Consider the following 115,343-nt stretch of genomic DNA (forward strand, 5'->3'; position numbering starts at 1 on the left):
GAAGAAGGATCGTCGCCGCCCGAGAGTCGCCGGCCACCAGTCCATGCGCGGTGTCGGCGATGCCGGAGCCCAGCGGAGGGAGGTTCGACCCCTGGTTGTATGCGTCGTCGCTGCTCAGGGCCGGAATGATCACCTTGACAGCCAGGGCAGTCCACCCGAGCCCCCACACAGCCGTTGCGATTCCCCAGAAGCGAGTACGTCCGGATGTCCAGAAGGCCACCAGTGCGCCGATCACGGCGACGGTGAGGCCCATGTCCTCCTTGACGAACACGAGAGGCAGCGCCCAGAGCATGGCCGTCCGCCACCGGCCCTGCCCGAGCGCGACCACCGAGAACGCCAGGATGGGGACAGCGAACGCGATTTCGTGAAAGTCGAAGTTCAGCGCCGACTGCAGACCGAACGAGAGGCCGTAGCCGAGCGCCACGATCAGAGCGATGCGCTTACCGAAGGCGTTCTGCGCCCAACGGGTCAGGGGGACGACGCCGACCGCGAACAGAACGGCTTGGGCGATCAGCAGCGTGTCCGGTGACGGGAACGCCCGGTAGAACGGCGCGAGCAGGGCGGTGATGGGCGAGAAGTGGTCACCGAGCGTGGTGTAGCCGGTGCCGAGCAGGTTGGACACCGGTGCCCGCAGATGTGCGTATCCCGACACTTCCTGAACGAAGATGCCCAAATCGAAGCCCGACGTCCGAAGTTGGCGCTGGCCCATGAGCGACAGAGCCGAGTACAGCGCGGCAAAGATGCCGAAGGCCGACAGCGGCAGCGCCCACCCGCGATGACGAGCCGGCGCGGGAGGCGACGTCACCTCGGGGGAGTTGCGTAAAGCTGTCACGGGAAGTCAGTTCTACTCGTCGAAAATGAGATGGGGCTGTGAATTACCCGAGCGCATGCAGATGTTTGTGCTTGCCGTCCCAGTGCACTCGCGTGGTGATGACGGCACTGTCGCCGAGTCGTCGGATCTCGTAGATGTCCAGTGCAGGTACCTCGGGAACCGTTCCCCAGAGCGCGTGGCCGGTCATCACGAAGTCGATGTCCAACCGAACGAGGAGGCCCATCAGCTCGCCGATCGTGCTCTCGTCGATCTTGGCGAACGCGTCGTCGAGCAGCACGAGCCGCAGGGCGTTGTCGGCGTCGGGAAGGCTCGACAGGTACCCGTCCGCCGCCGCGAAGAGAGCCGCGTACGACACGAAGCGCGTCTCGCCCTGCGAGATCTTGGCGCGTTTGGAGATGCGGCGCTGCTGATCGGGCTCGGGACCGAGAATGGTGACCTCGACGGCGTGCCACGTTCGGTAGTCGAGCGCCGTGGCCAGGTGGGCGGCGTACCCGGCGCTGGGATCCTCGGCGTGCAACTGCTCGACGCGGCCCCGCAGAAGTCCGACGAGCTCGTCGGAGTTCGACGAGTGCTCGGCTGACAGCAACTCGAGAATGCGCGCCAACTCGGGCTCGTCCTTCTCGAGGTGCCACCCCATCCGCACACCGATTCCGTGCGAGGTCCGGCTGGTACTCAGACTCGAATTCATCGCCTCGATCAACTCGCGCGCCTGCTCGATCCGCCTACGCAGTTCGTCGGACACCCCGCCGAGCACGAAGCCGGTGAACACGTCTCGCTCGCGCTGGCCGAGTGCTTGCTTGCCCTCGGTGACGCGACGGTTCAGATAGTCCAGCACCTCGACGGGATGGTGACTGTCACCCGCTCCGTCGATGTGCACCACGTACACACCGTCCTCGACGCGTTCGGAGACGTCGAGTTGCCCGGAGGAGTCGCGCTGGAAGCGCTGCAGGGCAGTGATGAGCTCGTTGACGGTCACCGCGTCGTGCGTGCCGACGGCGCCCAAGGCCGAGGCGACGATCTGGCGGATGTGTTCGGTGTCGTCCGGATGCGCGACCACGGGGATGGATGCGTCAGTCACCGCAGGTGCCAGACCCGGAAGGCGTACGCGCGCGTTGTATTCGGTTACCCGCTCGATGAGCTCTGCGGCGCGCGCCGACTCTTTCTCGGCCGCCACCGCCACGTCCGTCCGTGCCGCCGCGAGCTGATTCTGCAGATCGTTGACCGCACGCGACGCGTCGTTCAGGTTGTCCTCGGTGACCCGATGCTGCTCCAGCGTCCGATTCAGTTCGATGCTCAGCTCCTGAAGTGGAACCTCCAGTGCATCGTGGGCCGAGGCAAGCTTGGACGCGTGATCGTGCCACTGCAACCGCCGATCCTCCGCCGCGCTCTCGGCGTGCACACGATCGTTGGTCGCGTATCCGAACTCGGTCGCCGCGGACGTGGCTGCCGCGGTGCGCCGAACAGTGGTACGGCAGGCGGCACCGAACCCGGTGGCCGACAGAGACACTCGCCGGCACGCCGCGTCGACGGCGGCCAGGTCGGCCACACTCACCGGCAGGTCCATACCGTGGCACGCGAGACGGTGATTCTCGAATTCGGCACTCCACGAGTCGCGTTCACGGCCGGCGTCCCGCTCGGCGTCGCGGGCGCGGCGAGTACTCGTCAGGGCGAACTCGGCCAGGGCGGACGCCGTCGCACGGGCCGCGACCAGCGCGGTGGACGACGGCGCCGAGTCGAGATGCGCGTCCAGCGTGGACCGGTCGCGCTCGATCTCGGCACGCCTGTCTCCGTACTCACCGAGCGTGGCGAGTTCGACAGCCCACTGCTCCCGAACCGAGCGGGCGGCCCGAGCGGGAAGCGCGTCGAGGTCGGGTCCGGACACCGACTCACCGGCGAAGGCCTCGATGTCGGACAGTACGGCGTCGACCTCGGGGCGGGCGGCAATATCGGGCAGCACCGATTGCGTCGTCGGGTTCGAGAACCATTGCCGCCAGGCGTGATTCGTGGTGATCGCAAGCTCGTCACGCGCCTCGGCCGCATCGGTGGCGCGTGCGTCGTCACGATCGGCTTCCGCGCGAGCATGTTCGGCGTGCAGTTCGAGTTCCCGAATGCGCCCGCGTTCGACCTCGAGGCGGGTAGCTTCCTGCAGCCTCCGCGTCGCCTGCTGATGACGATGTTCGGCGGCCTCGGCGGCCCTCTCGGCAGCGGTCGCTGCGGGCCCGAGATCAGCTGGGACGGTGGTCGCCTCGGTGAAGGTCGGACGGACGATCGAGGACGGGAAGCCGTCCAGTGAATCGGTGACGGTTCCCTGCTCGGGCTCGCGGACCCGATCGACGATGTGGATCTCGGTCGGTAGGTCGTCTGTTCCGAGTCCGGCAGAACTCGAATCCTGCAGCACCGCCGTGAGAGTCGTAGCCGCATCTCGCGCCGCGGTGCGCACGTCGTCGTAGCGGCCGATGAGTCGGTCCGCGGCGTTCACCTCGGCGATGCGGGCACGCCGAGCGAAGCCGAGCGACTGCTCTGCCGTGTTGCGCAGCGCCGCCACCGCCACGTCTCGCTGGTGCAGATCGTCGGCCGACTTGAACAGGTCGTGTTCGCGGAAGGCGTCGAGCGCACGCACCAGTTCGGCTCGCTCGTCCGTCAGATCCTGGCGCAGTGCGGTCGCTGCGCCGAGTTCCGACGCCAACCGCTCCGCGATCGCGACGTGCGTGCCCTCGATTCCCCGCGCGGTGGAGACGGCGTCGACGCCCTCGCGCACACGGACGGCGGTGTCGTGCAGAATCGTTGCGGCGTAGTCGGAATAGGTGCTGCGGAACCGCTCGACGTTCTCGAGGGTGGCTTCGAGGCGTTGCTGCGACTGACGAGTTTCGGTGAGGCCGTCGAGTTGTTCGCCCGCCGCTCCCAAGGTCTGCTCGCTCAGCGGCGGGAGCGCGTCCGACAAAATCTGCGGAAGCTTGCCCTCGTCGATGCGGTTACCGACGTCGGGCGAGCGCAAGGTGTGCAGCAACTGCATCAGCCCGGCGAATCGATCCTTGCCGGACTCGCCCTGCAGCCCGAACACCTTGGTGCGGACGGCTTCCCGATGCTCCTCCGGAGTCTTGGACAGGTTGCCGGGGCCGACAGCGGCGGTCAGGTCGTCCCGCGACAGTGCCTCTCGGTTGTCGGCGATCAACCGAAGATCGTGCCCGACGCGTCGGTGGGTGGTGAAGAACAGCACTTCGCTGCGGTTCGCCGTGGTGCTGTACTTGACGTGTGCGCCGACGGTGAGATGCCCGCGGTCGTTCTCGAGCTCCATCCACAGATATCCCAGCCGGTTGTTCTGTCCGCGCGCGCCGGTTCGCATGAGCTCGTCGAGGTTGACCTTGTTCGACCCGGTCGCATCCATCCGTCGACGGTCACCGTCGAGGAGGTAGGGAAGCAGCATCTCCAGAGCGCGTGATTTACCGGATCCGTTGGCGCCACGCAGGATCAGCCGACCACCCGAGATGGTGAACTCGGTGTCGAGGTAGTGCCACACGTTCACGACGCCGGCGCGGGTGAGTCGCCAGCGATGGTCGTAATGTTTGGCACCTAGTGGTTCGGTCACGTGGGTGATCCCGTCGTGGGTCGGTAGCGGGCGGCGTGGGCGTGGAGGGCAAGTCCGTTCTCGCGGGACTCGGCCATGCGGAAGTCGTGGAGGAGTGCCACCACGTCGGTGCGCAGCGCGACAACCGAATCGACGTACTCCTGCTTCCACGACCGCTCGTTCTCCGCGGTCAGTTCGGACAGGATCTGATCGACCAGCGGCCACGGCGCGAGCAGTTCGGTTCGCGCCTGCGCAGCCGGAAGCCGTTCCACCAGCTCCCCGACCAGCAGCAGGGTGGCCTGCTTGAGGCTTCCGCTGCCGGGGAACTCGATGTCGCTGAGGCGGGCATCGGAGTCGTACGCGAGGACTCCCTCGGCGCGGACCTCCAACGTGAGACCGAAGTACTCGTCCAGTTGCCGTGTCAGGTCGGTCTTCTCGCGCGCGAGAACGTCCTGTTCACTGTCGCTGAGGTCTCGGCGCAAGCTGATCGGGTCCTCCACGAGACGTCGACGCAGACGCTTCCTCGGGTCGTCGGTCGGGACGGCGAGAACGTGCGCGAGCTCGGTGTCGGGTCCCAACGGGTGGGTCAGCAAGTGGGGCAGCAGGGGACGCGCGACGGAGAGCAGGGCGTCGTTGCTCGCGTTGTCGCCCCACGCCGTCACAGTTCCGTCGGTCTCGCCGAGCAGGCCCCACTCGACGAGGACCTGCAGGGCGGCGACGAGTCGTCGACGATCGGTGATGTTCTCCGACAGGGCAATTCCGCGTGCTGCGGCGTCCTCGCGGACTTGGGCGACGAGCGTCGACAGCAGTACCTGATCACCCATTCCGGGCGCCAGAAGGGCCGCGCCGGTGAGCGCCAGCAGCGCGTACGACGATGCGCCGAGCGGAACACCGTTGGGCCGGCGCAGCGCTCGCGTCGGTGCCGTCGGTTCGAGCGGGGTCTTGACCAGCCGCGCGAACGTCGACTCGACGATCAGTGTGTATCCGAGTTCCGAGGCGAAGGTCGACTTGAGGGCCGTCGCGTGTTTGCGGATGAGCGACAACAACTCCGGGTCACGCGCCGCGGTGATGATGGGCCGCTGCAACAACTCCCGGCTGGCCTCCTGCCTACCCGCGGCGTCCTGCGAAAGGGTGCCCAGAGATTCGGTCACCGCGCGCTCCGGCGGGCGTCGTCCGCATGCCGACTGTTCAGCGGCTCCACCGCGAGCACCAGATCGTGCACGGTGAGTGTCCCGTCGGGTGACTGCACGACCGTGTCCGCGCCGGTTGTCGCCGTCAGACGCAGCCCGAGATCGTCGTCGCTCCACTGGCCGCCCAGCCCCGGATCGTCGGCTGCAGCCAGCAGGCGGCCCAGCTGTTCGAGCAGCAGTACCCTTGCGGCACTGGACAATCGAGCGCCATCGAGCGGTCCGAGGGTGGCGAGTTCGGCGGCAGCGTCACGGGTGCGGAGGGCGTCGGAACGGGCGATCTCGTCCACTCGCCGCCGGTCGGCGGTCGTGTCCGGCACCCGCGAGACACGGCCGCGCGAGACGCGGTCTCCGCGCTCGCGCAGCGACACCGGGACGGTGATGGGATCGGCGGTCCACCACGATGTTCCGGGGCCCACACGCGGGTCGGGTTCGTCGGGGCCGAGCAGCAGGTGTCGGGTGGGCTGGGCGCCGAACGTGGCGGCGAAGAGACGCTCGGCATCCTCGTCGGAGGACGAGTCGAACCACGACGCGAGCCGCAGCAGGTCCGCTCGCCGGGAGAAGCCGGAGTCGGATGCGTCGAGAATGCGCTTGGCGTTCGAGAGCAACTGCCCGAGGGCTCGGCCGGCGGCGGCCCGTAGTTCGGCCGGACCCGATCCGGCACCGTGGCCGGCGTACCAGCGTCGCAGGCCGTCCCACTCCTCGCGCGTGCGCCCCGCGGGCCGCTCGACGTGGACGTCGGTCAGCACCAGACGCGGAACGGCGTCGAGAACGTCGAACAGGGAATCGGGAACCCGGTCCAGTGCAGCGGACACCTCGGGCGCGTGGCGGTTCACGTCGGCGGTGATGAGGTCGACGTAGTCGAGCAGAACGGACTTGAGTTCGGTGTAGTCGTCACCGCCGAGGTCGAACCGGCCCAAAGTGTCGGCCAGGTACGCGTAGAACTCGGCGACGCTCTCGGTGAAGAGTCGGTGATCGTTGAAGACGCCCGTGACGATCCCCGCGATGAGGTTCCCATCGGGGGTGGGGGCGTCCAGCAGCGTCGGCAGCCCGCCGACGCCGTCGGCGATCCGGCCGAGCAGTTCCCTGGTCACCTCGCGGGCGCCGTCCGTGGCGTGGAGGATCTCGACGGCTCCACGGTGGACGCGTCGGCCCAGGCTCGTCACCTGGTAGCGCGCGCGGGCTCGCACGTAGTCGGCGACGGTCTCGACGCGCGTGTCGCGCGTAGACGGAGCGAGGTTTCCCCACTCGACCAGTTGTCGGCAGCGCGCCTCGACGGTGTCCACGTCGAGGTCCACGCTCTCGGCCACCACCCCGGCCGACATGTCCACCAGGACACCCGAGGTCAACCGATCCAGAACGGCGATGTACTCGTGCCGCTCGTCGGCCGAGAGGTACCGGAACAGGTCGAGGTGCGCGTCGGCGCTGCTCTCGGAGTCCGGCATCGTTACATGTCCTCGATCTTGGGGCCGACGGGTGGGCGTTCCTCCAAGACTAAAGGCACGGCTCGGTCAGAGCGGTTTGGTTCGCTCCAACGGACCCACCACGTTGTAGTAGAGAGCGTCGTCCGTGTCGTCGACGGTGACGTCCACGTGCTGGCCGACGCTCAGATAGTGGTCGACCTTGATGCGCTGCCTGGACTTCGCCGCATCCTTGACCGACCGCGCCGGAATGAGACCTCGACGCCCGTCGTCGGCGACGGCGAGGGCGTACCGCGGGCCGGTGCGCACCACACGCACCCGGATCGTGGGCCCCGAGGCTTGCGCACCCGCCGCGGTGGTCAGCTCCTCGAGCTGGCTTGCGAGGGTGTCGGCCATGGCGTCGACCTCGGCAAGGAGAGTGGCCATGCTGGTGGCGTACTCCGAGTGGCGTTCTGTGGGCTTGAGTGCGCCGCCCGGTTTGTACATGTCCTCGTGCGTCAGCTCGCCCCAGGCGTCCTGCAGGCGTGTTTTGACCTGCACTTCGACCTTGACGCTGACGATCCCCTGGTGCGTCGCGACCCCGACCACGAGCACCGCGTGGAATGCGCGGTAACCGCTGGGTTTGGGATAGGTGACGTAGTCGACCGGGGTCTCGGCGAAATCGATGGGACAGTGCGCCGACTCGCACGCCTGCACGAGCTTCTCGGTGAAGGCGGTGAGGTCACGCGGTGACTTGCACAGCACCTTGACCCCGACGATGTCGCTGAGCGCGCTCGCGACGTCGTCGGGGGTCCGCGGCATATCGATCCGGCCCTCGGCGATCCGCCGCCTGATCTTGTCCGCAGCGCGCGCCGGATCCTTGATGCGTGCGGTGTCCGCGTTCAACCGGTCCCGGTCGAGGTTGTCCAGAATCTCGTCGGCGATGGTGTCGAGAAATGTCTGCGCCGTGACGAGCGCGGCCTCCCACGCACGGGCCCGATCCGTGTAGAGCTCCTCGACCAGGTCGTCGAGCGGGTCGGCCTCAGGTGCAGTCACCGCAGTCACCGCGAAGACCTTAGCGACTCACGGCCTTCTTGTACCGGTTGATCGCCAGCGGCACGAAGACGATCAGCATGATCGCCGACCACGCCAGGGTCGCGATCACCGGATGTTGCAGCGGCCACGCATCGGGCGGGGGGAGCGCCGGGTTCACGTTTCCGAACAGCACGCGGCTGGCCTGGGTGATCGCCGAGACCGGGTTCCACTCCGCCACCGGTTTCAGGAACGACGGGAGGTCACTGCTCTGTACGAACGTGTTCGCGATGAACGTCAGCGGGAAGATCACGATGAAGCTGGCGTTGTTGAACACCTCGGGGGTGCGGATCCACAACCCGATGACCGCCATCAGCCACGACAGTGCGTACGCGAAGAGCAGTAGCAGAACGAACCCGAGCAGTGCCTCGAAGAACGAGGACCTGATGCGCCAGCCGACGAGCAGGCCGGTCAGCGACATCACCACCAGGCTGATGACGTTGATGGCGATGTCGCTGCTGGTGCGTCCGATCAGCACGGCCGACGGCGCCATCGGTAGCGTGCGGAACCTGTCGATGATGCCCTTCTGCATGTCCTCGGCCAGCCCGAGCCCCGTCCACGTGGATCCGAAGATGACGGTCTGCGCGAAGATGCCGGCGATCAGGAACTCGCGGTAGGACATCCCGGGGATCTCGATGGCGGAGCCGAAGATGAACGCGAAGACGAGAACGAACATGATCGGCGAGAGCAGCGTGAAGACGATCAGGTCGGGGACGCGCTTGATCTTGATGAGGTTGCGTTTGGCGATGGTGGCGCCATCGGTCACTGCCATGGTGACGGCGTTCATTTCTGTGCCTCCGGTTCTTCGAGCTCGGTCGCATGCCCGGTCAGTTTCATGAACACGTCGTCGAGGCTCGGTCGGCCCAGTCGCACGTCGGTGGGGGCAATGTCTTTGTCGCGCAGCAGGATCAGCGCCTCGGTCAGCGATGCGGATCCGTCGGTGACGCCGACGCTCACCTCGCGTGAGCTCTCGTCGACCTCGACGCGGCCGGGTGCGAACTGTTCGAGCACGGTGCGCGCCGCAGCCATGTCGGTGCTCTCCGGCAGCGTCAGCTCGATCCGCGTTCCACCGATGCGGTCTTTCAGTTCGTCGGCCGTTCCGCGCTCGATCACCGTGCCGCGGTCGATCACTGCAATCGAGTCGGCCAGCTTGTCGGCCTCTTCGAGGTACTGGGTGGTGAGCAGCAGCGTCGTACCGGACGCCACGAGTTCCTCGATGACGGCCCACAACTCGACGCGGGCGCGCGGGTCGAGTCCGGTGGTCGGTTCGTCGAGGAAGAGCACCGGCGGGTCGGCGACCAGTGCGCCGGCGAGATCGAGGCGCCGTCGCATGCCGCCGGAATAGCCCTTGACCGGGCGGTCGGCCGCGTCGCTGAGGTCGAATCGTTCGAGCAGTTCGCGGGCCCGCGATCGGCTTTTGGCTCGACCGAGGTGATACAGCCGACCCACCATGTCGAGGTTCTCGTAGCCCGTCAGATGTTCGTCGACGGCCGAGTACTGACCCGAGACACCGATCCGCGACTTCAGCTCGCGTGCGTCCTTCACCACGTCCAGTCCGACGACGGTGGCGGTGCCGGAATCGGCCTGCAGCAGAGTCGTCAGGACGCGGATGGTGGTGGTCTTGCCTGCTCCGTTGGGACCGAGCAGGGCCATGACCGTGCCCTCGGGCACCTCGAGATCGAGACCGTCGAGGGCGTGAATGTCGCCGTAACTCTTGCGCAAGCCGCTGGCGGTGATCGCAAATGGCATCTGCTCTCCTTCTTCTCGGGTGCGGTTACGACTGCCGAACAGGACAAAACTCATCGGGACAGGAGTGGAGCCTGCGGAACGACCCGCCGGGAGGTTATCGGCAGGTACCGACAAGTTCCACTGATTTGGGCCAAGATCGACGCATGCCCGAGTTCATCGATACGAATCAGAGCCCGATCTCGATCGCACATGCCCTCGCCGGTCGCGGCATCGTCGGCGTCACGATCGCCTGGTTCGACAACAACGGGATCGTGCGATCACGCATCGTCACGACGGAAGAGTTTGCGTCCGTTGCGCGCAAGGGCGTGGGTGTTGCGGCAATCTTCCCGGTCTTCGATACCCACGACACCATCACCGCCGGCTTCGAAGAGCTGTCGCGGCCGTCCGGCGACTTCCGGGTTCTGCCGGTCCTCGAGACGCTGGCGCCACTGGCTGGTCAACCGGGTTTGGCGTGGGCGGCGGCGCGGCAACTCGACCGCAACGGTGACCCGTGGCCGTGGGATGCGCGCGCAGTGCTGACCCGGCAAGTGGAGGCGGCGGCGGAGTTGGGCCTGACCATCCGGGCCGGGTACGAGATGGAGTTCTCGGTGTTCGCTCCCGACGGAGGCCCGTCGCCGGCGGAGTCCGGAGCCGCGTACAGCGGACGCGCACTCGTCGAGGTCGACGATTTCGTGCGCGCGCTGTTGAAGGACCTCCGCGTCAACGGCGTTGCCATCGGACAGCTGCACGCCGAGTTCGGCAAATCCCAGTTCGAACTCAGCCTGGCCGCGGTGGACCCGGTCAGTGCCGCCGACAATCAACTGCTGGCTCGGCAGACGATCTACGCCGCTGCGCGCACTCACGGTCTGCGCGTGAGCTTCTCACCCGTCACGCGGGAGAACAATCCGGGCAACGGATGGCACCTGCACACCTCGGTGTGGCGCGACGACGTCAACCTCCTCAGCGGCGACGGGCCGCACGAGATGGCAACGGAGGGAGCGGCATACGTCGCGGGGATCCTGCGTGACCTGCCGGCGGTCATCGCTGTCACCGCCCCGTCCGAGGCGTCGTTGCTACGACGCCGCCCGGGGTTCTGGGCCGGGGCCTACGGTTTCTGGGGTGTGGAGAACCGCGAGGCCGCACTGCGTTACGTCCAGGGCGGCGCACTCCTCGGCGCCGGGAACGCGAACGTCGAACTGAAACCGTCGGATGCGTCGTCGAATCCGTATCTGGCGCTGGCCGTCGTGATCGGTGCCGGTCTGGCGGGCATCGCCGACGAGCTCGCCGTGCCGGACCCCATCGGAGACGACGTCGGCGGGTGGTCCGAGGCCCAGCGATCCGAGCGAGGAGTCGTCGCGCTCGCCACGGACGCATCCGCGCAGGCCGCCGCGCTGGCCGACAACGACCGCGTGCGAGCGGTTCTCGGCCCGCAGATGTACGGCGCGTTCGCCGCGGTGCGTGCGTCCGATGCGGCGTGGGCGGAGGGGAAGACCACCGCCGAGATCGTCGACGCGCACCTTTGGCGATACTGAGTGCGCTACCTGCCCGGATCGGAACGCGTTCTGGCCCAGCAACAATCGTCGTTGCCCCAACCGGAGCAGTTGTGCGGGCCGTTCTGGGTGGACGTGGCGCTGCGAGCGCTCACCGGTGCGTCGCCGGGGATCACCGACATCGCCCGATCCGCCGGCACGCTCGTGTACCCCCACGACCTCCCCGCGTATCGACCCGCCTCGGTCATGCCACGCACTGTGGAGTGGGCGGGCCTGCCGACGACGGACGACCCGAATCGGTCGGGCACCGACGCCGACGGTGTCCACCGAGCACTCGCAGGGGTGCACGTGGTCCCTGTGACCGGACGGTTCACCGGGGACGGTGTGCGACGACTTCTCGCGAGCCTGGCCGACGGCGACCCGGTGGTGGTGATCGCCAACGTGCACACCTCGTTCTTCGCCGACGCGGACGATCCGAGAGTGCCGTGGTCCTGGCCCGTCGGGCATTTCGTGGCGCTGATCGGGTTCGACGACGCCGGCGTTGCGGTCGCGGATTCGTATCCGATCGGGTCGCCGCCGGGCCAGTACGCGCAGAGTCTCGACGCTGTGGCCGTGGCACTGACCCGTGACGGGTACGGAGGCGGGGGAGTGTTCGTTGTCGGTGCGACCGAACCGAACCCGGCCGTCACCGGCTCCCTGCACGTCGGCATGTGGTGACGGACGTGCGCCGTCGTTCAGGATCGTCGACTCCAGACGCGATTCCGTCCCCGGACGACGATGTGGACCGATTCGCATGCTCGACTCCATGCGACGATGACACCTGTCGAAAGAGAGGGTCATCGTGCCTGTGCTGCTCCATCTGGATTCGTCCGCCGACCTGCAGCGGTCCACCAGCCGCGGTCTGACGTCGCATTTCGCCGAGGAGTGGTCGGCGCAGGGGCGAGGTCACACCGTGGTCCGCCGCGATCTGCACGTCGACGCGCTGCCGCACCTTCCGAGCAGCGCGCTGCACTGGCCGCCGCGCCTGCGCACCACCGAGGAGTCCGTCGACCCGGCCGCCGAGGCGCTCCAGACCGAGCTCATCGACGAGGTGATCGCCGCGGACGTCGTCGTGGTCGGCGCACCGATGTACAACTGGTCGATGCCGTCGACGCTCAAGGCATGGATCGACTACCTGCACGTGCCCGGGGTGACGACACCCTTCGACGGTCCCACCAAGCCGCTCGAGGGAACGCCGATCGTGGTGGTGAGCAGTCGAGGAAACACCTACGCCGACGGAACGCCGGGCGCAGGAACGGATTTCGTGGTGCCCACACTCCAGCACGTGTTCGGAACCGTCTTCGGAATGGACGTCCACGTGGTCCTGGCGGAGTGGACACTGGCCGGCCGCGTTCCGGCGATGGCCCCGTTGATCGGTGACGCGCGGCAGAGCCTGAGCGCCGCACGAGACCAGGTGTCGGAGCTGGCAACGACACTGTCCGCCCGTGGCTGACCCGCGCCGCGTCCCCGTCGTCGTCGGTGTCGGTGAAGTGCGGGGCGACCCGACGACGCCACGGGAACCGATCGAACTGATCCTCGAGGCCGCGTCCCACGCCGAAATCGATTCGCAGGCGCGCCTTCTCGCCGACGCAGACAGCGTCTCCGCCTCGAACGTCGCGAGTTGGGCGTACCACGACGTTGCGGCTGCCCTCGCGACGCGGCTCGGCGCATCACCGGCGCACACCTTCTCGGCACCCATCGGCGGCCAGTGGCCGGCGCAGCTGCTCGACGCGGCTGCGGCGCGCATCGCGTCGGGGGAGTCGACCGTCGCCGTGATCGCCGGCGGCGAAGCCCAAGCGTCCGTGAGCGCGATGCAGAAAGCCGGTAGGGACCCCGTCGTCGACGGCGGGTGGAGTCGCGACCCCGGCGGCCCGCCGCACTTCGACCTCGACCAACTCGGCAGTGCCGCAATGCAACACGCGGGCACCGTGGTCCCGGTGCGGATCTACCCGCTGTTCGAGAACAGGCTCCGGTTCGATCTCGGCCAGTCGGTCGAGGAGGCCGATGCGTGGTCGAGTGCAATGTACTCGGCGTTCTCCAGTGCCGCAGCGTCGAATCCCATTGCGTGGCAACGGGAAGCGCGTAGTGCACAGGACATCGCCACGGTGGGTCCGAAGAACCGGATGGTCTGCGAACCGTATCCGTTGTCGATGAACGCCATGCCGCACGTGGACCAGGCCGCCGTGGTGATCGTGACCTCCCTCGACGCGGCACGCAGCGCGGGTGTGCCGGAGAACAAGATCGTGTACGTCTGGGGCGGAGCCGGTGTCACGGATACACAGGACATTTTGCAGCGCAGCACGTTCGGGATGTCGGATGCACTGACGTCGGCACTCGACCGTGCGCTCACCGCGGCCTCCGTCGACGGGACCACGCTCGACATCGTCGACGTCTACAGCTGTTTCCCGATCGTTCCGAAGATGGCCGCCCTGCATCTCGGCATGCCTCGTTCCGCTGTTCTTTCGGTGACCGGCGGACATTCGTCGTTCGGTGGTCCGCTCAACAGCTACTCTCTGCACTCCGTTGCCGCGGTCACGAAGGCACTCAGGTCGGGCGCGAAGACCGCCCTCGTGCACGCCAACGGCGGATACATGACTTACCAACACTCGGTGTTGCTCGGAAGCTCGCCGCATCCCGACGGGTACATCGGTACGCCGGAACCGGTGGTCCTGGAACCGTCCGGCCCCGTGGTGGTTGCCGAGACCGCCGGCCGTGTCGTGGTCGAGACCGCGACCGTCGAGCACGCGAAGGACGGATCGCTTGGGCAGGCCTTCCTCGTCGCGCGGGACGCCGACGACAATCGCGTCGCCGTGCAGACGGCGGCGGGTGACGTAGACAGTGCGCGGGTGTTGTCCCTCTACCGTGACGACGGTGCGCGGGAGGTTGTGGGAACGACGGTGGAGATCGAACCGTACGGGGAGTTCGTGCGCATTCGTCCCGTGTGATTCCCCGCCCGAAAGAAAGCCGCAGTTTCACCCGGGTCCCCCTCGGGTATTTGAAGCTATGACTAGCACTTTCGACTACCTCATCATCGGCGGCGGCATGGTCGCCGACAGCGCGGCTCGCGGCATTCGGGAGAAAGACTCCGACGGCACCATCGGGATTCTCGGTGCCGATATCGACGAGCCCTACACGCGTCCGGCCCTGAGCAAGAAGCTGTGGACCGACGACGAGTTCACCACCGACAAGGTCCCGCTGAACACCGGGTCGGACACCGGCGCCACCGTTTTCACCGAGACGACCGTGTCTGCGATCGACCGGGAGAACTCGACCGTCACCACCGCCTCGGGCGACACCTACGGATACACGAATCTGCTGCTGGCCACCGGTGCCACGCCGAAGACGATCGACCTGCCGGCGACACCGCGCGTCGTCTACTTCCGCACCTACGCCGACTACCGGCGCCTGCGTGAGTTGGCCACGGAGGGCAGCCACATCGCCGTCGTCGGCGGCGGATACATCGGCGCCGAAATCGCGTCGGCGCTGGTGCAGAACAAGGTAACGGTCACGCTCGTGACCTCGGACGACACCCTCGGTGCGCACATGTTCCCTGCTGATCTGGCGTCGGCGTTCGACCAGGGGTTCGTCGACCACGGGGTCACGATGAAGCGATCGGCCAAGGTGACGGGCGGAAGCCAGTCGGAATCGTCGGTCACGCTGACCCTCGACGACGGGACCAGTGTCGGGGCGGACGCCGTCGTGTTCGGTCTCGGCGTCACCCCGAACACCGAACTGGCCGACGGAGCCGGTCTCGACGTGGACAACGGCATCGTCGTTGACGAGTTCCTGCGAACATCGGACGCACGGGTCTATGCCGCGGGCGACGTGGCCAACTACCCGGACGCCATCCTGGGGCGTCGGCGCATCGAGCACGTCGACAACGCGGAGCAGATGGGCAAGACGGTCGGGCAGATCATGGCCGGGGGCACCGACCCGTACACCTACACGCCGCTCTTCTACTCCGACGTGTTCGACGACGGCTACCAGGCAATCGGAACCCTCGACAGCTCGCTCACGGTCGTCGAGGACTGGAAGGAACCCGCCAAGGAAGGCGTCGTCTACTACCTGAACGACGAGAGCGTCGTTCAGGGCGTGCTCATGTGGAACGTCTGGGAGGGCCTCGACGAAGCGCGCGCCCTGCTCGCAGATGCCTCGCCGCACACCGAGGAATCGCTGCGCGGCACCATCTGACTGCTAGTCGGTGCGGGCCACCGCGCGGTTTCGATACGCGAGGGTGGACCCGCCGACCAGCAGTACGACGAACGCGATACCCGAGATCAGCGACCATCCCTCGAACCCGCCCGCCGCGGCGGTGAGGAACAGCCCCAGTGCGATGAGGCTGGCCAGCATCATGGGCAGTGCGATCCAGCTGGCGACGCGCTGCATGGTGGTCTTCTCGACGGTGTGCAACTCGGAGGTGTCCATACCCGGTATTCGGATCGTCCGCGTGGATGGACGGTCGTGTGTCAGTCCGCCAGCAAGTCTGGTGCGTCACGTAGGTCGTCCACCATGACCGCCGTCCCGTCCGCGTCGGCCAGCGGAATGCGCCAGTTCTCGTACTGGGTCTCGTCGGTGCCGGGCTGATTCTGGATCCGGTGCTCACCGACCACGTCGACCAACGCCACTCCGAGCAGAAGTGACGGACTGCGCTGCACCAGCCGATGGAGCGCCGCCACGGTCTCCATGGTCGTCGCGTCGTCGGCCAACAGGCCCCGATCACGAGCCAGCGCGAGCACTGCGTCCCGGCCCTCGGCGTCGTGCACTTTCTCTTCCTCGACGTCGCGCTCGAGGAGCCCGAGCCGTGATCTGAGGTCGATGTGCTCACCCGCGAGGTAGCCGGCCGTCGGCGGCAGATCGTGCGTCGTCACCGACGTCAGACACAGACGGCGGTACTCCTCGGGCGGGATGGGGGCGCCGTCTGCGTCCTTCTCGAACCACAGGATCGACGTGCCGAGCACGCCACGTTCCGCGAGGTAGTCCTGCACGACGGGTTCGAACACACCGAGGTCTTCACCGACCACGACGGCGCCCGAACGCTCGGCCTCGAGCACCAGGATGCCGATCAGCGCCTCGTGGTCGTAGCGGACGTAGGTGCCTTCGGCCGGAGAATTCGCGTCGGTGGGGATCCACCAGAGACGGAACAGCCCGAGAATGTGGTCGACACGGAGGCCGCCGGCGTGACGCAGGACCGTCCGCAGCATGTCCCGGTACGGGGCGTACCCCAGCTCGGCCAACCGATCGGGTCGCCACGGCGGCTGATTCCATTGCTGCCCTTGCTGATTGAAATTGTCCGGCGGTGCGCCGACGGTGACGCCCTCCGCCAACGCCGATCCCAGTGCCCATGCGTCGGCGCCGTGTTGCTGAACCCCGACGGCGAGGTCGTGGACGACGCCGATGTCCATGCCTGCCCCGAGGGCGGCAACCTGCGCCTGCTGCAGTTGTTCGTCGCAGATCCACTGCAACCAGCTGTAGAACTCGATACGGTCGGCCAACTTCGCCTGTTGCCCCCGAACCCACTCCGATTCCGGCCCAGCCGCTTTGGTGGTCCACCGCGGATCGTCCGCGGACATTTTCTCGGTGAGGGCGCACCACGTCGCGAAGTTGCGCAGTCCCTCACCCTCGAGTGTGCAGAACCGCTCGAACGAGGCCTGCCGACTCGCGCTGCGCGGCACCACGAAGATCCATTCGAGTGCGAGCAGCTTCGCTCGATAGGACGGGGTTCGGTCTATCCGTTTGGTCTTGTGGTTGACCTTGGTGAACTTGCTCGCGAGTTCGGTGACCCTGCTGAAGCGCTCCTTGCTCAGTTGCGCTGTCTCGGCGATGTTCTCGACGCGAATGTAGAGCGGATTGAAGAAGCGACGAGTGGTCGGCAGGTAGGGCGAGGCTTCGATCGGCGGTTGCGGAGCCGCCGCGTGTACCGGATTGATCAGGACGTAGTCCGCTCCGTGGTTCTCGCCCATGATCGAAGCGATATCGGCCAGATCACCGAAATCACCGACGCCCCAGGACCTCTCGGAGCGGATGGAATACAACTGCGTGAGCAGACCCCACCGCTGCCGGTCGGAGACGGCCTCGGTGGTGGACAGAGTCGCGGGTGTGACCACGAGGGTGCACGATGCGTGCACCGAACCGGTGGCGTGCAGGGTGTGCCACCCGAGCGGCAGATCGGCCGGGGGTGCGAAAGTGGCTCGACCGGTGAGGGTTCCGTCGATCTCGCGGGGGTCGAACCAGACGTCGAGTTGTTCGGCGCCGACCGTGTCGCCGAATTCGGTCTCGATGGTCACGGTGACACTCCCGCCGTGCGGAACGTGCACCCACACGTGTGGGCGGGTGCCCTCGGTGGTCACGACGACGGGCGGGAGAACGCGGCGCCAGTCGGCCACATCGTGATCGGCGATGGACTGCTCCACGTCGGCGTCGGTGGTCGCCTGCACGTCGAGTGCGCCGAGGACCCGTTGCAGGGTCTTCTCGCTCACGTCGCGGCGCGCTTTGTCCCATCCCTCGTACGACGTGGCGACGCCGTATCTGTCGGCGAGATGACGCAGATTCTCGGTGTTGGTCACGATGCCCCAGTCTAGGTCTTCTGGGACAGTGGAGTGCATGGACGACTCAGACGATCCGATCGACGAGCGCACCCGGCGCGGTGATCTCATCAGAGCGTGGTGCGATGCCGCGCGCCTCGACGGTCGCCACGAGGTGCTCTCCGATCGCGCTGCGGTGCTGATTGCGGTGGGACGGGTGGATATCGAGACGCGCCAGATCGTCCTGAATCGTCTCCGCTCGGGCAAGCTGTTTCCGTCGATCGGCGGCTTCGGAGCCCTGCGCCTGCTCTGCGACGAGATGAACTGGCTGGACGGCAAGCTCGACGGACTGCGGATGGGTCCCACCCGTCTCGCGCTACAGCAGCGCCGCGCACATCTGGCGCGGCGGTACGGACAAGCGGAATCGACGTTCGAACTGTCCATCCATCATTACGCGCGGGGAGTTCGTGCGATTCGCAAGGACCGCCGCGACGGCGTTCACCTCGACCTCGAACAGCGAGTTGCGCTGTTCACCGCGTTGACACGGACGCCGACGCCACTCGGGCTCGGACCCGGACCGCTCGATCGGGCGCGTGAAATCGTGGTCGGTGTGGCTGCGGATCGACTCGAACCGGTCGGACGGGGAGTTCCCGAGTTGGCTCGGGCGGTCGCGGGCCGCGACGCCGATCGATTCGCGGACCGGTTCGACACCATGTTGTTCCTCGCGGGCTCGTACCACGACCGGATTCAGGCGTCGAAGATGTGGCGGTCGGAGGTGTTCGCGATTCAGCGAAGCCAACTCGACGTCGGCGAAGAGCTGATCCAGATCTCCGTCGACGTGACCGAGCTCGCCGACGTCGAGACGGAGCTGACCGCGGCGTTCGAAGAAGGAGATGCCCGCGACGAGGTCGGCCGCCGCGAGGTGCTGTTGCGCAAAGGCGACCTGATTCCGGTGTGGGATCAGCTGGTGGACCGGGTCGGCGCACTCTCTCGCATCGTCGATCAGCTCGCGGATGCGGAACGAGATCACCGGACCCTCGGAGCGTTGCAGCGCACGGTCGATCTGGACGGCAAGATCGGCGACCTCATCGCACGGTCCGGATCGCGGGAGTTGTCCGCCGACAACACGCACAACGTCGGAGACCAGATCGAGAAACGTTGATCGTTTGAATAGTTCTATGACTGGGGACACAGAACTGTGTCTCCCGCCATACTGGAAAAATCTCGCATCGTCGCCCCGCCGGGCTGGAGTCGTTGGCTCATCCCGCCGGCCGCGCTCGCCATTCACCTCGCCATCGGTCAGGCATACGCCTGGAGTGTGTTCAAGGCGGCCATCTCGTCCGACAAGTCGCTGGGACTGAGCGGAACCCTCACGGCCATTCCGTTCCAGCTGGCCATCGTCATGCTGGGTCTGTCGGCCGCGGTGCTCGGCACCCGAGTCGAGACGCACGGCCCGCGCTGGGCGATGGCCATGTCGCTGACCTTCTTCTCTTCCGGCCTCCTCGTGTCGGCCCTCGGTATGAGCCTCGACCAGTTCTGGCTCGTGATTCTGGGGTACGGCGTCATCGGCGGCATCGGCCTCGGCATCGGGTACATCAGCCCCGTCTCGACCCTGATGAAGTGGTTCCCCGACCGCCCCGGCATGGCCACCGGAATCGCCATCATGGGCTTCGGCGGCGGCGCGCTCATCGCCTCGCCGCTCACGTCGAAGCTGTTCACCGCCTACGGCGGAATCTCCGACGCGTCGATCGCCAAGACCTTTCTCACCCTCGGCATCGGCTACGCAGTCTTCATGGCACTCGGTGTGGTGCTGATCAGGGTCCCCGCGGACGACTGGAAGCCGAAAGGATGGACTCCGCCCGTCGCAGTGGCCGGTGTTCAGGCGGCGAAGGTGTCCGCGGCCAACGCGATCAAGACGCCCCAGTTCTGGCTCCTGTGGATCGTGCTGTGCTTCAACGTCACTGCTGGTATCGGCATCCTGGAGAGGGCCGCCGGCATCTACACCGACTTCTTCCCCGACCCCACGGCTCCGGAGGCGATTGCTTCCGCTGCTGCAGGATTCGTCGCATTCCTCTCGCTCACCAACATGCTCGGACGATTCCTGTGGTCCTCGGTATCGGATCTGGTGGGGCGCAAGAACATCTACCGCATCTACCTCGGCGGCGGCGCTCTCCTCTACCTCTACATCACGCTGTTCACCAACAACAACAAGGTGTTGTTCCTCGTCAGCGCATTGCTGATCCTCTCGTTCTACGGCGCCGGCTTCGCCACGATGCCGGCGTATCTGAAAGACCTGTTCGGCACCTACCAGGTCGGCGCCATCCACGGCCGGTTGCTGACCGCCTGGTCCGTGGCCGGGGTGCTCGGCCCACTGATCGTCAACGCCATCGCCGACGCGGGCGAGCCGGGAACCACCAGCCGGTACGTGCCGGCGTTCATCACCATGATCTGCCTCCTGGCCGTCGGTTTCGTGGCGAACGAACTCATCAAGCCCGTCGATCCGAAGTTCTCGGAGACGGACCCCGAAGTCGAGAAGGCAGGAGCCACGTCATGAGCGAGCAGAAATCGGCGCCCGCGCCGGTCATGGCGGTTGCCTGGCTCTGGGTCGGGTTGCCGTTCGCGTGGGGTGTGTACGAACTGGTGCTCAAGGTCAAGAACCTCTTCGGGAGCTGATCGATGGCTTCACCCGACGCCGAACTCTGGCCCCGGCCACCTCGGTTACCGAGGCCCATCGTCATGGATCAGCGGTGGGAACGGCTGACGTTCCTGCACTGGCGCGTCGACCCTGCCCTCGTCGCCCCGCTGCTTCCCGACGGAGTCTCGCCCGACGTGCACGACGGTTCCACCTGGGTCGGGTTGATCGGGTTCGAAATGGTCGGCGCCGGACTCGGTTACGGCCACCCCATCCCTTACGTGGGGACGTTCCCCGAGATCAATGTGCGGCTGTACTCGGTCGACGGCGACGGGCGCAGGGGAGTGGTCTTTCGGTCACTGGAAGCCAGCCGCGCCGCTGTCGTACTGGCCACCAACGCGGCCGGTGTCAAGTACCGATGGTCGTCGATCGACATCGACGACGACGGTAGCGAGATCGGGTTCCGAAGCAGGCGCATCGCCCCGCCGAGTCGCGGCGCCACAACAGATTTCGCGGTCCGGCGCGGATCGCGTGACATGTCGGACGACCCGCTCGGGGTGTTTCTCACCGCGCGGTGGGGAATGCACACCCGCGTCGCCGGGCGATTGCTGTTCGTCCCCAACGTCCATCGCAAGTGGTCCCTGGTGGACGCGTCGCTCGTGCGATGCGACGACGAATTGCTCGCCGCGGCAGGGCTGGGCGACGTCGCGTCGCGTCCCCCGGATTCGGTGCTGTTCTCGCCGGGGGTGCGGACGCAGTTCGGAAGACCCATTCGCGCAACCGCGCAGTAGCGAACACTGGGTTCCGCTCAGATCAGGCCGTGTCTGGGTGGTCGCGTCCCCGACAGCGCGTACCGCCCGATGTGTTGCACCTTCCACCGCACCGGGTCGTGCAAGGTGTGCGTGCGGGCGTCACGCCACAGTCGGTCCAGGCCCAACGACGCTGCGGCTGCGCGTGTTCCGCCCGCATCGAACAGGGCGGCGGCCGCGTCGAGAGCCGCCCGCACCGACGCTACCTTCGCTGCCGCCGTGGCGATGGAGGCCTCGGCTGTGGCCGCGTCGGTCAGGTCCGCCTCGGCCGCGTCGATCGAGCGCGCGGCGTCGCGCACCAAGGCGTAGGCCGCACGTACGCCCACCTCGACGTCACCGAACTGCTGGATCAGCAATGGGTCGTCTGCAGCGTCGGCGACTCCGGCTTCGAAGTGCGGGCGGGCCTTCGCCAGTGCCTCACGAGCCACCCGTACCGCCGCACGACCGATTCCGGCATCGATGGCGGCGTGCAGCAGTTGCGCCCGCGCGCCGTACGTCGTGGGAACGGTGAAGATGGGCGAGAACGACACCACCGCAGACGATTCCACCGACACGTTGTCGAGTCGCACGGTCCCGCTGGCCGTGGTCCGCTGTCCGAAACCGTCCCAGTCGTCCTCGATCGTCACGCCCGGAGCGTCGGCCCGAACGAACACGATCACCTTGTTCTGCGGCCGTGCCTCCACGTCGCCGACCACCGCGCGCACCACGAGCCAGTCGGCGAGAAGCGCTCCGGTGCAGTAGAACTTGACGCCGCTCAGCACGCTGTCCGAGAGTGTCGTGAGATCGATGTCGATTCCCGGTGTGGCACGTTCGCTCTGCGCATTCGCAAAGCGTTTGCCGGCCAACGCTTCCGAGAACCAGAATGCCTGCTGCTCCGCCGTCCCCTGCAAGCGCAATGCCTCGAGGAACGTGAAGTGGCTCTGTGGAATCTGAGCGACGCTCGGATCGCCCTCGGCCAGAGCGAGAAACACCTCGGCCAGATCCGATACCGATGCTTCGACACCGCCGAACCGGGCTGGCACGGTGATACCGAGCAGTCCGGACGCGGACAGGGCGTCCATCTCCGCGCGAGGCAACGTCCGAGTTCGGTCGCGCTCCGGCGCACCGGCCGCGAACTGCTCTCCGAGAGCTCGGGCCGTCTCCAGTACCGTCACCGTGCAGGCAGAAACGGGACGTGACCGGACGACGCAGGCGTGTCGGTTCCGTCGCCGAACAGACCGCGCCGGCGAAGCAGGGGCAGAACGCCCTCGCCGAACCAGTACAGCTCCTCGAGGTGCGGATAGCCCGAGAACACGAACTCGTCGATGCCCACCGCCGCGTATTCGGCGATGCGCTCGGCCACCTCGGTGTGACTACCGACCAGTGCCGTGCCGGCCCCGCCGCGGACCAGTCCGACACCGGCCCACAGGTTCGGCCGAATCTCCAGTGCGCGTGCGTCTTTCCACGAACCGTTCCGACGATTTTCCTCGTGGAGGGCCAGCATGTTTTGCTGCCCCGTCGACTCGCTGCGCGCCAGATTGGCTTGTGCCGTCGCCACGGTGTCCTCGCCCAGGGCCTCGATCAGTTGCCCGGCCTGCGCCCAGGCGGCGTCGGCCGTGTCTCGGGTGATCACGTGCAACCGGATGCCGAAGCGCACGGTCCGCCCCTGCTCGGCGGCCAGCCCGCGGATCCACTCGACCTTCTTCGCGACGGCGTCCGTCGGCTCGCCCCAGGTGAGGTAGACGTCGCTGTGACGGGCCGCGATGGGCCCGGCCGGCCCGGACGACCCACCGAAGTACAGCGGGGGAGTCGGATCCGGAACGAACGGCAGGGCCGCGTCCTCGACCTGAATGTGCTTGCCGCGGTGCGTGACCGTCTCGCCGCGCCACAGCCCGCGAACAATCTCGAGGAATTCGTCGGTGCGTTCGTAGCGCTGCACCTTGTCGAGATGATCACCGTACTGCCGCTGTTCGTGCGCTTCGCCGCCCGTCACGACGTTGAGCAGCAGTCGTCCGGGCGCGTGGTTGGTGAACGTTGCCGACATCTGCGCGGCGAGAGTAGGACTGATCAGTCCGGGCCGGAAGGCGATCAGGAACGCCAACTTCTCCGTCTCGCGCGACAGCATGGCGGTGGTCAGCCACGCGTCCTCGCACCACGCACCGGCGGGGGTGAGCGCGCCCCGAAATCCGAACTCTTCCGCGGCTCGACCGATCGACGACAGATAGCCGATGGTGGCGCGGCGATCGCCTCCCGCCGTTCCGGCCTGCATTCCGTGCCCTCCGCCGACGATCAGGCGGCTGTCGCCGTAGGTGGGCAGAAACCAGTGCATATCGAGAGACATGCAACCAACCGTAGGGCGAATCGCGGCGGAGGCACAGAGTTCGCATCGGCGTGATTCGAATTCGGCGCTACAGTCCCGACCAGGAGGGAGGCCCGAGCGATGGACGAACTGAACGGTCACGTCATCGTGTGCGGTGTGGCGGGCATCGGCATGCGCATCGTCGACCAGCTCGTTGCGTCCGGTGAGCAGGTGGTGGTCGTGGGTCGTACCCCCGATCCGCGACTCACTGCTGCCGCGGCACGCTGGAACGTTCCGCACCTGGTCGCGGGAATCGGAATTGCCGACGCGTTGGCCGCGGCCGGACTGTCGACGGCCATGGCCGTCATCTGCGTCGAACAGGACGAGCTGTGGAACCTCGAAACCGCCCTTCTGGCACGCGAACTGCGTCCGGACGTCAACGTCGTGGCGCAGCTGTCCAATGCGACGGTCGGCGGGGCGATGAACCACGGGGGCGGCCCCGGCGCCGTGCTGGACATCGCCGATCTCGCCGCTCCCTCCGTCGTCGAGGCCTGTCTGGGGATCGCGGTGCACGACGTCGAGATCGCCGATATCGGTTTCGTCGCAGCGCAACTGGACGTTTCGGAGAAGTCCACGCTGCGCACGCTGTACGGCGACCTGGCCCCTGTCGCGGTGGTGAGCGCGGGCGGCGGCCTGATCGCGTGTCCGGGCCGCGATCACCTCGTGGGTCCGGGCGACGTCGCCACGATGCTCGGTACGGACGACGATTTCGACCGCGCCCACATTTCCTTGAAGCGGGGGGCCTACGTCGGCGAACGGTCCGTCGGTCCACGCAGGCGCGATCGTGTTCGCGCGGCCGTCCGCGGATTCGTCGAGGACACCAACCCCAACTTCTTCCGCATGCTCGGCGTTCTCCTGACACTGCTGGTGATCTCGTCGACGATCCTGCGGGTCGGGTACACGAAGCCGGGGATGAGCATCCTCGACGCGCTGTACTTCAGCACCGAGACCATCGCCACCGTGGGCTACGGCGACTTCACCTTCAGCGATCAGGCCGTCTGGCTGCGCCTGTTCTCGATCGTCCTGATGTTTGCCGGAGTCACCACCACGGCGCTGCTGATGGCGTTCCTCGCGGAACTGCTGATCAGCCGACGACTCTCGCAGACCGCCGGCAAACGTGCGGCGCGGTTCATGACCGGGCACGTGGTAGTGATCGGATTGGGCGCGTTCGGCATTCGGGTGGCGCGCGAACTGAAATCGCGCGGACGCGACGTCGTGGTGATCGAGCGGTCGGCGAACAGCCGATTCGTCTCCGCTGCAGCGACACTCGGTGTACCCGTCATCTTCGGCGACGCCACGGTCACGGACACCCTCGTCGACGCGCGGGTGGCGCACGCCTCCGCGGTTGCCGTGCTGACCAGCGACGACATGGTCAACATCGAAACCGGTATCGCCGTTCGCGGGGTACTGGGCGACCGGTGGCCGGACGCGCCAGGGCGGCCCGGTGTACCCGTCGTGATGCGGGTGTTCGACCGTTCGCTCGGTGACGCTGTGGCGCACCGGTTCGGGTTTCGCAACGTCCGATCGACGGAAGAGCTTGCGGCGCCGTGGTTCATCGGAGCGGCGCTCGGACTGCAGGTCCTCGGAACCTTCTCGATCGGAACCCAGTCGTTCATGGTCGGCCGCCTCGAGGTGGCCGCCGACGGCGGACTCGACGGCATGGCGATGCACCAACTGTCCGCCAACACACGGGTCATCGCACTCAGGCGGACAGCCACCGGCGACGTGGAACATCCTCCTCGGCGTGGAACGAGTTTCGCCGCGGGTGATCACGCCTATGTGGTAGGCCCGTACGAAGAGTTGTTGGGAGTTCTGCGGCGAGATCGAGGTCTGGTGTGAGCGAAGCGGTTCCGAGTTGGTTCGTCGACGCCACGTCCACACCTGCCGACGAGCGGGATCTTCTCGTCGACGGGTGCTCGATCCGGGTTCGGTCGTGGGGTGATCCGGCGCGCCCGGGAATCGTGTTGGTGCACGGAGGCGCCGCCAATTCCCGTTGGTGGGACCACATTGCGCCGGTCCTCGCCCGCGCGTACCGGGTAGTGGCGTTCGATCTCTCCGGGCACGGCGACAGCGGCCACCGCGAGATGTACGACCTGCGAGACTGGGCCCGCGAGACCCTCGCGGTGACCGCTACGGCGAACTTCCCGGCCCCTCCGACGGTGATCGGACACAGCATGGGTGGATGGGTCTCACTGGTGGCCGGGCGTCTCGACGACGCATTCTCCGGCATCGCGGTGATCGACACGCCGCTCACCGAACGGACCCCGGAACAGCGCGCTGCCGCGGACAAACGCGCCTTCGGCCCTGTGCGCACCTACCCGACGCGTACGGAACTGGTGAGCCGGTTCCGGCCGGTGCCCGATCAGCCGAACTCGTTACCGTTCATCACCGAGTACGTCGCCGAGCGGTCGGTGGTCGAGACACCCGACGGATGGCGGTGGAAGTTCGACCCGCGCGTGTTCGTCGGGGCTCGACCGGACGTCGCCGCGATCGGCGAACTGAGCTGTCGAACGATGATGTTCGGCGCAGAGAACGGTCTCGTGGGGCCGAACGCCGACAGGCAGATGTATCACCTTCTCGGGAAGAACGCGTCCGTGGTGGTGATTCCCCGTGCGGGACACCACATCATGCTGGACGAGCCGCTGGCGCTCACTGCCTCGCTGCTGACGCTCCTCGCGCTATGGGGCGTGTGAGACCACGATCGCCGGCACCAGCATCTCGGCCGACGTGAGCGATCCGTGATGGCCGAGGAGCTTCGACTGCATCGGCTCGGCGCCGCGGCGGACCAGAGCTCCGGGGCCGAGGGACACGGCAACCACGTCGCCGATGCGTTCGGCGACCGCGTCGGTGACGATCGGCCCGAACCATCCACGCTCGATGGCGTCGCCGCGCGAGACGGCCAGGTATCCGTCCAGATCGGACCATGCCGCCAGAACATCTGCTTCGGAACCGGCGTCGGCGAACACGTGCCGCGCACGCGGCTCTCCGGCGATCATCCGAACGCCCTCTCGAAGCGCAGGTGAGGCGTCGATATCGACGTGCCCGTCCACCTGCACCATGCCGTGATCCGCCGTGACGATCAGGGCCGCATCGCGGGGAAGTTCGTTCGCGATGCCCTCCGCGATACGGTCTACCTGCGACAGCTCGAAAGCCCATGCCGCAGAACGAGGTCCACGGACGTGACCGGTGAGGTCGAGGTCCGCGTAGTAGGCGTAGACCAGCGTGCGGTCGTCCGAGATCAGCGCCGATCTCGCTTCGGCGACGAGGTCACCCGCCGACACCACGGTCCGAAAGTCGCCGCCGCGCAGCACGGCTCGGGTCAGGCCGGAGTCCTTCTGGTACGACGGAGCGACGCGCGAGACGGTGATACCGTCCGCTGCAGCCCGCTCGAAGACGGTGGCCCGCGGCTGAATCTCCTCCGGGACGGCCGCAGTCAGCATGTTCACCTTCTGCTGGTGGCCGTGATCCGCCTGCCCGTGCAACTGCCACTTCAGCGGATTCATGGGACGGTCGAATCCGGGCAGAGCCATGAGGTAACCGACCACACCGTGCTCACCGGCAGGCAATCCCGTTCCGATCGACCCCAGGCTGGTGGCGGTGGTCGACGGAAAACCGGCGGTCCACGAACGGCCCGTGTAGCGGGAGAGGAACGGTGCGGCAGTCGGGTTGGCGACGAGCTGCTCGTAACCCAGGCCGTCGACGAGCAGCACACAAGCTTTCCGGATGCCGTCAACGCCGAGGTCGAGGCGGTCGTGTTCGCCGGCGACGCCGAGCGCTCCCAGGACGGACGGCATCACATCGGACAAAGCGCCATGACCGTAGCGCGGGGTAACGATCATGGTTCCAGGGTAGTGGGGGTACCGAGCCACGTTGCTGGTTCAATGAACGAGTGACGAATCGCGCATTCGCATCGGTACTCGCGGTCTTGCTCACGACGGGTTGGGCGGCAAACCATTTCGCCGCCGTCATTCCGTCACTGAAGGAATCCGAAGGCCTGTCCGCCGCGCTGCTGGACGGAGTCTTCGGGATCTACGCGCTGGGTCTGCTGCCGGGCCTGTTCTTCGGCGGCACAGTGTCCGACCGAGTCGGCCGCGCACCCGTGGTGATTCCAGGGGCGGTTGTCGCCACGGCCGGAACCGTGTCCCTTCTGCTCTGGCACGACTCCACCGGCCTGTTGATCGGGCGCCTCGTGGTGGGAATCGGAGCTGGATTGACGATCGGAGCCGGAACCGCGTGGGCCGCGGATCTTCGTGGTTCTGTCGGCACCGTTCTCGCCGGGGTGTTCCTGACGGCGGGGTTTGCCTTCGGGCCGCTGGTCAGCGGCATTGTGGGCCAGTTCTCCTCGGAGCCCATCGCGCTTCCGTTCATCGTCTCGGCGGTCGTTTCGGCGGTGGCGATCGTGTCGGCCGTCCTGTGGAGCAGGGTCCCGACTACCTCGTCGGCCACCGCGGCGACCACAGACGACCGCGAGTACTCGGCGACGTCGGCCCTGAGCTGGTCCCTGCCCATGTCGCTCTGGGTGTTTGCGAGTGTGACTCTGGCCTTCGTGACCTTGCCGTCCCGCATGCCGACCGAACTCGAAGGTCCCCTTCTGTCCGGAATTGCCGCAGGCACGGCCCTGATCACCGGCATCGCCGTGCAGACGGCGGCGAGGCGCGGCAACTGGGGACCCCGCACCGGCGTCGCCGGAGCGGGGCTCGCGGCGGTGGGTTATCTACTGGTGGCAGCAGGCGGGTCGCACCCACCGGTGTGGTTGTTCGCCGTGTGCTTGCTCGTGCTCGGCGCAGCCTACGGGCTGTGCCTCCGAGCAGGACTGCTCGATCTCGAATCCTTTGCGCCGCCGCGGATACGAGGGTCGCTGACCGGCCTGTTCTACATCGGCACCTACCTCGGTTTCGGTCTGCCCGTTCTCCTCGTGCTCATCGAACCCTCGGTGGGCGTCGTTCCGCCGATGCTGGTTCTGGCGGTGTTGGCTGCAGTTGCGTCCGGTGCGCGAGCCCGCCGCCTTGCCCGCTAGTCGAACAGGGTGTTCTCACCCGGGTTGCGAAAGAGTTCCAACTGGCTGCCGAACACCTCACGGTTCGGTTCGACCCCGACGACCAATCGGCGATGCGCAGCCGTCAACAGGGCCACGGTGGTCTCCCACACTGCGAGGTCCTCGTACGCCGCGCGCATGATCCGGCGATCGTCGGTGGCCTCCGCGCGCTCCCGGGCCGCGTGTGTCTGTTCCTGCGCCAAGTTCAGGTACCAACCGATCGTGGGCCGGTCCCGATCGCCGAGGACGACGACGTCGTCCACGTCCACACCGTCCCCGTGCTGCCAGACCAACTCGACCAGCGCCCGTAGCTCCAGCGGCAGGACCGACGAATCGTTCTCCATCGAGGTGACGTTGCCGAGGGCATCGATGTAGGGGACCGCGTCGAGGGCGATCACGGCATCGTGCGCAGCCTCCGCCACGAACCGCTCCATCACGGCGAGCATGTCCAGTAGATGCTGCGGCACGAACGGAATCACCGACATCTCGATCGTCGCCACGACGCGATCCTCCTGCAGCAGCAGTTTGACGTGCGGCCACCGAGCGTTGATCTCCGTGACGATCGCCGCCGCACTGCGTACGTCGGGAACGGCCGCCGCGATGGGCGCGAGTATCTGCACGAAGGGCGCATCGTCCATGGGGCACAGGTAGATCCACGCAGATCCGAGCCGCAGCGGAATGTCGCCGTCCTCGTCGACCGGGGGAACGAAACCCAACATCTGTTCGAGGGTGTCCTCGATCAGCGACCGGCGGTGATCGGGTGAGACGATCGTGACCGCGGCCCGAAGATCGAGCGATGCCCGCGGCGGCGGGTCGGAGACGGTGAAGTCGGCACCCGACGACTCGGACTCCAGGAACACCGGGTGCGGAACGCAGAACACGTCCCTGACGACGGCGACGGCCGCGGCCGCAACCTCGTCGGCAAACGATCGCGGGCGGTCCAGGAACCAGTTGCTCGGCTCCTCCGACGTCGACTCCGGCCCCACGACGGGATCCGCAAACCCCAGAGACCGCAGCGAAGCCTCGTCCGCCGGGGTCAGCTTTCGATCGTCCGCAAGGTAGTGATTGGACAACACCTCGCACCGCACGAACCGACTAGGACCGTCCTCTGGGCCGCTCGCGTCGTCCCAGGCGTACAGCTGCACGCACGGAGCGGTCACCTCCTCGGGGTCGTCCGTCACTGCGATCAGCAGCACCGTGTCACCGTCGCGCATCTCCGCAACGTGATCGGCAAGCGCACCTCGGCAGCCGCGCCATGCCAGGGCAACGGAGCGGTCGAAATCGTCGACATCAGTCATGAGCGGACCGTAGCTGCTAGGTCCGACACAAACCGGCCTCCGGCCTTCCGCAGGTCCGACACAAACCGGCCTCCGGCCCGTCCGCAGGTCCGACAATTTAATTCGGTGGCGCTGCCCCGCCCTCCCCGGGCATGATGAGTCCACCGAATTGAGAGAGCAGAGCGAGGTGATCCGCGTGAACACGAACATCGTCTTCCAGCGCCGCGGTACCTCCGCGATCCTCCGAGTCGCCTCGCAGGCTTAGAACCTGCCGCTCGTGCGCTAGTCGCACCACCCCCTTTCTCGACGGACCCCTGTGACGGGACCCGTCTACTTCCGCTGCCCCCGAGAGGAGGTGACGCCACCATGAACCACTACGAACACCTCGTCCGTGAACACCGACAGAGGGTCGAACGGTCGTTGCTCGCGTACGAGCGCAGCAAGTCTGTCGAATCGAAACCCGTTGTCCGAAAGTCGAAGTCGATTCTCCGCGCCCTGGTCCCGGTGTGGAGGTGAGACCGCGAGCGCTGACAGGGCGTGGCCGGAAGTATCGTGTCGCGAGTGCGTGACTACTCCCCACTCGATACTCCGGTCCGCTCTGCGCTCGACGGAGCACACAGCCGGTTCCGCGTCACCCACGGCAACGTCGCGGGCTATCAGCGTGATGTGGCGCCGTTCATCGCGCACCCACTACTGATGGCCGACGACGACTGGGCCGATCTCGCCGCGCTCGGCGGACCCGGTGTCACGCTGCCGCTCATCGAACTCGAGAACCCGACGCCGCCCAGCGGGTGGCGCTTGGTCTCCCAGTTCGGTCTGGTCCAGATGACCGGTGAGCTGTTCGCAACTGCGCCCGAACCCGACGCAACGCGACTCGGACGTTCCGACGTGCCGGACATCCTCGATCTCGTCGCCCGCACCAAACCCGGCCCGTTCCTCGATCGAACCATCGAGCTGGGCACCTACCTCGGTATCCGCCGCGACGGACGGCTGATCGCCATGGCCGGGGAACGCATGCACCCCGCGGGATGGACCGAGATCAGCGCCGTATGCACCGACCCGGATTTCCGCGGTGAGGGCCTGGCGACCCGTCTCATGCGGGCGGTAGGCGCCGGCATCGTTGCCCGCGGGGAGACGCCGTTCCTGCACGCGTCGGCGGCGAACGTCGGTGCGATCCGGCTCTACACCCAGCTCGGTTTCGATCTGCGAAAAGAGTCGGTCATGACGATCGTCGAAACCCCTAGGGATGCCTGACCCTCCCTAGGGAACAACACGGGCGAAAGGTTCGGGAGTTCGTCCGATGTGCCGGCGAACGCATCGGACGACGGTTACATCCATGAACCCCACATACGATTCCCTCACCGAATACAACAACCGTGTCGCCCGTTCGCTCGACGCCTACCGGCGCCGCGAGCGTGCCAAGGCAAGCCCGTCTCGCCCGAGTATCTGGCAGCGGCTGTACTACTTCGTCGACAGCCACACCCACACCCCGACGCATCGACAGGTAACTGCATAGACCCCGCCCTCGGGGTGCGCAATGATGAGCGCGTGCTCCCCACCAGTCCCCTGATCGGCAGAAGCACCGAAATGGATGCGCTTCTGCACGGCCTCGGAGACGCCGACCGTTCGATCGCGGTCGTCTCCGGAGACGCTGGTGTCGGCAAGACGCGGTTGCTGGCCGAGTTCGCGTCCCGCGCGCGTGAGCGTGGCTGGGCCGTTCTCGTCGGCCATTGCCTCGACCTCGGTGGCATGGGAGCGCCCTACCTCCCGTTCACCGAAATCTTTGCTCGATTGCAGCACGTGGAACCCGAACGTGCCGAGAGCATCCGCCTCACCTACCCGTCCGCCTCTCGGCTCTATCCCGGCGCGGACACGGCGGACGAGCGGCCCAGCCGGGGCCTGTTGTTCGACTCCGTGCTCGGCGCCGTCACGAGTATCGGCGACGAGCAGCCTGTCCTGCTGATCGTCGAGGACGTGCATTGGGCGGACACGTCGACACGAGAGTTGTTGTCGTTCTTGTTCGCTCGCCTGAGAACCGACCGGGTATCGCTGGTGGTGAGCTACCGAAGCGACGATCTACATCGCCGCCACCCTCTTCGCCCGACGCTCTCCGAATGGACGCGGATGCCCACCGTCCGCCGCGTCGACGTCGAGCCGCTCAGTGGGGAGCTCTCGCATCGATTGCTCGAATCCATTCAGGCCGGGCAGCGGTCCGATCCACGACGACGCGAGATCGTGAACCGGTCCGGTGGTAACCCCTTCTTTCTCGAGGAGCTGGAAGCGGCTCGTAGCCGCGGTGATTCGGTGATTCCGCCGGCCCTCGCCGATGTTCTCCTGGTGCGTGTCGACGGGTTGTCGGAGACTGCTCACCGCGTTGCCGACGCGATGGCGGTGGCCGGCCCCCGCTCGGCGCAGGACGTTCTCGCCGGTGTGGTGGAGGTATCCGACGAGATCCTCGAACCCGCTCTGCGCGAGTTGGTCGACGCGAAGATTGCCGTGGTGTCCGGTTCGTATTATCGATTCCGCCACGCACTCTTGGGGGAGGCCCTCTACTCCGATCTGCTACCAGGGCAGCGCAATCGGCTGCACACCCGCTTCGCCTCGATCCTGCCCGGCCACGAACACCCCGGCGCTGCAGCCGATCTGGCTCGGCACGCGGAGTTGGCACACGATCTGCCGACCGCCTACTCCGCCCACGTTCGCGCGGGCCGTGAGGCCATGACAATCCCTGCACCGAGCGAGGCGATGGCTCACTTCGACACCGCACTGGAGCTGTTCTCGGACGGTTACCAACCCACGGAGACGAGGTTGGTGCTCGACTACGCGGAAGCGGCGGGGGTTGCAGGAGAGGGGATGCGGGCCCTGTCGGTGGTTCGGCGCGAACTGGAGCGCATCGGTGGCGGCGCCGACGACCTGGAGCGCATCGAGCTTCTCTACGCCGGGGCGAGTGCCGCGTTCGAGGTGGAGCGCGAAGTCGAAGCTCTGCAGTGGACCATGTCCGCACTCGACGTCGCAACGCTCGACGCGCATCCTCAATGGCGAGCACGGTTGACAGCCCTCGCAGCCCGTGCGACCGAATCGCTCAGGCGCTACGACGAGTCGCTGGCGTGGGCGCGCGAGTCCATCGCGATTGCCGCCGACCAGAACAAGCCGGCGCTGTCGGCCGATGCGCGAATCACTCTGGCGCGCATGCATCAGCGATTGAGCGATCCCGAGCGGGCCCGGCAGCTTCTGGCGGAGTCGGCATCGCTGGCCGAGCAGAACGGCGAGGTGGGTACGCATCTTCGCTCGTTGATGAACATCGGGATGTTCGATCTCGACGAGGGTGACTTCTCATCTGCTTTGCGCTCGTTCGCGTCCGCCGTGTCCGTAGCCGAAGAATCGGGACGGTCGTGGGATCTCTACGCGTCCTTGGCCCGCGTGCACCGGGCAACGAGCCTGTACTACCTCGGAAAATGGGACGACGTGCTCAGAGCCGTCGACCTGACCGGGCGCGATGCGCCCGCGCTGGCCCGCGCCCAACTGCGTGCAGCGGGCCTGCCGGCGCGTGCCGCTCGGGGCGACGACACCGTCGCCGACGACGTGAACGCGGTGTGGGACTTCGGTTCACAGGACGGTCTCATCACCCTCCAGGCAGCGTCGGCCCTGTTCGACCTGAACATGTTTCACGGTCGAAGCTCGGAGGCGATGGACGCCGTCGTCACCGGCGTGGCGTTGGTTGCCAAGCAGTGGCACAACCCGTGGTTCGCGGCCAGGCTGCGCCTGAGCTCGCTCGGCGCCTCCGCCGTGCGAGCCGGCTTTGTCAGCGGCGCCCTCACCGCCGACGCGGCCCGCACTCGCGCGTCGGGATTCTTCGTGGACGGGCGCCTCACCATCGACTACGCGGCGTCGCTGGGCGGTGAGCAGGGATGGGAGACACGGGCGTGGACGGCCAGGTTGGCAGCCGAGGAGACACATCTGACTGCGCTGCTGGATCATTCGGACATCGACTCCGCGCGGACGGCGTGGCTGGATACCGCCGCACTGTTCGTCAAGCAGCCGTACGAACAAGCCCGGTGTCTGTTCGAAGCGGGTGACGTCGAGTCGCGGCGAACCGCGCTCGAGATCTACCGGGAGTTGGGAATTCCCGTCCGGCACGACGTAGTGGCCGAACCGATGCCGAGCACCCTGACGCCACGCGAGCGCGACGTGCTCGACCTGATCACCGAGGGCCTGACGAACAAACAGATCGCGGACCGTCTGTTCATCAGCGTCAAGACTGTCAGCGTCCACGTGTCGAACGTGCTGTCCAAGCTGGGCGTACGGAACCGCACCGAGGCGGCACGCGTCGCGCGTTAGGCCAGCAGGTCGGTGTACTTGTCCGAGGCGGCAATGAAGTCGCGGACGAACCAACACGTCGGAACGACCTTCGCGCCGGCATCTCGGGTGTCGTCGAGCGCGAACTCGGTGATCGTCGCCGCCAGCCCGCGGCCGCGGAACTCCGGCAGGGTGACCGTGTGGTTGAAGTCGCGAACCCCGTCGTGCTCGACGTATTCGGAATACCCGGCCAAGGTGTCGCCGTCGAAGATCTCGAAGCGCTGTCGGTCCTGCTGATGTTCGACCCGTGTCGTCATGGCAGCCAATCTACGCGTGCAGCACGGCAAGCAATCGTCGTTCGTATCGGGCGAAATCCTCGGTGGTGATCACGTCGACACCTCGGGGTCGCGGCAACTCGATCGACAACTCCGTCACTACCCGAGAAGGTCGCTGCGACAACACGATCACGCGATCGGAGAGGTAGATCGCTTCGCGGATGTCGTGAGTGATCATGAGTACCGTCCACCGATACTGCTGCCACACCCCCTGGAGCCAATCCTGCATCGACGTGCGGGTGAGAGAATCGAGCGCACCGAACGGTTCGTCGAGCAGCAGAACGTCTCGGCCCTGCACCACCGTCCGCAGCAGCGCGGCGCGCTGACGCATTCCACCCGACAATTCGCGCGGACGCGCGTTCTCGAACCCGGCAAGTCCGAAGACGCCGAACAGTTCTCGAGCCTGCTCCCGCGCCTCTTTCTTGCCCGCGCCCTGAACCTCGAGGCCGAGGCTGGTGTTGTCGAGAATCGACCGCCACGGGAACAGAAGGTCCTTCTGCGGCATGTATCCGCAGCGAGGCGCGTCGACGGTCCCGGAGTCGGGGGAGTCGAGTCCGGCCAGCAGGTTGAAGATCGTGCTCTTTCCGCAGCCGCTCGGCCCGATGATCGAGACGAACTCGCCCGGGTGCACCGTCAGGCTGACGCCGTCGAGCACCGGTGTTCCGGGGTAGGACTTGACGACCTCGTCGAGCGTGACCGTCATGACGCGTCCGCTCGTACCCACGGTGCGACGAGACGCTCCGCGAGGTAGGTGAGGAGAAACAGGGCAACACTGATGACTGCGGTCACCACGACGGCGGCGAGGACGAGGTCGGTGCGGAAGGAATTCTTCTGCTGGCTCATGTAGATGCCCAGACCCGATGTCGCACCGACGTATTCGGAGAACACCGCACCGACGACGGCATAGGTGATCCCGATACGCAGCGAGGTGAAGAAACGCGGCATCGCAGACGGGAGTCGCACGTAGCGAAACACCTGTGTGTTCGACGCCCCCATGCTGCGCAGCAGCCGACCGGCGTCACGGTCGGCAGAGCCGAATCCTTCGATCAGGCCGAGCGCCATGGGAAAGAACGTCACCAGTGCGATCACCAGGAGCTTCGGCAGAATGCCGAAGCCGAACCAGATGATCATCAGCGGCGCGATCGCGATGATCGGCAGCGTTTGGGAGACGACGAACAGAGGAACGAGCGCACGCCGCAGCCACGGCGAAAAGTCCACCAGCACAGCGAGAATCCATGCGACGACGAGGGAGAGCGCGAACCCGAGGAGAGTGACCTTCAGCGTCGACCATGCATGTCCGGCGATCACGTCTCGCTGGGACCAGCCCTGCGACACCACCCGTCCGGGCGACGGCAGGATCTGCGGGCGAACGCCTGCCACGTCGACGTACACCTGCCACACCACGAGCAGTGCCGCGACGACCACCAGTGCCGGCACGAACCGACCCCACCGTTCAGTCCGTTGCGAGGTAGTCATCGGTGAAGTACGTCGACCAATCCGGTTCGGCCGTCAGTGGTGCGCCGCTCTGGTCGGTGAGAACGCCTGCCTTGTAGAGGAAGTCGGAGTAGCCGGTCCACTGTTGCAGGGTTTGGGTGCCGACTCGCCCATCGGCGTCGAGCATGTATTTCTCGGCCAGTACCTTCTGGCTTTCGTGCACCAGATCCTCGTCGGTGAACGCGCCGGGGTTGGCGTCGATCAAATCCTGCGCTGCCTCGTCCGGGTTGTCGGCCGCGAACTGGTAACCCTTCTGCAACGCCTGCACGAACTTTCGCGCTTCGTCGGGATGCTCCGCGAGCCACTGCTCGTTACCGTTGACGACGATGGCGTACGCGTCCGGGAACCCGAAGTCGGTGTACTGGAAGTACTTCATGGGCGTACCCGCGCGCTGAGCCTCGAGGCCTTCCCACGCGTCGTAGGACACAGTGAAGTCGGCCTGGCCGTTGTACACCGCCTCGTAGGCGGAGGTTCCGAGCACGACCGTCTCGAAATCGCCACTGCCACCGTCGTTTGCGATGACCTGTTTCAGTGTCGCGTCCTCACCGGCGTCGCCGAACCCGGCGTACGTCTTGCCGCTGAGGTCTTTAGGGCTCGTGATGTCCGCGCGGTCCGCGCGTACTCCGATACCGGTGGCCCAATGCTGAAGTGGGGCAAGGACGGAGACGGTACGTGCGCCGGCCGCCCGAGCGAAAGTCGCCGAACTCTGGAAGCTGATCCCGAATTCGGCGTTTCCGGAATCGACGAGGGTGTCGGGAGAGGTGTTGTTGTACGGCAACACGTTCACCGTGAGCCCGGCGTCGGCGAAGAAACCCTCCTGTTGAGCGACGAAGAGGCCCGTGTGATTGGTGTTCGGGGTCCAGTCGAGAGCGAAGTCGATGGTGTCCGGGCTCGCCGAGTCCGACGCGGCACACCCGGTGAGCGCCATGGTGACGGCGGCGGCGAGCGCGATGAGTTTCTTCACGACGCGGGCCAAGGCTGTGGGTGCAAGGCGGTGTCCCAGAACAGGAGTTCGTAGCGCATGGCGACGACGAATGCGCCGGCCATCTTCGCCCGCTCGCCTCCCGTTGCGGATTCGGCTGCGGCGTCGACCAATTCGCGTGCTCGACGTGCGGATTCTTGGAACTCTTCGGCGTCGTAGGTGGTGACCCAGCGCGCGTACGGATGGTTCGGGTCGCTCGCCAGAACGTCCTGCGCGGACGCAGCCAGATCGCGGCCCACTTCCGCGTAGATCCAGAAGCACGGCAGGACAGCGGCGGCAGCGACACCGTACGACTCGGTGGCGGCCGCGGCGATCAGGAACGACACGTACCCGAGGCACGACTGCGAATGTGCGCTCGGGCCATCGGGTCGCTCGGGGAGGAGCGAGGTGTGCAACGACTTCTCGACCACCGCAGCCGTCGCGGACGACGTCGCCCAGAACGCCCCGCTCTCGGCGTCGGGAGCGCGGGAGGCAAGGAGTGCCAGTGCTTTCGCGTACCCCTCGAGGTACAGGCCGTCCTGCTCGATGTAGGTGTGGAACGCATCCAGCGGAAGCGTCCCGTCACCGAGGCGCCGGAGAAAGTCCAGTTCGTCGATCTGCTCACGCAGAGCTTTGGTCTGCAGCCACAGATCGTCGGTGAAACGCGTATCAGGTACAGCAGTCACAGCTGTGACATCCCTTCGTCAGAATTACCTGCATCAGGTTCTCGGGTGTCATCTCAGCCTCGCCCTGTCGGCGAAGCACCCCGTGTCAAAGAACACCTTGAAGATAGCATCAAACCGGCCGGCCTCCGGCCTGCACGCAGCCGACCCCGCACCTCAAGGTGCGGGGTCGGTGAAAGCAGCGGCTGTCAGGCCTTCATGTCTTCGAGTTCCATCCCCTTCGTCTCGGGGATGTTGCGCTTGACGAAGAAGAAGGACACTGCGGCGAAGAAGGCGAAACCGCCGTAGACGATGGACAGTCCGACCATCTCCGTCAGCGACGGGAACAGCAGGGAGATAACGAAGTTGGCGATCCAGTTCGCCGCGGTACCGATGCCCAGGGCCATGGCGCGCATCCGATTCGGGAACATTTCCCCGAGCAGCACCCACATGACCGGTCCCCAGGTGGAGGCGAAGAAGACCACGAACAGGTTGGCACCGATCAGCGCGACGACGCCCCACGGACTGGGAAGGCTGACCTCGTCGCCGCTGCCGATCTGCTGCGAGAAGGCCACGGCCGCCATGATCAGACCGACGAACATGCCGATCGACCCGGCCATCAGCAGGTTGCGTCGACCGACACGGTCGACGAAGAGGATGGCCACGAACGTCATGGCAACGTTGATGACCGAGGTGATCACGGACGTCGTGAACGACTGATCCTCGGTGAAGCCGACCGACTTCCACAGCGTCGTCGAGTAGTAGAAGATCGCGTTGATGCCGACGAATTGCTGCAGGACGGCCATGACGATGCCGACCCACACCAGCGGGTGCAACCCGAATTTCGGCCCGCGAATGTCGGCGAAGGACGACTTCTGCTCGGCCCGCAGGGTCAGTCGAATCTCGTGGATGCGCTCGTTCGGATGAAGTTCACCGGTGATGTTCGCGAGAATCTCGGCGGCTTCTTCGTCGAGGTGTTTGCCCACGAGGTAACGAGGCGATTCGGGGATGAGCAGCGAGAGCACGCCGTAGATCACGGCGGGGATGACGCCGACGATGAACATCCACCGCCACGCCTCGACTCCGAACCAGAGGTCGTTCGACGCGCCGCCCGCGGTGTTGGCCAGTACGGCGTCGGACAAGAGTGCGGCGAAGATGCCGATGGTGATGGCAAGTTGCTGAAGGGAGGCGAGGCTGCCTCGCATCCGTGCGGGTGCGATTTCGGCGATGTACGCGGGCGCGATCACGGACGCGATGCCGATACCCAGACCGCCGAGAACGCGCCAGACCATTAGATCGGGCACGCTGAAGGCCAAGCCCGACCCCACCGAGCTGATGATGAACAAGAAGGAACCGAGCAGCATCACCTTCTTACGACCCCACCGGTCGGACAGCGAACCGGCGAACCATGCGCCGGCCGCACAGCCGAGAAGTGCGACGGCCACGGTGAACCCGGTGAAGAATTCACCGAGACCGAAATTGCCCTGAATGGAGTCGACGGCGCCGTTGATGACGGAGCTGTCGAAGCCGAAGAGGAATCCACCGACGGCCGCGGCAATGGTGACACCGATAACCTTTGCCGTGTGGTTGGCTGACGCCTGAGTGGTCATAGTGCGCCTACTTTTTCCAGGTGAGTTGCGGTTACTTTTCGCACCCTACGCCCGCCCTGAGACGCTTTGGTCAGAAGACCCTGAACGCAGTGTTAGACACGGTGAAACCGTGCTCGTCGGAATCGGTACAGGTGACACCGGAGGCCTCGTCCACTGCGCACGTGAAACCGTTGGCCGACAACGGAGCCCCGTACGGAAGCGCTTGGGCGGGCGCGTCCAGATCGGTGTACTTCGGGTCGCCGAGACTGACGAACCGGCCGGGTTCGCCGCCCGCCACCTCGATGGAGTTCGGGAACACCGATGTTCCGGGCGATCCACTGCCGTCCACCTTCGGGGCGTCGGCGGGCAGGTCACCTTGGCACCCCGCCGAGGGCTGCGCTTCACCGCCGATGATCCCGCAGTTGAACTTGCCGCTCGGAGACGTGAAAAAGTAACTGCCCGACACGGATCCGGCGTACGTCGACGGGTCGACGGCCGGGGCGGTGGTGGTCGTGGTGGTAGTGCTCGTGGTGGAGGCGGTGGTCGATGTCGTCGTGGTGCTCGGCGCGCTGGATCCGGTCGTCGTCGACGTCGGCGCGCGAGTCGTGGCTGTGGTCGGCGGGCTTCCGTCTCCGCGGGGATTTCCTTCGACGGTGGTGCCGCCACACCCGCTCAGCACCGCCGCGGCGCACCCGACGACGATTGCCACTCGCCCACACCTGTTGGCCATGATCGAAACCGTAGCCGTTTCCGAATACCTCGTGTGCAGACCACATTGCAGAAGACGGGGCCCGCGCCCGCAGACCTGGTGTGGGAGCGCTACATGAACCCCTTGTTGTGGACGTCGTGGTCGCCACAGATACGAGGGGTCGACGCCAGTGACGACCGCTTGCGAGACGGCACCACCGGCACCGTCCACGGACCGCTCGCGGTCGAAGTGACGTTCGAGGTTCTCGTCGTCGACGAACCGGCGCGGACCTGGCTGTGGCGAGCCTGGGTCGGCCCCGAATCGCTGGGCCTCACTCTCGAGCACGGAGTCCAGGACGCCGTGCGGGGGAGCGGGCAGCGTGGGACCAGGACGTGGTTGACCGTCAGCGGTCTGGCCCCGCTGGTACTGGGCTACTCGCCCGTCGCCTACCTCGCGTTGGGTCGTCTCGTTTCCTGAGTGGTCGGGACGACCTCGGTCGTTTGTACGATGGCGTCGGTGAGAACGGATTCGCTCGTCGTCGACACACCCAGCGGGCAGGTTAGCGGCTACGCGGAGGGTGACATCGTCAGCTGGAAGGGCATCCCTTTCGCAGCACCACCCGTCGGTGATCTCCGTTTTCGTGCCCCGGTGGCCCGCGAGCCCTGGACCGACGTGCTCGACGGCAAGGACTTCGGCGAGATGGCGCCGCAGGGACGCGACGGTCCGGTCCCGATGGATCCGAAGATGGTCATCGGAGAGGACTGCCTGTCGCTCAACGTGTGGGCGCCGCGTCCCGACGGTGTGAGCCGACCGGTCATGGTGTGGATCCACGGCGGCGCGTACGCGCTGGGGTCCTCCGCCCAGAAGATCTACGACGGCCGCAACCTCGCGCACCTCGGGGAGGTCGTCATCGTGACGATCAACTACCGAGTCGGGGCCTTCGGCTGGGTCGATCTGTCGTCCGTCTCCGACACGTTCGACACCAATATCGGCCTGCGAGATCAGATCTTCGCACTGGAGTGGGTGCGGTCGTCCATCGAGGCGTTCGGTGGAGATCCGGCCAATGTGACGGTCTTCGGCGAGTCGTCCGGCGGCGCTTCCATCACGACGCTGATGACGTCTCCGAAAGCGGAGGGGCTCTTCCACAAGGCGATTGCGCAGAGCTCGCCCGCGACGTCCGTTTATGGACCGGACCGGGCGGAAACCGTCGCGCGGCGGTTCATGGAACTGGTCGGACTGTCGAAGGACAGGGCGTCGGAACTACGAACGATGCCGTTCGAGAAAATTGTGGAGGCGAGTGAGAAGCTCGTCTACGAGATACCCGAGAAGGTGCCCGGCACACTGGGTTTGGCCCCGGTGGTCGACGGAGACATCGTCCCGCGCTATCCGGTGGCCGCGTTCCAGAAGGGCTTCTCGCACAAGATTCCGCTCATCATCGGATCGAATCACGACGAGGCGTCGGTGTTCCGGTTGATGCGGTCGCCGTTGATGCCCGTCACGTCCGACACAGTCTCCAAGATGTTCGACGCCATCGCCGTCGATCACCCCGACCTGGCGCCGGCCCGCGTGGCCGAGATCATGGCCGCCTATCCCGACCTGCCGAAAAGCAGCGGCGCGATCGCCTTGTCCCGTGACGCAGGTTTTCGGATGCCCAGCCTGTGGATCGCGGAGGCACACTGCACGCATTCGCAAACGTTCGTCTACCGGTTCGACCACGCAACACCGGTCTTGCGCGCGGCCCGCGTCGGCGCCGGTCACGCCACCGAATTGCCCTACGTCTTCGGCAATTTCGGGACGTTCGACCGCGACCCGACGTTCTGGCTCGGTGGACGCAAAGCGGCGCAGCAGGTATCCCGGCGAATTCAGCGACGCTGGGTGGCGTTCGCGTGGCACGGTGTACCTGCTGCGTTGGACGGCTCGAAACATTGGGCGCCGTACGACGATGTACGACGTCGCACCCTGGTGATCGACGGCAACGATTCGCTCGTCGACGACCCCGACAAGGAATTACGCGAGGTGTGGGGTCAGAGGGTGCTGGGATTCAGCTAGGACTTCTCGTAGGTGAGGCAGTTCGCGGTGTCCGAACCTTCGCCTGCGCCGATGCGGACAGCCGCGGCGTTGCACTCGAGGTCCTTGTTGTTGACGCAGTCGACGCGCTGGCAGGCGCCGACCTGGGTGGACACGGTGTCGAGTCCGCCCTTGGTGGACAGCGGGATGAAGGTGCCGCAATCGGCACTTCCGTTCGATCCGCCGACGTTGATGGCGAAAGCGTGGCATCCGTCGTGGTTGTACGAACAGCTGCTGACCGTACATTCGCTGACGTGGGGCATTTCGAGTGTTGTCATAGCACCGAAGATAGCGCCCGTTTCATGAAAGCAACAGCAAGGTCAGGCTGACCTTCTTTTGCCGAATTCATTTATGCAACAACGAGGTTTCGTAAATAAATCACCGGCGCGCCCGCCAGAAACGTCGTCTGTGAACGGGGGTCACGGGTACCGGGGAGTCGACGTACATCGCGCGTGCGAGGAGGGTTGCGAATTCATCCGCAGTGCGGTAGCGGTCGGCTGGGTCCTTCGAAAGTGCCTTGGCAACAATCGAATCGACAGCTCGCGGTATCGACGGCACGCGCCAGCTCACCGACGGAGGCGATGACGAGAGGTGCGCGGAGACGATGCCGAACACCGTCGAACGCGGGTAGGGCGGCGTGCCGGAAATCAATTCGACGAATGTGCACGCCAACGCGTACACGTCCGCGCGGCCGTCGAGGCGACCTGCCTGCAGTAATTCCGGGGCCGCGTACGGAACCGAGCCGAGAATGCGCCCGTTGCGATTGAGCGGTCGAACGTCGTTGAGCACACGTGCAATTCCGAAGTCCGTCAGCGACGACCGTTCGGCGGACACCAGGATGTTCGTCGGTTTGACGTCGCGGTGCACGATGTCGCATTCGTGGGCGTAATCGAGCGCAGCGGCCACATCGCTCACGATGTCGGCGACCGTGGCGGTAGGCAGGCGACGATCCGGAGCCCGCGACGCCAAGTGCGCCGCAGTGACACCCTCGACGTACTGCATCGAGGTGTACGGGATGCCGTCGTACACGCCATGCCCGTACACGGCAACGATATTGGGGTGGCGCAACTCCGACGCGATGGTGAATTCGCGGTCGAATCGGCTACGCCCGTACTCCGTGTGGGACTCGGTGGCCGTGAGGATCTTGAGCGCCACCTCCGTGCCGCTCTCGTCGACCGCGAGATAGACCTCGCTCGACCCACCGTGGCCGATGAGTCTCTGTACGCGGTGCCCTGCAATGACGTCGCCGTGCTGCAACAATCGGCACCTCCTCCTGCTGCGCAGAACAGTAGGACACACCGGCCGCGGCCGCTGATCGGAAGGGCCGTGATGGCGCTCGACAAGAAGAAGGCAGCAGAAGCAGTACTCGAGGCGAAGGTTCGCCACGGAGTCACCTGGGCGCAACTCGCCGAGGCGATCGACCGGGCGCCGGCCTGGACCGTCGCCGCACTGCTCGGGCAGCACCCGGTGCCGGCCGACCTCGCCGAGAAGGTTGCTGCCATCCTCGAGCTGGACGCCGACACCACGCTGGCGCTCACCGTTCAGCCGTACCGCGGGCCGTGGGACGGCGCCGTTCCCACCGATCCCACGATGTACCGCTTCCACGAGGCGCTCATGGTCTACGGACCGGCCTTGAAAGAACTGATTCACGAAGAATTCGGCGACGGGATCATGAGCGCCATCAACTTCAAGCTGGACGTCTCGCGCCGGCCGGATCCCGATGGCGACCGCGTGGTGGTGACGTTCGACGGGAAGTTCCTGGACTACCGCTGGTAGCGCTGGCAGCTCGGTTCGGTCTCGACTCGGTGACGGGTCGTGAAACGACGTAACGATTGGTCTGTCGGCCCTGATGGACCGGGCATGAGAACAGTATTTCTCGCAGGCATGGCTGTCGTCGCGTTGATCGTGTCGGGTTGTGGCCCAGTGGAGTCCGAACCCGGAACCACCGCGCCATCGTCGTCGTCACCGCCGACCGGAACGACGACTTCGAGCCCTACGCCCCCGCCGACCACTACGGAGGTACCCGTCGGGGGAGGAGGGTCACCGACCTGCGTCGACGATTCCGTCGTGCAGCAGGGCATCGATTCGCTGGAACCGTTCATGGCCAGCGCGTGGCGACTCGACGAGCAGGGCGATCCGTGCGCGACGCTGTCGTGGGCCACGGCGTCCATCGTCGACGCCACGGGGAGCAGCCCGGAAACCGTGTTGTTCTTCCACGACGGGCGTTACCTCGGGACGACCACATCGAGGCCGTACGCATTCACCTCCGTTGCCGAGCAGACCGACGACACCGTGACCGTTCAGTACAAGTGGCTCAATCCTGATGACGCAAACGCGAATCCGACCGGCGGGCCCGCGCTGGTGCGGTATCGGTGGAACGGGTCGTCGGTAGAGATGCTGGACGAGCTTCCCGATGAAGTGCTGAACCCGCCGGACCCGAATCCCGCGCCGACCACGTCGACGGAACCGCCACCTCCCCCGTCTTCCGGTCGCTGTGTGGACGACGACATGCTGAGGGCGATCACGTCGGGGATCGGCGACGGGCAGTGGCAACTCAGTGCCGTCGACAGCAGGTGCGAGACACTTACGTACTTCCTCGTGGAGGCGAACGGGAAGGATTGGCACGGGGCTCAACCGGTCCACGTTCTGTTCTTCCACGACGGAAACTTCCTGGGTACAGCCACTGACACTGCCTACGCATATACGCGTTTCGTCAGTCACGACGACACGTCGGTGACGGTGGCCTATCGGTGGGTTCTGCCCGGCGATGACCCGTACTCGCCGACCGGAGGCCCGGTGCAGGTGCGCTACGAATGGAACGGGTCGTCCGTCGACACGATCGGATCGATTCCCGTCGAGGTGACGGGATGACGAGCAACAGAGTGACGCTCTTCGGGGGCTTGGCCGTCGTCGTGCTGGTCGCGTCGGGGTGCGCCGGCTCGCAAACCGGTACTCCCGCCGCGGCACCGTCGTCGGCGGCGACGACGACAACGGTTGCCACTCCTCCGGCGGCGACCACCGAGGCCCCTGCCGCCGACCCGTCGCCCACCTGCGTCGACGATTCGGTCGTTCAGGATGCAGTGGCGTCGCTCGACCCCTTCAACGGCTTCGGATGGAAGGTCTCGAAACAAGGCGACCCCTGCGCCACGCTGTCCTGGGTCGACGCCCACATCGAAGGGGCGATGGCTGCGAGCCCCGTGACGATCCTGTTCTTTCACGACAACACGTATCTCGGTACGGCAACGTCGGAGTCGTACTCGTTCACGTCCGTGGAGTCGCAGACCGACGACACCGTGACCGTGTCGTACCGGTGGCTGCGCGACGGCGAGGCAACGTCACAACTGTCGGGCGGTCCCGCGTCGATCCGCTATCAGTGGGACGGGTCGTCGGTGCAGATGCTCGACGAGTTACCGCCGGAGGTCACCGACAGAGAGGGTTACGCAGACTCGACTTCGGCTCCGGCACAGCCCGACTCGTGCGTCACGGATTCGACGATTCAGGGTGCGGTGTCCTCGCTGCCGGAACTGTTCGACGGCGGCGGCTGGAACGTCGTCGAGCGGGGAAACCCGTGCGCGACGCTGTCGTGGGCCAAGGCGTTCGTCTACGGCGCGACCGGAAGCAGTCCGGTTGCGGTGCTGTTCTTCAACCAGAACACGTATCTCGGAACGGCGACGTCGAAGTCGTACGGCTTCACGGACGTGGTGGCCGAAAGCGATGACACCGTGACGGCGTCGTACGGGTGGTTATTGCCCGGTGAATCGACCGCGAGTCATTCCGGTGGCCCCGCCCTCGTCCGCTACCACTGGGACGGGTCGTCGGTGCAGATGCTGGACCAGTTGCCGGTGGAGGTGACGGGGTAGTTCGGTTGTCGGCGCCGAAACCTACCTCCGCCTACCGTACTGCGGCTCCGTACGAGCAGCCACCGCCAGTTCCGTTGCCACCCAGTCGATATCCCCGGCCTGCAACGACGAGGTGGTGACGCGCAGATGATGATCGGTGAAGTCGGCCACGCGAAACACCTCACCGGGCGCAGTCTTGATTCCGGCTGCGGCGAGCGAGACCATGGCCGCCGACTGGTCGAGCACGGGCAACCACAGGTTGAAACCGTCGACATGCCCGACGTCGACGCCCCGAGACGACACAGCGTCGATCAACGACGCCGCTCGCGCTCGGTACGTATCGCGGGCGTCGCGGACGCGGGCCGATGCGACGGGATCGTCCAGCATCGCCAGCAACAACCGCTGCAGCAGTCGACTGGTCCAGCCGGGCCCCAGCATCCGTCGTTCGATCACGTCGTCGACGATGGCTGCTGCGCCCCCGAGCACCGACAGCCGTAGATCGGCGCCGTGCGATTTGGAGTAGGACCGCACGTGCGCCACCTTGCCCGGAATCCACGAACCCAGCGACAGATCGGCAGCCCCGGCAACGTCACCGGAGTGATCGTCCTCGATGACGACGACGTCCGAATGCTCGAGAATGCGTGCCAATCGAGACACCCGCGACTCGGTCAGCGACACTCCGGTCGGATTGTGTGCGCGGGTCTGCAGCATCACGGCAGCGGGTGAGTGCACGCGCAGTGCGACAGCCAGCAGATCGGCCCGCATACCTTCGCTGTCCACCGGCACCGGAACTGGTTTGGCTCCCACGCGAGCGAGCAGATCGAGGAACGGCGGAAAGCAGGGATCTTCGACGACGACGCGATCGCCCATGTGCACATGGGCGCGCAGGAGGCGGTCGACGGCGTCGAGCGCACCGTCCATGACTGCGATCCGTTCGGGGACGAACGGCCACGTCGCTCTCATGGCGGCGTCGAGTTCGGGTAGGACGGCATCGCCGAGGTAGTTGGCGGCGAGATCGGTTCCGGCGACCGTCTTCAACGCGGTCGACAGGTCGGGCAGCAGCGCGGGGTCGGGCGTCCCGCGCGATAGATCGACGGTGAAACCGTTCTCCGTCGGCGGATGCAGGCGCCAGTATCTGGTCCCGTTTCGTGCGCCCGGTTCGGTGACGAACGTTCCGGCGCGTCCGCGGGAGACGATGACCCCCAGCCCGGCGAGTGCCTGCCATGCCTGGTTGACCGTGGCCGGCGACACCTTGAGCTCGCGGGCGAGTTCCCGGACGGTAGGGAGTCGCTCACCGGGTTGCACTGCGCCGGAACGGATTCTGCGGCTGACAGCTGCGGCGATACCGGCCGCGGTACGGTCGTCGAGCTGTCCGACGAAGTCGCCGAGAACCGAGACGAGTCCTTCTTCGGCGGTCGGCATGGTCACATTGTCAGCAGACGACCTCGGCAAAACGATCGCCCGGACAATGAATTTACCGATCGGAAACTGTTACCACCCAGTTGTTACACAAACCATTGCGTTCAGGGTGCAGGATCACACAGACGAAGGACTTACCTGTCCACGGAAGGTGATTGCTGACATGACGATCGTGCGTGCCGCGCTGGTTCAGACGAACTGGACCGGTGACAAGGAATCGATGATCAAGGCCCACGAGGACTACGCCCGGCAAGCCGCCGAGCAGGGTGCCAAGGTGATCTGCTTCCAGGAACTGTTCTACGGCCCCTACTTCTGCCAGCAACAGGACGCGAAGTTCTACGACTACGCCGAATCCGTTCCCGGTCCGACGGTCGAGAGGTTCCAGGCGTTGGCCAAGGAACTCGGCATGGTGATGGTGTTGCCCGTGTACGAGCAGGAGCAGCCCGGCGTCCTGTACAACACCGCCGCCGTGATCGACGCAGACGGTACGTATCTCGGCAAGTACCGCAAGCACCACATTCCCCACGTCAACGGCTTCTGGGAGAAGTTCTACTTCCGTCCCGGCAACCTGGGCTGGCCCGTGTTCGACACCGCGGTCGGCAAGGTGGGTGTCTACATCTGTTACGACCGGCATTTCCCGGAAGGGTGGCGCGCTCTGGGCCTCGCCGGCGCGGAAATCGTCTTCAATCCGTCCGCCACCTCGCGCGGTCTGTCGAACTACCTCTGGAAGCTCGAGCAGCCGGCGTCGGCGGTTGCGAACGAGTACTACATCGGTGCCATCAACCGCGTCGGCATCGAGGAATTCGGCGACGACGACTTCTATGGCACCAGCTATTTCGTCGATCCCGAGGGAAAGTTCGTCGGCGACGTCGCGTCCGACACGGCACCCGAACTGGTCGTCCGTGACCTCGATCTGTCACTGATCAAGACCGTTCGTGATCGCTGGGCCTTCTACCGAGACCGCAGACCGGACGCCTACGGACCGTTGGTCGCGCCGTGACCACGACGTTCGTCCACGGCGGTACCGTGGTCTCGCCCACCGGATCGCAGCCGCTCGACGTCCTGATCGACGACGAGACCATTGTCGCTGTGCTGCAACCGGGTTCGACCACTCTCGGCGTCGACCTCGCTGCCACGTCCGACGTGGTGATCGACGCGACGGGCAAGTACGTGATCCCCGGAGGGGTCGACGGTCACACCCACATGGAGATGCCCTTCGGCGGCACCTTCGCATCCGACACCTTCGAAACCGGTACCCGCGCCGCGGCATGGGGCGGTACCACCACGATCGTCGACTTCGCCATTCAGACACCCGGCCAACGAGTTCAGGACACGCTGGCGCAGTGGCACGAGAAGGCCGCTGGCCAGTGCGCGATCGACTACGGCTTCCACCAGATCATCGGAGACGTCACCGACGATTCGCTGAAAGCCATGAGCGAGTTGGTATCCGAGGGCGTCACCAGTTTCAAGCTGTTCATGGCCTATCCGGGTGTGTTCTACTCCGACGACGGCAAGATCCTGCGCGCCATGCAATCTGCTGCCGAAACCGGTGCGTTGCTGATGATGCACGCCGAGAACGGCATCGCCATCGACGTTCTGGTCGCGCAGTCGGTCGCCCGCGGTGACACTGCTCCCTACTTCCACGGCACCTCGCGGCCGTGGCAGATGGAGGAGGAGGCGACGCACCGGGCAATCATGCTGGCGAACGTGACCGGTGCGCCGTTGTACGTGGTGCACGTGTCGGCGAAGCAAGCACTCGAGCAGATCGCGCAGGCACGGGGACGCGGCCAGAACGTCTTTGCCGAAACCTGTCCGCAGTACCTGTACCTCTCGCTCGAAGAGCAGCTCGGCGCACCGGGATTCGAGGGCGCCAAATGGGTGTGCTCGACTCCCTTGCGCTCTCGCGAGGAAGGTCATCAGGACGAACTGTGGCGCTACCTGCGCACCGGGGACGTCACGACCGTCAGCACCGACCACTGCCCGTTCTGCATGAAGGATCAGAAGGAGATGGGGATCGGTGACTTCTCCAAGATTCCCAACGGCATCGGATCCGTCGAGCACAGAATGGATTTGATGTTTCAAGGCGTCAAGAACGGCCTGATCTCGTTGGAGAAGTGGGTCGAGGTGTGCTGCACGACGCCCGCACGGATGTTCGGAATGTACCCGCGCAAGGGCATCGTCGCGCCGGGCGCCGACGCGGACATCGTGATCTACGACCCGAACGGACACACCAGCATCGGTGTCAACAAGACCCACCACATGAACATGGACTACTCCGCGTACGAAGGGTTCGAGATCGACGGCCACGTCGACACCGTTCTCTCGCGTGGCAGCATCGTCGTCGACAAGGAGCAGTACGTGGGCCGGGCCGGGCACGGGTCGTTCGTCAAGCGCGAACTCTCGCAGAATCTGATCTGATCGATGGACATCGGAGTGGTGCTGCAATGCACCCCACCCAGTTCGCGCGTCGTGGAGCTCGCGAGAATTGCGGAGACGCATGGTTTTTCGCACGTGTGGACCTTCGACTCGCACCTGCTGTGGCAGGAGCCGTACGTCATTTACAGTCAAATCCTGGCGTCGACGCGCAAGGTCGTCGTCGGCCCCATGGTGACCAACCCGTCGACGCGAGACGTCACCGTCACCGCGTCGACGTTCGCGACCCTCAACGAGATGTACGGCAATCGCACGGTGTGCGGCATCGGCCGCGGCGACTCGGCGGTCCGCACGCTCGGCGGAAAGCCCACCACCATTGCGCGGCTGAAGGATTCGATCGAAATCATTCGTGAGCTCGGCAACGGACGCAGCGCGCAGATCGGGGAGACCACCGTTCGTTTCCCGTGGGCCGCGAAGTCCGAGCTCGAGGTGTGGGTAGCGGGATACGGTCCCCGCGCGCTGGAACTGACCGGTCAGGTGGCCGATGGCTTCATCCTGCAACTGGCCGATCCCGACATCACCGCGTGGACCATCGCGACGGTGCGCGCCGGGGCGGAGGCGGCGGGCCGCGACCCGGACGAGATCACCATCTGCGTCGCGGCACCGGCGTACATCACCGACGGGTCGGCGGAGGCGCTCGACCACGCCCGCGACCAGTGTCGGTGGTTCGGCGGGATGGTGGGCAACCACGTCGCTGACATCGTCACCAAATACGGTGCAGACGCTCAGGTTCCGAAGGCGTTGACCGATTACATCGCCGGCCGCGAAGGGTACGACTACAACCAGCACGGGCGCGCCGGCAACACTCACGCGGATTTCGTTCCCGACGAGATCATCGACCGCTTCTGCCTGCTCGGATCTCCTGCCGAGCACGTGCAACGATTGAAGGAACTCGAGAAGCTGGGCGTCGACCAGTTTGCTGTCTACCTGCAACATGACAACAAGACCGCCACACTCGACGCGTACGGCGAATCCGTTTTGCCCGAGCTGATCACGCCAGTGACGGCTACGCAGTGACACTGCGGGAAGGCCGGAGGCCGGTCGGGACACTGCGGGAAGGCCGGAGGCCGGTCGGATGACAACGGTCTTGGATGCGGCATCTGTGGTGGAGCCGAGTGCGCCGGCCCCGACGACCGATCGGTACAGGCGCCCGATCATGGCCGTCATTGCCATCGCGTTGATCCTGGTCGTGTGGGAACTGGTCAAGGTTCTGGTCCCTGCCAACGGTGTGTCGATCGGCAGCACCCGCGTGCTCCCGCGAACCGATGACGGTGCCCTCCCGCATGTCTGGTCGGTGATCTCCGTTCTGGGTCAGCCCGAGGTCAGTGTGGCCGGATCTCGAAGCGTGGGTGCAGCATTGCTGTCGACCGGACTGTTCAGCTTCGGGTTGGCGATCCTCGGCTTCGTGCTCGGTGGCGTCGTGGGACTGCTGTTGGCGGTGGTGATGCAACGGTTCGGCTTGGTCGAGCGGGCAGTCCTGCCGTACGTCGTTCTGTCGCAGACGGTTCCGCTGATCGCGTTGGCGCCGTTGATCGTCGGATGGGGTGGCAAGATCGCGATCGGTGGTCAGCCGTGGCAGCCGTGGATGAGCATCGCCGTCATCGCGTCGTACCTCGCGTTCTTCCCGGTGGCCATCGGAATGCTGCGCGGGTTGCGGGCACCGTCCACGGCATCGGTCGAGCTCATGCATTGCTACTCGGCAGGGTGGTGGCCGACGCTTCTGAAGGTGCGGCTCCCGGCCTCGGTTCCGCACCTCGTCCCGGCGCTCCGACTCGCCGCGGCATCGTCGGTGATCGGCGCCATCGTGGCCGAAATATCCACCGGCACAGCGGGAGGTATCGGGCGTCAGATCATCGTTTTCTCTCAGCAGGCCACCGGAGACTCGTCCCGCCTCTACGCCGCGGTGCTTGCGGCGGCGCTGCTCGGAGTGGTGGTCACCGCACTCGTCGGACTTCTCGAACGTCTCCTCGGCCGGTACGCCGGCCGCCGTACGACAGGACAACAATGACGAATGCCATCGAAATATCCGGTGTCGGGAAGGTGTTCCAGCGCGCAGGGGTCACAGCGCTCGAAGACGTCTCCTTGACCGTGGGGGCAGGGGAATTCGTCTCACTGATCGGACCGTCCGGGTGCGGTAAGTCCACGCTGCTGCGCATCATCGCGGACCTCGACCAGGCGTCGACGGGAACGGTTGCCGTACTGGGCAAGACGCCCCGACAGGCCCGTCTGGATCAGGACTACGGCATCGCGTTCCAGCAGGCCGGACTTCTGGACTGGCGCACGGTTCGCGCCAATGTCGAGCTGCCGCTGGAGCTGCACAAGATGCCGACGAAGGAGCGACGCGCACGCAGTGCCGAGCTGCTCGAGATGGTCGGCTTGACGGATTTCGCGACGCGCTACCCGACCGAACTGTCGGGCGGAATGCAGCAGCGCGTGGCCATCGCTCGTGCGCTGGCGCGGACGCCGTCGCTGCTGCTGATGGACGAACCGTTCGGCGCGCTCGACGAAATGACCCGCGAGCGAATGCAATCCGAGCTGCTCCGAATTGCGGGTGAGACCGGCGCCGCTGTGGTGTTCGTGACGCACTCGATCCCCGAAGCGGTGTTCCTCTCCGATCGGGTGGTCGTGATGTCGCCTCGCCCCGGCCGGATCACGACGGTCGTGCCGATCACCGGCGTGCGCGGCGCCGAGGGTGACGTACGAGAAAGCTCTTCGTTCTTCGCCTCGATCACAGCAGTGCGCGAGGCGTTGCACGGTCGCACGAGCGCCGGCGTCAGTGGAGTCGACGTTCGATGAGAACGATTGCCCCGCCGATCGTGTTCGGTGTCGTCGTGCTCGTGCTGTGGCAGGTGCTGACCGCCGTGGCCGGGATCCCGTCGTTCCTGCTACCGGCCCCGAGCGCCATCGCGCAGCAGTTCGGCAACAACATCAGCGGGATCGTGCAAGCATCGACGGCCACCGGTAAGAACGCGTTGATCGGGCTTCTCGCCGGTGCCGTCCTCGGGGTGCTCGCCGCCATCCTCGCGACCCGCACCCGCATCGTCGACGAGTTGCTCTCACCCGTCGCCGCTGCGGCAGCGGCCATTCCGATCGTGGCGCTCGCTCCGCTGTTCAACTCGATGTACTCCTCCACGACCGACCTTCCCCGCCGCTTGGTGGTCACCGTCGTGGTGTTCTTCCCGGTGTTCGTCAGCGCATCCAAGGGTTTGCGGCAGTCACCGCAGGTCCACCTCGATCTCATGACGTCCTACGCTGCGAGCAACTGGGCAACCACGCGCGCGGTCCGCATTCCGGCTGCACTTCCGTTCCTGTTCACAGGGTTGCGTGTGGCAGCGCCCGGTGCGGTGATCGCTGCCATCATCGCCGAGTACTTCGGGGGACTGCAGAACGGCCTCGGCTCCCGCATCACCTCCGCCGCATCCAATACCGCTTATCCGAGAGCGTGGTCCTACGTTGTCGGGGCCATGATCGTCGGCCTGCTGTTCTTCGTCGTCGTCCTGCTCGTCGAGCAGGCGTCGAAGAGGCCTCGACCTTCCCTACTGTCCGCACACTGATCAGGAGATTCGATGACAACTCGTTGGAAGCGTTTGGGCATGGCTGCGGCCAGTGTCGCCCTGATTGCCACTACTCTGACCGCCTGCAGCACAACCGAATCCGGGTCGACGACGTCGTCCGCGAGTGCCGACGGACTGACACCGGTCAAGCTGCAACTGCAGTGGTTCAAGCAGGGTCAGTTCGCGGGCTATCTGGCCGCCGTCGACCAGGGCTTCTATCGTGACCAGGGTCTGGACGTCCAAATCGTCGACGGTGGCACCGACATCGTGCCGCAGACGGTCCTGGCTCAGGGACAGGCCGACTACGCCATCGCGTGGGTGCCGAAGGCGCTCGCGTCACGCGAAGCCGGTGCAGGCATCACCGACGTCGCACAGGTGTTCCAGAAGTCGGGATCGCGGCAGGTGTCGTTCAAGAACGCGAACATCAACTCACCGGCCGACTTCCGCGGCAAGACCGTCGGAAACTGGGGATACGGGAACGAGTTCGAGCTGTTCGCCGGCATGACGAAGGCCGGGCTGAACCCGGCGTCGGACGTCACGCTCGTGCAGCAGCAGTTCGACATGAACGGGCTGCTGTCGGGCGATATCGCAGCGGCACAGGCGACCTCGTACAACGAATACGCGCAGCTGCTCGAGACGACGAACCCGGCGACCGGCCAGCTGTACACACCGGACGACTTCACCACCATCGACTGGAACTCCGACGGCGTCTCCATGCTGCAGGACGCCATCTGGGCCAACACCGAGAAGCTGAACGATCAGGCGTACAAGGACCAGACAGTCAAATTCATCGCCGCGTCGCTGAAGGGGTGGGCATTCTGCCGGGACAACGTCGAGAAATGCCGTGACATCACCGTCGCGGCCGGATCGACCCTCGGGGCGAGTCACCAGCTGTGGCAGGTCAACGAAGTCAACAAGCTGATCTGGCCTTCGCCGGAGGGTATCGGCATGATCGACGAAAGCAAGTGGAACCAGACCGTCGAGATCGCCAAGAGTGCACGCAACGCGGAAGGTTCGACGGTTCTGACACAGGATCCCGACGCCGAGGCCTACACCAACGAATACGTCACGCAAGCCCTCGACATGCTGAAGACTGACGGAGTCGACGTGACCGGTGAGTCGTACACGCCGCAGGAAGTCACGCTGGAGGAAGGTGGCAAGTGAGCGAACACGTTTTCTACTCCTGGTCGGCCCAGGCCGAACTGAACCCCATTACCGTTGCAGGAGCCTTGGGCTCGTGGTTCTGGGACGACACGGGGAAGCGCTATCTCGACTTCTCCTCGCAGTTGGTGAACGTCAACATCGGGCACCAGCACCCGGACATCATCGCGGCCATCGTCGAACAGGCGCAGATCCTGACGACGATCTCCCCGACCGTCGCCAACGACAAGCGGAGCGAACTCGCGACGATGATCGCCGAACGAGCACCGGGTGATCTGAATCGGGTGTTCTTCACGACCGGTGGCGCCGAAGCCGTCGAGCACGCGGTCAGGTTGGCGCGTCAACACACCGGCCGCACCAAGATGCTTGCGGCGTACCGCTCGTACCACGGCGGCACGGGTGTGGCGATCGGGCTGACGGGTGAACCGAGACGGTGGGGGACCGAACCCACGAACGTCGACGTCGTCCGTTTCTTCGGCCCGTACCCGTACCGGTCACCCTGGGAGACAACGTCTCCCGAGGAAGAGACGGCCGCCGCGCTGAAGCATCTCGAGATGGTGATCCAGCTCGAAGGCGCGCAGAACATCGCCGGGTTGATCCTGGAATCCGTGATCGGCACCAACGGTGTTCTGATTCCTCCGCCGGGGTATCTCGCCGGTGTGCGGGAGTTGTGCACGAGGTACGGCATCGTCTACATCGCGGACGAGGTCATGGTCGGATTCGGCCGCATCGGTGAGTGGTTCGCATGCCAGGCGTGGGACGTCGAGCCCGACCTGATCACGTTCGCCAAGGGCGTCAACTCCGGATACGTTCCGCTCGGCGGCGTGGTCATCTCGGAAAAGATTGCGCAGCAGTTCGATCACACGCCGTACCCCGGGGGCTTGACCTACTCGGGTCACGTACTGGGATGCGCGGCCGGTGTCGCCTCGATCAACGTCTTCGAGCGAGACGGCATTCTGAAGCACGTGCGATCCGTCGGCGAAGACGTTCTGGGAGCCGGTCTTTCGAAGCTGGGAGAGTCGCATCCCAGCGTCGGTGAAGTCCGCGGCAAGGGATTCTTCTGGGCCGTCGAACTGGTCAAGGATCCGCAGACGCGCGAGCCGCTGACCCCGTTCGCTGCGACCGGTGCGGACAACGCGGCCATGGCGGAGGTGACCAAGGCGGCGAAGAGTCGCGGCCTGTGGCCCTTCGTCGCCGGCAACCGGCTGCAGATCGCGCCTCCGCTCACCACGAGCGAGGACGAGATCAGGCAGGGTCTCGAGATCCTCGACGAGGTCCTCGACGTCGCCGACTCCTTGATGCGCTGACGCACTCGGGTGTGAAAAAGAGTCCCCTGGCACTCTTTTTCACACCCGGGTAGCGAAGCTGCCTACAGAACGGCACCCGGGTTCAGGATCCCCGCCGGATCGAGCGCGTGCTTGATCCGGCGGGTCAGGTCCATCACGTCCGGACCGACCTGATCGGGCAGCCATGCCTTCTTGAGTCGGCCCACGCCGTGTTCGCCGGTGATGGTGCCGCCCAGCGAGATTGCCAGCGTCATGATGTCGCCGAAAGCCTGATGCGCGCGTCGTTCCATGTCCGGGTCCTCGGGATCGAACACGATCAGCGGATGCGTGTTGCCGTCGCCGGCGTGCGCGATCACCGCGACCACCACGTCTTGCGCCTTCGAGATCTCGGCGATGCCCTCGACCAGATCGGCCAACGTGGGCAACGGGACTCCGACATCTTCGAGGAGCAGGCTGCCCGTCCGCTCGACCGCGGGGATGGCGAAGCGTCGGGCGGCGGCGAACGCCTCTCCTTCGTCCGGGTCGTCGGTGACGAAGACGTCGTCTGCTCCGCTGTCTCGACACGCCGCCGCGATGATCTCGATCTCCTCTGTGCGGTGGGCTCCGGGGGAGTCGGAACGAGCGATCAACATGGCTTCGGCGTTCCGGTCGAGGCCCATCTTCATCGCGTCCTCGACGGCATGGATCGACGCCTTGTCCATGAATTCCAGCATCGCCGGGCGCATGGTGCGGGTGATGGCAAGAATCGCGTCGGTGGCGCCGCGGAGAGACGCGAACGAGGCGACGACGGTGCTCGCCGGTGGTTGCGCAGGGATCAGCCGCAGCGTGATCTCGGTGATGATGCCCAGCACGCCCTCGCTTCCGACGAACAGTTTGGTGAGGGACAGCCCCGCCGAGTCCTTGAGGCGCGCTCCGCCGAGGTGCATGGCGGTTCCGTCGGCCAGGACGACTTGCAGGCCGAGGATGTAGTCCGTCGTCACGCCGTACTTCACGCAGCACAGACCGCCCGCGTTGGTTGCCGCGTTGCCGCCGATCGAGCACATCTCGAACGACGACGGGTCCGGCGGGTACCAGAGGCCGTGCTCCGCGGCGGCCGCTTTGACTTCGACATTGAGTAGTCCGGGCTGAACGACGGCAGTGCGGGTCACGGGATCGACGGTGATCTCGCGCATCAGCTCCGTCGACAGGACGAGTCCTCCGTCGACCGCGGTGGCGCCGCCGGACAGGCCCGACCCGGCACCGCGCGGCACAACGGGAACCGAATGTTCTGTAGCCCAACGCATCACCGCTTGAATATCCTCGGTGCTGCGCGCTCGCACGACGGCGAGCGGCGTACCGGCGTCGGGATCGCGAGCCCAGTCCTGGCGGTACCCCGCCATGATGTCCGGATCGGTGACGACGTCGGACGAGACGAGCGTGTCGACGAGTGAATCGAGTGCGCTGATGCTGATGGTCACGCCTACGACGTTACTCGCGCGTATGACCTGAGCCACACAATTGCGGCTTTCACATACGTCACATCAGTCACTCTGTTATCAGATCGTATCGGTATAGCGACTCGGAAATGCAGGTCGCAGGGCTAGCGTCCCAAGGACGGTCGCTAGGAGGCACCCATGGCACGATCCAACAAATCGCAGAAGTCCGACTGCGTGGCAGCGTTGTTCTCGTACGAGTTCGCCAACACGCGGGTTCACTACGACACCATCGAAGCCATTCATCGCGGCGATGTGGGCACCTGGGTCGAGGCGCTCACCTCGTCGGGGTTGTTTTCGCCGTCGGAGGCGCAAGAGTTCGGGTTGCACTGGTCCGAACAGCCGAAGGACCTGCTGGACCTCCTGCTCCGAGACGCGGACGAGATGACGGTGCGGCGATGCCGCACCACGTGGTCCGCGCTGGACAGGTTGTCGCCGCTGGTCGTGCCCGTCGCCTACAGCGGCTAGTACACCTGTTCGCTGACGCCGTCCACGATCAGTACCTGCTCGTCGGTGAGCGTGACGAAATCCGCGCTCGACGCCCGGAGGGCCCCGACCATCCGGGCCCCCGCGTCGTCGGTGTCCAGCAATTCCGATTGCCAGTGTGGGACAACAGCTCTCGAGATCAGACCCAGCCCGTCCCATTGCGGTTCCGCCCCTGTCGTCGGTTTCACCTCGTCCGGCGGGTCGGCCGACTCGATGCCCGTCAGCGTGGGGCCCAGAATGCAGGCGCCGGCGCTGTAGCCGCCGTAGACCAGAGAATCGTCGACAAGCATTCGACGCAGCACGGTGTCCCCACCGCTGCGTGCGAGCTGCGCTCGCAACACGAAGGTGTTCCCCCCGCGAACCCAGACGGCAGGGAACGAGGCCAGTGTCGTCGCGAGTTCGGCGGTCCTGCCGACGAATTCGCGCAAGTCGAGCTCGACGGGGTCGAACCCGGCCGAGCGCAACGGGCCCAGTTCGCTGGTGACACTCGACGCCCTGGCCGCAGCCGGCCACGAGTCGCACGCGTTGGCGATCACCGCGATGCGGCCAGGCCGGCCCACCATCTCGAGAAAACGGTCTCGGTGGCCGCCGAACCGGTAGGACGCCAAAAACAATCGCACGCCGGAAACGCTACCTACTGTGGGGGCATGACGACGCAGAAGATCATCGATTCTCCTCGAACCCTGGTCGCCGACGCTGCTCGCGCCGCGGCATCCATCGCTGCCGATCTCACGTGGGTGCCGAACCCCGGGTACTTCACGCGGCGCGAACCACTGGCGACAGGGCGCGTGGCGCTGCTCTCCGGCGGTGGGTCGGGACACGAGCCGTTGCACGCCGGATTCGTCGGAGCCGGCTTGTTGGCCGGCGCGGTGCCGGGCCTTGTCTTCACTTCACCGAACGCCCTGCAGATTCGGGCGGCCACCGCGGCGGTGCACGCCGGTGGGGGTGTACTCCACATCGTCAAGAACTACACGGGCGACGTGGTCAATTTCTCGATCGCCGCCGATTTCGCGGCCGACGACGGTATCGACGTCGAGACCGTGATCGTGGCCGACGATGTCGCGACCGAGTCCGAGGACGGGCCGGGTCGACGCGGAACTGCCGCTACCATTGCCGTCGAAAAGATTTGTGGCGCAGCGGCTGAGCGTGGAGATTCGCTGTCCGACGTCGCAGCCCTGGGCCGACGAGTCGCCGACAATGCTCGCAGTATGGCCGTCGCGTTCCGAGCGTGTACGGTTCCCGGCGCCGACCGTCCGTCGTTCGATCTGCCCGACGGTGAGATCGAACTGGGTGTCGGCATTCACGGTGAGCGGGGCACCGACCGTGTGGCCGCGTTGCCGGCGAAGGAACTTGCTGCCGCGCTGATGGATCCGATCCTGAAGTCGTTGAGTCTCGCCGATGGAGGTGAGGTGATCGTGATCGTCAACGGGCTCGGCGCGACCCACCCGCTCGAATTGAACGTCCTGTTCGGCAACGCCGCGGACTACTTGAAGGGCAGGGGGATACGGGTACGCAGGGTTCTCGTCGGGACCTTCGTGACCGCCTTCGACATGGCCGGCGCATCGATCACGCTGATCAGCTCCACCGACGACATGCTGGAACTGTGGGACGCCCCGACATCGGCGCCGGGATGGCCGCACGCGCCCAGCAAAGAGTTCTCAGGGCTGCAGGACGTCGCCGATGACGTTGCCGCACTGAACTACACGGACGAGACCGATGCCAACCCTTCGGTGACGTCGTGGGCAACGCGATTCGTCGAGAAGGTCCTCGGCAGCGTCGACGAATTGACCGACCTCGACCGGTCGGCCGGCGACGGCGACTTCGGTACCAACATGCGGGCTGCTCTGGACGGCGTGACGATCGGAGCGGACGACTCACCGTCGGCCGTGTTCCGGCGCATCGCCGACGGTTATCTCGGCAGCGCGGGCGGGACGTCGGGAGCGTTGTTCGGCGTGTGGTTCCACCAATTCGACGTCGCTCTCGGCTCGTCCGGAGTCACCACCGATGCCCTCGCCGACGCCGCGCGCGACGGCATGGCGGCGATCGTCGATCTCGGCGGCGCTGCCGTCGGTGACAAGACGATGGTCGACGCCATCGCTCCGGCCGTCAGTGCGCTCGAATCGGCTCGTGCACAACCGCTTGCCGAGGCGCTGCGATCGGCCGCGGGTGCTGCGCGTTCCGGCGCCGACTCCACGTCCGACTTGCTGGGCCGTCGCGGACGGGCGAGCTACGTCGGCGATGCTGCTCGCGGCGTCGTGGATCCCGGGGCGCTGGTGGTCGCGTGGCTGTTCGAGGAGGCGGCCGAGGCGTTCGGCGAGTCCTAGACGGTCACCTCGGCTCGGCAGATGACGTAATCGAGCAGGCGTTCCAGGACCGAATGCTCGGGAAAGTCGGATGCAAGTTCGAGCATGTGGTCGGCCAGGTCTGATGCGGCGAGTGGGTTGTATCCACCGGCGTCGAGGCTTGCCCGCAATGCTTCGACGTAGTCGTCTCGTGTCATGTCCAGATCGGAGACTCGTGCCGTCGTGGTCGCCTTGCGCGAGTTCGCGCCGGAAAACGAACGGCCACAGCCGCATCCGCCGAACGGATTGTTCGCATCTCGCTCGCATACGGGGAAACCAACCCACACCAGCTCGCCCTCCACGCACCAGTCGAAGTCGGTTTCGCGTGCACCCTGTGTCCACCCTGTCGCTACCAGAACCCTCATGATCCCCCCAAGTTTGGTCGTGCAGTTGAAGTGGAAGTAGTAGCACCGGGCACCGACACAATTACGACAGTCCGCGCTGCCAACATGTCGCATCTGAGCGAGTGCACACGGGTTGCATGAACCGCACACCCCTATCAGCCGGCTGGAAGCCGTGTGAGGTCGAGGAAACCCGTGTGCACTCGTCGGCACGACACACCCTCAGTCCTGCGCCAACGCCTCGCGCAACACCGCGGCCGTTGCTTCCAACTCGTGCGGACGGCGCGTCAACAACTGCGCAGCGAACTTCAGCTTGTCGCCGCTCCACCGGGGCACCACGTGCATGTGGTGGTGGAACACGGTCTGCATGGCCGCGCGCCCGTCGTTGACGAGCAGGTTGACCCCATCGGCCGCGATGGAGGACTGCCGCATGGCTGCGGCGATCTTCCGCCCCGCCGTGAACACAGCGTCGGCCGACACCGGGTCCAGATCCGCGATGCCCGACGCGTGAGTTCGAGGCACCACCAGCGTGTGGCCACGGGCGAGGGGACGGATGTCGAGGAACGCCACGACGGTGTCGTTCTCGTACACGCGCGACGCGGGTGCGGAACCGTCGACGATGTCGCAGAAGATGCAAGCGGTCACGACACCGGAGCCTAAGGGAGCCGCCTCGAAGTCGAGATCGTGCCGTCTTGACCGTCCTGTGACGCAGGGTTCGTCGTCTTGATCGACGTGTGCCGTGCCACAGCGCGGAGGGCCGTTTCGGTATGAGTTCGCTCACCATCGAGTACCCGCGTCCCATCTGTCTGTGTCGTGGGTTACCTTGCCCATACGTCGTCATCGTCAACCAGCGACCTTCGTCGAGCGCTCGATCAGCACTCCGAGACCACGTCGCCGGTAACCGCACCATCAGAGAAAGACAAAGCATTTGGATACGCCGCAGAGCGTCGGCCCCCTGGTGGGGGTCGTTCGCGAATCAGGCGACGGTGAACGCCGCGTCGCACTGGTCCCCAAGATCGTGTCGTCCCTGACGGGGAAAGGGGTCCGGGTCGTCGTCGAATCGGGCGCCGGCCTCGGGGCGCTCATTCCCGACGACCTGTACACGGCCGCAGGCGCGACCATCGGTGACCCATGGTCCGCCGACGTCGTCGTCAAGGTCGCGCCGCCCAGCGACGACGAGATCGCGAAGCTGAAGTCCGGCTCGACCTTGATCGGATTCCTTGCTCCTCGCAACGCGGACAACAAGATCGCCGCACTGAAGGCCGCCGGCGTGCAGGCGTTTGCCGTCGAAGCCATTCCGCGTATTTCGCGCGCTCAGGTCATGGACGCGCTGTCGTCGCAGGCCAACGTCGCTGGGTACAAGTCCGTTCTGCTCGCTGCGTCGGAGTCGACCCGCTTCTTCCCGATGCTCACCACCGCGGCCGGCACGGTCAAGCCCGCGCTGGTGCTCGTTCTCGGCGTGGGCGTCGCGGGTCTGCAGGCGCTCGCCACGGCCAAGAGACTCGGATCCCGACCGACCGGATACGACGTGCGTCCCGAGGTCGCCGATCAGGTTCGGTCCGTCGGTGCGCAGTGGCTCGATCTCGGTATCGATGCTGCCGGTGAGGGTGGGTACGCACGCGAGCTCACCGACGACGAACGCGCGCAGCAGCAGAAAGCGCTCGAAGACGCGATCAAGGGCTTCGATGTCGTCATCACCACCGCACTCGTCCCCGGGCGCCCGGCACCTCGCTTGGTGACGGCCGCGGCCGTCGAAGGGATGAAGCCGGGCAGCGTCGTCGTCGACCTCGCCGGTGAGACCGGCGGAAACTGCGAGCTGACCGAGCCGGGCAAGACTGTTGTCAAGCACGACGTGACCATCTGTTCGCCGCTGAACCTGCCGGCCACCATGCCGGAGCACGCGAGCGAGCTGTATTCGAAGAACATCTCTGCGTTGCTCGAGCTCATGTTGAAGGACGGCGCGTTCGCGCCGGACTTCTCCGACGAGGTCATTGCGCAGTCCTGCGTGACACGTGTCGTCGAGACACCCAGTAAGGAAGGCGCCTGATGGATTACACAGGCCTGCTCGCCAACATCGGCATTCTGGTGCTGTCCGGCTTCGTCGGATTCGCCGTGATCTCCAAAGTGCCCAACACCCTGCACACGCCGTTGATGTCCGGCACCAACGCCATCCACGGCATCGTCGTGCTCGGCGCGCTGGTGGTGCTGGGCACCGTCGAGAACCCCAGCATCCTGATCCAGATCATCTTGTTCATCGCCGTCGTGTTCGGCACGGTCAACGTGATCGGCGGCTTCGTCGTGACCGACCGCATGCTGGGCATGTTCAAGGGCAAGGCCCCCGAGAAGGTCTCCGCCGATCCGAAGGGCGATGCCTGATGAACAACCTCGTTTCCGTGATGTACATCGTCGCGTTCGGCATGTTCATCTACGGCCTGATGGGCCTCACCGGCCCCAAGACCGCGGTCCGCGGCAACAAGATCGCCGCCGTCGGTATGGCCATCGCCGTGATCGCGACGCTCATTCACATCCGTGACACGTCCAACTGGATCATCATCGTCCTAGGTCTCGTCGTCGGTGTGGTCCTGGGTGTGCCCCCGGCCAGGCGTACCAAGATGACGGCGATGCCGCAGCTCGTCGCGCTGTTCAACGGTGTCGGCGGCGGCACGGTCGCCCTCATCGCGTGGTCCGAGTTCCTCGAGACCAGCGGCTTCTCCGACTTCCACGGTGAGCCCGGGCCGACGTCGCCCGTCATCATCGGCTCGCTCTTCGCAGCGATCATCGGCTCGATCTCGTTCTGGGGGTCGCTGATCGCGTTCCTCAAGCTGCAGGAGACGCTGCCGGGTCGTCCGATCACCGTCGGCAAGCTTCAGCAACCGCTCAACGCGATTCTGCTCATCGCGGCCGTGGCGGCCGCCGTGATCATCGGCATCGGCGCCTCCGACGGCGGCGTCTCGCAACTGTGGATCCTCGTGGTCCTGGTGGCGGCCGGCATTCTCGGTCTGACCGTCGTGCTGCCGATCGGCGGTGCGGACATGCCCGTGGTCATCTCACTGCTCAACGCTCTGACCGGATTGTCCGCTGCGGCAGCAGGTCTGGCTCTCGACAACACCGCAATGATCGTGGCCGGCATGATCGTCGGCGCGTCCGGCACCATCCTGACCAACCTGATGGCCAAGGCGATGAACCGGTCCATTCCGGCGATCGTGGCGGGCGGGTTCGGTGGTGGCGGTGTCGCCGCCGCAGCGGGTGACGGCGGCGAGCGGACCGTCACGGCTACGTCGGCTGCGGACGCCGCGATCCAGATGGCGTACGCCAACCAGGTGATCGTCGTTCCGGGCTACGGACTCGCAGTTGCGCAGGCCCAGCACGCGGTGAAGGACATGGCCAAGCTGCTCGAGGCCAAGGGCGTCGAGGTCAAGTACGCCATTCACCCGGTCGCCGGCCGCATGCCGGGGCACATGAACGTGCTCCTCGCCGAGGCCGACGTGAGCTACGACGCGATGAAGGAAATGGACGACATCAACGACGAGTTCGCTCGCACCGATGTCACTCTCGTCATCGGAGCCAACGACGTCACCAACCCGGCGGCGCGCAACGACCCGAGCTCGCCGATCCACGGGATGCCGATCCTCAACGTCGATCAGTCGAAGTCGGTGATCGTGCTCAAGCGATCGATGAACTCGGGCTTCGCCGGAATCGACAACCCTCTGTTCTTCGCCACGGGAACGTCGATGCTGTTCGGCGACGCGAAGAAGTCTGTGAGCGAAGTGACCGAAGAGCTCAAGGCTCTCTAGTCCCGGTCGCGGGTTGCACCCAGCGCCATCGCGGCCGTGCTGAGCGGATTCTGCCGTTCACGCTCGGCCGCGATGGGCGAGTGCGTCATCACCACCGACGCCAGCGACCACCAGAACCCGACCACGAGCAACGCACCCACCACGGACACGACGCTGGCTGCGGCCGTGATCACCGCCGCGCCTGCCACGGCGAGGATCACGACGCTGCCGAGACCCGCTACCGCCGGTCGCCACCGCCACGCGCAGACCGTGGATGCTGCTGCCACCACGGACGCCGCCGCGATGACAGGTCCGTTCGCCACGGCGGACGGCAGCACCGCATCACCGATCCAGGCGCGCATGGCGGCACCCATCAAGTTCGCACCCAAGGTTGTGAGTAGCACCGCCGCGATCCCGTAATGCAGCTTGCGCACCACAGCGATCACGGTCAGCACCGTCACCGCGAGCAGGACGGACGTCACCTCGAGAGATCCGAGAACGGCCGCCGCGGGTCGGTACAGCGGGGCGAGGAACGTGCGCCCGTGCGGGTAGTCGATTCCGACGGCCGGGAGCACGGCATACAGCGCGATCAGCAGGACTGCGGCGACCGCAGCCGCCGTCCACAGCCGTCGCCGGGTTCCCCGGTACTGAAGTCGAATTCGCTCGGTCGTCGTAGTGCTCACAGGCGCTGATTCTCTCTCACAACTCTGGCAAAACCCTTAGACGGTTCCGACACATGCCTGGCAGTCGGGTTTGCGCGCGTCGGGGACCGGACATCCGCCTCGTATGACAACAGACTTGTACAGCGCATCGGTGACCGCACGAGTCGGCTCCGTGACGTCCAGTGACAACGCATTGGACCTGTCCGTGCACGAGCCGACAGAGTTGGGCGGTCCCGGTGAGGCAACCAATCCCGAACAACTTATGGCCGCAGCGCTCGGCAGCTGCCTCATCGAGTCCTTACGCATCGCGCTCGGGACCACGGGAGAGAGTGTCGACGACGTCACGGTCGATTCGACCGTCACTCTGACCGACTCGGACGGGCCCGGCTACGAGAGCCGGTTCCAGCTGCGCGTGAGCATTCCCAGCGCGTCGAACCCCAGCGATGTGCTGGCCCAGGCAACGTCGATCTGCCCGTTCCTGAAGAGCGTCGACGGCGTCGACGTGGCACTGGCCGGCTAACGCGCCAGGACGGTATCGACCGCAGCGAGGATGCGGTCGGCGTCGGGTAGGTAGTGCTTCTCCAGCCGCGCAGGAGGGTAGGGCGTGTGGAATCCGCCTACTCGCTCGACCGGAGCTTCCAGACTGAGGAAGCACTCGTGGGATACGTGAGCCGCGATCTCAGCGCCGATCCCGACGAAGGTCGACGCCTCCTGCACGGTCACCAGACCGCCGGTCTTACGGACCGACGCGTCGATCGTGGCGTAGTCGATGGGCGAGAGTGACCGTAGGTCGATGACCTCCACGCTTCGGCCTTCGGTTGCCGCGATCTCGGCGGCCTGCAGAGCAGTTCGAACGCGCGACCCGTAGGCGACGATCGTGACGTCGGTACCCGAACGCACGACACGCGCGGCGTCGAGCGGCAACGAGTCGGACATGTCGATATCGCCCTTGTCCCAGTACCTGCTCTTGGGTTCGAAGAAGACCACCGGGTCGTTCGACGCGATGGATTGCTGAATCATCCAGTACGCGTCGGTGGGAGTGCTCGGGGCGACGACGCGCAGACCCGCCGTGTGGGCGAAGTACGCCTCGGGGGACTCCGAATGATGTTCCACTGCACCGATTCCGCCTCCGAACGGGATGCGGATGGTCAACGGAGCCGCGACGAGACCGTCGGTGCGATACCTGATCTTGGCCACCTGCGAGACGATCTGATCGAAGGCGGGATACACGAATCCGTCGAACTGGATCTCGCACACCGGACGCATCCCGCGCAGGGCCATGCCGAACGCCGTTCCGATGATGCCGGATTCCGCGAGCGGCATGTCGAGGACGCGGGTGTTTCCGAAGTCCTTCTGCAGTTCGTCGGTCACCCGGAACACTCCGCCGAGTTTGCCGATGTCGAGTCCCATCAGCAGCACCTTGGGGTCGTTGTCCAGTGCTGCCCGCAGGCCGGCGTTGATCGCCTTTCCCAACGTGGTGTTCATGACAGGGCCTCCGTGTATGCGCTGAACTGCTGTCTTTGAGTGTCGACCAGCGAATGCGGCTCGGCGTAGACGTGATCGAACAGGGACGCTGCCGTCGGGTCGGGTGCCGTGATGGTGGCGGCCCGTAACCGTGCGGCCACGTCGTCGGCCTTCTCGCGTACTTGTTCCTCGAACGCGCTGTCCCACAAACTTTCTCGACGTAGGAGCTCCTCGACGCGGGCGAGCGGGTCGCGTACCTTCCACGCGTCGCGCTCGGCGCTGTCGCGGTAGCGGGTCGGGTCGTCGGAGGTGGTGTGCGGACCCATGCGATACGTCATGGCTTCGACGAACGTGGGTCCGCCGCCCTCGCGTGCACGCTTCGCCGCCATGCGGGTGACGGCGAGGACGGCAAGTACGTCGTTACCGTCGACGCGGAGAGCGGGCATTCCGAATCCTGCTGCGCGAGAAGCCAAGGGGAGGGGACTCTGCACGGTCACCGGCTCGCTGATGGCCCAGTGGTTGTTCTGGCAGAAGAAGACGACGCCGGCGCCGAAGGCCACGGAGAAGGACAGAGCTTCGGAGATGTCACCCTGGCTCGTCGCACCGTCGCCGAAGTAGGCAATGGTGGCGAGCTCGTCACCCTGCAGATGAGCAGCCATCGCGTATCCGGTGGCGTGCAGGCCCTGTGCGCCGACGATGATGGCCGGGTTGGTGATGCCGTACGTCTTCGGATCCCATCCGGCGTGCGCGACACCGCGCCACAACCGTGTGAGGTCTTCCGGCGGGACGCCACGGCAGTAGGCGACAGCGTGTTCGCGGTAGCTGGTGAAGGCGAAGTCCGTCGGCGCGAGGGCCTTGGCCGAACCCACCTGCGCAGCCTCCTGTCCGAGCATGGGCGCCCAGAGGCCGAGCTCTCCCTGCCGCTGCAACGCGGTGGCCTCGGAATCGATCCGCCGGCTGACGACGAGATCTTCGTACAGCGAACGGATGTCGTCCGGGCCGACGTCGGCGACCAGCGCGGCGTACTCGGGGTTGTGCACGCGTCGACCGTCGGGCTGAACCAATTGCACGGGATGAGCGATGTGGTCTCGCATGGTTTGCCTCCGGTCATAGGATTGTGTCCTGATTCACAGCATCCTCGCCTGAGCGAGATGCGCAAGTGATGATCGACGCAGTGCGCAGAAGGCATGTTCTCGGGGTTTTGGTTTGGTCATTTGTGAGCGTCTTGCGCACTTCGATTGGTCGCGCCGAAGGCCGGGCATACTCCGGGCATGGCCGCCCCACTCTGGATCTTCGCCGACCAACTCGGTCCGCACGTGCACTCCACACCCGAACACGTGGACCGCGAGGTGGTCATGGTCGAATCCGCAGGCGCCCTCCGCCGCCGCCCGGCGCACCGACAGAAGGTGCACTTGTTGTTGTCCGGCATGCGACACCTCGCCGCAGAGCTCGGAGATCGGGCAACCTACATCAAGGCCGAGACGTATCGGGAGGCCATCGAGTCGCTCGGACGCCCGGTGATCGTTCACGAGCCGACGTCTCGCGCCGCGGAAGCATTGGTCCGACGGATGCAGGACGACGGGCTCGTGGAGAAGATCCTGCCGATTCCCACGTTCGCCCTGTCCCGAGCGGACTTCGCGGACTGGGCGGGCAACAAGAAGAAGTTCATCATGGAGAACTTCTACCGCGACCAGCGTCGGCGCTTCGACATCCTCATGGAGGGTGAGCTACCGACCGCAGGCGCGTGGAATCTCGATGTGGAGAATCGCGAGAAGCCTCCCAAAGGGCAACGCACACTGGACGTTCCCGCGCCGTGGTGGCCGACCGAGGACGAGATCGACGACACGGTTCGCACCGATCTCGACGCCATGGACATCGAGTGGCTGGGGGAGGACGGTCCGAGGTTGTTCGCCGTCACTGCCGACGAAGCGCAGCAGGCGCTGACCACGTTCGTCGCCGATCGTCTCGACACCTTCGGTCCGTACGAGGACGCCGTGATGGCCGACGACTGGACCATGTCGCATTCGTTGCTGTCGGTCCCGTTGAACATGGGCCTGTTGCATCCGCTCGACGCCGTGCACGCGGCCGAGCAGGCGTACCGAGACGGCAATGCGCCCCTGGCCAGCGTGGAGGGTTTCGTACGCCAGATCATCGGATGGCGCGAGTACGTGTGGCACCTCTACTGGCACCTCGGCGAGGACTACGCGAACCGCAACGAGATGGGCGCGCACACGCCGCTGCCGTCGTGGTTCGCCGATCTCGACGCGGACGCCGTCACCGCGGCCTGCCTGTCGGACGCTCTGCGGGGCGTCCGAGACCGCGGGTGGGTGCACCACATTCCGCGGCTGATGATCTTGGGAAACCATGCGCTGCAACAGGGTTACGACCCGCGTGAGTTGACCGACTGGTACACCGCCAACTTCGTCGACGGATTCACCTGGGTCATGCCGGTGAACGTCGTGGGAATGAGTCAACACGCGGATGGCGGCGTGATCGCCAGTAAGCCCTACAGTTCCGGCGGCGCCTACATCGACAAGATGACGAACCACTGCAAGGGGTGCGCATTCGACCCCAAGAAACGACTCGGAGACGACGCGTGCCCGTTCACCGCGGGATACTGGGCGTTCACGCATCGTCATCGAGAGCGGTTGGGCGGCAACCCCCGTACCTCTCGAGCCGTCAGTTCGATGAACCGGCTGAAAGACCTGGATGCAGTTCTCGAGCAGGAGCGACATCGGGAGAGCTTCTGACCGATCCGACCGGCCTCCGGCCTGCCCGCACGCGATGCGGATAGTCCGGAACGCGATTCTGGAACCGCAGGATGCTCGGGTTCGTGATCACACCGCGCCGGATCTCGATGGCGCGGTCGATGGTCATGTTTGCCGACCACGCCTCCGGCCCCTGCAGGACCGTCGACAGATGGGGCAGAATCGCCTCGCTGATCTCCCACGTCGCCGAGTTCCACAGGAACGACGGTGTGTGATCGACGGCGTAGTAGACGATGTTGTTGCCGACCACGAACGACGGGTCGGTGAAAGACGTGGGGCGAGCCCAACTGAAGCCCATGCCCTCGTCGCACGACACGTCGACGATGAGGCTGCCGGGAGCGAAGGCCTCCAGGTCGTCTTCGGTCAGAAATGTCAGCGGTGAATCCGTATCCTGCAGAACACAATTGACGACGATGTCGCTTTCGGCGAGATAGGGCGCCAGGGCTACCGGCCCGTCGTCGGTGAGCGCTTGGCTCTTCGACGGGTCGTCCGAATCAGGAAGGAAGCTGACGATCTGCGCGCCGTGAATCGGCGAACCGACGGCCGCGACACCGCGGTGAGTCAGTACGCGGACGTCGTCGATCCCATGGGCGTTGAGCGCCGTGACCGCGCCGCGCGCGGTGGCCCCGAACCCGATGACGACGGCGGTGAGCCGACGGCCGTAATCCCCGGTCGAGCCGATGATTTCGAGACCCTGGAGTACCGAGCAGTACCCGGCCAGCTCGTTATTCTTATGGAAGACGTGCAACCCGAAGCTACCGTCGGACTTCCAGTGATTCATCACCTCGAAGGCGATGAGGGTCAGCCGCTTGTCGATCGCGAGCTGAGTGATCTCGGCATCCTGGACGCAGTGCGGCCACCCCCAGACCACCTGACCGTCACGCATCTCGGCCAGATCGCTCGCGAGCGGCTTCGGCAACAGCACGACGTCGCACTGCTCTATCAGCTCTGCGCGCGAACGGATTCCGCACACCAGTGGCTCGAGGTCGGCGTCGGAGATACCGAACCGTTCGCCGTAGCCCCGCTCGAGAAACACGTTCCCGACGATCGAGGGGTCGATACGACGCAGATGTGCCGGGTGCAGCGGCAGCCGGCGTTCGTCCGTCTTGCGGGAATGGGCCAACACCCCGAGGGTGAGACCGGGTGTCACCGCTTCTTGTTGATGGTCGTTGCTGCGTCTTCGGCAACGGCGCCGCCGGCCTTCATCTTCTTGTCGGCCCGCTTCTCCTTGAGAGACTTACCGGCCTTCTTGCTCATGCTGTTTCGGGGTGATTTGTCGGACACGAGTCTGAGCCCCTTAGGTGTGGAGCCTGGACGGCTCCGATAATCGCGACCCTACGCCTGATTCACGGCCGGTAGTTCGCTACAGCTAGCATCGGAGAGATGCGGGTCACAGGCACGGTTGCCATTGTCACGGGAGGCGGTGCCGGCATCGGCGCAGCCATCGCACGAGCCCTCGCAGCGGGCGGCGCGTCCGTCGTCGTGGCGGATCTCGCCGAGGATTCCGCGGTCGCGGTAGCGTCGAGCATCGGCGACAAGGCCGTCGGAATGGGCGGCGACGTCTCCGACCCGGCAGTGATCGACGCGCTCGTCGCCCGGGCCGAGAAGGAGTTCGGTCCGGTCGATCTCTACGTCGCGAACGCAGGCACCGCGGCGGGCATGGGCGTCGACACCCCGGACGATCTGTGGGACATCGCGCTGAACGTGAACGTGCTGGCCCATGTTCGTGCCGCGCGAGCGCTGGTTCCCGGATGGCTCGAGCGAGGCAGTGGGTACTTCCTGTCGACGGCATCCGCGGCCGGACTGCTGACGCAGATCGGGTCGGCCACCTATTCGGTGTCCAAGCACGCAGCAGTCGGGTTCGCCGAGTGGATGTCGGTCACCTACGGCGACAGGGGAATTGCCGTGAGTTGCCTGTGCCCGATGGGAGTCAACACCGCGTTGCTGAACTCAGGATTCGAGACGGATCAGCCCGGTGCGTCGGTGGCCGCCAGTGCAGTCACGCAGGCCGGTGCCGTCCTCGAACCCGACGACGTCGCCCGCGTGGTCATGGAGGCCATCGACGACGAGCGATTTTTGATCCTGCCCCACCCGGAGGTGCTCGAGATGTACCGCCGCAAAGGATCCGATTACGGCCGGTGGATCGGCGGCATGCGGAAGTACCGGCGTGCGCTCGAATCCGGCCAGTGAAAACTAGAGGAGACAACACCATGGAATTCGCTTACTCCGACCGCTGCCTCGACTTCCGTGAGCGACTGCTCGCGTTCATGGACGAGCACATCTATCCAGCGGAAGCGGTGTACGCGAAGCAGATGGTGGAGTCCGGGGATCCGCACTTCGATCCGCCCATCATGGAAGAGCTGAAGGCCGAAGCGAAGTCTCGTGGACTGTGGAACCTCTTTCATCCCGACCCCGAGTACGGCGCGGGTCTGACCAACGCCGACTACGCACCGCTCGCCGAAATCATGGGCCGCAGCGCCATTCTCGCCCCAGAAGCATGCAACTGTTCAGCGCCGGACACCGGCAACATGGAGGTGTTCACCCGGTTCGGCACGGACGAGCACAAGGAGAAGTGGCTCGAACCCCTTCTCGACGGCACGATCCGGTCCGCCTTCGCCATGACCGAACCGGCAGTCGCGAGTTCCGACGCCACCAACATCCAGATGACGATGGAGGCCGATGGTGACGACTTCGTCCTCAACGGTCGAAAGTGGTGGACCTCCAACGCATTGCACCCGAACTGCAAGGTGCTCATCGTCATGGGCAAGACCGATCCGAACGCATCGACGTACGCGCAGCAGTCGATGATGGTCGTACCTATCGACGCACCCGGCGTCACCGTCGTGCGCGGACTTCCGGTCTTCGGATACCAGGACCGCGAGGGCCACGCCGAGGTGCTGTTCGAGAACGTCCGGGTTCCCGGCAAGGACGTTCTCGCCGGCGTCGGTGCAGGTTTCATGATCGGCCAGGCGCGCCTCGGACCCGGGCGCATTCACCACTGCATGCGCGCCATCGGTATGGCAGAGCGGGCACTCGAGCTCATGTGCGAGCGCGCCTCGTCCCGCGTCGCCTTCGGCAAACCCGTTGCTGCGCAATCGAACATCCAAGACTGGATTGCCGAGTCACGCATCGACATCGAGATGGCGCGATTGCTCACTCTCAAGGCCGCGTGGCTGATGGACACCGTCGGCAACAAGGAAGCGCGCGTGGAGATCGCAGCCATCAAGGTGGCCGCCCCGAACATGGCCCTACGAATCGTCGATCGCGCCATCCAAGTACACGGCGGCGGCGGTGTCTCCGACGACTTCCCCCTCGCGAGTATGTACGCGCACCTGCGGACGTTGCGCTTGGCAGACGGACCCGACGAGGTGCACAAGCGCACCATCGCCCGCGTCGAGCTCGCGCCGTATCGGCAGGATGCCAAGAAGTGAGCGCTGTCGGCATCGACGAAGATGCAGTCGGTTCGTGGGTCGTCGATCTGGGAATCGGTGCCGTTCCTCCGATCTCGTTCGAGCGCATCGGAAACGGGCAGTCGAACCTGACGTATGCGGTCAAGGACGCGACTGGCGGCCGGTGGGTGCTGCGTCGACCCCCGTTGGGGCACCTGCTGGCTTCCGCGCACGACGTGGTGCGTGAGCACCGCATCCTGTCCTCGCTCCAGGGGACCAGCGTTCCCGTTCCCAAGATGGTTGCCGTGACCGATGATTCGGCCGTCACCGACGCACCTCTGGTCTTGATGAGCTATGTCGACGGCATCGTCGTCGACGCCGTCTCGGTTGCCGAGGGCCTCACCGAGGAGCGTCGACGCGCTATCGGTCTTGCGATGCCGGCAACGCTCGGCACGATTCACGGCGTGGACCTCGAGAGTGTGGGCCTGCTCGATCTTGCCAGCCACAAGCCCTATGCGGCACGCCAACTCAAGCGGTGGTCGGCGCAGTGGGAGCAGTCCAAGACCCGCGACGTGGACGACATCTCACGCCTTGCGACCGCGTTGGCCGATTCGGCGCCCGAACAGCACGAGCTCACTCTGGTCCACGGAGACTTCCACCTCAGCAACGTGATCACCTCTGCGGAAAACGGGTCGATCAAGGCCGTCGTGGACTGGGAGCTCTGCACCCTCGGTGATCCGCTCGCCGATCTCGGTGCGTTGCTTGCCTACTGGCCGGAGAAGACGGACCCGGCCGGCGGTCCGTTCATGATGTCGACGCTCCCTGGTTTCCCCACTCGGGCGGAGTTGGTCGAGACCTACGCGCAGTCGACGGGCCGCGACGTGTCGACCGCCGGATACTGGCACACGCTGGCGCTGTGGAAACTGTCGATCATCGCCGAGGGAGTGATGCGGCGAGCTCTCGACGACGAGCGCAACCGAGGCCGCGACGGCGGCCCGACGGCTACGCTGATCGACGGGATCATCGCCCGTGCCGTCAGGACTGCGGAGGAGTCGGGGATTCTGTGAGCCCCGCTGCGGCTGCGCGAATCTGCTCCGGGATCTCGACGGGTGTGCGGGTGACGGCGTCGACGTAGACGTGGACGAATCGGCCCGTGGCGGCAGGCTCGAGTTCGCTGCCGTTCTCGCGGAACACCGCCAGCGAGTACACGATCGACTTGCTGCCGAGCTTCGTAACGGCGATCCCCACATGCAACGCGTCGGGAAAGCTCAACTCGCGCAGATAGTTGCACGACGTCTCCGCGACGATGCCGATCGCGGGCAGGGTGCGAATGTCGACGCCGGCGGCATCCATCAACCATGCGTTCACGGCCGTGTCGAAATACGCGTAGTAGGTCACGTTGTTCACGTGGCCGTAGTGGTCGTTGTCCGCCCACCGGGTGGGAACCGGCCACAGCACCGGATAGTCGGATGCGTTGACGGGTTCGACCTCTCTCATGCCTTCGACAATAACGTGGCGCGTACGACGAGCCCCATGACGAGGGCCCAGAAGGCGGGGCCGATACCGGCGATCGAGACCCCGGACGCGGCGATCACGAAAGTGACCGTCGCGGGTATGCGCCCCCGCTCGTCGGACAGCGACGCCGCCAGCGAGGACGCGAGCACGCCGAGAAGTGCAAGTCCCGCAACGGTTTCGACGATCCCGGCCGGCGCCGCGGCGACCAGCGTGACCAGCGCAGCCGAGGCGATGGCCAGAACCAGGTACGAGACGCCGGCGGAGAACGCGGCGATCCATCGCTTCTTCGAGTCGGGGTGCGCGTCGGGAGCTGCCGACAACGCAGCACTGATCGCCGCGAGATTGACGGCGTGCACTCCCGCGGGCGCCGTGATTGCCGTCCCCAGCCCGGTGACGGCCATGGACGCGCGCCACGGTACGGCGTATCCGAAGGACGCCATGACTGCGGTTCCGGGGATGTTTTGCGACGCCATCGTGACGATGTAGAGCGGAAGCGCGATTCCGATCAGGGCCTGCCAGGTCCAATCCGGGGTCGTCAAGCTCAGAGTCGGCACCAGCGTAGACGTGTCGAAGGACGAGTTGCCGGCGACCACGCTGATCCCGATCACCACTGCCGCGGTGGCGAACGCGGCGGGAACGGCCCAGCGCGGTGCGACGCGGGAGAGGACCAGCCACACGATCACCACCGGAGCTACGGCGGCCGGGTTCGTCGCGAACGCCTTCACCGGCTCGATGCACAGTGGGAGAATCACCCCCGCAAGCATGGCCTGCGCCAGGGACACCGGAATCGATGCGATGAGGTCACCGAGCTTGGACCACACGCCGGTCAGCACGATGGCCAGACCGGTCACCACGAACGCGCCGACCGCCGCGGGCCAACCGCCCGCGACGGCGCCGGTGCCGGCCAGCAAGGCTGCGCCGGGTGTCGACCACGCCAATGTGATCGGCATCCGAAAGCGGTAGGCCAGGAACATGATTCCGAACGCCATCACCAGCGACATGGCGAACAGGCCGGACGCGGCCTGCGCGGGGTCGGCGCCCACCGAGCGAAGGCCAGTGAGTACGACGGCGAACGAGCTGGTGAAACCGACGAGCGCGGTGACGATTCCGGCGTTGATCGGTTGGGCAAGGGTCACGGGCACAGTCTGGCCTAGTCGTCCCCGAACACACATGTCGTGAGGCAGAACGGGTGCCCGGCGGGGTCTGACACGCCGGAGTCCGCGCAGTCGAGGGAGATGCCCGCGAAGCTGATCGAATTATCGTTCGACATGCAAACAAAATTACCTGCATAATCGAGGAGCTTTCGTGGAGGGGTGGATGCAGTGGGACGTAAGGCAAGGCGCATCGTAACGGCGATCTCAGTGGTCTTGGCCGGCCTTGTGTCGCCGCCGATCGCGAACGCGACACCGACCGAGTACGCGAACCTCGGCGACAGTTTCACCGCGGCCACAGGCGTTCTCCCGCTCGCGGCCGGTGCGCCCCTCGAGTGCCTGCAGTCCGATCAGAACTTTGCTCACATCGTCGCCCGCCGGCAGGGCTACGACCTGACGGACATCAGTTGCGGTGGCGCGGCGACCGACGACTTCTACTCCGCACAAAGCGCCGGCACTCGTCCGCAACTGGACGCACTGTCACCCTCGACCGGCGTGGTCACCGTGATGATCGGTGGAAACGACAGCAGTATCTTCTCCGGCGCGGTCACCTCGTGCGTGAATGCGACCCTGACGCACCTCGGCGTGGCCGACCCGTGCGAGCAGCAGTACGGCAACAAGTTCGACGACACCGTCCTCGGGACGACGCTTCCTGCCGTACGACAGGCGCTGCGAGACATCCACTCTCGTGCTCCTCGAGCCCGGGTCGTCGCCGTCGGTTACCCGTGGCTCCTTCCGTCGACAGGGAGTTGCGCGCCGTTCGTCCCCGTCGCCCTGGGAGACGTTCCCTTTCTGCGACGGTTGCAGACCACCCTGAACGACTCGATTCGCCGAGCCGCCGTGGACACGGGCACCACCTTCGTGGACATGTCCGTCGTATCCGAGGGGCACGACGCCTGCCAGCCCGTCGGGGTCCGGTGGGTCGAGCCACTGATCGGTGCCCGGCAACCGGTGCCGCTGCACCCGAATGCGTTGGGCGAGCAGGTCTTGGCTACCGAGGTGACCAAGGTGCTGTCCGTTGGCTGAGATGCGTCCGGCCGACCGGGTACGGCTGATTCGGAACGCCACCGTCAGTGCTGCTGTCGTGGGCGGCGTCGTCTGCGGTGCGGTCGGGTTCGTGGTCGCGACGGTAGTTGCGATGGGAGACGCAGCCCGGTCCCGGTAGTTTCTTCCGGCCCGTTCTTGTCGGTGCCCCCTCGTATGATCGAACATACATTCGAGGGGGGTGTGGTGATGTCGGGTTGGTCGAAGCCGGTGATGGAGTTTTCGCCGGACAGGTCTGCTGGGATTCGGTGGAGCGCCGGGATCGAGGTCGGCCAGTTCTTGGAAGCAATGTCCTCGTGGCGGGTGCGCGAGAACGCGGCGGCGTGCCGGGGTGTCGAGTCGGTGCTCGATGTCTACGAGACTCGCTTCGTCGCCGAGGCAAACGTGGTTCCGCCGGGGATGCGGGCTGATCTGGATCTGGCGAGCAAGACCGCCTCCTGCGACATCGCCGCCGCAACAGGACTGTCGAAAGCTGCGGCAGGAAGGTTGTATGCGGTCGGGGAGCAACTCGACCAGCGGTTGCCGTTGACGGCGTTACGGTTCCGGTGCGGCGCAATCGACCTTCCGCGGGTGCGAGCGATCACCACCGTGCTGGGCAAGGCGGGCGACGCCACCGTCGATGCGATCGAATGGCAGGCTCTGTCCGCCGCGGAGCGGCTCACTCCCGAACCGCTCGCGGCCCGAATATGGGCACTGTGGATGAACGTCGACCCTGATGAGGCCCGGGCCGTCCGGGAGGAGAACGCCCGCACCGCGTCCGGGGTGAAGGTCGCGGACAACCCGGACGGCACTGCGACCCTGACGGGGTATCTCTCGACGTTGGAGGGCGCCCAGGCCGATGCGTTGATCGGTGAGATGGCCGGCACGGTGTGCCGCAAGGACCCACGGTCCAAGAAGCAATTGCGGTCGGCGGCGTTGATGGCGTTCCTGCGGCAGGAGGCGTGGGTGTCGTGCCTGTGCGGCACCGCCGACTGCCCGTATGTGGGGCGGACGGAACCAGTGCGCGGACGTGACTATCTCGTGCAGGTGCTCGTCGACGTCGAGACGTTGCTGGGTTTGACCGCGTCGCCGGCGCATCTGGCGAACGGCACTCCGCTCGATGCGGACCTCGCGAGGATCATCGCCTCGGACGCCCGCTGGCAAGGATTGCTCACGGAGATGATGAGCATCGCTCGGGCGGACGGTCTCGTGAGCGCCGGCGAGACGAAGTGCGGCGCGGGGTTCGACACCGAGAGCGGTTCCGCCACAGACGAATCGACCAAGGACGACTGCAGAGGCGACGACCCCGGGGGCGCACGCGAAATCGTCGAACCCGAACCTGATGCAGACAAACCAGCTTCAACAACCCCCGCTTGCTCGACCGGTCTGCGCGACGTGGCGGTACGCCGGTTCGTGCGCCGCGGCCGCATCCGGACCGGCGGGATCGTCCCCACCCCGCAGTGGGCGCCTACCACCACCGCCGGGGTCGACGCGGAGTCCGCCACGTGCCTGAACCGGATCGTCGCGGAGTACCTCGCGGCGGTCGAGCGCGATCCCGCTCTCGCCGCGGGGCCGCACCCGGACGGTCACGGCGGATTCACAACCCCGCCGGCGGGGGCGCTGAACTACCGCCCCAGTGAACAGCTTCAAGCAATTGTTCGCGCCTTGTACCCAACCTGCACCCATGCCGGGTGTTCGGTGCCGTCGTCACGGTGCGAGCTCGATCATGCCGTGGAGTTCGACCACGACAACCCGCCGCAAGGTGGGTGGACGATCTCGGAGAACCTGCATCCGCTGTGCACCGTGCATCACCAGGTCAAGACGGCGAGGATGTGGACGCCGGGAATCATGGGCGGAGGACTCGTCTGCTGGCGATCGAACTCCGGCCTGACCCGCATCACCGCTCCCGCCGGAATCGTCCTCACCGGCCGACGCGTGGAGCGCCCCGATCCGCCGCCGGCAACAGCAGCGCCGACACCGCCCCTGCCCACCGAGGTCGAGAACTGGTGGGACGCAACGACATGGTGGGAAAAGAACCGACCGGAGGGTGACGTCGGGCCGACACTGCTCGATATTTCACACCTGGACGACCCGGTCGAACGACGCACGGCACTGGAACTTCGCGCCCACTATCGAGACCACGAAGAAACCCGATGGGCGCGATACATCCACGAACCGTGCCCGTTCTGATTCATTCGACGTGCGCCGTGGCCAGAACTGTCACGTAGTGGTATTCGATATGTCCTGCAGCGGAATCCGAGACGGCGGAGTGTACTGCACCCAACAACCGATCACGTTTGTCCGCAGGTAGTGCAATGTGGTTCGAGAAGGTGCCGAGCAGACCGACAAAACCGTCCGGGTCGTACTCTGCGGTCCAGTCGTAGGTGGTCACGGTCCATGGCGAGAAGCCCTCGGGTCGAGCTAAATTCTGCTCGAACTTCGCGTGCACCTCGATCTCGACGCGTCGATCCAGTTCGGGAGCGTATTCGGCGTACACCTCGTTGACCGCCGCCCATGCGGGGCCGTCGATGTCACGAAGGCGATTGCCGAAAACACAGAGTGCGCCACCCGGGCGCAGCGCCTTCGCAGCAACGGCGGCACCCGCTACCGGATCCACCCAATGCCAACTCTGCGCTGCGCACACCACGTCGAACGAGTGGTCGGGGACCACGCAGTTCTCGATGGTCGAGACCCGAACCTCGACATCGTCACCTGCGCAGCGTGATCGGATCAGATCGGCCATGCTCGGATCCGGCTCGACGGCCACCACCGATGCGCCTGCCCGCGCCAGCGCGACAGTCGCCTTGCCGGTTCCGGCGCCGGACTCGAGTACACGGGTTCCCTCGGCAACGATGTCCGCAATAGCCTGCGTCGGATATCCCGGTCGCCACCGGTCGTACTCGTCGGCGACCTGACCGAAACTGAGTGCGCGTTCGTTCGACATTCTTCGACGGTACAACTCGGGTCATACAGGCCCCCGATACCGTATCCTCACATTGGACCGGACCAGTCCTTACCTGCCCGAAAGGCTCTGACGTGGTGATGCCAGTACACCTTCGGGACACCGCAGTCCCGAAGCACGAACAGCTGCGCGCGATCCTGTTGCACCGGTGTACGAAAGAACTTCAGGCGGGCGACCTGATGCCCAGCGAGCGGAAGCTCATGGAGGACTACGGGGTCAGTCGGATCACCGTGCGCGAGGCCATCGGCCAGCTGGTCAACGAAGGTCACCTCGTCCGCGTCCGAGGCAAGGGCACCTTCGTGGCGAGTCGTCCCGTCCAGTCGCGGCTACATCTCGCGTCGTTCTCGGAGGAGATGCGGAATCAGGGCCTCACGCCGACGACGGTGGTGCTGTTCGCTCGACTCGAGGACACGTCCGCGGCGACGACCCGTGCGTTGCGGTTGGCGAACGGCGAAAAGGCCTATCACATCAAGCGATTACGGCTGGCCGACGGCGAACCGGTGAGTGTCGACGACGCGTGGTACAGCGCGACCGCACTTCCCGGTCTCATCGACCGAGACCTCAGCTCGTCCGTATACGAGACGGTGGCAACGCATTACGGGCTGACGATCGACCGCGCAGAGCAAACCGTGAGCGCCACGGCAGCGGACAACGACACCGCGACACTCCTCGGCACCAAACGAGGTGCGCCGGTCCTGTATTTCGACCGGGTCTCGTTCTGCGGCACCGAACCTCTCGAACACACCGAGAGCTGGTATCGGTGCGATCGATACCAGCTCTCGATGGAAGTGCAGGGACAGCGGCGTCAGACGTCGCGTTAGACGAGTTCGAACAGCGGGTCACCGGGTTGGACGTCGGAGCCCACGGACGGCACCGGAAACGAATCGGGCTTCGAATCCATGACGACCACGGGGCATACGTCGGAATACCCGGCGGCGGCGATGGCTGCAGGGTCGTAGGTGACGACGATGTCCCCTGCTTCGACCCGATCACCCTCCGCAGCAACGAGTTCGAAGCCTTTGCCCTTCATCTGCACGGTATCGATGCCGATGTGAACGAGTACGCCCGACTTCTCCGGTGTGAAGACCACAAACGCGTGCGGATGCAGCTTCAGAATCTTGCCTGCCACGGGGGATCGGACATCGACCCGTCCGCTCGTCGGAGCGGGCGTGATGGCGACGCCGGCACCTACCATCTGACTCGCGAACACCGGGTCCGGGACATCGGCGAGAGGGATGACATGCCCGGGCAACGGGGTGAGAACCGGTGTCACAGAATGTCCTCGATGTCCTCGGCGAGGGTATCCGCAGATGGTCCGACGATTACCTGAACCGCGGTGCCCTTGTGGAAGACGCCGTGCGCTCCGGCCGCTTTGAGCGCAGACTCGTCGACGAGCGACCCGTCCTTTACTTCGGTTCGTAGCCGGGTGATGCACGCTTCGATCTCGACGATGTTCTCGGCGCCGCCGAGTCCGGCGACGATGGCTTCCGCTTTGGACATCGATTCTCCTCTGGTTGTCGTCCGTGTCACATCACGAGGTTGACATCGGCGCTGTACCTGGTCAAACTACAACTGGTTATGACCGGACAGTACCCCCTGGTTCTGCGGTCCACAACACCCGGAAGGAACCGACCATGGCAGTGGAAACATCCTCGACGGACGAAGGCAAGAAGGATTCCAGAGCGCTGGCCGGTCTGCAACGGTTCGGTCGAAGCCTCATGCTTCCGATCGCCGTTCTACCCGCCGCGGGAATCCTGCTAAGACTCGGCCAGGACGACCTGCTCGGCAGCTTCAGCAGCCTGAAGACCGCCGCTACCGTCATCTCCGCCGCCGGTCAGTCGGTCTTCACCTGGCTTCCGCTGATCTTCGCGGTGGGCATCGCGATCGGGTGGGCCAAGAAGTCCGACGGGTCCACCGCTCTTGCCGCCGTCGTCGGCTACATGGTGATGGACGGTGTGTTCAAGGCGATGTCACCGGTAGTGCTCGCCGGCAAGACCGACGCCAAGGGCGCACAAGCCATGATCGATTTCGGTGTGCTCGCAGGCATCGTTATCGGCTTGCTGTCCGCCATCCTGTGGCAGCGCTTCTACCGCCAGAAGCTGCCCGACTACCTCGGTTTCTTCAGCGGCCGCAGGCTGGTACCCATTCTCACCGCCGTCACCGGACTCGTTGTCGCAGTGATCATGTCGTTTGTCTACCCACTGTTCTACAGCGCGCTGAACTGGGTCGGTAACACGGTGGCGGACCACAGCGTGGTCGGCAGCGGTATCTATGGATTCGCCAACCGCATGCTCATTCCGGCCGGCCTGCACCACATTTTGAACTCCGTCGTCTGGTTCCTCGTCGGTGATTATCAGGACGCGGGCGGGCAGCTCGTTCGCGGCGACCTCAACCGCTTCTTCGCCGGGGATCCGTCCGCCGGTGTGTTCATGACCGGGTTCTTCCCGATCCTGATGTTCGCTCTGCCTGCCGCCGCGTTCGCGATCTACCGCAACGCGAAGCCGTCGCAGAAGAAGGTCGTCGGAGGAATCATGTTGTCCACCGGTCTGACTGCATTCGTCACCGGCATCACCGAGCCGCTGGAGTACTCGTTCATGTTCGTGGCGTGGCCGCTCTACATCATCCACGCGTTCCTGACCGGAACGTCGATGGCGTTGTGCAACGCCCTCGGAATCCACGACGGGTTCACCTTCTCCGCGGGCGGTATCGACTACCTGCTGAACTACGGAATCGCCACCAAAGCGTGGATGCTCATCCCCATCGGCTTGGTCTATGCAGTGATCTACTACTTCCTTTTCAGCTTCGTCATCAAGAAGTGGAACCTGCGTACGCCAGGACGCGAGGACGACGTGGTCCCGGACGCTGCAGAAGCCAAGTGACACAGGAGTTCCTGCGCGGGAGGGTCGTCGCGGAGGATGGCATCGTTGACGACGGTGTCGTCACCACCCGCGACGGCGTGATCACCGCAGTTCGGGCGGCCCAGCCGGACGATGCGCCGGCTGGGCCGGATACGACGATCATTCCCGGCCTGGTCGACGTGCACTGTCATGGTGGTGGAGGACAGAGCTTTCCCGATTCGGATTCGGTCATGGACGCGGTGCTGCACCACCGTCGACACGGCACCACGACCATGCTGGCGTCACTCGTATCGGCTCCGTCCGCCCGACTTCTTCAGCGGACCGCGGTCCTCGCGGACCTGTACGAACGCGACGAGATCGCCGGCATCCATCTCGAAGGTCCGTTCATCTCGGCCGCCTGCTGCGGCGCACAGGATCCGGCGTCCATCGTCGACGGCGATCCGGAATTGTTGCGGGACTTGATCGACGCCGGTCGCGGGTCGATCAAGTCCATGACGCTGGCGCCCGAGACCGGCCGCTTCGACGAGCTGGTGGAGGTTATGCGCGGAGCGGGAATGGTTGCGAGTATCGGCCACACCAACGCCGATGCGACTGTCGTGCGACATGCATTCGAGAAGATCGGCGGCCCGGCCAGTGCGACGCACCTGTTCAACGGGATGCCCCAGTTTCACCACCGGTCACCGGGCCCCGTCGGCGCATGTCTCGCCGCAGCCGGCGCCGGGGCAGCAGTTCTCGAATTGATCGGGGACGGTGTGCATCTCGCCGACGACACAGTGCGTATGGTGTTCGATCTGGTGGGGCCCGATCGAATCGCGTTCGTCAGCGACGCGATGGCCGCCGCCGGGATGCCGGACGGCCGCTACCGCTTGGGTGCGTTGGATGTCCAGGTGACGGGCGGGACCGCGCGTCTGGCGGAGGGATCGCATGCCATCGCGGGCGGGACCTCGAACGTTCTCGATATCGTGCGGCGAGCAGTGGTCCACGCCGGTGTCGGAATAAGCGATGCGGTTCGGGCCGGATCACGAACTCCCGCACTGTTGTTGGGTATGAACGATGTCGGTCGCATCGCGGTCGGTGCGCGTGCCGACATCGTCGTCACCGACGCCGATCTACGACCGGTGCGCGTGATGCGCCATGGTGACTGGGTGAAAGGGGTCTACTGATGGAGGTCGTGATCCGGCCTGACGTCGCCGAGGTCGACTCGGTGGTCGCGGACGTCGTCGAACGAGTGGTGCGGTCCGGGTCGTGCGTTCTCGGGCTCGCAACCGGGTCGAGTCCGGTCGGCACCTACCGCGAACTGGCCCGGCGACACCGCGAGAACGGTTTGTCCTTCTCCGGCGCGCGCGCATTCCTGCTCGACGAATACGTCGGGCTGCCGAAAGATCAGGAGCAGTCGTACTTCTCGTTCATCAGGGCGGAGTTCGTCGACCACGTCGACCTCGATCCTGCGGTGGTGGAAAGTCCGAACGGAGAAGCGTCGGACATCGCCGCGGAAGCGATCCGATACGACCGCGCCATCGCCGAGGGCGGGGGTGTCGACGTGCAGTTGCTCGGCATCGGCACCGACGGACATATCGGCTTCAACGAGCCGGGTTCGTCGCTCCGGTCGCGGACCAGGGTCAAGACGCTCACCGAACAGACACGGGCCGACAACGCACGCTTCTTCGATGCGCCGGACGCCGTCCCGCACCACGTTCTGACGCAAGGTCTCGGCACCATTCTCGAGGCGAAACACCTGATTCTGATTGCGACCGGAGAGTCCAAGGCCGACGCAGTTGCCGCCGCCGTGGAGGGTCCGTTGTCGGCATTCTGTCCGGCTTCGGTCATCCAGTGGCACCAGCACGTCAGCGTGGTCGTGGACGAGGCGGCGGCATCGAAACTCGCACTCGCCGACTACTACCGGTACGCGTTTGCGAACAAGCCGGCGTGGCAATCTCTGTAGGCATGACTTCAATCGAGATCGTCGAAGGCGACATCACCACCCTCGAGGTCGACGCCATCGTGAACGCGGCGAGCTCGGAACTGCTCGGTGGCGGAGGCGTCGACGGTGCCATCCATCGTGCAGGTGGCCCGGAAATTCTCGCGGAGTGCCGCAAACTGCGGCAATCGACCTACCCGAACGGGTTACCGGCCGGACAGGCCGTGTCGACGACGGCGGGAAACCTGCCGTCCCGCTGGGTGATTCACACCGTAGGGCCGGTGTACTCGGAGACGGAGGATCGGTCGGAGACCCTCCGGTCCGCGTACATCGCATCGCTCGCGGCTGCCGATATTCTGGGCGCTCATCACGTGGCGTTCCCGCTCATCTCGGCCGGTGTGTACGGGTGGCCGAAAAAGGATGCCGTCGATCAGGCCGTCACGGCCATCGAGTCGGCCGTCACCCATGTCACGACGGTCACGATGGTGGCGTTCGGCGACGAGGTTGCGGATTTGCTGCGCGCGCGGCTCGAGAGCGCGTGATCGGTCGGGACTAGGCCCGCGCGTGCTCCGATGCGCGCGCAATCTGCTCGTCGGTGGGCCGCACTCCGGTGTAGAGGACGAACTGCTCGGCCGCCTGCAACGCGATCACTTGCGCACCCGTCACCACGGGCTTTCCTGCTGCTCTCGCCGCCACGATCAGGGGCGTCTCCGACGGCATCGCGACCACGTCGAACACTGCGTGTGCCCCGGAAATCTGATCGCCGGTGAAGGGAGACGAGTCCGAGTCCGGACCGCCCGCCATGCCGATCGGAGTCACGTTCACGAGCAGGTCCGCTCCCTGAACCTCGGGGGACCAGCGGTAGCCGTAGAGATCGGCCAGGGCCGGTCCGCTCTCGGTGTTGCGGGCTGCGACCGTGCCGTTGGTGAATCCCGCATCGCGTAGGGCAGCGACCACGGCCTTGGCCATTCCGCCACTACCGGCGACGGTCACAGTCCAGTCCGTCGGAAAGTTCGCTTGCGCCACGAGATCCGCGACCGCCTGGTAATCCGTGTTGTACGCATGCAAAACACCGTCGTCGTTGACGATGGTGTTGACCGACGCGATCGCGGACGCCGAGTCGTGCAGCACGTCCAGGTATTCGATGCACGCTTCCTTGAACGGCATCGACACCGCACTGCCTCTGATGCCCAGCGCGCGGATCCCGCCGATGGCCGCCCGCAGATCGGTGGTCGTGAACGCCTTGTAGACGAAGTCGAGATCGAGCTCGTCGTACAGAAAGTTGTGGAACCTGGTTCCGAAGTTGCTCGGACGCGCCGACAGCGACATGCACAGCTTCGTATCCCGATTCAGGTTGCGCGACATGTCGGTGAGACTAACCGCATCCCTGCGCTACGTCGGTCAGTGTCTCGCGATCGGCAGCGGTGATCGGGAGCCCGTACTGCACGGCCACCGTGAGATAGCGACCCGCGTAGAAGCAGTGATACGCCTCGTTCGGTGGCATCCAGTCGGCCGGTGTCTTGTCGCTCTTGGCCTGGTTCTCCTCGCCGTCGACGGCCATCAACTCGTAGGTCACGTCGTTCGCGAACTGAATGCGTCGCTCGATCGGCCAGAGCGACGCACCCATGTCCCAGGCAGCGGACAACGGGTAGACGTGGTCGATCTGCACGTTGCCCGCATCCTGCTTCGTGAACGGGATCGTCTCGCCCGTGTACGGGTCGGCCAAGGATCCTGCGACCACGACGCATTCGTTCGTGCCCGGCTTGAATTCGACGTTCGTCAGCGCGACCTGCAGGACGTTGTCGCGTGTGCCGCACCCGTCGTGTCCACCGGGTCCGTCGTAGTCGTCGGTCCACGCCGGACCGAAGACGCAGCCGTCGCCGGCCTTGCAACTTCGTTCGTAACCGGGGACATCGGGACGGGACTCGACCGACTCGGCACCGGCGAGCAGGGCTTCCAGCTGCACTCGGGTAGGGCTGCCCGGTGCCGGGGCGGCGGCGGTGAATCCCGGAACCGAGTCGCAGCCGGTGACCATCGAGAACACAGCGACGAGACCGGCGGCGAGAAGCAGGAGCAGGCGGCGGCGGGTCACTCGTGCAGTGTGCCCGGCCGCACCGACAGAGTGCCGACGGTTATCCACAGCCGATTTCGAGGACCACTTTCCCGGCGGCATGACCGTCCTCGACCGCAGCGAGGGCTTCGCCCGCGCGGGCAAGGGGGAAGCGGAGGCCGACGCGAGGATCGAGAACACCGGACTCGACCAGAGCGGCAAGTGCAGCGAACGCGTCGCTCGTGCGGCGGCGCGTCACACCCGAGCCGCCCAGCGCGGTCGCAGTCGACGGGTCCGCCACGCTGATCAACCGGCCGTCGGGAGCGAGGGCGGCGGCAACCGATCGGAGCGTGTCCCCGCCGACGAGGTCGAGGATTGCGTCGACCCGCTCGCGGGGAACGGTGCCGCGATCGAGCCAGAGTGCGCCGAGCTCACGGACCACCGCGGCTTTCGATTCGCTCGCGATACCCAGCACTCGTGCACCTCGACTGCGTGCGATCTGAAGTGCAGCGGTGCCCACACCGCCGCCGGCGCCGATCACGACCAGCGTGGTGTCGGCGGCGACCTTCATCTGATCCAGCGCGTCGTAGGCGGTTCCCGCCGCCACGGGAAGCGTCGACGCGTCGGCGAACGAGACGCCTTCCGGTTTGTGGGCTGCCGATGCCGCGTCGACGAGGGTGTACTCGGCGTAGCCGCCGTCCGCGGCCCCGAACACGTCGTCACCCGGCTCGAAACCGGTGACGCCCTCACCGGTGGCAGTCACGGTTCCGGCTACCTCCCGACCCAGAATCGCAGGAAAGGTCACCGGCACGGTCGCCTTCCGCAAGCCGGATCGAACCTTCCAATCGGCCGGGTCGACACCGGCTGCGCGAACCTGCACCAACAGCTGACCGGGACCGGGCTGCGGCGTGGGCAGATCCAGCAGAACCTGCGTCTCGGGACCGCCGTAGGCGGTGAAGCAGTATGCGAGGGGCACGGCGGCCATCCTGCCAGTTGTCGCAGTGCTCGATGTGTCGTCGCGGTACCCGGAGTGTCACAGCCTGGTGGTTGGATGGATCCATGCTGCACGGGCTCTGGACTCCAGGTGCGGGCCTCATGCTGTGGGACGACGAGACCGTCGGCCCGGAGGACGCGGGCGACGAACTTCCGCCCGTCCTCGCCAAGGTGATGACGCGCAAATTCCGACACCGACCTCGCGTCACCCTGCCGTCGCCGCCCGGAACGATGTCCGTCGCGATGCCTGCCATCGGGCTTGCCCCACCCGAGGCCGTCGAGGTGTTGCTGAAGGTTCCCCGCAGGCACTCCGAAATCTCCGGAGATCTTCGCTTCCTGGGGGTGGTGGTAGCCGGTCTGCAGCGGTGGGTGCGCGCCGGTCGGGTGGTGCCGCAGCAACACCGGGCGGAGAACCAGTGGTGGACTCGGTGGGAGTTGGTCGGCGGGGAGGCGCAGCGTGCGTGGCTCGCCGAGCTGATCGCCGTCATGCCGCCGGTGCAGACGTTCGAGAGCGGCGGCGCGAAAGCAGTTCTCGACGATCTGGTCGGAGAACTCACCGATCCGTTGGTGCGCCGCATCGTCGGTCGGCCGGACGTCACCCATCCACTGCTGGAGTCGCTGTTGGACGGGGAGCCGTACCAGGACGGGACGGCCAGATCCGAGGCGCTGCTGACGAAGTGGCGGGACAGCCTGCAGGGTGACGAGCCGGATCTGGTGCTGCGGTTGCTCGAGCCGGAGGATCTGCCGGAAAGCGCGGACACCAACACGGGTTCGGACACCGAAACGGGTTCGGACACACTGTGGCGTCTCGAGGTGCTGTTGAGACCGGACGGCGAAGCGCCGCAACCTGTTCCGGTTCGTGGGAGTCTCGACCCCACATTCCTGCGGATCGGGGTGCGGAAGCTGGGGGAGGCCATCAATGTCTACCCACGTCTGCGCGATGTCCCCTCCGATCCCGACACCCTCGATCTGCTGCTTCCCACCGAGGTGGTGATCGATCTGGTTCAGCACGGCGCAACCCCGCTGCGCGAGAAGGGAATCACGGTTCTGCTTCCGCGTGCCTGGAGCAAGCTCGACCCGTCGCTGCGACTGAAGGTCGAGTCGCCGCCGACACCGGCCACCGAGGATCGCGCCGTCGGTATGAACGAGATCGTCTCGTACGATTGGCAACTCGCGCTCGGAGACATGGTGCTCACCGAGGTCGAGATGTCGCGGATGATCGATGCGAAATCCGGTCTCGTGCGTATGCGCGGGCAGTGGGTGCAGGCGGACGCGGCAACGCTGGCGAAGGCCATCAAGTTCATCACCGATCAGGGGCAGTCCGATGCGGCGTCGCTGAAGTCGCTTCTGGACCAGCTCGCGAGCGACAAGCCGCCGCCGGTTCCCATCGATCGGATCGCGGCAACGGGTTGGGCTGCGGCACTACTGGATCCGGATCGAAAGCCCGAGCCGATCCCGGTTCCGGACTCGCTGAAGGCGACGCTGCGTCCCTATCAGCAACGGGGTCTGGACTGGTTGGTCTTCATGAGTTCTCTGGGTCTGGGTGCGGTGTTGGCCGACGACATGGGGTTGGGCAAGACCATCCAGGTGTTGGCGCTGCTCGCCCACGAGCACAGTGTGTTGCCGACGCTGTTGGTCTCGCCGATGTCCGTCGTCGGTAACTGGCAGCGCGAGGCCGCGAAGTTCGTGCCCGATCTGAAGGTGCACGTTCATCACGGAGCCGATCGGTTGCGCGATGAGGAGCTGACTCGCGCAGTGGTGTCGAGTGACCTGGTGGTGACGACCTACGCACTGCTCGCCCGTGACGTCGAACAACTGCAGAAGCAGTCGTGGCGGCGCATCGTGCTGGACGAGGCGCAACACATCAAGAACCACACCACCCGCCAGTCCAAGGCCGCGAGCGCCATCCCCGCCGATCACCGCCTGGCTCTCACCGGCACGCCCGTCGAGAACCGGCTCGACGAGCTGCGGTCCATCCTGAACTTCACCAACAAGGACCTGTTGGGGTCTCCGTCGGGCTTCCGCGCTCGGTTCGCCGTCCCCATCGAGCGGGAGAAGGACGAGACCGCCGTCGCTCGATTGCGTTCGCTCACATCGCCGTTCGTGTTGCGCCGAGTCAAGACCGACAAGAATGTGATCGCCGACCTTCCCGACAAGTTCGAGATGACGGTGCGCAGCAACCTCACCGCAGAGCAGGCTTCGCTGTATCAAGCCGTGGTCGACGACATGATGCGGCAGATCGCCGAATCGGAAGGCATGGCGCGCAAGGGCGCCGTGCTGGCGACGCTCACGCGGCTCAAACAGATCTGTAATCACCCGGCGCATTTCCTCGGTGACGGGTCGGGCGTACTCAAGCGTGGGCAACACCGGTCCGGCAAGCTGGCACTCGTCGAGGACATCCTCGAATCGGTGCTCGGCGACGGCGAGAAGGCGTTGTTGTTCACACAGTTTCGTGAGTTCGGGGACATCGTCGCCCCGCACCTGTCCGATCGCTTCGGCCGGGACGTTCCGTTCCTGCACGGTGGGGTGTCGAAGAAGAAGCGCGACGAGATGGTCGAGTCGTTCCAGTCCGACGACGGCCCGCCGATCATGGCGCTCTCCCTCAAGGCCGGTGGTACGGGTCTGAACCTCACTGCGGCCAACCACGTCGTCCATCTGGATCGGTGGTGGAACCCGGCCGTCGAGAACCAGGCGACGGACCGGGCGTTCCGGATCGGTCAGCGCAAGAACGTGCAGGTGCGCAAGCTGCTGTGCGTCGGAACGGTCGAAGAGCGCATCGACTCGATGTTGACGACGAAGAAGGACCTGGCCGACCTCGCGGTGGGTACCGGTGAGAGTTGGGTGACCGAGATGTCGACCGCCGAATTGCGCGACCTCATGAGCCTCTCCCGAGATGCGGTGGGTGACTGATGGTCGATTTCAGCCAGTACGGAAAGCGTCGACTCGTCGCCGGTGGGATCGAATCACGCACCACGCGTGGAGCATTCGGTCGCACCTGGTGGGGCAAGCAGTTCGTCGCGACCATCGAGGATCTCGCCGACGCCGGTCGCCTGGCCCGCGGACGCACCTATGCGCGCGGCAAAGCTGTGCTGTCGCTGGAGATTCGCCGCGGTCTCATCATCGGTGACGTCCAGGGAAGTCAGAACGATCCGTTCTCGGCGGTCGTGTCCGTGCGTCCGCTCGACACGTTCGCCACCGACGAGCTGCTTGCCGAGATCAGGCAGACGCCGGGAATGTTGGCCGAACTCGCGTCGGGGGTCATTCCCACTGCGCTCGGTCCGCGGTTGTTGCCGACCAGCGCGTCCGAACTCGACTTCGAATGCACGTGCCCCGACGCGGGGTGGCCGTGCAAGCACGCCGCGGCTCTGACGTATCTCGCTGCCGAAGAGATCGACGTGAGCGCCGACAAGATCTTGATATTGCGTGGGGTGGAACTCGACTCGTTGATCACGGGAATCGAGTCGACGACGACGCGGGTCAGCGTGGACGATCACTTCGGTGACGAGGTCGAGTTCCCCGGCCTGCCCACTGCTGCGCACGCCGCCGCGCCCGCCGACCTGGACCGGTCCTACTTGCGCCTGGCCCTGCGGACGGCGGACGTCGAGGAGTCCGAGATCGCGAAGGCCATGACCGATCTGGACGGTCTCTACCGACGGATGATGTAGACCCTGCGCGCCCTGGACATACTCGGACGTCCAACTATAGGATGACCGCATGACTCGTGAACTGACCCACTTCGTCGGCGGCAAGCACATTCCCGGTTCGTCCGGCAATTTCGCCGACGTGTTCGATCCCAACACCGGAGCAGTGCAGGCCCGAGTTCCTCTGGCCGACAAGGCCGAGACCGAGGCCGCAATCGCGAACGCCGAGGACGCTCAGCGCGAATGGGCGCTACAGAACCCGCAGAAGCGTGCGCGGGTGCTGATGAAGTTCCTTCAGCTCATCAACGCCGACATGGACTCGCTCGCCCGTCTCCTGTCCTCCGAGCACGGCAAGACCGTCGCCGACGCCAGGGGTGACATCCAGCGCGGACTCGAGGTCGTCGAGTTCGCCACTGGAATTCCGCACCTGCTCAAGGGCGAATACACCGAGAGCGCCGGCGGCGGCATCGACGTCTACTCGATGCGTCAGCCGCTCGGCGTCGTCGCCGGCATCACCCCGTTCAACTTCCCCGCGATGATCCCGCTGTGGAAAGCCGCTCCGGCCCTCGCCTGCGGTAACGCCTTCATCCTCAAGCCGTCCGAGCGCGACCCGTCGGTGCCGCTGCGCATCGCGGAACTGTTCCTCGAAGCGGGTCTGCCGCCCGGTGTGTTCAACGTCGTCAACGGTGACAAGACGGCCGTCGACGTACTGCTGACGGACGAGCGGGTCAAGGCCGTCGGTTTCGTCGGCTCGACTCCGATCGCTCAGTACATCTACGAAACGGCAGCGCAGCACGGCAAGCGCGCACAGTGCTTCGGCGGCGCGAAGAACCACGCGATCGTCATGCCCGATGCGGACCTCGACGGCGTTGCCGACGCGCTGATCGGCGCCGGTTACGGATCCGCCGGCGAGCGCTGCATGGCCATCTCCGTCGCTGTCCCGGTGGGAGAGGAGACAGCAGAAGCCCTGCGGTCCAAGTTGATCGAGCGTGTGAACAAGCTGAAGGTCGGCCGCAGCGACGACGAGGGCGCGGATTACGGTCCGGTCATCACGCAGGCTGCACTCGATCGTGTCAACGACTACGTGCAGATCGGCGTCGACGAGGGCGCAGACCTGGCCGTCGACGGTCGCGGTTTTTCCTTGGAGGGTCACGAGAACGGTTTCTTCGCCGGGCCGTCGCTGTTCGACCGGGTCACCCCCGAGATGCGCATTTACAAGGAGGAGATTTTCGGGCCCGTCCTGCAGATCGTCCGCGCCGCCGATTACGAAGAGGCGCTGCGACTTCCGTCCGAACACGAGTACGGCAACGGCGTCGCGATCTTCACCCGCGACGGCGACACCGCGCGTGACTTCACCGCGCGCGTGAACGTCGGCATGGTCGGCGTCAACGTGCCCATTCCGGTCCCGATCGCGTACCACACCTTCGGCGGTTGGAAGAGGTCCGGATTCGGCGACCTCAACCAGCACGGGCCCGATTCGGTCCGGTTCTACACCAAGACCAAGACGGTCACGTCTCGCTGGCCGAGCGGTACCAAAGAGGCAGCGGCCGAGAACCACTTCGTCATTCCGACGATGGACTGAGCGGGCATGTCGGGCAACATATTCGAGCTCTCCGGCGACGAGCGGGCGATCAGCGACACCGCACGCGACTTCGCTGCCGAGTACCTGGCGCCGCACGCCATCGAATGGGACCAGGACAAACACTTCCCCGTCGACGTTCTACGCAAGGCCGCCGCGTTGGGAATGGGCGGGATCTACATCAAGGAAGACGTGGGCGGCTCCGACCTCACGCGCGTCGACGCGGCGCGGATCTTCGAGCAGCTGGCCGTCGGTGACCCGTCGATCGCCGCGTACATCTCCATACACAACATGGTGACGTGGATGATCGACACCTACGGCACCGACGAGCAGCGCACCAGGTGGGTTCCCGCCCTGTGTTCGATGGACCATCTGGGCAGCTACTGCCTCACCGAGCCCGGCGCGGGTTCGGATGCCGGTGCGTTGTCCACCAAGGCCGTTCGCGACGGGGACGACTACGTCCTCAACGGGGTGAAGCAGTTCATCTCCGGTGCCGGCACGTCCGACGTGTACGTCGTCATGGCACGCACGAGCGCCGACGGACCGCGCGGGGTGAGCGCATTCGTCGTCGCCAAGGGCACCGACGGGCTGTCGTTCGGCGCCAACGAGAAGAAGATGGGGTGGAACGCCCAGCCGACCCGACAGGTCGTGTTCGAGGACGTGCGCGTTCCCGCCGCCGACATGCTCGGAGCCGAGGGCGAAGGCTTCCGCATTGCCATGAACGGCCTCAACGGAGGACGTATCAACATCGCGGCGTGCTCGCTCGGTGGTGCGCAGGCCGCGTTCGACACAGCCGTCGCGTATCTCGCGGATCGGCGTGCGTTCGGAGCCGGTCTGCTGGAGAAGCAGGCGCTGCAGTTCCGGCTGGCCGACATGCGTACCGACCTCGAGGCGTCTCGCACGTTGCTTCTGCGTGCCGCTCATGCGCTGCAGGCGAACTCGCCGGACAAGGTCGAGCTGTGTGCAATGGCCAAACGGTTCGTGACGGACACCTGCTTCGCCGTCGCCAACGACTCGCTGCAGATGCTCGGTGGCTACGGTTACCTTGCCGAGTACGGCATCGAGAAGATCGTGCGCGACCTTCGAGTGCACCAGATTTTGGAAGGGACCAACGAGATAATGCGAGTCGTCATCGGGCGCTCCGTGGTGGGAGCGGCATGACGGATGTAGTTTTCGACGTCTCCGACGGCGTCGGCACCATCCTGTTGAACCGACCGAAAGCCATCAACGCTCTCACTCACGACATGGTCCGCGAGATCGACGCCCAGTTGATCGAGTGGGAGTCGGATTCGGCTGTGCGCGTGGTTCTTCTGAAGGGCGCCGGCGATCGTGGACTGTGCGCCGGCGGTGACATCGTCTCCATCTACGAGGACGCACGGTCCGGTGGCCGCGCGAGCGCGGACTTCTGGCGCGACGAGTACGTGATGAACTCTCGCATCGGTCGGTACCCGAAGCCGTTCGTGGCGATCATGGACGGCATCGTGATGGGCGGGGGAGTGGGCATCGCGGCGCACGCCTCCGTGCGCGTCGTCACCGAACGTTCCAAGGTGGGTATGCCCGAGGTGGGAATCGGTTTCGTTCCCGACGTCGGCGGCACCTGGTTGTTGGCGCGCAGCCCCGGACAGACCGGTGTTCACGTGGCGCTCACCACGGCCCGGATGTCGGCGGCCGACGCGATAGCGACGGGTTTCGCCGATCACCTGGTGCCGTCCGAGTTGCTCGAGGAGTTCGAGAAGGCGCTGCGCACAGGCAGTGTCGACGATGCGGTGTCCGGGTTCGCTCGGACGCCTGACGATTCGGCGTTGATGGCACAGCGAGAGTGGATCGACGATCTCTATGCCGGAGACGATGCATCCGACATCGTGAATCGATTGCGCGAGAGCGGAATCGACGAGGCCGTCGATGCAGCGAACGCAGTGGAGAGCAAGTCACCCACGTCGGTGTCGGTCACACTCCGATCGATTCGCCAGGCCGAGCGGACATCGTCGCTGGAGACAGTGTTGAACCAGGAGTATCGAATCTCGGTGGCGTGCTTGTCGTCTCCGGATCTCGTCGAAGGTATCAGGGCGCAGGTGATCGACAAGGATCGGTCGCCGTCCTGGGCGCCCGCTACCTTGGCCGAGGTGACGAGCGGGGACGTCGACCGGTTCTTCGCTTCGCTCGGTGACGCAGAGTTGGACCTAGCCGAACCAGACCAACAGTAAGGATCGTCATGACCACGACCATCGGATTCATCGGCCTCGGACACATGGGTGGTCCGATGGCCGCCAACCTTGTTGCCGCCGGCTACGACGTGCACGGGTTCGACCTCGTGCCTGCGTCGCTCGAACAGGCCGAGAAGGACGGCGTCCGTCTCGCCGCCTCGGCAACCGATGCCGCGACCGACGCGGACGTCGTGGTCACGATGTTGCCGAACGGTCGCCTCGTCCTCGGTGTGTACGACGAGGTCCTCGCCGCCGCCGCACCGGGCACTCTGTTCGTCGACTCGTCGACGATCGATGTCGCGGATGCGCGGCAGGCCAACGCATCTGCGGTCGCGGCCGGATTCGCGGCGCTCGACGCGCCGGTGTCGGGCGGCGTCGGAGGTGCTACCGCGGGAACGCTGACCTTCATGGTCGGCGGTGCGGAGGGCGACTTCGCCCGCGCTCTTCCACTGCTCGAGGTGATGGGCCGCAAAGTCGTGCACTGCGGCGCGGCCGGGAACGGGCAGGCGGCCAAGGTCTGCAACAACTTGATTCTGGGCATTTCCATGATCGCGGTCAGCGAGGCCTTCGTGCTCGGCGAAAAGCTCGGGCTCACCAACCAGGCGCTGTTCGACGTCGCCTCCACGGCGTCGGGGCAGTGCTGGGCTCTGACCACCAACTGTCCGGTGCCCGGGCCGGTGCCCACCTCTCCCGCGAACAACGATTACAAGCCCGGCTTCTCGGCCGCGCTGATGACGAAGGACCTAGGGCTCGCGGCGAATGCGCTGCGCGACAACGGCGTCGAGGGGGAGCTCGGTTTGCTCGCCACGTCGATCTACGAGAAGTTCGCCGAGGAGTCCGGCGGGCAGGACTTCTCGGCCATCGTCAACGCCATCAGGGAGCGATCAGCGTGAGCGAGTACGAGACCATCCTGACCGAGACCCGTGGGCGCGTCGCCCTGATCACGCTGAACCGGCCGAAGGCGCTGAACGCGCTCAACTCGCAACTCATGCACGAGGTCGTCGCCGCGGCCCGCGCGTTCGATCGTGACCGCGGCATCGGCGCCATCGTGATCACGGGATCCGATCGAGCGTTCGCCGCCGGCGCCGACATCAAGGAGATGCAGTCCAAGTCCTACATGGATGTGTATCTGGACGACTTCTTCGCCGAGTGGGATGCCCTCGCCGCGGTGCGGACACCGACGATCGCAGCGGTGGCGGGGTACGCGCTCGGTGGCGGTTGCGAACTGGCGATGATCTGCGATTTCATTCTCGCCGCGGACACTGCGCAGTTCGGTCAACCGGAGATCGCTCTCGGTGTGATCCCCGGAATCGGTGGCTCACAACGTCTCACCCGTGCGGTCGGGAAAGCCAAGGCGATGGAAATGTGCCTCACCGGACGCAAGATGGACGCGAACGAAGCTGAGCGGGCAGGGCTCGTCTCCCGCGTGCTCCCCGCTGCCGACCTCCTCGACGAGGCCATGACGGTCGCTGCGAGCATTGCGGAGAAGTCGCTGCCCGTCGCGATGATGGCCAAGGAAGCGGTGAATCGCGCCTTCGAAACCACGCTCACCGAGGGAGTTCGGTTCGAGCGCAGGGTGTTCCATTCCACCTTCGCCACGGCCGATCAGACCGAAGGGATGACTGCCTTCACCGAGAAGCGGACACCGGTGTTCGAGAATCGCTGACGCTCACCAGGAACCGCCCTCGTCGAAGTCCCCGGCCTCCCGCCGGGTCCGCGCGAGAATGCGGACGAGGGTGTCGAGATCCTCGTCTGCAATGCCGGGTTTGCCGAAGACGCGGTCGTTCAGTTCCTTCGTGGCCGAGATCGCAAGAGCTCGTCCCGCGTCGGTGATCTCGACCAGAGTGGTGCGTCGGTCCGTCGGATGCGGAACGCGGCGCGCGAGATTCGCGGCTTCGAGGCGGTCGACCGCATTGGTGACACTCGTCGGGTGAACCTGAAGGCGTGCACTGGCTTTCGCCATCGGGAGCGAACCGTTCTTCGTGAACGTCAGCAGGGTCAGCAGCTCGTACCGCGCGAACGTCAGTCCGGTCGGTTTCAACACCTCTTCGACGCGCGACATCATGATCTGCTGAACCCGCATGATTGAGGTGACGGCGGCCATGCCGTCGGCAGCCTTCTTCCAGCCGTGTTTCGTCCACTGTCGATGTGCTTCCTCGATCGGGTCGAGCGGGAGCTTCGGTGCGGACGCCATAGGTCGATCATCCCACGCCGACTACCCGGTTCGCGGGTATCCACCAAGACATCAGAAGTCCCATCAGCAACACCTATCACTTTGGTATCAGTCCTGCATCGAACCGCTACGACGGCGAAATCCCGTGTTCCACTCCCTGTGCACACGATGTCTGTCCGTTTCACCGAGGGAGTCACACACATGCGTCACCATCGATCGCTTCGACGAACGGTCGCGGTTCTCGCAATCGCGTCCGCCGCACTCGCCGTCCCGGCCACGGCCACGGCCACGCCGACCGCAACCGGTGTGGCCGCTGCCGCGCAGGAGGCCATCGCCGCCGCGGGAACGGCCACCGACGTTGCCGGACCGGCCGATCTTCTCGGTCTCGTCGATACCGCGAACAAGGGCCTCGAAGGGCTCGGGCTGACGCCGTTCTTCTACCCGACCGGCGCACTGAACTGCTCTGCCCTCCCCGGTACTCCGTTCGGAATCGTTCCCGCAGTTGCCGGAGCCGCGCCCGGTCCCTACGCGATTCCCGGCTTGCCCACGGTTCCCGGTGTGGACACCAACCTCGTCGGCAAGGGTGAGACCCTCTTCGCCTTCGTGCCCGCCGGCGTCGTGAACGACGCCGCGGACAAGACCGGAATGCAGGTGGCGTGGTTCAACGTCAACACGTTCCAGGGCGGGTTCGCCGACATGGGTGGCGTCGGCGAAACGCTGATGGGCACCCTGCTCGCTCGGGTGCCGGCCCAGTTCAAAGCAATCGCCGAGGGCATTCTCGCACCCGTCGTGAACGCGATTCCGAGTGCCGGTGTGCGTCTCGCGCCGGTCGAGACCGGATCCGGAACCGTCCTCGCGGCGGTCTTCGGCCAGGTCACGCACGACGGCCAGACCTGCGCCTTCCTCCCGACGATCGGCCTGACCCAGGTCGGCTGACCGTCGGACAGTCAGCGCGCGGCCTCGGAGTTCTCCGGGGCCGCGCTGCTGCGTCTGGCCTCCACCGCCGACGCAACCAGAGCGACGGCCGCGAGAACGGCGACAGCAGCGGCGAACACGATGCCGGCGGTCTGCAGGCCCCACGACCGGGCGGCGACGCCCTCACCGATGACCGGCACCGAGATCGCCACGTAGGCCACGACGAAGAACGTCGACGTCACCTCGGCTTTGCGCTCGGGCGGCGTCGCCCCGGCAACCGCCGCCAACCCCGTTCCGAAACCCAGTCCCTGGCCGATCCCCGCGATGATCCCACCCGCGACGAGGGCGACGAGAGACGACGTGGACAGCGCCAGCATGATCAGGAGCATTCCCACTACCAGTGCAGCGCAACCGGATACGAGCGCTGCGTTCGTGTCGAGGCGTCGTGCGGCAATCTGGGCGACGGCCGACGCTGCGAACACGAGAAACACCACGAGTCCGGCGACGAAGTGGCTGCTGATGCCGATGATCGACGACAAGAACCCGGGTACCACCGCTGTGCACAGACCGAGGACGGCGAAGCCCGCGACCGCGGCGATGGCTGCGCGGACGAACAACGGCCGCGTCTCGGCGGGAACGGACAGCCGCTGCAGTGCGGGCCGGGCTCCCTGCTGCACGTCGACGGTCTCGGGAACCATGAACACGGCCACCGCCCCGATCGCCAGGAGCACCAGGTGCACCACAAACGACAGATGCAGTGGGTAGGGCAGGAACTGCACCAGCACGCCCGCAACGAGAGGGCCCAGTCCGAGCCCGCCGATGTTCGCGGCGGTGGCAATCGAAGAGGCCCTGTCCTTCCACGAGTCCGGGGCCATCTCGATGACCGCGGCCGTCGCCGTTCCGGCGAAGATCCCAGCCGACAGTCCCGACAGGAACCGACCTACGAGCAATTGCCAGACAGGTCCTGCGGTCACGAACACGACGGCACTGGCAGCTGCGAACGTCACCCCGAGGAGCAACATGGGCCGTCGGCCCAGGCTGTCGGACCACCGCCCGAACGCGATGAGCGCGACCAGCACTCCGCCCGCGTACGTCGCGAAGACGATCGTCGACGTCAGAATCGAAAAACCGAGCTCTTCGCTGTAGAGGGCGTACATCGGAGTCGGGATCGTGGTCCCGAGCATGACGACGGTGAAGGTGTAGACCAACGCCGCACAAGCCGCTGCGCGGTTGGTCACGCGCGCGTCAGCCGGTACGTCAGGGTCGCTGCTGTCGCGGCGACGATCGGAACGGTCCACCAGTACTCCTGCCAGCCGACTTCGGCGAGAGCGAAGACCGTACCAACGGCCAGCAGAGTGCGCAGCGCGACCTTGTTGTATTCACGCGGGACCGCAGCGGACGGCCGGATCCACCGATAGGCAGCGAGCATCCCGAGAGTCACCGCCGTCAGGTGACCGACGGCGGTGAAGTCGTGGTCCACCGCCACTGCAGTGAGCGTGACGGCGAACCACATCGCGGCCCACGGAGCTCGGTACGCGCGGGGCAAAGCCCAGGTGAGGGCGCCTATGACGGCGGCGGCGCCGTAGCTGACCCCGACATCCTCGGCGCGCACCACGCTCATCGGCACGCTTCCGTGTCGTACCGCGAAGAACAGACCGACGGCGACCAGCAACGTCGCTCCGATGTGCCCGAGGGCGAACAACGCGAACAGTTTGCGGCTCTGCCACACGATCTCCGCCACGGCGAGAAGACACACCAGGCCGGGCAGCCATACCCACGTCGCGCCGCCGTCGGTGACGAACGCGCTGACGATCAGCGTTCCGACGTGACCGTGCGTGAGATTGTGCAGATTCGTGCTGGCGAGCAGGAGAAAACGATCCTGCGCCGAGTCGCTCAACTGCGACAGACCGACCGACGCCGCGATGATCAACGACGCATACACCGTGGTCACGCGGACGGACCAGAGCGCCGACGCGACCCGACGGACGGTCGCACCGGGCATCGCGCGGGGCGCGAGCACCGACTCGGTCGCAGCGGTCACGGCGGTGCTCCTCATCAGATGTCATTACCCGAGCTCGAGAGTATGCAACCCTGCGGCCGCGTCAGTCATTCCCAGCTGTGAACCGGCTGTGGGTTCAGGTTGCTGCTGGTTCAGGCTACGGTCGTCGGCGTGGAGTCATTCGAGGCCGAAGGGGTCGTCGGTTCTGTCGATCGCCCCGCCGATGGTGCGCGGGCGGCAGTGTTGCTCGCACACGGCGCCGGCGGTGATCGCGAGTCGAAGATTCTGCTGTCCGTATCCGCTGCGCTGACGGCGCGAGGACTGCTGGTGGCGCGCATCGATCTCCCGTTTCGGCAGCGTCGGCCGAAAGGACCGCCGTCGCCGTCCGGGGCGGCCGGTGACCGCGCGGGGATCGTGGCCGCAGCAACGGCGTTGCGAGCTTTGGCGGGAGACATTTCGTTGGTGATCGGCGGACAGTCGTACGGCGGCCGTCAGGCGTCGATGGTGGCGGCCGAGGGCTGTGGCTGCGGGAAGGGCGGAGGCCGGCCGGATCGCCTGGCCGACGGGTTGCTTCTGCTGTCGTACCCGCTGCACCCGCCGGGGAAGCCGGAGAAGATGCGGACCGAACACTTCCCGCAGTTGCGGACCCCGGTCGTGTTCGTCCACGGCAGCAGCGACCCGTTCGCCACCGACGCCGAACTGGCCGCCGCCGTCACCGCTATTTCCTCGCCGGTGCACGTGGTGAACATTGCGGGCGCCGGTCACGACCTCGCGCCTGCGAAGAAGCCCACCGGGGTTCTCACTGCCGACGCGGTGGTGGACTACCTGCTCTGATCCGCCACGGCTCGCGCGAAGTTGCTGGTGGGTGCGCAGAGATCGGCGACGGCCTGCAGGTCGTCCAGTTCGTCCGCATCGAGCAGCGGTTCGACCAGGACGACACGGGCACCGGCCTTTTCGAGTGCGGCGCGCGTCAGATCTCCGGTGTCCGATTGCGACATCGGCACCGATCCCACCGGTACCACCCACGTCGGGTTCGGTACACCGAGCACCCACCACCCGCCGTCGAGCGCAGGTCCCAGCACGCAGTGCTCGGGGAGATCCAGCAGTGCTGTGCACACCGACGTCAGCAGTGCCGGTGTGACCTGAGGAGTGTCCATACCGATCTGGACGATGGGGTCGCCGTCGAACGCATCGTGGTGCGCGTTCACCAGGCGCGTCGCGAAGTCGTCACCACGTTGATCGACAACGACGAACTGCGACAACGCTTCTCGTACCTCGTCGCTTCGGGCCGCGTCGGCCAACTCCCCGGTCATGGCCACCACGCGCCGGTGGGCGGGGGTGCTGGCCACCGCAGCCAGCGTGTCGAGAAGCGCGGCAGCGGCGATCCCCGCCGCCGCCTCCGCGCTCATCGCCTTCATCAGCCGCGTCTTCGCCAGTCCGGGCACCGGCGCCTTCGCCACCACCAGAAGGGTGACGGCCATGTCGTCGGTCACGGAATGGCCTTCCAGAAGTCCCAGATGGCGATTGCGCTGCCCTTCACCGATCCCGACACCTTCGATTTGCCTGCGGTGCGAGGCCGATACGTGATGTCGCGTTCGACGATCCGCCAGTTCGCGCGCGCGGCGAGGACGAGCAACTGCAGCGGGTAGCCCGACCGACGGTCGCTCACTCCCAGATCGAGCAGCTGTTGTCGCCGGCACGCTCGGACCGGACCGATGTCGTGCACGTCGATGTTCAGCCGCTGTCGTAGGCGTGCAGCCAGAACCGTGTTGCCGACCCGTGCGTGCCACGGCCACCCGCTCGCGCGGACCGCCCGGCGCCGACCCACCACGAGATCGGCGTCGGCCAGGGCGTCGACCATCGAGACCAGTTCACCCGGATCCATGGACCCGTCGCCGTCCAGTACGCACACGATGTCGGTGTCGGCGGCCACCACGCCCGCGTGCACTGCGGACCCGTATCCCGGTACGCGCTCGTGTACCACGCGTGCGCCGTGTGCGCGGGCGACGTCGGCGGTGCCGTCGGTGGAGTTGTTGTCCACCACGAGCGCGGTGAATCCCGGCGGCATCGCGGCCAGAACGCCCGGCAACGACCCGGCTTCGTTCAGGCACGGAATGACCACTGTGGCAATCACTGTCGTCATCTAAACCCTCGGCGGGCCGGCCGATGCGGCGTCGCGCAGCGGAGCCGACGCGAACCGTACGAGACCGTCGTCGGGATGCACGGACGCCTTGAACCCGATCAACTTCTCGGCGCGGTCACCGCTGGCCACGATGTGCCGCACGTCGCCGGGGCGGAACTGGCCGGTGACGACCGGCTCGGCGCCACCGTGCGCGGCCGCGAGAATGGACGCGACCTCGCCGATCGAGATGGGATTGCCGGAGCAGACGTTGAGGGGAGCGAAACCGGACAGCCCGATGTTCACCGCGGCGAGGTTGGCCGCCGCCACGTCGCGGACATCGACGAAGTCGCGCATCTGCGTTCCGTCCTCGTACACCCGTGGTGCCTGCCCGGCTTCGAGCGACGACCGAAACATCGCTGCCACACCGGAATACGGGGTATCGCGCGGCATGTGGTCACCGTAGACGTTGTGGTACCGCAGCGCCGTCACCGAGCTGCCGGTCGCGAGAGAGAACGCCAGTGCGAAGTGTTCCTGCGCGGTCTTGCTCGCGGCGTACAGGCTCCGCGGTTCGAGGGGTGCGTTCTCGCTCACGATGTCCCACGTGAGCGGCTCGTCACCCACGGGACAACGGTTGTCGAACATCCCGTTCTCGAGGTCCTCGGTGCGGCGGGGGAGTGGGCGTACGGCGCCGTGTGTGTCGCATCGATAGTGCCCCTCGCCGTAGACGACCATCGACGACGCGAGAACGAGTCGGCTGCAGCGGTTCTCGGCCATGGCGGCCAGCAGGACGGCCGTTCCGAAGTCGTTGTGACTGGCGTAGGCGGGCGCGTCGGCCATGCTCACGCCGGCCCCCACCACGGCTGCCTGATGACAGACCACGTCGACTCCGGCCATCGCCGTCGACAGTTCGGCCGGCGAGCGGACGTCGAGCCGGTCGATGCCGTCGACTTCCCGGGGGGCCTCACCGTGCGCGGACGCCAGGAAGGCATCGGACGCGATCACGTCGTGACCGTCCGAGCGCAACGCGGAGGCGATGTGCCCGCCGATGAAACCTGCTGCCCCGGTCAGAAGTACGCGCACTTCGCTCTCCTCGTCTCGTCTGCGGTCGGTACATTCATGGGTGGATCGGGCCAATCAGAGGGAGCTGGAGAACATTACTGTCGAGCAAGACTCTCACGACACCGAGGTCGGGTCGCGTTTGCCTCGGCTGCGCGATCTGATCGGGGCGGTCCTCGCGGTGGTGCTGGTGGTGGTGGCTGCCGTGGTCGCGAAGATGGGCAACGCCACGATCACGCCGCTGATCACGCCGTCGGCTCGCACGTTCCGCGACTTCACGGAGGGCGCGCCGCTGTTCGCTCAGTGGCTGCCACACGTCGGAATCGGCACACCGTTCGCCGTGCTGATCGCCGCTGCGGTGGTCCTCTACGGTCCTGCCGTCTCTGCGCGGATGTCGTGGCGCCCGTTGATGTTTCTCGCCTGGGCTTCGTCGTTCGGGTGGGTGCTGTCGCTGGCGCTCGTCGACGGGTGGCACCGCGGTTTCGTCGAGAAGCTGACGGCGAAAGACGAATACCTGTACGAGGTTCCGGGAGTCACGGACATCCCGGCCATGCTCGAGACCTTCACCACCCACATCGTCGACGGCCAGATCGGCTCCTGGACAACACACGTGTCGGGTCATCCACCCGGCGCTCTGCTCGTGTTCGTCTGGCTCGACCGCCTGGGGCTGCAGGGCGGTGTCTGGGCGTCGATGCTGTGTGTCGTCGTGGGGTCCTCCGCCGCAGCCGCGGTGGCGATCGCCGTGCGCGCCCTCGCCGGGGATGCGCTCGGCCGTCGAGCGGTGCCGTTCCTGGTTCTGGCTCCGACCGCGATCTGGATCGGTGTGTCCGGTGACGGGCTGTTCGCCGGCGTTGCGGCGTGGGGCATTTCGCTTCTCGCGCTCGCCGCGGCTCGTACGGTCTCGCGTCCCTGGATCTTCGCCGTCGGAGCCGGAATCCTCCTCGGGTTCACGGTGTACCTGAACTACGGGCTGACCTTGATGGCCATACCGGCGCTCGCCGTGCTGATTGCTGCGCGCAACGCTCGGCCCCTCCTCGGCGCTCTGGTCGGCGCGCTGGCCGTCGCCGCAGCCTTCACGGCATCCGGCTTCTGGTGGTTCGACGGGTACCAACTGGTCCAGGTGCGCTACTGGCAGGGCATAGCGCAGTACCGGCCGTTCGCCTACTGGGGATGGGCCAATATTGCGTCTGCTGTGTGCGCGGTGGGTCTCGCGGTCCCTGCGGCCCTGCACAGATCGTTCGCGTGGACGAGACTGCGGTCACTGTCCGGTCTGTCGCTCTTGGTCATCGCTGCCGTGCTCGCCGTTGCCGCGGCAGACCTCTCGACATTGAGCAAGGCCGAGACCGAACGGATTTGGCTACCGTTCTACGTCTGGATGTTGGCAGCAACCGCGTTGTTGCCGCCGCGGACTCACCGGTTCTGGCTCGCGGTTCAGGCAATCGCCGCGTTGGCGATCAACCACCTTCTGCTCACCAACTGGTGACAGGCGCCAATCGGACGAAGCTGCGCCCACCGAGTTCCACGGTGGTGACGACACGCAGGTCGGAGGCGCCGGCCAGGTCGGTGATGGCCGCGGGATCCACACGCGCCCAGTCGAACCAGCCGCCGGTGGCGTCCTGGCTCTCCCAGCGAATCCGTTCCGACGTCAATCCGGTCCCGGGGCGATCGACCTCGGCAAGAACGTAACCGTCCGGCGCGACGAGCTCGCGTGCCCGGCGCAGGACCCGCAAGGGATCACCTCCGATGCCGATGTTCCCGTCGGCGAGAAGCACGTGACGCCATGATCCGGCGTCGGGGATGGTGTCGAAGATGCTGCGCTGCAACGCATGTCCGCCGCGGGCGACGGTCATTTCGATCGCCGCCTCGGAGGAGTCGACGCCGAGGGCGCGGATTCCTCGTCGAGCGAGGTCGGCGGTCAGTCGACCCGGTCCGCACCCGAGATCCAGCGTGGGTCCGTCGCAGGGAACGAGAAGTGCCATGTCGCCCACGCGATCTCGGGTGCTCGCGGCGTCACCGCCCAACCACCGATTGACTGGCATGGGCGCGCGTACACCGGCGTCGTTGAGCACCCAGCACGGCTTACCGGCAGAGGCGCTTCGGAACAGAGAGTCGAAACCCTCGACCTGTTCGTCGAGGGTGTTTGTGTCGTCGATGGTCAGAAGCGTCATGCACGACAGCTCTCGTAGTTCATCGCTGTGTATTCCACGGCAGGACCCTCCCGAATCACGATTCGCACTATCGACGTCATGTCGATACTTGAAATCACTGTGAGTGTAATTCGGCTCCGACGACGGATCGGATCGGTTGTGTGATGTGTGCCCCCGGCAGGATTCGAACCTGCGGCCTTCCGCTCCGGAGGCGGACGCTCTATCCCCTGAGCTACGGGGGCGCATCAGCCCATTGCTACTAGTACAAGGTGCCGATGTGCCTGTTGGGCGGTGCCAGCCTATCTCATCGGATCAGAGCGGCTGCGCACCCTTCTCCGTCAGCATCTGCGTCATCAACTGCGACTCGGAAGTCTGGGTGTTCACCATGGTCTGTGCGAGCTGACGAACGGCAGGGGTCTCCGCATAGGTGGCCCCGTACTGCATCATCTCCAGTCCGCCCTGGTGATGACGGAGCATCAACTGCAGGAAGAGGACGTCGACGTCGGATCCCGTTGCCGTACGCAGACGCGCCATGTCGTCGGCGGAGGCCATTCCCGGCATCGTCGTCTGCGCACCGGTGGTCGTCGCGGCGGACATGCCCGACATCGAGTGACCGCTGTCCGCGGTCATCCACGCCATGTAACCGCCCGACGAGAGCGGAGCCTTGTCCCAGAGCGCCAGCCAGCCCTGCATCTGACCGACCTGGTTCTGCTGGGTGGTCAAGATGTCGTAGGCCAGGTTCTTCACCAGGGGATCTACCGCGTCGGTGTACCCGATCGTCGCCATCTCGATGGCCTGGTTGTGGTGCACCGTCATGTCTTGTGCGAACCCGACGTCGACGGAGTTGTCCGCCGGGACGGGGTTGCCCTTGTCGGCGAGCGGCATCTGCACCAGGAACCCGACGGCGAATCCGATGACGATGAGGCCGATGGCGCCGATCACCAACAAGGCAGTCTTCTGACTGCGCTTCGGCTGCTGCTCGGTGTCGGTTCCTGCCGTGTCGGTTCCTGCGGTGTCGATCACGGGTTGGGGGTTCCGGTCGGGATCTGGAGATCGGTCGGCAGACCGGACCCGGCGCCGGTCTCGGTGGCGTCGGGGGTGATCCCGGCACCGTCCATCGGGACGGCGTCGGCGCCGGGGGCGGTGGGATCGAACGGCGGCGGGTTGTCGACGTCGAACGTCTCCGGTGTCGTCGAGCAGCTCGCGCCGACCTCGGGGTACTGGAATCGGTTGAGACGCAACGCCGAGATGAACTGGTCGACACGGGGGTCGTCGGGGCTGTCGAGCTTGAGCTGGTGCCCCCACGACTGCAGCGAGACCGCGTGATCGAGACCCGGGTAGGGCGACATCATCGTGTATTGCTGACCGTCGACCTTGGCGGCGAGGTCGGAAACCTGGTCCGCGGACAGATCGTCCGGGTTGTACGTGATCCACACCGCGCCGTGCTCGAGGCCGTGAACGGCGTTCTCGGTGCGGATGGCGTCGGGGTAGACGGTGCCCATGCAATTGGCCCACACCTGGTCGTGTGGTCCACCGAACGGCGGTGACTCGTCGTACGCCACGCGCTGGGTTGCCGAGACGTGCAGGGCCGCGGGGTACTGCTTGACGACGACACCCTCGATGCCGGTAGACGGATCCTGGTTGGACTCGGACGGCGCGAATTTCTGCGCCTCGACCCGGTCCTGGTACTTCGGGTACAGGTTGGCGGCGAGGACACCGATGAGAGCGATCACGACCACGACGGCGCCGATGGTGAGCCATGGAATCTGGCGGCGGCCCTTGGCGCCGGCGCCGGGTACACCACCCTTCTTCGTGGGCTTCTTCTTGGAGGCAGCCTTGATGGCCTTGGCTGACTTCGCGCCTTTGTCGGAGGAACCGCTGGGCATCGGTGGTGTGCTCTTTCGTCGAGGGAAACGCTGCAAGCGACTACTGTACGTACGGACTCTGAGTGCTTGCTTATACGTCGGTCGCGAGGCCGGTCGGGTGATGCCGGCCCGTGCCCATAGAATAAGCCCCTGTGACTCCCGCCGACCTTGCCGAACTGCTCCGTGCGACCGCCGCCTCGGTGCTGGCGTCGCGCGGTCTCGATCCCGAGGTGCTGCCGGCAACCCTGACGCTGGATCGTCCGCGTAACCCGGAGCACGGCGATTACGCCTCCAACGTGGCGATGCAGGTGGCCAAGAAGGCCGGTGTGTCGCCCCGCGATCTCGCGTCCTGGCTTGCCGACGCGTTGTCGTCCGACGCCGCGATCGACGAAGTCTCCGTTGCCGGTCCGGGCTTTCTGAACGTGCGATTGGCGAAGGCCGCCCAAGGCGCGATCGTCGAGCGCGTCGCCGCCGAGGCGGGCGCGTACGGGGCGTCGGACGTGCTCTCGGGCACGTCGATCAACCTCGAGTTCGTCTCCGCCAACCCCACCGGCCCCATCCACCTGGGCGGCACCAGGTGGGCTGCGGTCGGGGACGCGCTCGGTCGGGTGCTCACCGCTCGCGGCGCGGCAGTCACCCGCGAGTACTACTTCAACGACCACGGCGCACAGATCGACCGATTCGCACGCTCCCTGGTCGCAGCGGCCCTGGGCGAACCGACTCCCGACGACGGATACGCCGGTGCGTACCTGGCCGACATCGCCGCAGGCGTGCTCGCCGAGCGTCCAGATGCGCTCGGGCTGCCCCCGGCCGAGCGTCAGGAAGTGTTCCGCGCGATCGGCGTCGAGAAGATGTTCACGCAGATCAAAGCCAACCTGCACGAGTTCGGCACCGACTTCGACGTCTACTTCCACGAGAACTCGCTCTTCGAGTCGGGCGCAGTCGAGAAGGCCGTGGACACGCTGAAGTCCTCGGGCAAGCTCTACGAGAAGGACGGCGCGTGGTGGTTGCGCAGCACCGACTTCGGCGACGACAAGGACCGTGTCGTCATCAAGAGCGACGGCAACGCCGCGTACATCGCCGGTGACATCGCGTACTTCCAGAACAAGCGTGCACGCGGGTTCGACCTGTGCATCTACATGCTCGGCGCCGACCACCACGGGTACATCGGCAGGCTCAAGGCCGCGGCCGCGGCGTTCGGCGACGACCCGGACACCGTCGAGGTCCTCATCGGTCAGATGGTCAACCTCGTCTCGGGCGGTGTCGCGGTCAAGATGAGCAAGAGGGCAGGAACCGTCATCACCCTCGACGACCTGGTCGACGCCATCGGTGTGGACGCCGCGCGGTATGTCCTGGTGCGGTCGTCGGTGGATTCGAGCATCGACATCGACCTCGCGCTCTGGTCCTCGCAGAGCAGCGACAATCCGGTCTACTACGTGCAGTACGCGCACGCTCGGCTGTGTTCGCTCGCCGTCGGCGCCGCGGAACTCGGTGTCAGCGCCGACGATCCGGACTTCTCGTTGCTCGCTACCGAAGCAGAAGGCGATCTGATCCGCACCATCGGGGAGTACCCGCGCGTGGTGGCCAGCGCCGCCGATCTTCGCGAGCCACATCGCATCGCGCGGTACCTCGAGGAACTCGCCGGTTCGTATCACCGGTTCTACGGCGCGTGCCGTGTGCTCCCGCAGGGTGACGAGAGGCCGGCGCCCCTGCACACCGCCCGTCTCGCCCTCGGCAACGCCACCCGGCAGGTGCTCGCGAACGGGCTGGGCCTGCTCGGCGTCAGCGCACCGGAGAAGATGTGAACGCCCATCCCGCCGGCCCCCGGCACGCAGAAGGGTCACCCGTGTCGTCCACGCCCGAACGTCCCACCGCCGCAGCACTGACGTCGTTGCCGGACAAGATCTTTCCGCGTAATGCGGTCCGCGACGTCGACGGCGTTCTGACCGTCGCCGGCGTGAAGGTCACCGACCTCGCAGCCGAGTACGGGACCCCGCTCTTCGTCATCGACGAGGACGACTTCCGCTCGCGCTGCCGTGACATGGCAGCCGCGTTCGGCGCCCCCGAGCGGGTTCACTACGCGTCGAAGGCGTTTCTGTGCGGCGAGATCGCTCGCTGGGTGGCCGACGAGGGACTCTCGCTCGACGTGTGCTCCGGTGGGGAGCTCGCCGTGGCGCTGCACGCGGGCTTTCCTGCCGGCCGAATCGCCATGCACGGCAACAACAAATCGCGTGCCGAACTCGAGGCCGGTGTGCGTGCCGGAGTCGAGCACGTGGTGCTGGACTCGATGATGGAGATCGATCGTCTGGACGATGTCGCCGGTGAACTCGGGTCCGTGCAGGACGTCCTGATTCGCATCACGGTCGGTGTCGAGGCCCACACCCACGAGTTCATCGCCACCGCCCACGAGGACCAGAAGTTCGGGTTCTCGCTCGCGGACGGCTCGGCGCTGGCGGCCGTGCGTCGCGTGTTCGAGGCGGACAACCTGCGACTCGTCGGACTGCACAGTCACATCGGCTCCCAGATCTTCGAGGTCGACGGATTCGAGCTCGCGGCGCACCGGGTGATCGGACTTCTTCGCGACGTCGTCGCCGAGTTCGGCGTCGACAAGACGTCGCAGATCTCGGTGGTGGATCTCGGTGGCGGAATGGGCATCCACTACGTACCCGGCGACGACCCGCCCCCCGTGGACGAACTGGCGGCGAAGCTGACCAACATCGTCGAGACCGAGTCCGCCGCAGCAGGTCTGCCCACGCCGACCCTCGCCGTCGAGCCCGGACGCGCCATCGCCGGTCCCGGCACGGTCACCCTGTACGAGGTGGGTACCGTCAAGGACGTCACCGTGGGGTCGACCTTGACGCGCCGCTATATCAGTGTCGACGGGGGGATGAGCGACAACATCCGCACTTCGCTCTATCAAGCCGAGTACGTGGGCCGCCTGGTCTCGCGTGATTCCGACGCGGACCCGGTGCTGGCCCGTATCGTCGGAAAGCACTGCGAGAGTGGCGACATCGTCATCCGTGACACGTGGCAGCCGGCCGATCTCGGCCCCGGTGACCTGTTCGCCGTCGCGGCGACCGGCGCCTACTGCTATTCCATGTCGAGCCGCTACAACCTCCTGCCGCGCCCCGCGGTGGTGGCTGTGCGCGGCGGGGAATCACGACTCGTGCTTCGCCGGGAAACGTTCGACGATCTTCTCAGCCTGGAGGTAAGCAAGTGAGCGCACCGTCGGTACACCCCATCGGGGTCGCCGTTCTCGGTCTCGGCAACGTCGGCACCGAGGTGGTCCGCATACTGCAGGAGAACGCCGGTGATCTCGAAGCGCGTGTCGGTGCGCCGATCGTGTTGCGTGGCATTGCCGTTCGGACGCTCGGTGACCGCGGCGTGGCCGAGGAACTGCTGACCACCGATCCGCATTCGCTCGTCGCGCGCGACGACGTCGACATCGTGGTCGAGGTGTTCGGCGGCATCGAGCCGGCGAAGGAGCTCATGCTCAGTGCGTTGAACGCCGGCAAATCCGTGGTCACCGCGAACAAGGCGTTGTTGGCCGACTACACCGGTGAGCTCGCCGAGGCCGCCGAGAACCACCGCGCCGACCTGTACTTCGAGGCGGCGGTCGCGGGCGCCATTCCGGTGGTTCGTCCGCTGATGCAATCCCTGGCGGGCGACCGTGTCGACCGGGTGATCGGAATCGTCAACGGGACCACGAACTTCATTCTCTCGGCGATGGATTCGACGGGTGCGGACTACTCGGAGACCTTGGCCGAGGCCGGACGGCTGGGATACGCCGAGGCCGACCCCACCGCCGACGTCGAGGGATACGACGCCGCGTCGAAGGCGGCCATTCTCGCTTCGCTCGCGTTCCACACCCGCGTGACGGCCGCGGACGTGTACCGAGAGGGCATCTCGTCCATCACCGCCGACGACCTCGCCACCGCTCGTGCGCTCGACTGCACGGTCAAATTGCTGGCGCTCTGCGAGCGGGTGCTCGGCGAAGACGGTCAGGAACGCATCTCGGTGCGGGTGTACCCCGCGCTGGTTCCGTTGTCGCATCCACTGGCGTCGGTGAGCGGCGCGTTCAACGCCATCGTCGTCGAGGCGAAGGCCGCCGGCCGGCTGATGTTCTACGGCCAGGGCGCAGGCGGTGCGCCCACCGCGTCCGCGGTCATGGGTGATCTGGTCATGGCCGCGCGTAACAAGGTGTTCGGAGGTCGCGGACCGGCTGATTCGACCTACGCGAAACTCCCCATCGCACCCATGGGCGACACGCCCACGCGCTACCACGTCAACATGCAGGTGTCCGACCGTGCCGGTGTGTTGTCCGCTGTCGCAGCCGAATTCGCCAAGTTCGACGTCAGCATCTCCACGGTGCGGCAGGAGGGCGCCGGTGAACATGCCCGCCTCGTCGTCGTGACCCATCGCGCCACCGACTCCGCTCTGGCGGCCACCGTGAAGTCCCTGTCGAGCCTCGAGTTCGTCAACGACGTCACCAGCGTTCTCCGATTGGAAGGCACTTCCGAATGACGACCACCACGCCGCCCGTGCACACCCCGTGGCCCGGACTGATCGCCGCGTACCGCGATCGGCTCGCCATCGGACCCGACTGGACCCCGATCACGTTGCGCGAGGGCGGAACTCCTCTGCTTCCCGCCCAACGGCTCTCCGAGCTGACCGGGTGCGAGGTGCACATCAAGGTCGAGGGTCTGAACCCGACGGGGTCGTTCAAGGACCGCGGTATGACCATGGCCGTGACCGACGCGCTCGCCCGTGGGCAGCGCGCCGTGTTGTGCGCCTCCACCGGAAACACGTCGGCGTCGGCAGCGGCGTACGCGGCCAAGGCGGGCATGACGTGTGCCGTGTTGATTCCGCAGGGCAAGATCGCGATGGGCAAGTTGGCGCAGGCACTGATGCACGGCGCCAAGATCATTCAGGTCGAGGGCAACTTCGACGACTGCCTCGAACTGGCCCGTAAGACCACTGCGGAGTTCCCCACCATCGGGCTCGTCAACTCGGTGAACCCGGTGCGTATCGACGGCCAGAAGACCGCAGCGTTCGAGATCTGCGACGCACTCGGAGACGCCCCGGACGTTCACGTCCTCCCGGTGGGCAACGCCGGCAACATCACCGCCTACTGGCGTGGATACGGCGAGTACTACGCCGACGGACTCACCACGCGCCGTCCGCGCATGCTCGGGGTACAGGCGGCCGGTGCGGCGCCGCTGGTACACGGTGCGCCCGTGAAGAATCCGGACACCATCGCCACCGCGATCCGGATCGGCTCGCCCGCATCGTGGAACGGCGCGATGGCAGCCAAGGAGGAGTCGGGCGGCGCCTTCCGGGCCGCGACCGACGACGAGATCCTCGAGGCGTACCGACTGCTGGCGTCGACCGAAGGTGTGTTCGTCGAGCCCGCGTCCGCGGCATCGATCGCCGGCCTGATCGCGGCGAGCAGGGACGGTTGGCTCGACCGCGGACTGACGGTCGTGTGCACGGTCACGGGCAACGGTCTGAAGGATTCGGACACCGCGCTGCTGGGGATGACCGAGGTGCAACCGATACCCGTCGATCCGGTCGCGGTGGCGTCGGCGCTCGAACTGGCCTGACGACGCCGACGATGACTGCGACACTGCCTACCGGGCTGTCCGCGCGAGCGCGCGTTCCGGCCTCGAGTGCCAATCTGGGTCCCGGATTCGATTGTCTCGGAATGGCTTTGGGTCTCTACGACGAGATCGTGGTGACCGTCGCAGCATCCGGGTTGGACATTCGAGTCGAGGGCGAGGGTGCGGACGACGTTCCCTGGGGCCCATCGCATCTCGTGGTGCGGGCGATCGAGCGGGGACTCGAATCCGCAGGTGTGTGGGCGGACGGTCTGTCGGTCGTGTGCCGTAATTCGATTCCGCACTCGCGTGGTCTCGGGTCGTCGGCGTCCGCCGTCGTCGGTGGATTGGCTGCCGCGAACGCGCTGGCCGCCAAGGTGAGTGCCGATCTGGAGCTGAGTACGGCGCAGATGGTGCAACTGGCATCGGAATTCGAAGGTCACCCGGACAACGCATCCGCGAGCGTTCTCGGGGGAGCGGTGGTGTCCTGGAGTCAAGAGGCGGGGCCGCCCGAAGGTCCCCGAACCTTCGCCGCGACTCGCCTCGAAGTGCATCCGGACGTACGGGCGACCGTCTTCATCCCCCGCGAACGGTCGTCGACCGTCCACACGCGCGGGCTGCTGCCCGAACTGGTACCGCACCGGGACGCCGCCTTCAACGCCGGCCGAACGGGGTTGGCCGTCGTGGCGCTGACCTCGCACCCGGAATTGTTGATGGCAGCGACCGAGGACAGGCTGCACCAGCCTTACCGGGCGTCCGCGCTACCGCTGACCACGCGGTGGGTTCGCTCCATCCGCAGCCGGGGATACGCGGCCACCGTCTCCGGCGCTGGACCCACCGTTCTTGCCCTGAGCACCGAGCCGCTGCCGCACGACTTGATCGAGTCGGCTCGAGACGAGGGAATAACCGTTCTCGAACTCGACGTTGCAGAAGGTGTCGTGGTCGACTGAAATCGGGCGCGCGCAGGTCGGTTCTTGCCCGCACCGAGGTGTGAGGCTATTCTGACTGTCGTCCGCATATCGTGCGCATCTGGCGCCGGTCTTCACACAGGGCGAAATTCTTTTTCGTGGCCTCCCTGGTTCTCTACTGAGACCGAAGTCTGCAGAGGACGCGAACGACCACGGCACAACCGGGTTCGAAATGACTCGAACCGCGGGACGAACCCTCGCTTGGCGCACAGTGCGCGCGAGGGAAGGAAAGGACCTCCGTGACCGATACGGAACTCATCGCTGTTCCCGACTCCACCAAAGCTCCCCGCGCGGCCGCTCGACGCGGCGCAGGGCTCTCGTCGATGGTGTTGACCGAACTGCGAAGCCTCGCCACCGAGCTGGGAATCAAGGGTGTCTCCGGGATGCGCAAGGGCGCACTCGTCGAGGCCATCGAGTCCCGTCAGGTGTCGGCGCCGCCGCGGCGCGACAGTGCCCCGGCACGGCCGCCCGCAGCAGAGCCGCCCGCCGCAGAGACGCCGGCCGAGGCGTCTCCGGCCGCCGACGCCGACGATTCCGCCGGCCCGCGCCGCACCCGAGCACGACGCGGCGCCACCCGTCGCGCCGGGAGTGCGGATTCGGACGCCGGCTCCGCACCGCAGGAAGCTGCAGAATCTTCGCCGGCGGCCGAGACGGCACCTGCCGCGACTGCGCCTGCCGTCGACTCGGCACCCGCCAAGGCTGCGCCCGCCACGGACACAACACCCGCCACGGACACCGCACCCGCCGAGGCTGCGCCCGCCGAGGAGCGCACCGGCGGTAACGGTCAGGGTCAGCCGGACCGTCAGGGCGGTAGCGACCGACCGCGTCGGGAACGCCAGGGCAGCAACGACCGCCAGAACAACGGCGACCGTCAGGGTGGCAACGACCGTCAGAACAACGGCGACCGCCAGGGTGGCAACGACCGCCAGAACAACGGCGACCGCCAGCCGCGGAACGATCGTGATCGCAACAACAACGATCGTGATCGCAACAACAACGATCGTGATCGCAACAACAACGACCGCAACAACAACGACCGTCAGAACAACGGTCCGCGCGACGACAATCGTCAACAGGACGACGAGGGAGACGGCCGGGGCAGGCGGGGTCGCAGGTTCCGCGAGCGTCGCCGTGGACGTGACCGCGACGGTGCCCCCGACGGCAATCAGCGCGAACCGGAGATCCGGGAAGACGACGTTCTCCAGCCGGTCGCGGGCATCTTGGACGTGCTCGACAACTACGCGTTCGTGCGGACGTCGGGGTATCTCGCCGGGCCCAACGACGTCTACGTGTCGATGAACCTGGTCCGCCGCAACGGTTTGCGTCGTGGTGACGCGATCACCGGTGCGGTCAAGGTGGCGAAGGACGGCGGCGGCGATCAGGGAAATTCGCGGCAGAAGTTCAACCCGCTCGTGCGCCTCGACACCGTCAACGGCGCCGAGCCCGACGCAGCCCGTAAGCGGCCCGAGTTCAACAAGCTCACGCCGCTCTACCCGAACCAGCGTCTGCGCCTCGAGACCACGCCGAACATCCTCACCACGCGCATCATCGACCTGGTGATGCCCATCGGTAAGGGTCAGCGCGCGCTGATCGTCAGCCCGCCCAAGGCAGGCAAGACGAGTGTTCTGCAAGCCATCGCCAACGCGATCGCCGTGAACAACCCCGAGTGCTACCTGATGGTCATCCTCGTGGACGAACGTCCCGAGGAAGTCACGGACATGCAGCGCAGCGTCAAGGGTGAGGTCATCGCCTCGACCTTCGACCGGCCGCCGGGCGATCACACGTCGGTGGCAGAACTGGCCATCGAGCGTGCCAAGCGTCTGGTCGAGGACGGTCGCGACGTGGTCGTACTGCTCGACTCGATCACGCGTCTGGGCCGTGCCTACAACAACAGCTCGCCCGCGTCGGGCCGAATCCTGTCCGGTGGTGTCGATTCGACAGCGCTGTACCCGCCGAAGCGTTTCCTCGGTGCTGCACGCAACATCGAGCACGGCGGATCCTTGACGATCATCGCGACGGCCATGGTGGAAACCGGATCGACCGGCGACACCGTGATCTTCGAGGAGTTCAAGGGCACCGGTAACGCCGAGCTCAAGCTCGATCGCAAGATCGCCGAGCGTCGGGTGTTCCCCGCAGTCGACATCAACCCGTCGAGCACCCGTCACGACGAGTTGCTGCTGA

The 115,343-nt window shown here is 66.0% G+C and carries 109 protein-coding genes, 1 tRNA gene, 1 pseudogene and 1 riboswitch (2 of these 112 only partly in view); of the genes and pseudogenes, 62 read left to right on the forward strand and 49 right to left on the reverse strand.

Annotated elements, in window-relative coordinates:
• The 7 genes from IEW02_RS06360 to IEW02_RS06390 form a co-directional block, all read right to left on the reverse strand.
• Positions 1–832, reverse strand: the 5' portion of a protein-coding gene (locus tag IEW02_RS06360; RefSeq protein WP_229745801.1) for a DUF2079 domain-containing protein. 599 nt of this gene lie to the left of the window's left edge; the window shows 832 of its 1,431 coding nt (coding positions 1–832); its start codon is at positions 830–832; its stop codon lies off the left edge, out of view.
• Positions 833–875: 43 nt separating this feature from the next.
• The gene (locus tag IEW02_RS06365) at positions 876–4,418 is read right to left on the reverse strand and encodes an SbcC/MukB-like Walker B domain-containing protein (protein WP_188543786.1); all 3,543 of its coding nucleotides are present in this window, start codon (positions 4,416–4,418) and stop codon (positions 876–878) included.
• The gene (locus tag IEW02_RS06370) at positions 4,415–5,548 is read right to left on the reverse strand and encodes a TIGR02678 family protein (protein WP_188543787.1); all 1,134 of its coding nucleotides are present in this window, start codon (positions 5,546–5,548) and stop codon (positions 4,415–4,417) included. The genes IEW02_RS06365 and IEW02_RS06370 overlap by 4 nt, the downstream gene beginning before the upstream one ends.
• Positions 5,545–7,029: a TIGR02677 family protein gene (locus IEW02_RS06375; RefSeq protein WP_188543788.1), complete on the reverse strand. Its 1,485-nt coding sequence runs from the start codon at positions 7,027–7,029 to the stop codon at positions 5,545–5,547. The genes IEW02_RS06370 and IEW02_RS06375 overlap by 4 nt, the downstream gene beginning before the upstream one ends.
• A 66-nt stretch (positions 7,030–7,095) precedes the next feature.
• Positions 7,096–8,040, reverse strand: a complete 945-nt coding sequence (locus IEW02_RS06380; RefSeq protein WP_188543789.1) for a GTP pyrophosphokinase — start codon at positions 8,038–8,040, stop codon at positions 7,096–7,098.
• A 19-nt stretch (positions 8,041–8,059) separates the two neighbouring features.
• Entirely contained in the window at positions 8,060–8,863 is an 804-nt protein-coding gene (locus tag IEW02_RS06385; RefSeq protein WP_188543790.1) for an ABC transporter permease, read from the reverse strand.
• On the reverse strand, positions 8,860–9,825 hold the full coding sequence (locus tag IEW02_RS06390; protein ID WP_188543791.1) for an ATP-binding cassette domain-containing protein: 966 nt from the start codon (positions 9,823–9,825) through the stop codon (positions 8,860–8,862). The genes IEW02_RS06385 and IEW02_RS06390 overlap by 4 nt, the downstream gene beginning before the upstream one ends.
• A 143-nt stretch (positions 9,826–9,968) precedes the next feature.
• Here IEW02_RS06390 and IEW02_RS06395 point away from each other — a divergent pair, with 143 nt between their 5' ends.
• From IEW02_RS06395 to IEW02_RS06415, 5 genes are all read left to right on the forward strand, one after another.
• Positions 9,969–11,336, forward strand: a complete 1,368-nt coding sequence (locus tag IEW02_RS06395; protein ID WP_188543792.1) for a type I glutamate--ammonia ligase — start codon at positions 9,969–9,971, stop codon at positions 11,334–11,336.
• Positions 11,337–12,011, forward strand: coding sequence for a DUF6885 family protein (locus tag IEW02_RS06400; RefSeq protein WP_188543793.1), 675 nt, complete (start codon positions 11,337–11,339; stop codon positions 12,009–12,011). It begins immediately after the preceding gene.
• A gap of 124 nt (positions 12,012–12,135) precedes the next feature.
• Positions 12,136–12,786 (forward strand): FMN-dependent NADH-azoreductase, encoded by a 651-nt coding sequence (locus IEW02_RS06405; protein ID WP_188543794.1) that lies wholly within the window; start codon positions 12,136–12,138, stop codon positions 12,784–12,786.
• Entirely contained in the window at positions 12,779–14,278 is a 1,500-nt protein-coding gene (locus tag IEW02_RS06410; RefSeq protein ID WP_188543795.1) for a TLP1 C-terminal extension domain-containing protein, read from the forward strand. Before IEW02_RS06405 ends, IEW02_RS06410 begins: the two co-directional genes overlap by 8 nt.
• Positions 14,279–14,336: 58 nt before the next feature.
• A complete protein-coding gene (locus tag IEW02_RS06415) occupies positions 14,337–15,524 on the forward strand; it encodes an NAD(P)/FAD-dependent oxidoreductase (RefSeq protein WP_188543796.1) in 1,188 nt (395 codons plus the stop codon).
• A 3-nt stretch (positions 15,525–15,527) separates the two neighbouring features.
• Here IEW02_RS06415 and IEW02_RS06420 read toward each other — a convergent pair whose 3' ends face one another.
• Both IEW02_RS06420 and malQ read right to left on the reverse strand, forming a co-directional pair.
• Positions 15,528–15,758: a hypothetical protein gene (locus IEW02_RS06420; RefSeq protein ID WP_229745802.1), complete on the reverse strand. Its 231-nt coding sequence runs from the start codon at positions 15,756–15,758 to the stop codon at positions 15,528–15,530.
• Between the two features lie 41 nt (positions 15,759–15,799).
• The gene (gene malQ, locus IEW02_RS06425) at positions 15,800–17,896 is read right to left on the reverse strand and encodes a 4-alpha-glucanotransferase (RefSeq protein ID WP_188543797.1); all 2,097 of its coding nucleotides are present in this window, start codon (positions 17,894–17,896) and stop codon (positions 15,800–15,802) included.
• Positions 17,897–17,933: 37 nt separating this feature from the next.
• On the opposite strand from malQ, the gene IEW02_RS06430 reads away from it, so the two are divergent.
• Genes IEW02_RS06430 through IEW02_RS06440 form a run of 4 tightly spaced genes read left to right on the forward strand, consistent with a single transcriptional unit; the run spans position 17,934 to position 21,277 of the window.
• Positions 17,934–19,016, forward strand: coding sequence for a hypothetical protein (locus IEW02_RS06430; protein WP_188543798.1), 1,083 nt, complete (start codon positions 17,934–17,936; stop codon positions 19,014–19,016).
• 36 nt (positions 19,017–19,052) lie between these two features.
• The gene (locus IEW02_RS06435; protein ID WP_188543799.1) at positions 19,053–20,408 is read left to right on the forward strand and encodes an OFA family MFS transporter; all 1,356 of its coding nucleotides are present in this window, start codon (positions 19,053–19,055) and stop codon (positions 20,406–20,408) included.
• Positions 20,405–20,527 (forward strand): MFS transporter small subunit, encoded by a 123-nt coding sequence (locus tag IEW02_RS25325; protein WP_268236704.1) that lies wholly within the window; start codon positions 20,405–20,407, stop codon positions 20,525–20,527. The genes IEW02_RS06435 and IEW02_RS25325 overlap by 4 nt, the downstream gene beginning before the upstream one ends.
• 3 nt (positions 20,528–20,530) lie before the next feature.
• A complete protein-coding gene (locus IEW02_RS06440; RefSeq protein WP_229745803.1) occupies positions 20,531–21,277 on the forward strand; it encodes a YqjF family protein in 747 nt (248 codons plus the stop codon).
• Positions 21,278–21,294: 17 nt separating this feature from the next.
• On the opposite strand, the gene IEW02_RS06445 is transcribed toward IEW02_RS06440, so the two are convergent.
• Complete coding sequence (locus IEW02_RS06445; RefSeq protein WP_188543800.1) at positions 21,295–22,449, reverse strand: SfnB family sulfur acquisition oxidoreductase; 1,155 nt, start codon at positions 22,447–22,449, stop codon at positions 21,295–21,297.
• The gene (locus IEW02_RS06450; RefSeq protein ID WP_188543801.1) at positions 22,446–23,615 is read right to left on the reverse strand and encodes an LLM class flavin-dependent oxidoreductase; all 1,170 of its coding nucleotides are present in this window, start codon (positions 23,613–23,615) and stop codon (positions 22,446–22,448) included. The genes IEW02_RS06445 and IEW02_RS06450 overlap by 4 nt, the downstream gene beginning before the upstream one ends.
• A 108-nt stretch (positions 23,616–23,723) precedes the next feature.
• Here IEW02_RS06450 and IEW02_RS06455 point away from each other — a divergent pair, with 108 nt between their 5' ends.
• Positions 23,724–25,472: an NAD-binding protein gene (locus IEW02_RS06455; protein WP_188544067.1), complete on the forward strand. Its 1,749-nt coding sequence runs from the start codon at positions 23,724–23,726 to the stop codon at positions 25,470–25,472.
• Entirely contained in the window at positions 25,469–26,326 is an 858-nt protein-coding gene (locus IEW02_RS06460) for an alpha/beta fold hydrolase (RefSeq protein WP_188543802.1), read from the forward strand. The genes IEW02_RS06455 and IEW02_RS06460 overlap by 4 nt, the downstream gene beginning before the upstream one ends.
• Here the strand turns inward: IEW02_RS06460 and IEW02_RS06465 are convergent.
• Positions 26,312–27,472 carry an alkaline phosphatase family protein gene (locus IEW02_RS06465; protein ID WP_188543803.1) on the reverse strand — a complete coding sequence of 387 codons (1,161 nt, stop codon included), beginning with the start codon at positions 27,470–27,472 and terminating at the stop codon, positions 26,312–26,314. The genes IEW02_RS06460 and IEW02_RS06465 overlap by 15 nt on opposite strands.
• A gap of 50 nt (positions 27,473–27,522) precedes the next feature.
• Between IEW02_RS06465 and IEW02_RS06470 the strand changes: the two genes are divergently transcribed.
• Entirely contained in the window at positions 27,523–28,650 is a 1,128-nt protein-coding gene (locus IEW02_RS06470; RefSeq protein WP_188543804.1) for an MFS transporter, read from the forward strand.
• On the opposite strand, the gene IEW02_RS06475 is transcribed toward IEW02_RS06470, so the two are convergent.
• On the reverse strand, positions 28,647–29,966 hold the full coding sequence (locus IEW02_RS06475; RefSeq protein WP_188543805.1) for a T3SS (YopN, CesT) and YbjN peptide-binding chaperone 1: 1,320 nt from the start codon (positions 29,964–29,966) through the stop codon (positions 28,647–28,649). The two genes, IEW02_RS06470 and IEW02_RS06475, sit on opposite strands and share 4 nt — an antisense overlap.
• A 540-nt stretch (positions 29,967–30,506) precedes the next feature.
• On the opposite strand from IEW02_RS06475, the gene IEW02_RS06480 reads away from it, so the two are divergent.
• From IEW02_RS06480 to IEW02_RS25425, 3 genes are all read left to right on the forward strand, one after another.
• Positions 30,507–31,199 carry a GNAT family N-acetyltransferase gene (locus IEW02_RS06480; RefSeq protein ID WP_229745805.1) on the forward strand — a complete coding sequence of 231 codons (693 nt, stop codon included), beginning with the start codon at positions 30,507–30,509 and terminating at the stop codon, positions 31,197–31,199.
• A gap of 82 nt (positions 31,200–31,281) precedes the next feature.
• Positions 31,282–31,461 (forward strand): hypothetical protein, encoded by a 180-nt coding sequence (locus IEW02_RS06485; RefSeq protein ID WP_188543807.1) that lies wholly within the window; start codon positions 31,282–31,284, stop codon positions 31,459–31,461.
• 32 nt (positions 31,462–31,493) lie between these two features.
• Entirely contained in the window at positions 31,494–34,283 is a 2,790-nt protein-coding gene (locus IEW02_RS25425; protein ID WP_188543808.1) for a helix-turn-helix transcriptional regulator, read from the forward strand.
• Here IEW02_RS25425 and IEW02_RS06495 read toward each other — a convergent pair.
• The 7 genes and pseudogenes from IEW02_RS06495 to IEW02_RS25085 form a co-directional block, all read right to left on the reverse strand.
• Positions 34,280–34,558, reverse strand: a complete 279-nt coding sequence (locus IEW02_RS06495) for a GNAT family N-acetyltransferase (RefSeq protein ID WP_188543809.1) — start codon at positions 34,556–34,558, stop codon at positions 34,280–34,282. The two genes, IEW02_RS25425 and IEW02_RS06495, sit on opposite strands and share 4 nt — an antisense overlap.
• A gap of 10 nt (positions 34,559–34,568) precedes the next feature.
• Positions 34,569–35,279 (reverse strand): ABC transporter ATP-binding protein, encoded by a 711-nt coding sequence (locus tag IEW02_RS06500; RefSeq protein WP_188543810.1) that lies wholly within the window; start codon positions 35,277–35,279, stop codon positions 34,569–34,571.
• Positions 35,276–36,052 carry an ABC transporter permease gene (locus tag IEW02_RS06505; RefSeq protein WP_188543811.1) on the reverse strand — a complete coding sequence of 259 codons (777 nt, stop codon included), beginning with the start codon at positions 36,050–36,052 and terminating at the stop codon, positions 35,276–35,278. The genes IEW02_RS06500 and IEW02_RS06505 overlap by 4 nt, the downstream gene beginning before the upstream one ends.
• Positions 36,030–36,998 (reverse strand): ABC transporter substrate-binding protein, encoded by a 969-nt coding sequence (locus tag IEW02_RS06510; protein ID WP_188544068.1) that lies wholly within the window; start codon positions 36,996–36,998, stop codon positions 36,030–36,032. The genes IEW02_RS06505 and IEW02_RS06510 overlap by 23 nt, the downstream gene beginning before the upstream one ends.
• Before the next feature lie 32 nt (positions 36,999–37,030).
• Positions 37,031–37,717 (reverse strand): TenA family protein, encoded by a 687-nt coding sequence (locus IEW02_RS06515; protein ID WP_188543812.1) that lies wholly within the window; start codon positions 37,715–37,717, stop codon positions 37,031–37,033.
• Positions 37,711–37,810, reverse strand: a riboswitch (TPP riboswitch). (Overlaps the previous gene by 7 nt.)
• A gap of 92 nt (positions 37,811–37,902) precedes the next feature.
• Positions 37,903–39,306, reverse strand: a pseudogene (locus tag IEW02_RS06520) (sugar porter family MFS transporter); the annotation flags it as partial.
• A 67-nt stretch (positions 39,307–39,373) separates the two neighbouring features.
• The gene (locus tag IEW02_RS25085) at positions 39,374–40,012 is read right to left on the reverse strand and encodes a hypothetical protein (RefSeq protein ID WP_229745806.1); all 639 of its coding nucleotides are present in this window, start codon (positions 40,010–40,012) and stop codon (positions 39,374–39,376) included.
• Positions 40,013–40,045: 33 nt separating this feature from the next.
• Here IEW02_RS25085 and IEW02_RS06530 point away from each other — a divergent pair, with 33 nt between their 5' ends.
• Entirely contained in the window at positions 40,046–40,447 is a 402-nt protein-coding gene (locus IEW02_RS06530) for an SRPBCC family protein (protein WP_188543814.1), read from the forward strand.
• A gap of 30 nt (positions 40,448–40,477) precedes the next feature.
• Positions 40,478–42,019 (forward strand): carboxylesterase/lipase family protein, encoded by a 1,542-nt coding sequence (locus tag IEW02_RS06535; protein ID WP_188543815.1) that lies wholly within the window; start codon positions 40,478–40,480, stop codon positions 42,017–42,019.
• Here IEW02_RS06535 and IEW02_RS06540 read toward each other — a convergent pair.
• Together IEW02_RS06540 and IEW02_RS06545 are read right to left on the reverse strand one after the other, a co-directional pair.
• Complete coding sequence (locus IEW02_RS06540) at positions 42,016–42,315, reverse strand: DUF1540 domain-containing protein (protein ID WP_188543816.1); 300 nt, start codon at positions 42,313–42,315, stop codon at positions 42,016–42,018. The two genes, IEW02_RS06535 and IEW02_RS06540, sit on opposite strands and share 4 nt — an antisense overlap.
• Before the next feature lie 100 nt (positions 42,316–42,415).
• A complete protein-coding gene (locus IEW02_RS06545) occupies positions 42,416–43,297 on the reverse strand; it encodes a serine/threonine-protein kinase (protein WP_188543817.1) in 882 nt (293 codons plus the stop codon).
• A gap of 69 nt (positions 43,298–43,366) precedes the next feature.
• Between IEW02_RS06545 and cynS the strand changes: the two genes are divergently transcribed.
• From cynS to IEW02_RS06560, 3 genes are all read left to right on the forward strand, one after another.
• Positions 43,367–43,813 carry a cyanase gene (gene cynS / locus IEW02_RS06550; RefSeq protein ID WP_188543818.1) on the forward strand — a complete coding sequence of 149 codons (447 nt, stop codon included), beginning with the start codon at positions 43,367–43,369 and terminating at the stop codon, positions 43,811–43,813.
• Positions 43,814–43,897: 84 nt separating this feature from the next.
• Positions 43,898–44,908: an LppP/LprE family lipoprotein gene (locus tag IEW02_RS06555; protein WP_188543819.1), complete on the forward strand. Its 1,011-nt coding sequence runs from the start codon at positions 43,898–43,900 to the stop codon at positions 44,906–44,908.
• Positions 44,905–45,897, forward strand: coding sequence for an LppP/LprE family lipoprotein (locus IEW02_RS06560; protein ID WP_188543820.1), 993 nt, complete (start codon positions 44,905–44,907; stop codon positions 45,895–45,897). The genes IEW02_RS06555 and IEW02_RS06560 overlap by 4 nt, the downstream gene beginning before the upstream one ends.
• 21 nt (positions 45,898–45,918) lie before the next feature.
• On the opposite strand, the gene IEW02_RS06565 is transcribed toward IEW02_RS06560, so the two are convergent.
• Complete coding sequence (locus tag IEW02_RS06565; protein WP_188543821.1) at positions 45,919–47,298, reverse strand: aminotransferase class I/II-fold pyridoxal phosphate-dependent enzyme; 1,380 nt, start codon at positions 47,296–47,298, stop codon at positions 45,919–45,921.
• A gap of 160 nt (positions 47,299–47,458) precedes the next feature.
• Here IEW02_RS06565 and IEW02_RS06570 point away from each other — a divergent pair, with 160 nt between their 5' ends.
• The 8 genes from IEW02_RS06570 to IEW02_RS06605 all read left to right on the forward strand — a co-directional run bounded on the left by IEW02_RS06570 (position 47,459) and on the right by IEW02_RS06605 (position 55,750).
• Positions 47,459–48,295, forward strand: coding sequence for a nitrilase-related carbon-nitrogen hydrolase (locus tag IEW02_RS06570; protein WP_188543822.1), 837 nt, complete (start codon positions 47,459–47,461; stop codon positions 48,293–48,295).
• Positions 48,292–49,713 (forward strand): dihydropyrimidinase, encoded by a 1,422-nt coding sequence (gene hydA, locus IEW02_RS06575; protein ID WP_188543823.1) that lies wholly within the window; start codon positions 48,292–48,294, stop codon positions 49,711–49,713. Before IEW02_RS06570 ends, hydA begins: the two co-directional genes overlap by 4 nt.
• Before the next feature lie 3 nt (positions 49,714–49,716).
• Complete coding sequence (locus IEW02_RS06580) at positions 49,717–50,745, forward strand: TIGR03842 family LLM class F420-dependent oxidoreductase (RefSeq protein WP_188543824.1); 1,029 nt, start codon at positions 49,717–49,719, stop codon at positions 50,743–50,745.
• Between the two features lie 139 nt (positions 50,746–50,884).
• A complete protein-coding gene (locus IEW02_RS06585) occupies positions 50,885–51,736 on the forward strand; it encodes an ABC transporter permease (RefSeq protein ID WP_229745807.1) in 852 nt (283 codons plus the stop codon).
• A complete protein-coding gene (locus IEW02_RS06590; protein ID WP_188543826.1) occupies positions 51,733–52,524 on the forward strand; it encodes an ABC transporter ATP-binding protein in 792 nt (263 codons plus the stop codon). Before IEW02_RS06585 ends, IEW02_RS06590 begins: the two co-directional genes overlap by 4 nt.
• Complete coding sequence (locus tag IEW02_RS06595; RefSeq protein ID WP_188543827.1) at positions 52,521–53,282, forward strand: ABC transporter permease; 762 nt, start codon at positions 52,521–52,523, stop codon at positions 53,280–53,282. The genes IEW02_RS06590 and IEW02_RS06595 overlap by 4 nt, the downstream gene beginning before the upstream one ends.
• 12 nt (positions 53,283–53,294) lie before the next feature.
• Positions 53,295–54,446 (forward strand): ABC transporter substrate-binding protein, encoded by a 1,152-nt coding sequence (locus IEW02_RS06600; RefSeq protein WP_229745808.1) that lies wholly within the window; start codon positions 53,295–53,297, stop codon positions 54,444–54,446.
• Positions 54,443–55,750, forward strand: coding sequence for an aspartate aminotransferase family protein (locus IEW02_RS06605; protein WP_188543828.1), 1,308 nt, complete (start codon positions 54,443–54,445; stop codon positions 55,748–55,750). The genes IEW02_RS06600 and IEW02_RS06605 overlap by 4 nt, the downstream gene beginning before the upstream one ends.
• 62 nt (positions 55,751–55,812) lie before the next feature.
• Here the strand turns inward: IEW02_RS06605 and IEW02_RS06610 are convergent, their stop codons facing one another.
• Positions 55,813–57,186: an FAD-binding oxidoreductase gene (locus IEW02_RS06610; RefSeq protein WP_229745809.1), complete on the reverse strand. Its 1,374-nt coding sequence runs from the start codon at positions 57,184–57,186 to the stop codon at positions 55,813–55,815.
• Between the two features lie 156 nt (positions 57,187–57,342).
• Between IEW02_RS06610 and IEW02_RS06615 the strand changes: the two genes are divergently transcribed.
• Positions 57,343–57,669 (forward strand): hypothetical protein, encoded by a 327-nt coding sequence (locus IEW02_RS06615; protein ID WP_188543829.1) that lies wholly within the window; start codon positions 57,343–57,345, stop codon positions 57,667–57,669.
• On the opposite strand, the gene IEW02_RS06620 is transcribed toward IEW02_RS06615, so the two are convergent.
• A complete protein-coding gene (locus IEW02_RS06620) occupies positions 57,666–58,307 on the reverse strand; it encodes a Type 1 glutamine amidotransferase-like domain-containing protein (RefSeq protein WP_188543830.1) in 642 nt (213 codons plus the stop codon). The two genes, IEW02_RS06615 and IEW02_RS06620, sit on opposite strands and share 4 nt — an antisense overlap.
• A 27-nt stretch (positions 58,308–58,334) precedes the next feature.
• Here IEW02_RS06620 and IEW02_RS06625 point away from each other — a divergent pair, with 27 nt between their 5' ends.
• Positions 58,335–60,011, forward strand: a complete 1,677-nt coding sequence (locus tag IEW02_RS06625; protein WP_188543831.1) for a dihydroxyacetone kinase family protein — start codon at positions 58,335–58,337, stop codon at positions 60,009–60,011.
• Here the strand turns inward: IEW02_RS06625 and IEW02_RS06630 are convergent.
• Entirely contained in the window at positions 60,008–60,394 is a 387-nt protein-coding gene (locus IEW02_RS06630) for a DUF7715 family protein (protein WP_229745810.1), read from the reverse strand. The genes IEW02_RS06625 and IEW02_RS06630 overlap by 4 nt on opposite strands.
• Positions 60,395–60,592: 198 nt before the next feature.
• Positions 60,593–61,015 carry an HIT family protein gene (locus IEW02_RS06635; RefSeq protein WP_188543832.1) on the reverse strand — a complete coding sequence of 141 codons (423 nt, stop codon included), beginning with the start codon at positions 61,013–61,015 and terminating at the stop codon, positions 60,593–60,595.
• 283 nt (positions 61,016–61,298) lie between these two features.
• On the opposite strand from IEW02_RS06635, the gene IEW02_RS06640 reads away from it, so the two are divergent.
• Genes IEW02_RS06640 through IEW02_RS06650 form a run of 3 tightly spaced genes read left to right on the forward strand, consistent with a single transcriptional unit; the run spans position 61,299 to position 64,164 of the window.
• On the forward strand, positions 61,299–62,417 hold the full coding sequence (locus IEW02_RS06640; protein ID WP_188543833.1) for a Re/Si-specific NAD(P)(+) transhydrogenase subunit alpha: 1,119 nt from the start codon (positions 61,299–61,301) through the stop codon (positions 62,415–62,417).
• Positions 62,417–62,746 (forward strand): NAD(P) transhydrogenase subunit alpha part 2, encoded by a 330-nt coding sequence (locus IEW02_RS06645; protein ID WP_188543834.1) that lies wholly within the window; start codon positions 62,417–62,419, stop codon positions 62,744–62,746. Before IEW02_RS06640 ends, IEW02_RS06645 begins: the two co-directional genes overlap by 1 nt.
• Positions 62,746–64,164: an NAD(P)(+) transhydrogenase (Re/Si-specific) subunit beta gene (locus tag IEW02_RS06650; protein ID WP_188543835.1), complete on the forward strand. Its 1,419-nt coding sequence runs from the start codon at positions 62,746–62,748 to the stop codon at positions 64,162–64,164. The genes IEW02_RS06645 and IEW02_RS06650 overlap by 1 nt, the downstream gene beginning before the upstream one ends.
• Here IEW02_RS06650 and IEW02_RS06655 read toward each other — a convergent pair.
• Positions 64,161–64,826, reverse strand: coding sequence for a hypothetical protein (locus IEW02_RS06655; protein ID WP_188543836.1), 666 nt, complete (start codon positions 64,824–64,826; stop codon positions 64,161–64,163). The genes IEW02_RS06650 and IEW02_RS06655 overlap by 4 nt on opposite strands.
• Positions 64,827–64,929: 103 nt before the next feature.
• Here IEW02_RS06655 and IEW02_RS06660 point away from each other — a divergent pair, with 103 nt between their 5' ends.
• Entirely contained in the window at positions 64,930–65,325 is a 396-nt protein-coding gene (locus IEW02_RS06660) for an OsmC family protein (protein WP_188543837.1), read from the forward strand.
• On the opposite strand, the gene IEW02_RS06665 is transcribed toward IEW02_RS06660, so the two are convergent.
• Together IEW02_RS06665 and pdhA are read right to left on the reverse strand one after the other, a co-directional pair.
• On the reverse strand, positions 65,322–66,290 hold the full coding sequence (locus IEW02_RS06665) for an alpha-ketoacid dehydrogenase subunit beta (RefSeq protein WP_188543838.1): 969 nt from the start codon (positions 66,288–66,290) through the stop codon (positions 65,322–65,324). The genes IEW02_RS06660 and IEW02_RS06665 overlap by 4 nt on opposite strands.
• Positions 66,287–67,363 carry a pyruvate dehydrogenase (acetyl-transferring) E1 component subunit alpha gene (gene pdhA, locus IEW02_RS06670; protein ID WP_188543839.1) on the reverse strand — a complete coding sequence of 359 codons (1,077 nt, stop codon included), beginning with the start codon at positions 67,361–67,363 and terminating at the stop codon, positions 66,287–66,289. The genes IEW02_RS06665 and pdhA overlap by 4 nt, the downstream gene beginning before the upstream one ends.
• 177 nt (positions 67,364–67,540) lie before the next feature.
• Between pdhA and IEW02_RS06675 the strand changes: the two genes are divergently transcribed.
• The gene (locus tag IEW02_RS06675) at positions 67,541–69,019 is read left to right on the forward strand and encodes a cryptochrome/photolyase family protein (RefSeq protein ID WP_188543840.1); all 1,479 of its coding nucleotides are present in this window, start codon (positions 67,541–67,543) and stop codon (positions 69,017–69,019) included.
• Here the strand turns inward: IEW02_RS06675 and IEW02_RS06680 are convergent.
• On the reverse strand, positions 68,949–70,187 hold the full coding sequence (locus IEW02_RS06680) for a N(5)-(carboxyethyl)ornithine synthase (RefSeq protein ID WP_229745811.1): 1,239 nt from the start codon (positions 70,185–70,187) through the stop codon (positions 68,949–68,951). The genes IEW02_RS06675 and IEW02_RS06680 overlap by 71 nt on opposite strands.
• Positions 70,188–70,420: 233 nt before the next feature.
• Between IEW02_RS06680 and IEW02_RS06685 the strand changes: the two genes are divergently transcribed.
• Genes IEW02_RS06685 through IEW02_RS06695 form a run of 3 tightly spaced genes read left to right on the forward strand, consistent with a single transcriptional unit; the run spans position 70,421 to position 73,493 of the window.
• Positions 70,421–71,227, forward strand: a complete 807-nt coding sequence (locus IEW02_RS06685; protein WP_188543841.1) for an SDR family oxidoreductase — start codon at positions 70,421–70,423, stop codon at positions 71,225–71,227.
• Positions 71,228–71,247: 20 nt separating this feature from the next.
• The gene (locus tag IEW02_RS06690; protein ID WP_188543842.1) at positions 71,248–72,468 is read left to right on the forward strand and encodes an acyl-CoA dehydrogenase family protein; all 1,221 of its coding nucleotides are present in this window, start codon (positions 71,248–71,250) and stop codon (positions 72,466–72,468) included.
• Positions 72,465–73,493, forward strand: a complete 1,029-nt coding sequence (locus IEW02_RS06695) for a phosphotransferase family protein (RefSeq protein ID WP_188543843.1) — start codon at positions 72,465–72,467, stop codon at positions 73,491–73,493. Before IEW02_RS06690 ends, IEW02_RS06695 begins: the two co-directional genes overlap by 4 nt.
• On the opposite strand, the gene IEW02_RS06700 is transcribed toward IEW02_RS06695, so the two are convergent.
• Together IEW02_RS06700 and IEW02_RS06705 are read right to left on the reverse strand one after the other, a co-directional pair.
• Positions 73,462–73,923 carry an acyl-CoA thioesterase gene (locus IEW02_RS06700; protein WP_188543844.1) on the reverse strand — a complete coding sequence of 154 codons (462 nt, stop codon included), beginning with the start codon at positions 73,921–73,923 and terminating at the stop codon, positions 73,462–73,464. The two genes, IEW02_RS06695 and IEW02_RS06700, sit on opposite strands and share 32 nt — an antisense overlap.
• Positions 73,920–75,113, reverse strand: a complete 1,194-nt coding sequence (locus IEW02_RS06705) for a benzoate/H(+) symporter BenE family transporter (RefSeq protein ID WP_188543845.1) — start codon at positions 75,111–75,113, stop codon at positions 73,920–73,922. Before IEW02_RS06705 ends, IEW02_RS06700 begins: the two co-directional genes overlap by 4 nt.
• 189 nt (positions 75,114–75,302) lie before the next feature.
• Here IEW02_RS06705 and IEW02_RS06710 point away from each other — a divergent pair, with 189 nt between their 5' ends.
• From IEW02_RS06710 to IEW02_RS06720, 3 genes are read left to right on the forward strand one after another with little or no spacing between them, the layout of a single operon-like run.
• Positions 75,303–76,118, forward strand: coding sequence for an SGNH/GDSL hydrolase family protein (locus IEW02_RS06710; protein ID WP_229745812.1), 816 nt, complete (start codon positions 75,303–75,305; stop codon positions 76,116–76,118).
• Complete coding sequence (locus IEW02_RS06715; protein ID WP_188543847.1) at positions 76,111–76,257, forward strand: hypothetical protein; 147 nt, start codon at positions 76,111–76,113, stop codon at positions 76,255–76,257. The genes IEW02_RS06710 and IEW02_RS06715 overlap by 8 nt, the downstream gene beginning before the upstream one ends.
• A 35-nt stretch (positions 76,258–76,292) precedes the next feature.
• Entirely contained in the window at positions 76,293–78,305 is a 2,013-nt protein-coding gene (locus IEW02_RS06720; protein ID WP_188543848.1) for an HNH endonuclease signature motif containing protein, read from the forward strand.
• Position 78,306: 1 nt separating this feature from the next.
• Here the strand turns inward: IEW02_RS06720 and IEW02_RS06725 are convergent, their stop codons facing one another.
• Positions 78,307–79,059, reverse strand: a complete 753-nt coding sequence (locus tag IEW02_RS06725) for a class I SAM-dependent methyltransferase (RefSeq protein ID WP_188543849.1) — start codon at positions 79,057–79,059, stop codon at positions 78,307–78,309.
• 95 nt (positions 79,060–79,154) lie between these two features.
• Here IEW02_RS06725 and IEW02_RS06730 point away from each other — a divergent pair, with 95 nt between their 5' ends.
• The gene (locus IEW02_RS06730) at positions 79,155–79,898 is read left to right on the forward strand and encodes a GntR family transcriptional regulator (RefSeq protein WP_229745854.1); all 744 of its coding nucleotides are present in this window, start codon (positions 79,155–79,157) and stop codon (positions 79,896–79,898) included.
• Here IEW02_RS06730 and IEW02_RS06735 read toward each other — a convergent pair.
• Entirely contained in the window at positions 79,895–80,350 is a 456-nt protein-coding gene (locus IEW02_RS06735; RefSeq protein WP_188543850.1) for a PTS sugar transporter subunit IIA, read from the reverse strand. The two genes, IEW02_RS06730 and IEW02_RS06735, sit on opposite strands and share 4 nt — an antisense overlap.
• Entirely contained in the window at positions 80,347–80,607 is a 261-nt protein-coding gene (locus IEW02_RS06740) for a PTS sugar transporter subunit IIB (protein ID WP_188543851.1), read from the reverse strand. The genes IEW02_RS06735 and IEW02_RS06740 overlap by 4 nt, the downstream gene beginning before the upstream one ends.
• A gap of 104 nt (positions 80,608–80,711) precedes the next feature.
• Here IEW02_RS06740 and IEW02_RS06745 point away from each other — a divergent pair, with 104 nt between their 5' ends.
• Genes IEW02_RS06745 through IEW02_RS06760 form a run of 4 tightly spaced genes read left to right on the forward strand, consistent with a single transcriptional unit; the run spans position 80,712 to position 84,395 of the window.
• Entirely contained in the window at positions 80,712–81,956 is a 1,245-nt protein-coding gene (locus IEW02_RS06745; protein WP_188543852.1) for a PTS transporter subunit EIIC, read from the forward strand.
• Positions 81,953–83,098, forward strand: a complete 1,146-nt coding sequence (locus IEW02_RS06750; protein ID WP_188543853.1) for an N-acetylglucosamine-6-phosphate deacetylase — start codon at positions 81,953–81,955, stop codon at positions 83,096–83,098. Before IEW02_RS06745 ends, IEW02_RS06750 begins: the two co-directional genes overlap by 4 nt.
• Positions 83,098–83,877, forward strand: coding sequence for a glucosamine-6-phosphate deaminase (nagB, locus tag IEW02_RS06755; RefSeq protein ID WP_188543854.1), 780 nt, complete (start codon positions 83,098–83,100; stop codon positions 83,875–83,877). Before IEW02_RS06750 ends, nagB begins: the two co-directional genes overlap by 1 nt.
• A 2-nt stretch (positions 83,878–83,879) precedes the next feature.
• A complete protein-coding gene (locus IEW02_RS06760) occupies positions 83,880–84,395 on the forward strand; it encodes an O-acetyl-ADP-ribose deacetylase (RefSeq protein ID WP_188543855.1) in 516 nt (171 codons plus the stop codon).
• A gap of 10 nt (positions 84,396–84,405) precedes the next feature.
• On the opposite strand, the gene IEW02_RS06765 is transcribed toward IEW02_RS06760, so the two are convergent.
• The 3 genes from IEW02_RS06765 to IEW02_RS06775 all read right to left on the reverse strand — a co-directional run bounded on the left by IEW02_RS06765 (position 84,406) and on the right by IEW02_RS06775 (position 86,879).
• Positions 84,406–85,218 carry a shikimate 5-dehydrogenase gene (locus tag IEW02_RS06765; protein WP_188543856.1) on the reverse strand — a complete coding sequence of 271 codons (813 nt, stop codon included), beginning with the start codon at positions 85,216–85,218 and terminating at the stop codon, positions 84,406–84,408.
• Positions 85,219–85,228: 10 nt separating this feature from the next.
• Complete coding sequence (locus tag IEW02_RS06770; protein ID WP_229745855.1) at positions 85,229–85,888, reverse strand: HNH endonuclease family protein; 660 nt, start codon at positions 85,886–85,888, stop codon at positions 85,229–85,231.
• A gap of 97 nt (positions 85,889–85,985) precedes the next feature.
• Positions 85,986–86,879 carry an NADP-dependent oxidoreductase gene (locus tag IEW02_RS06775; RefSeq protein WP_188543858.1) on the reverse strand — a complete coding sequence of 298 codons (894 nt, stop codon included), beginning with the start codon at positions 86,877–86,879 and terminating at the stop codon, positions 85,986–85,988.
• An 83-nt stretch (positions 86,880–86,962) separates the two neighbouring features.
• Here IEW02_RS06775 and IEW02_RS06780 point away from each other — a divergent pair, with 83 nt between their 5' ends.
• The 7 genes from IEW02_RS06780 to IEW02_RS06810 are packed head-to-tail and all read left to right on the forward strand — an operon-like array spanning position 86,963 to position 95,986.
• Entirely contained in the window at positions 86,963–89,806 is a 2,844-nt protein-coding gene (locus tag IEW02_RS06780; protein ID WP_188543859.1) for a DEAD/DEAH box helicase, read from the forward strand.
• Positions 89,806–90,561: an SWIM zinc finger family protein gene (locus IEW02_RS06785; protein ID WP_188543860.1), complete on the forward strand. Its 756-nt coding sequence runs from the start codon at positions 89,806–89,808 to the stop codon at positions 90,559–90,561. The genes IEW02_RS06780 and IEW02_RS06785 overlap by 1 nt, the downstream gene beginning before the upstream one ends.
• 49 nt (positions 90,562–90,610) lie before the next feature.
• Positions 90,611–92,119 carry a CoA-acylating methylmalonate-semialdehyde dehydrogenase gene (locus tag IEW02_RS06790; RefSeq protein ID WP_188543861.1) on the forward strand — a complete coding sequence of 503 codons (1,509 nt, stop codon included), beginning with the start codon at positions 90,611–90,613 and terminating at the stop codon, positions 92,117–92,119.
• Positions 92,120–92,137: 18 nt separating this feature from the next.
• Entirely contained in the window at positions 92,138–93,277 is a 1,140-nt protein-coding gene (locus IEW02_RS06795) for an isobutyryl-CoA dehydrogenase (RefSeq protein ID WP_188544081.1), read from the forward strand.
• Positions 93,274–94,320 (forward strand): enoyl-CoA hydratase/isomerase family protein, encoded by a 1,047-nt coding sequence (locus tag IEW02_RS06800; protein ID WP_188543862.1) that lies wholly within the window; start codon positions 93,274–93,276, stop codon positions 94,318–94,320. Before IEW02_RS06795 ends, IEW02_RS06800 begins: the two co-directional genes overlap by 4 nt.
• Positions 94,321–94,328: 8 nt before the next feature.
• Entirely contained in the window at positions 94,329–95,213 is an 885-nt protein-coding gene (gene mmsB / locus IEW02_RS06805; RefSeq protein WP_188543863.1) for a 3-hydroxyisobutyrate dehydrogenase, read from the forward strand.
• On the forward strand, positions 95,210–95,986 hold the full coding sequence (locus tag IEW02_RS06810) for an enoyl-CoA hydratase (protein ID WP_188543864.1): 777 nt from the start codon (positions 95,210–95,212) through the stop codon (positions 95,984–95,986). The genes mmsB and IEW02_RS06810 overlap by 4 nt, the downstream gene beginning before the upstream one ends.
• 3 nt (positions 95,987–95,989) lie before the next feature.
• Here the strand turns inward: IEW02_RS06810 and IEW02_RS06815 are convergent, their stop codons facing one another.
• Positions 95,990–96,514: a MarR family winged helix-turn-helix transcriptional regulator gene (locus IEW02_RS06815; protein ID WP_188543865.1), complete on the reverse strand. Its 525-nt coding sequence runs from the start codon at positions 96,512–96,514 to the stop codon at positions 95,990–95,992.
• A 180-nt stretch (positions 96,515–96,694) separates the two neighbouring features.
• Here IEW02_RS06815 and IEW02_RS06820 point away from each other — a divergent pair, with 180 nt between their 5' ends.
• Positions 96,695–97,429 (forward strand): hypothetical protein, encoded by a 735-nt coding sequence (locus IEW02_RS06820; protein ID WP_188543866.1) that lies wholly within the window; start codon positions 96,695–96,697, stop codon positions 97,427–97,429.
• Between the two features lie 11 nt (positions 97,430–97,440).
• On the opposite strand, the gene IEW02_RS06825 is transcribed toward IEW02_RS06820, so the two are convergent.
• Entirely contained in the window at positions 97,441–98,709 is a 1,269-nt protein-coding gene (locus IEW02_RS06825; RefSeq protein WP_371829920.1) for an MFS transporter, read from the reverse strand.
• The gene (locus tag IEW02_RS06830; protein ID WP_188543868.1) at positions 98,643–99,449 is read right to left on the reverse strand and encodes a rhomboid-like protein; all 807 of its coding nucleotides are present in this window, start codon (positions 99,447–99,449) and stop codon (positions 98,643–98,645) included. Before IEW02_RS06830 ends, IEW02_RS06825 begins: the two co-directional genes overlap by 67 nt.
• A gap of 129 nt (positions 99,450–99,578) precedes the next feature.
• Between IEW02_RS06830 and IEW02_RS06835 the strand changes: the two genes are divergently transcribed.
• Complete coding sequence (locus tag IEW02_RS06835; RefSeq protein ID WP_229745815.1) at positions 99,579–100,241, forward strand: alpha/beta hydrolase family protein; 663 nt, start codon at positions 99,579–99,581, stop codon at positions 100,239–100,241.
• On the opposite strand, the gene IEW02_RS06840 is transcribed toward IEW02_RS06835, so the two are convergent.
• Genes IEW02_RS06840 through IEW02_RS06850 form a run of 3 tightly spaced genes read right to left on the reverse strand, consistent with a single transcriptional unit; the run spans position 100,229 to position 102,609 of the window.
• Positions 100,229–100,888, reverse strand: a complete 660-nt coding sequence (locus tag IEW02_RS06840; RefSeq protein ID WP_188544083.1) for a TIGR04282 family arsenosugar biosynthesis glycosyltransferase — start codon at positions 100,886–100,888, stop codon at positions 100,229–100,231. The genes IEW02_RS06835 and IEW02_RS06840 overlap by 13 nt on opposite strands.
• A gap of 8 nt (positions 100,889–100,896) precedes the next feature.
• Positions 100,897–101,550 carry a glycosyltransferase gene (locus tag IEW02_RS06845; RefSeq protein WP_188543869.1) on the reverse strand — a complete coding sequence of 218 codons (654 nt, stop codon included), beginning with the start codon at positions 101,548–101,550 and terminating at the stop codon, positions 100,897–100,899.
• On the reverse strand, positions 101,551–102,609 hold the full coding sequence (locus IEW02_RS06850; RefSeq protein ID WP_188543870.1) for an NAD-dependent epimerase/dehydratase family protein: 1,059 nt from the start codon (positions 102,607–102,609) through the stop codon (positions 101,551–101,553).
• Between the two features lie 118 nt (positions 102,610–102,727).
• On the opposite strand from IEW02_RS06850, the gene IEW02_RS06855 reads away from it, so the two are divergent.
• Positions 102,728–104,068, forward strand: coding sequence for a hypothetical protein (locus IEW02_RS06855; RefSeq protein ID WP_188543871.1), 1,341 nt, complete (start codon positions 102,728–102,730; stop codon positions 104,066–104,068).
• Here the strand turns inward: IEW02_RS06855 and IEW02_RS06860 are convergent.
• The 4 genes from IEW02_RS06860 to IEW02_RS06875 form a co-directional block, all read right to left on the reverse strand.
• A complete protein-coding gene (locus IEW02_RS06860) occupies positions 104,055–104,753 on the reverse strand; it encodes a methyltransferase domain-containing protein (RefSeq protein ID WP_188543872.1) in 699 nt (232 codons plus the stop codon). The two genes, IEW02_RS06855 and IEW02_RS06860, sit on opposite strands and share 14 nt — an antisense overlap.
• A gap of 148 nt (positions 104,754–104,901) precedes the next feature.
• A tRNA-Arg gene (locus tag IEW02_RS06865) sits at positions 104,902–104,974 on the reverse strand.
• A 70-nt stretch (positions 104,975–105,044) separates the two neighbouring features.
• Entirely contained in the window at positions 105,045–105,755 is a 711-nt protein-coding gene (locus IEW02_RS06870; protein WP_371829909.1) for a DUF305 domain-containing protein, read from the reverse strand.
• Positions 105,752–106,618: a thioredoxin-like domain-containing protein gene (locus tag IEW02_RS06875; RefSeq protein ID WP_188543873.1), complete on the reverse strand. Its 867-nt coding sequence runs from the start codon at positions 106,616–106,618 to the stop codon at positions 105,752–105,754. Before IEW02_RS06875 ends, IEW02_RS06870 begins: the two co-directional genes overlap by 4 nt.
• Before the next feature lie 131 nt (positions 106,619–106,749).
• On the opposite strand from IEW02_RS06875, the gene argS reads away from it, so the two are divergent.
• The 6 genes from argS to rho form a co-directional block, all read left to right on the forward strand.
• Positions 106,750–108,402, forward strand: a complete 1,653-nt coding sequence (gene argS / locus IEW02_RS06880) for an arginine--tRNA ligase (RefSeq protein ID WP_188543874.1) — start codon at positions 106,750–106,752, stop codon at positions 108,400–108,402.
• The gene (gene lysA, locus IEW02_RS06885; protein WP_188543875.1) at positions 108,399–109,817 is read left to right on the forward strand and encodes a diaminopimelate decarboxylase; all 1,419 of its coding nucleotides are present in this window, start codon (positions 108,399–108,401) and stop codon (positions 109,815–109,817) included. The genes argS and lysA overlap by 4 nt, the downstream gene beginning before the upstream one ends.
• A complete protein-coding gene (locus IEW02_RS06890; protein WP_188543876.1) occupies positions 109,814–111,121 on the forward strand; it encodes a homoserine dehydrogenase in 1,308 nt (435 codons plus the stop codon). Before lysA ends, IEW02_RS06890 begins: the two co-directional genes overlap by 4 nt.
• Entirely contained in the window at positions 111,118–112,200 is a 1,083-nt protein-coding gene (gene thrC / locus IEW02_RS06895; protein WP_188543877.1) for a threonine synthase, read from the forward strand. Before IEW02_RS06890 ends, thrC begins: the two co-directional genes overlap by 4 nt.
• An 11-nt stretch (positions 112,201–112,211) precedes the next feature.
• A complete protein-coding gene (thrB, locus tag IEW02_RS06900) occupies positions 112,212–113,144 on the forward strand; it encodes a homoserine kinase (RefSeq protein WP_188543878.1) in 933 nt (310 codons plus the stop codon).
• A 257-nt stretch (positions 113,145–113,401) separates the two neighbouring features.
• Positions 113,402–115,343 carry the 5' portion of a transcription termination factor Rho gene (gene rho, locus IEW02_RS06905; RefSeq protein WP_188543879.1) on the forward strand. 164 nt of this gene lie beyond the right edge of the window, so only the first 1,942 of its 2,106 coding nucleotides appear in the window; its start codon is at positions 113,402–113,404; its stop codon lies off the right edge, out of view.

Source organism: Rhodococcoides trifolii (assembly GCF_014635345.1).
GTDB lineage: Bacteria > Actinomycetota > Actinomycetes > Mycobacteriales > Mycobacteriaceae > Rhodococcoides > Rhodococcoides trifolii.

Bases quoted from the DNA above. Each gene is read 5' to 3' on its own strand.
- IEW02_RS06375 (WP_188543788.1), bottom strand. From the start codon at position 7,029: ATGCCGGACTCCGAGAGCAGCGCCGACGCGCACCTCGACCTGTTCCGG.
- IEW02_RS06495 (WP_188543809.1), bottom strand. From the start codon at position 34,558: ATGACGACACGGGTCGAACATCAGCAGGACCGACAGCGCTTCGAGATC.
- IEW02_RS06845 (WP_188543869.1), bottom strand. From the start codon at position 101,550: ATGACGACAGTGATTGCCACAGTGGTCATTCCGTGCCTGAACGAAGCC.
- IEW02_RS25325 (WP_268236704.1), top strand. From the start codon at position 20,405: ATGAGCGAGCAGAAATCGGCGCCCGCGCCGGTCATGGCGGTTGCCTGG.
- IEW02_RS06760 (WP_188543855.1), top strand. From the start codon at position 83,880: ATGACTTCAATCGAGATCGTCGAAGGCGACATCACCACCCTCGAGGTC.
- IEW02_RS06510 (WP_188544068.1), bottom strand. From the start codon at position 36,998: ATGGCGCTCACCGGGTGTGCCGCGTCGGACTCGGCGAGCCCGGACACC.
- IEW02_RS06475 (WP_188543805.1), bottom strand. From the start codon at position 29,966: ATGACTGATGTCGACGATTTCGACCGCTCCGTTGCCCTGGCATGGCGC.
- IEW02_RS06860 (WP_188543872.1), bottom strand. From the start codon at position 104,753: ATGACGCTTCTGACCATCGACGACACAAACACCCTCGACGAACAGGTC.
- IEW02_RS06395 (WP_188543792.1), top strand. From the start codon at position 9,969: ATGCCCGAGTTCATCGATACGAATCAGAGCCCGATCTCGATCGCACAT.
- IEW02_RS06540 (WP_188543816.1), bottom strand. From the start codon at position 42,315: ATGACAACACTCGAAATGCCCCACGTCAGCGAATGTACGGTCAGCAGC.
- IEW02_RS06420 (WP_229745802.1), bottom strand. From the start codon at position 15,758: ATGGACACCTCCGAGTTGCACACCGTCGAGAAGACCACCATGCAGCGC.
- IEW02_RS06875 (WP_188543873.1), bottom strand. From the start codon at position 106,618: ATGCCCAGCGGTTCCTCCGACAAAGGCGCGAAGTCAGCCAAGGCCATC.
- IEW02_RS06645 (WP_188543834.1), top strand. From the start codon at position 62,417: ATGGATTACACAGGCCTGCTCGCCAACATCGGCATTCTGGTGCTGTCC.
- IEW02_RS06505 (WP_188543811.1), bottom strand. From the start codon at position 36,052: ATGACTACCTCGCAACGGACTGAACGGTGGGGTCGGTTCGTGCCGGCA.
- IEW02_RS06595 (WP_188543827.1), top strand. From the start codon at position 52,521: ATGAGAACGATTGCCCCGCCGATCGTGTTCGGTGTCGTCGTGCTCGTG.
- IEW02_RS06800 (WP_188543862.1), top strand. From the start codon at position 93,274: ATGACGGATGTAGTTTTCGACGTCTCCGACGGCGTCGGCACCATCCTG.
- IEW02_RS06820 (WP_188543866.1), top strand. From the start codon at position 96,695: ATGCGTCACCATCGATCGCTTCGACGAACGGTCGCGGTTCTCGCAATC.
- IEW02_RS06485 (WP_188543807.1), top strand. From the start codon at position 31,282: ATGAACCCCACATACGATTCCCTCACCGAATACAACAACCGTGTCGCC.
- IEW02_RS06815 (WP_188543865.1), bottom strand. From the start codon at position 96,514: ATGGCGTCCGCACCGAAGCTCCCGCTCGACCCGATCGAGGAAGCACAT.
- IEW02_RS06765 (WP_188543856.1), bottom strand. From the start codon at position 85,218: ATGTCGCGCAACCTGAATCGGGATACGAAGCTGTGCATGTCGCTGTCG.
- IEW02_RS06685 (WP_188543841.1), top strand. From the start codon at position 70,421: ATGCGGGTCACAGGCACGGTTGCCATTGTCACGGGAGGCGGTGCCGGC.
- IEW02_RS06590 (WP_188543826.1), top strand. From the start codon at position 51,733: ATGACGAATGCCATCGAAATATCCGGTGTCGGGAAGGTGTTCCAGCGC.
- IEW02_RS06745 (WP_188543852.1), top strand. From the start codon at position 80,712: ATGGCAGTGGAAACATCCTCGACGGACGAAGGCAAGAAGGATTCCAGA.
- IEW02_RS06720 (WP_188543848.1), top strand. From the start codon at position 76,293: ATGATCGAACATACATTCGAGGGGGGTGTGGTGATGTCGGGTTGGTCG.
- IEW02_RS06560 (WP_188543820.1), top strand. From the start codon at position 44,905: ATGACGAGCAACAGAGTGACGCTCTTCGGGGGCTTGGCCGTCGTCGTG.
- IEW02_RS06535 (WP_188543815.1), top strand. From the start codon at position 40,478: ATGGCGTCGGTGAGAACGGATTCGCTCGTCGTCGACACACCCAGCGGG.
- IEW02_RS06390 (WP_188543791.1), bottom strand. From the start codon at position 9,825: ATGCCATTTGCGATCACCGCCAGCGGCTTGCGCAAGAGTTACGGCGAC.
- thrB (WP_188543878.1), top strand. From the start codon at position 112,212: ATGACTGCGACACTGCCTACCGGGCTGTCCGCGCGAGCGCGCGTTCCG.
- IEW02_RS06725 (WP_188543849.1), bottom strand. From the start codon at position 79,059: ATGTCGAACGAACGCGCACTCAGTTTCGGTCAGGTCGCCGACGAGTAC.
- IEW02_RS06690 (WP_188543842.1), top strand. From the start codon at position 71,248: ATGGAATTCGCTTACTCCGACCGCTGCCTCGACTTCCGTGAGCGACTG.
- IEW02_RS06415 (WP_188543796.1), top strand. From the start codon at position 14,337: ATGACTAGCACTTTCGACTACCTCATCATCGGCGGCGGCATGGTCGCC.
- nagB (WP_188543854.1), top strand. From the start codon at position 83,098: ATGGAGGTCGTGATCCGGCCTGACGTCGCCGAGGTCGACTCGGTGGTC.
- IEW02_RS06450 (WP_188543801.1), bottom strand. From the start codon at position 23,615: ATGTCTCTCGATATGCACTGGTTTCTGCCCACCTACGGCGACAGCCGC.
- IEW02_RS06840 (WP_188544083.1), bottom strand. From the start codon at position 100,888: ATGGCCGTCACCCTTCTGGTGGTGGCGAAGGCGCCGGTGCCCGGACTG.
- IEW02_RS06650 (WP_188543835.1), top strand. From the start codon at position 62,746: ATGAACAACCTCGTTTCCGTGATGTACATCGTCGCGTTCGGCATGTTC.
- IEW02_RS06615 (WP_188543829.1), top strand. From the start codon at position 57,343: ATGGCACGATCCAACAAATCGCAGAAGTCCGACTGCGTGGCAGCGTTG.
- IEW02_RS06705 (WP_188543845.1), bottom strand. From the start codon at position 75,113: ATGTGTGTTCGGGGACGACTAGGCCAGACTGTGCCCGTGACCCTTGCC.
- IEW02_RS06585 (WP_229745807.1), top strand. From the start codon at position 50,885: ATGGCCGTCATTGCCATCGCGTTGATCCTGGTCGTGTGGGAACTGGTC.
- IEW02_RS06780 (WP_188543859.1), top strand. From the start codon at position 86,963: ATGCTGCACGGGCTCTGGACTCCAGGTGCGGGCCTCATGCTGTGGGAC.
- IEW02_RS06770 (WP_229745855.1), bottom strand. From the start codon at position 85,888: ATGGTCACCGGCTGCGACTCGGTTCCGGGATTCACCGCCGCCGCCCCG.
- IEW02_RS06785 (WP_188543860.1), top strand. From the start codon at position 89,806: ATGGTCGATTTCAGCCAGTACGGAAAGCGTCGACTCGTCGCCGGTGGG.
- IEW02_RS25085 (WP_229745806.1), bottom strand. From the start codon at position 40,012: ATGGCCAACAGGTGTGGGCGAGTGGCAATCGTCGTCGGGTGCGCCGCG.
- IEW02_RS06700 (WP_188543844.1), bottom strand. From the start codon at position 73,923: ATGAGAGAGGTCGAACCCGTCAACGCATCCGACTATCCGGTGCTGTGG.
- IEW02_RS06790 (WP_188543861.1), top strand. From the start codon at position 90,611: ATGACTCGTGAACTGACCCACTTCGTCGGCGGCAAGCACATTCCCGGT.
- IEW02_RS06385 (WP_188543790.1), bottom strand. From the start codon at position 8,863: ATGAACGCCGTCACCATGGCAGTGACCGATGGCGCCACCATCGCCAAA.
- IEW02_RS06570 (WP_188543822.1), top strand. From the start codon at position 47,459: ATGACGATCGTGCGTGCCGCGCTGGTTCAGACGAACTGGACCGGTGAC.
- IEW02_RS06660 (WP_188543837.1), top strand. From the start codon at position 64,930: ATGACAACAGACTTGTACAGCGCATCGGTGACCGCACGAGTCGGCTCC.
- IEW02_RS06500 (WP_188543810.1), bottom strand. From the start codon at position 35,279: ATGACGGTCACGCTCGACGAGGTCGTCAAGTCCTACCCCGGAACACCG.
- IEW02_RS06665 (WP_188543838.1), bottom strand. From the start codon at position 66,290: ATGAACACCACGTTGGGAAAGGCGATCAACGCCGGCCTGCGGGCAGCA.
- IEW02_RS06580 (WP_188543824.1), top strand. From the start codon at position 49,717: ATGGACATCGGAGTGGTGCTGCAATGCACCCCACCCAGTTCGCGCGTC.
- IEW02_RS06675 (WP_188543840.1), top strand. From the start codon at position 67,541: ATGGCCGCCCCACTCTGGATCTTCGCCGACCAACTCGGTCCGCACGTG.
- IEW02_RS06565 (WP_188543821.1), bottom strand. From the start codon at position 47,298: ATGCCGACCGCCGAAGAAGGACTCGTCTCGGTTCTCGGCGACTTCGTC.
- IEW02_RS06430 (WP_188543798.1), top strand. From the start codon at position 17,934: ATGGACGACTCAGACGATCCGATCGACGAGCGCACCCGGCGCGGTGAT.
- IEW02_RS06465 (WP_188543803.1), bottom strand. From the start codon at position 27,472: ATGATCGTTACCCCGCGCTACGGTCATGGCGCTTTGTCCGATGTGATG.
- thrC (WP_188543877.1), top strand. From the start codon at position 111,118: ATGACGACCACCACGCCGCCCGTGCACACCCCGTGGCCCGGACTGATC.
- cynS (WP_188543818.1), top strand. From the start codon at position 43,367: ATGGCGCTCGACAAGAAGAAGGCAGCAGAAGCAGTACTCGAGGCGAAG.
- pdhA (WP_188543839.1), bottom strand. From the start codon at position 67,363: ATGCGAGACCACATCGCTCATCCCGTGCAATTGGTTCAGCCCGACGGT.
- mmsB (WP_188543863.1), top strand. From the start codon at position 94,329: ATGACCACGACCATCGGATTCATCGGCCTCGGACACATGGGTGGTCCG.
- IEW02_RS06555 (WP_188543819.1), top strand. From the start codon at position 43,898: ATGAGAACAGTATTTCTCGCAGGCATGGCTGTCGTCGCGTTGATCGTG.
- IEW02_RS06440 (WP_229745803.1), top strand. From the start codon at position 20,531: ATGGCTTCACCCGACGCCGAACTCTGGCCCCGGCCACCTCGGTTACCG.
- IEW02_RS06625 (WP_188543831.1), top strand. From the start codon at position 58,335: ATGACGACGCAGAAGATCATCGATTCTCCTCGAACCCTGGTCGCCGAC.
- IEW02_RS06630 (WP_229745810.1), bottom strand. From the start codon at position 60,394: ATGAGGGTTCTGGTAGCGACAGGGTGGACACAGGGTGCACGCGAAACC.
- IEW02_RS06600 (WP_229745808.1), top strand. From the start codon at position 53,295: ATGACAACTCGTTGGAAGCGTTTGGGCATGGCTGCGGCCAGTGTCGCC.